We start from the raw sequence: 109709 nt of genomic DNA on the forward strand, positions 1-109709 counted from the left end.
GGTGGGCGGGAAGGTGGTCTTCTACAACGCCGCAGGGAGTGTGAACCTGGCGGCGGACCTCACCGGGTACTTCACCGGCTGACGCGCACCCTCAAGGGGCGCGAGGAACCGCTTGTCGCGCGGTTCCTCGCGCCCCTTGGGCTGTGGCGTGCCCGGAGGGAGCGCGGCGGCGATTCCGGCGGACCTTGAACAGATTCAGTCCCAGTCGGACATGGGCCGCTGTGTCCGGCGCCCCTCATGAGCAAGTAGTGCGACGTGTCGATCTCTCCGGGTGCTTCCGCCGTGCTCCCCCGGCCATCGCCATAGCCTGTCAGCGCTCGGGTGGTGCACCTTTGTCGGCGCCTCCGGCGGTGCTCAGGAAGGCAGTTCATGACGTCACGTTCGCGTAGCTCAAAGCCCGGTCGGCCGGACAGAGTAATGACGGGCTATTCAGCTCTGCTGAAACGCCTCCCCAAGCCGTACAGCCGGATTCCGCAGCCCTGGCACTTCATCGCCAAGCTGGCCACGGTCGTGGGCTTCACCTACGTCTTCTGGGGTGCCATCACACGGATCGTCAGCGCGATCCTCTCCCTGGTCCTGCTGCTCGGTTTCGCCGCCTTCGCCCTGGCCATGGTGGTCGGGATGTTCAGGTACTCCGTGAGCGACGAAGGGCGACGCGAGGAAGAGCGCTGGTATGAGGAGAACGATCCGCGGGGGAGGTAGCACCAGGGCGTGCTCAGAGTGTCGCGGGCGGGTCGGCATGGAGGGTGTCCCGTCCGGTCCCGTCCCGGCTCAGGCCTCGTCGGCCGGCCCGTTGAAGTCCGCCTGCTCGGGCACCACCTCCATGTCGATGTCCTTCCGTCCGAGCAGCGCCGCCAGTGCCAGGCCGCGCTCCGGCGGCCAGAACTCGGGCCTCCCGCCGGGGACGGGGTCGTCCCCGGCCTCCAGGAACAGCGCCTCGCCTCCGCCGGGGGTGTAGAAGGCCACCATGTGGGTCTCCTGGTCGGTGATGTTCCGGAACCGGTGCCGGGTGCCCCTGGGCACGAAGACAAAGTCACCGGCGCTCGCCACGAAGGTCCGGTCGCCGTTGAGGAATTCCAGCGCACCCGAGACGAGATAGAAGGCCTCGTCGGCGCTCCTGTGCACATGCGCCACCGGGCCGTTGCCCGGGGGCACCCAGCAGTCGATGAAGCCCAGTGCGCCGTTGGTGGACTCGGCGGTGGCCTTGATCTCGTAGACGTCGCCGGACATCCACTTGACCACGCCCTTTCCGGCGGGGACGTGCGAGACGCACGGACGGTAGTGGTCCGGCGTCTCCGCGTCGCTGTTCGGCGGTGCAGAACTCATGTCGTTTCCTTGGAAGTCAGGGGGTGGAAAGTGATGGACACGGCGTGGGAGGTCAGCGCGCGCCGAGGTGCCGTGCCTGCTGGGTGGCGGTTCGGACGCCGTCGGCGAAGGGTTCGCCGTGGCCGGGCAGCAGCAGGTCTGCCTTCAGTTCGTCGAGGCGGTCCAGGGCGGCGAGAGCGGCCCTGCTGTCGTGGGTGAAGCAGCGGCTCACGATCGAGGGCCCGGTGCGGCTGGAGAACGCGTCGGCGGTGACCAGGGCGTCGCCGGTGAAGAGCAGCCCGCGGTCGGCGAAGAGGTACGCGGCGCTGCCGGGCGTGTGGCCGGGCAGCACGACGGCCTGCGGGGAGCCGGGGACGTCTTCCAGCACCCGGTCGGCGTCGAAGACCCGCGCGCCCTGGACGGCGGGGGCGGTGAAGGCTCCCCCGCGGGCCAGCTGGAGCGGGAGGGCGAGGGCGGAGGGCCTGCGCAGCAGGTAGAGGAGCATCGAGCGCTCGGGCTTGGCGTAACGGGACACGCTCCGCGGGCCGTCGCGAAGGATGCCGGCGTCCCGATCGTGGATCCAGATGTCGGCTCCGGCCTCCTGGAGGCTGTGGGCCAGGCCGGTGTGGTCGAGGTGGCCATGGGTCAGCAGGACGGCACGGACGTCGGTCACGGAGCGGCCGAGGCCGGCCAGCAGTCCGCGCAGCTGCTCCAGTTGGGCGGGCAGCCCCGCGTCGATCAGGATGAGACCGTCGCGGTCCTCGATCAGGTAGAAGTTGACAGCGTGATCGCCGAGACGGTGGACGCCGGGTGCCACCAGCGTGGGCGCGGGACGGGACATGAGGACCTCCGGCAGCCGAGCAGAATTCGATACAGTAGACTGTACCAAATTTGGAGAGTGTGCCCATGGCGGACGAGACACCACGCCGGCCCTACAACTCCGGGCGCCGGCGCGAGGCCGCGCTCCGCAACCGCGCCGCGGTGCTGGCGGCCTGCCGTGAGCTGCTCTTCCAGGAGGGCTACCACGCCACGACCGTGCGAGCCGTGGCCGAGCGGGCGGGTGTGTCCCCGGAAACGGTGTACAAGACGTTCGGGGGCAAACCGGGCATGGTCAAGGACCTGTGGGACATCACGCTGGCCGGGGACGACGAACCGGTGCCGATGGCGGACCGCCCCCAGATGCGCGAGATCCTGCGGACCGGGGAGCCGCGCGCCAAGCTCCGGCTCTACGCCGCATACGTGCGCGGAATCCATGAACGGATGGCCGCGCTGTTCACCCTGCTGACCCAGGCCGGTCCGGACGTCGGGGAGGTCCTGGAGACCGGCGAGCGGGAACGGATCACCGGGGTCACCGCGTTCGTCGCCCACCTCGCCGAGACCGGTGCGCTCGATCCGGACGCGGATCCGGCCCGCCTGGCGGACGCCCTGTGGGCCCTGGCCGGCCCGCAGTTGTACACCCAGCTCACGGCAGGACGGGGCTGGTCGGCCGACACCTACGAGGAATGGCTGGCCGCCACCCTCGCCGCCACGCTGCTGCCCCCGTCGCCCCCGTCGCCCCCGCCCCCGCCGTCGCCACGGAAGGGGTAGCGGCAGGTCAGCCGGATTCCCCCATCGTCGCGGAGATCTTCGCGAGGGCGTCCAGGCGCTGCTGCAGGCTCGGGTGGGTCGAGAAGAGATTGCCCAGACTGCGTTCCTTGGTGAACGCGGGGGTGAAGAAGAAAGCATTGAAGCTCTGCGCGGTGCGGAGGTCCTTGGTGGGGATGCCGGCCATCTCGCCGTCGACCTTGACCAGGGCGGAGGCGAGCGCGGACGGCCTGCCGGTGAGCTGGGCGGCGCTGCGGTCGGCGGCCAGCTCGCGGTAGCGGGACAGGGCGCGGATCAGCAGGAAGCTCAAGGCGTACACGGTGGTGGAGATCACCATGACCGCAGCGAAGATCAGCGCCGTGTTCTGGTCCCGTCGGCGTCCGATGCCGGAGTAGAGGGCGAAGCGGACGACCAGTCCGGCGATCACGCCCAGGAAGGAGGCGATGGTGATCACGGCGACGTCGCGGTGTGCGACATGGGAGAGCTCGTGGGCGAGCACCCCGTCGAGCTCGGCGGGTTCCAGGCGGCGCAGCAGACCGCTGGTGACGCACAGCACGGCGTGGTCGGCGTCGCGTCCGGTGGCGAAGGCGTTGGGCAGGTCGCTGTCGGAGACGGCGATGCGCGGCTTCGGCATGTCGGCCAGGGCGCACAGCCGGTCGACGGCGCCGTGCAGCTGCGGCGACTGCTCGGGGGTCACCTCATGGGCGTGCATGGCGAACAGGACGATGCGGTCGGAGTACCAGTACTGGGCGGCGAGCAGCGCGGCGACGATGACGATGATCAGGACGGTGGACTTCAGCAGCACCACGAGTGCGGCGACGAAGGCCACGTACAGCAGTCCCAGCAGGAAGACCACGGTCAGCATGCGTACCGTCAGCTGCCGGTCGGTGTCGAAGCGCGAGCGCACCGGACTCACCTCCGTTCCGCGATCGGTCCGGAGGGCTTGAGCAGAATCCGCACGGTCATGACGCTGTCTCCCCAGGGGGTGCCGGCAGGTGCCTCACCTCCAGCATGACCCCGGTGCCCCCGGCCCGGACAGGGGACAACGGGATTTTCTGCGGGGAGTGCGAGTGATGAGTCGTCAGGTGCATGGCTGTACGAAAGGCCGCATTCACTGGGCCGTCATCGGGCGGCAGCAGGGTTGGGCGGTCCGCTGCGCCTGCCCTGGAGGAACATCATGGACTCACCGCTCGAATCCGCCGAGGAGCCCGGGGGGCTCTCACGTCGCCACGCCCTCGGGCTTCTGGGCACCGCAGGGGCAGGAGCGGTGGCCGTGCCGCTGCTCGGCGCCGGCACCGCGGAGGCGGCGGCTCCGATCGGGGCCCCCGCCTTCAGCCTGACCCCGGACGCGGCCGGCGCGCCGCCGGTCCAGGGCCTGCACCTGACCTTCGGCGCCGACCCGAGCAGCCAGATGGTGGTCTCCTGGATCACCGACGGCGCCGTCGACAAGCCCCAGGTGCACTACGGGACGCTGCGGGACGGCTTCGGCTCCAACGCCGCCGCGCAGACCCGCAGCTATGTCGACGGCAAGTCCGGCCGCACCGTATATGTGCACCACGCCGCCCTGAACCGGCTGAAGCCGAGCACCGACTACGTCTACCTGGTGTCGCACCGCGGCACCACCCCCGACAGCGGCAACTTCCGCACCGCGCCCCGCGGCCGGGCGCCGCTGACCTTCACCAGCTTCGGCGACCAGGCGACGCCCGAGGTGACCTGGACCGCCGCCGGCCCCGTGGGTCTGGACGCCAACTCGACGCCCGCCTCCAAGGACATCGTGGCCGGCGTCGAGCAGGTCGCCCCGCTGTTCCACCTGCTCAACGGCGACCTGTGCTACGCCAACCTGGACGTGGACCGGGTCCGCACCTGGAACAACTTCTTCACCAACAACACCCGCTCGGCCCGCTTCCGCCCCTGGATGCCGGCGGCCGGCAACCACGAGATCGAGCGCGCCAACGGCCCGATCGGCCTGGGCGCCTTCCAGACCTACTTCTCGCTCCCCTCGACCGAGACCGACGCCGAACTGGCCGGCCTCTACTACGCCTTCACCGCGGGCTCGGTCCGGGTGATCGTGCTGCAGAACGACGACAACTGTCTCCAGGACGGCGGCGACGTCTACATCAGCGGCTACTCGGGGGGCCGTCAGCTCTCGTTCCTGGAGAAGGAGCTGAAGGAAGCCAGGGCCTCGCGCGAGATCGACTGGATCGTCGTCGCGATGCACCAGGTGATGATCAGCTCCTCCGACGCCAACGGCGCCGACCTCGGCCTGCGCCAGAAGTACGGCCCGCTGTTCGACCGGTACGGCGTGGACCTGGTCGTCTGCGGCCACGAGCACAACTACGAGCGCTCGCTGGCGGTCAAGGGCGTCGTCTCCGGCAGCGAGACGCTCACGCCCAACCCCGCGTCCACCGCCACCGACGACATCGACTCCGCCCTCGGCACCGTGCACATGATCCTGGGCGGCGGCGGGGTGTCGGGCACGACCAACCAGGCGTTCTTCAAGGACGGCACCGCCAAGGTGATCACGGCCGTCTCGGCGACCGCGGGCTCCAACGGCAAGCGCACCTCGACCTACGTCAAGGAGCAGGCGGTCTGGACCGGGGTCCGCGACCTGGACCACCCCTACGGCTTCGCCGCTTTCACCGTCGACCCGGGCCGGCACCCCGGCGACACCACCCGGCTCCAGGTGACCTACTACAACGTCAACATGCCGAACGGCAACCTCTCGGTCTTCGAGCAGTTCACCATGCACCGCAAGCGTTCCGACGGCTACAGCTGACCTGCGCGCGGCTGACGCACGCAGAAAGGCCGGGGCCCCGTCGACCAGTGGTTCGGTCGGCGGGGCCCCGGTTTGTGCTGCGTCACATGTAGTAGCCGAAGACGTCGGCGATCACGTGGGTCGTGGCGCTGACGTACAGGTCCACCTTGCCGTCGGAGCCGACGGGCACGATCACCTGGTTGGGGATCGGGTTGCTGTTGCTCCAGTTGAGGTTGGACGATCCGGGCCGGGTGGCGCCGTCGGCCCAGGCGGTGAGGTAGCCACCGGTCGTCGCGCCGACCACGGTGACGTTCAGGACCACGGCCTTGATCCCGCTGGGGATGCCGGCCCGGCCGGTGATCTGCAGCGGGACGTAGGTCCCGCCGGTCACCGGGGTAGTGGTGCTGACGCCGTTCGCGGAGCGGGTGTCCAGCAGCCGGGTCGGAGCCGCGCTGGTGAACGAGCTGCCGGTGCCGTCGGCGGTGTAGTAGCCGAAGATGTCGGCGAGCACATGAGTGGTGCCCACGACCTTGATGCTGACGTTGCCGTCCGCGCCGACCGGCACGATGGCCAGGCCCGCGATGACGGTGTTCGACCAGTTGACGTTGGACACCGTCGGGGCGGTGGTTCCCTCGGCATAGGCGGCCAGGTAGCCGGAGGTACCGACGCCGACCGCGGTCAGGTTGAGCACGACGGCCTTGGCAGTGCTGGGGATGCCGTTCGCGCCGTCGACCGCCAGGCTGATCGTGCTGTTGGTGATCGGCGTCTTGGTGGCGATTCCGGTCGCGGAGCGGGTGTCGAGGATCCGGGTCGGGCCTGTGGTGGTGAGAGTCAGGCCACTGGTGTCATTGGTGTAGTAGCCCTGGACGTCGGCGATCACCTGGGTGGAGCTGCTGACGTAGAAGTCCACGCCGCCGTCGCCGGAGACCGGGACGGTCACCAGGTTGGCGATGGTCTGGCCCTGGGACCAGTTGAGGTTGGACGTCTTGGGACGCGTGGTGCCGTCGCCCCAGGCGGTCAGGTAGCCGCCGGCAGTGGTGCCGGTGACCGTCACATTGAGGACGACCGAGGTCACCCCGGAGGACGGGATGCCCGCGCTCGTGTTGCCCTCGATCTGGACACCGGTCATGCCGAAGGCCGGCACGATGGCGCTCTTGCGGGTGTCCAGCAGCCGGGTCGGCGTGACCGCGTGGTACGTGCCGGCGCCGGTCGCCGGGCCGACGAGCGAGGCGCAGAGGCTGGTGCTCAGCGCGGCGGCCTTCGGCTCACCGAGACCGGTCGGCAGGTCGTAGCCGGTGCCGGCGTTGTAGCCGACGTTGTTGTTGGCCTTGTTGTTGCCGGTGGTGATGTCGGTGTAGTCGCTGGCGTAGCTGCTCTTGGCCGCCGCGTACAGCGCGGGGTTGATGAAGCCGAGCGGGCCGTTGGCCTTGCAGGTCGCCTGGGTGCTCGCGATGGCGAGCATCGAGGCCCAGGTCGGGGTCGCGCCACTGGTGCCGTAGACCAGGCCCCAGCCACCGCCGATGTAGACCGGGTAGGCCGAGGTGTCGCTGGAGTCGGCTGCGACGTCCGGGCTCTGCCGGCAGGTGTAGCCGCTCTTCGGCGTGCAGGCGGTGCTGCTGAAGCCGGAGCCGGTGAAGCCGGACTGGTAGTTGAACGACGAGCCCAGCGACCAGTAGTTGGAGGTGCCGCCGCCGGAGCCGGTCCACGCGGTGCGGGTGGTGGCCGGGTCGCCGGACAGGGCGGTTCCGCCGACGCCGGTCACGAACGGCTGGCTGGCCGGGTCCGAGATCGAGGCCGAGTTGATGTGGGTGCTGCCGGTGTTCCGGAAGCACCCGGTCGCGCCGTCGTCCCCGGAGGAGGCGAGGATGGTCTGACCCTGGGCCGCGGCCTCCTCGGAGTAGTAGTTCTCGGCGTTCATGGTCGCGGACGCGGTGTCCAGCTCGCAGCCGCCGTAGCTGATCGACAGCACCGTGGCGCGGTCGTCCACGATCATCGCCCGGTAGTTGTCCAGCCAGGTGGCGTCGGTGGTGACGTCCAGGTCGGTGCCCATGTAGTCGATGATCGAGGCGCCGGGGGCCAGCGACGCGACGTCCTCCAGGTCCAGCAGCGACTCGATGCCGTTGTTGGTCGTGGTCCCGTTGATGACGGCGGGGTAGACCGCCTCCTTCGGACCGCCGTCGGTCTTGAAGCGGCTGACCGAGACACTGGTTCCGTAGCAGGCCTGGTAGGCGGCGAGGTCGGAGTCGGAGAAGTTCTCCATCTCGAAGACGCCGATGGTCACCCCGGCACCGCTGGTGGCGGTGTGCTCCATCCCGTACGTGGACGCCAGGTTGCCGGCGCTGTAGTAGCCGCTGCCGTCACTGCCCTGGGAGCTCAGCGCGCTGGTGGCACTGCTGCAGATCTGGGGTCCGGTGGAGGCCGCCGTGGAGCGGGTGGTGGCCGCCGTGCTGCGCGTGCCGGTGGCGGCGGTCTTGCTCGACGTGCTCTTCACGGAGTGCATCGAGTGCCGCTCGGTCAGCGACTCCAGGCCCGCGACGCCGGAGACGTAGCCGGCGACGTTCCCGGCGAACTCCGGGGCGGCGCTGTTGGCGTAGCCGGTGGTGCCGTCCTTCAGCTTGTAACTGGCGAAGCTGGTGCCGAAGGCGTGCGCGGCGGCGGCGAGGGTGGTGGTGACCGGGATGGCCAGGCCGTCGGAGCTGACCTTGCCCGGGTTCAGGCCCTCGGCCTTGAGCGAGGCGGTGACCTTGGCGATGGTGTCCGAGGTCGGTCCGAAGGTGGCGGCGAACTGCCCCTTGGCCAGGTAGTGGTGGTACTGGGCGTTGCCCTTGGTGGACACCGCGGCGATGAACGACTTCAGCGCCGCCGGGTCGCGCGGTTCCAGGCCGACGCTGAGCGTGACCTCGGTGCTGCCGGCGGGGGTGCCGGTCTTGACCGCCCCGTCCGGGATGTGCGCGGCGGTGCCGACCCGCGTGGGCGTGGTCGACGTGCTCGCGCCGCTCGCCCCACTGGTCCCGACGGCGCCGAGCGAGGCCGCGTCGGCGGCGGCGGTGGTGGCGAAAAGAGCGGCGGCGGTGGTCGCGGCCACGAGCGCGGCCTTGCCTATACGCCCGCTCCGGACGGCATTGACCCGTATGGCCATGCAGATTCTCCTCGAAACAGACACGACGTCATGCATCAAGAGCTGTCGCGCGCAGACGCCAACGATCGCCGGCCGACGGCCGGATCATGGCGTATACGGGCGTTTGCTGTTCTTTGGTGGATTTGGCACCACCAGAACGCCCCCCGTGCAGAACGAAACTAGGTGCACTTTCTATCAGGAGCGATCCAATTTTGTCGCTGGGTTCGGAGGGTCGTGTGACTTCGTTATGACACCGAAGTGAAGGCTGTGGCGTGCGTCATACGGGCCGGGTATGAGGGCTGGGCGACGAGGCTTACCGGACAGTAAGATGTCATGTACGGAACCAGTGTCGGTCAGCTCCGCGCCTCCTGCTGTTCTCCCCGGATCGGGAGTCTGCACAACGGGTCGCAGTGGCCCGCTGTCTGACAGACCTTCAGAAGGAGACGACGGCTCATGAACGCAGCACGCCGCATGAACTTCTCCGCCGTAGCGGTCACCGTCACCTGCGCGGCCGCGCTCGGCCTCGGCATCGCCGACCCGGCCGCCGCCGCCCCGGCCCGCACCGCCGCGGTCTCGGCCAGGAGCGCCGCCGCGACCACGGTCACCTACGCCACCTGGCTCGCCGACGCCACCGCGGCGACCGCCCCGGCCCAGGCCTACCTGCAGCAGCGCGTCGCCGCGGCCTCCTCGACCGACAGGCTGGCGATCGTCCTGGACATCGACAACACCGCGCTGGCCTCGTACTTCTCCTCCGGATACCCCGTCCCGGCCACCCCGCCGGTGCTCGCGCTGGCCCAGTACGCCACCGCGCACGGCGTGAAGGTCTTCTTCGTCACCGGCCGACCCGAGCTGATCGACGAGATCACCGAGTACAACCTGACGCAGGTCGGCTACACCGTCGACGGCCTGTACAGCCGCAATGTGCTGGAGCTGCTGGAGTCGCTGCAGACCTTCAAGACCGCGGCCCGCAAGCAGATCGAGGGCGACGGCTACGACATCGTCGCCAACGTCGGCAACAGTGCCAGCGACCTCGCCGGCGGCTACGCCGACGCCACCTTCAAGCTGCCCGACTACAACGGCCTGCTGGACTGAGCCGGACCCCGGCGGCCAGGATGCGGCCCGGATCAGGAGTGCACCAGGGCCTGATCCGGGCTTGTGCCGATCTCCTCGGGGAGCCGGCCGCGGCCCCGTTTGGCGAAGCGGAGGTAGAGGGAGGGGACGACGAAGAGGGTGAGCAGGGTGGAGGTGATCAGGCCGCCGAGGATCACCACGGCCAGCGGGTACTCGATCTCGTGGCCGGGCTGGTTGCCGAGCACCACCAGCGGGACCAGGGCCAGTCCGGTGGCCAGGGAGGTCATCAGGATCGGGGCGAGCCGTTCGCCCGCGCCGCGGACCACCAGGGCCGGGCCGAAGGCCATGCCCTCCTGTTCCTCCAGGTGCTGGCAGTGGTTGACCAGCAGGATGCCGTTGCGCGCGGCGATGCCGAAGACCGTGAAGAAGCCGACCAGCGCGCCGATGGTGACCACTCCGCCGCCGATCCAGATCGCGATCAGCCCGCCGACCAGCGCCATCGGCAGGGTGAGGAACACGAAGACCGCCAACCGCCAGGAGCCGAAGGCGAGTTGCAGCAGGATCAGGATCGCGATCGCGGCGATCGCGGCCGTGGTGAGCAGGCTGTTCTGGGCGCTCTGCCGCTCCTTGTACTCGCCGAGCAGCGTGTAGTGCGAGCCCTGCGGGACGCTGAGGCCCACCAGGTTGTGCCGGATGTCCTGGACCACGTCCGACAGGTCGCGGCCCTGGACGTTGGTGCCGACGTCGATGTAGCGGGAGTTGTCCTCGCGGGTGATCAGGTACGGGTCGGGCCCTATGGTCACGCGCGCCAGGTCGCCCAGGCGCACGCTGCCGCCGGACGGGGTGTCCAGCCGCATGTCGCTGATGGCGGTGGGGTTGTTCCGGGCCGAGGGCACGCTCCACACGTACACCCCGTACACCTGGTTGCCCTTGAAGACGTTGCCCATCTCCTGGCCGGCCACCATGGCGGCCGCCTGGCGGCGGATGTCGCCGGGCTTCAGGCCGTACCTGGCGGCCTTGGCCAGGTCCACCTCGACCTGGATCTGCGGGGTGTCGACGGACAGGTCGACATGCGGGTCCACCACGCCGGGGACGGACCGGATCCGGCTCAGCACGGAGTAGGCGGTGCTGCGCATCGAGGCCAGGTCCTGGCCGTAGACGCGGATGGTGACGGCCTCCTTGGAGCCGGACAGCACCTCCTCGATGCGCTCGTTGAGGTAGGTCTCGACGTCGCGGTAGAGGCCGGGGTAGCTGTCGACGACGGCGCGCACCGCGGCGACGGTGCGGTTGTAGTTCACCTTCGGCGAGATGCTGATCCACACCTCGGCCGCGTTCATGCCGACGACCTCCTCGCCCTGCTTGGCCCGGCCGATGTGGGCGCCGAAGTCGGTGACGCCGGGGATTGCGCTCAGTTCGGAGTCGAGCTTGGTGGTGGTGCGGACCATCTCGGCGTCGGAGGTGCCGGGGATGGCGTCCCAGTGGATCAGCAGGTCGCGCTGCTGGAAGGTGGGGAACAGCGACTGCCCGAGCTGCGGGGCGACCAGCGCCCCGGCGAGGACGACCAGGCCGAACACCGCGTAGGCGGCCCGCGGCCGGGCCACGATCCGGCCCAGCGCCGCCCCGTACCAGCGGCGCAGCACCCGGACCAGCGGGGACTGGAAGCGCTTCAGCTCGGCCTTGCGCAGCAGGATCAGGGTCAGCGCGGGGGTGACCGTGAGCGCCACGGCCATCGAGGCGGCGATGGCGAGGGTGTAGGAGACGGCCAGCGGCCGGAAGAACGAGGCGGTCAGCCCGTGCAGCAGGAAGACCGGCACGGACGCGCAGACGATGATCAGGGTCGCGTAGACGATGGGGCTGCGGACCTCCAGCGAGGCGCCCAGGATGATCCGTGCGGTGGACGCCCCCTCGTCCTGCTTTCTGGCTTCGCGTAGCCGGCGCAGGATGTTCTCGACGTCGATGATCGCGTCGTCGACCACGGCGCCCAGGGCGATGATCAGTCCGGCCAGCACCATGGTGTTGACGGTCGCGCCGAAGGCCCGTAGCACCAGCAGGGTGGCGGCCAGCGACAGCGGGATGGTGATCAGGCTGATCAGGGCGACGCGCCACTCGAAGAGGAACAGCACGATGATGACCACGACCAGCAGGAAGCCGAGCAGTAGGGCGTCGGTCAGGTTGTGCACCGAGTCGCTGATGAAGTCCGCGGGCCGGAAGATGTGGGTGTCGAACTGGACGCCGGGAAGGCCGGGCTGGAGCTGGGCGATGACCTGGTCGACGTTCCTGGTCACCTGCAGGGTGTTGCCCCAGGGGAGCTTCTCCACGACCAGCAGCAGGCCCGGCTTCCCGTTGATGACGGCGTCGCCGATGATCGGCGTGTAGTCCTGGACCACCTGGCCGACGCTGCCCAGCGGGATGTTCTTCCCCTGCGCCGCCGGGTCCTCCAGCGGGACCTCGGCCAGGGCCGCCGGGGTCTGGATGGAGAGCTGGTGGCCGACCAGGTAGCGGGAGAGCGGGTTCTCCACGGCGCCGCCGGCGCCGACCACCGAGCCGGTGGAGAACTGCAGCGCGCCGGAGTCCAGGGCGTCGGAGGTGGTGCGTTCGACGTCGTCGAGGGTGGTGTGACTGGCTGCCAGTTTCGACGGGTCGACCTGCACCTGGAAGGTGGGCTGGCGCTCGTTCCAGATCGACACGTCGGCGACGCCGTCCACCCGGAGCAGCCGTGCCTTGACGTTCCAGTAGGCGAGCTGGGACAGCTGCGTGGTGCTCAGTGTGCTGGAGGTCATGCCGATCTGCAGCACCCGGCCGGTCGCGGACACCGGCGGCAGCATCACCGGCGGGCTGGCCCACTTGGGCAGCGTGGGCCGGACGGTGGACAGCCGCTCCTGGACCAGCTGGCGGGCGTGCAGCAGGTCGGTGCCCGGCTTGAAGATCAGCACGATGGAGGAGAGCTGCGGCACCGAGGTGGAGCGCAGGGTGTCCAGACCGGCCATGCCGTTCATGGCCAGTTCGAGCGGGACGGTGACCAGGTTCTCGACGTCGGAGGTGGACAGGCCCAGGCTCTCGGTCTGGATCTGCACCTGCGGCGGCGCGAACTCCGGGAAGACGTCCAGCGGGGTGTGCGGGACGGTGGCGATGCCCACGGTCATCAGCGCGACGGCGGCGGCGACCACCAGGAAGCGGAAGCGCAGGCTCCAGGAGACGATGGCCTGCATGGCTGTGCGGCGTGGGCGGCGGGTCGGTTCCATGGTCATTCCTCCCCCACGCCGTACTCGGTGCCCAGGAGTTCGGGCGCGGCCACGTCCACCACCGGTGTGCCGGCCGACGGGCCCGAGCGCAGCAGCACCTGGCCGTCGAGGGTGCGGTCGACCACCACGGCCACCCGCAGATAGGTGCGCGGCGCCGGGACGGTGTAGGTCCAGGGTCGGCCCTCGGGGTCGTAGACGAGGGCGGTCTCCGGGATCTGCAGCATCCCCCCCGAGCCGGCGACGCCGAGCACCGGAGTGGTGGCGATGGCGAGGCGGCCGACCGCCTCGGGGGTGAGCACCACCCGGTGCAGCGGGCTGCCGGGGATCGGCACCAGGGTGGCGGGCCGGACGTCCTGCGCCTTGGCCGTCTCCGGACCGCAGCCGGCCAGCGGGGCGCCGCCCAGGACGACGAGAACCGCTGCGGCGATGGTGCGCTGACGTCGCATCAGTGCACCTCGTCGGCTGAGGTGGAGGCTGAGGTGGAGGCGGGGTCGGCGGAAGCCGGGTCGGCCGAGGTGGGGTCGGCTGAGGTGGGGCCGGCGGAGGCGAGACCAAAAGGGGACGCCTGCCCCGGGGCCAGGACGTCAGGAGCGGGATCGCCGCCGGGCAGCCACAGCTGCAGGGCCGGCAGCAGCACCAGCGTCACCAGGGTGGTGCTGACCAGCCCGCCGAGGACGACCAGCGCGAACGGCCGGGCCAGCTCCATGCCGGCGACGTCGCCGCGCACCACGAAGGGGGCCACCAGCAGCGCCAGTGCCACCGCGGTGGTCAGCACGGCCGGAGCCGTCCGTCCGGCCGCCCGGCGCACGTCCGCCTCGTCACGGGACTGCTCACTGCGGAGCTGCTCACTGCGGAACTGGCGGAACAGCGTCAGCCCGCCGTGGACGGCGACGCCGAGCAGCGCCAGGAAGCCGACCAGCGCGCCGGTGGTGATCCGGGAGCCGTTGACCAGCGCCGTCAGCGCCCCGCCCGAGAGCGCCAGCGGGAGCACCAGCAGCAGCACCGCCGCCCGGCTCCAGCTCCGCAGCGCCGCCTGGAACAGCAGCAGCGCCCCGGCCGCGCAGGCCAGCGCGCACAGCACCAGGGTGAGCTGCCCGTTCTGGGTCTGCTCAAGACCGCTGCTCACCTCGGCGTGGTAGCCGAGCGGCAGCTCCACCGCCTGCACCGCCGAGCGGACCCGGCTCAGCGTGGTGTCCAGGTCCTGGCCGTGGACGGTGGCGGTGACGTCGAGGTAGCGGGAGGCCTGGTCGTGGTCGATCTCGGTGGGCGCGGGCTGGATCGAGACGGTGGCGATGTCCTTCAGCGCGACCTGGCCCCCGCTCGGGGTGTCCAGCATCAGGTTCTGCAGGTCGGCGAGGTTGTCCCGGACGGCGGGGGTGCTCCACACGGCCACGTCGAAGATCTGCTGCTGCTGGTAGTAGCTGCCGACCGGGATGCCGGCGACCAGGACGGCCGTGGCGCGGCGTACGTCACCAGGCTTGAGGCCGTACCTGGCGGCCTTGGTGACGTCGGTGGCGATCTCGATCGAGGGCTCGGTGGTGGCCTGCCGGACGGTCGGGTCGGTGATGCCGGGCTGGGCGGCGACGGCCTGCCGCAGCCGCTCGGCCTGCGCGGCCAGGACCGCGGTGTCGGTGCCGTAGAGCCGGACCCGCACCGCGTTGTCGCCGTCCGTCGCCCGGGTGGTGGCGTCCTGGAGCGCGAGCTCGGGATAGGTCAGCAGGGTGTGCCGCACGCCCGAGCGGTCCAGCGCCTTGCGGACGGCGGCCGTGGTGCGGCCGTAGTCGGCGCCGGCGGTGAGGGTGACCCAGCTCTGGGCCGAGTCGACATTGACGATCTGATCGCCCATCAGAGCCTGGCCGATGTCCGTGGCGACGTCCTTGACGCCCGGGAGCGCCCGCAGGCTGTCGCCCGCCGCGGTGGTGGTCTTCTCCATCGCGGGCAGCGAGGTGCCGGGGGTGGCCTGCCACTGCACCAGCAGGTCGCGGTCCTGGGCCTGCGGCAGCACCCCCTGCGAGGTGTGGGTCAGCTGCGGGACGATCGCCACCGCGGCCAGCGCCAGCACGGCGGCCAGGGAGCAGGCGACGACCGGGCGCAGCCGGCCGTCCAGCAGCCGGTGGTAGCGCTGCTCGATCCAGTGCGGTTGCGGCCCCGGCGGGGAGGACGGATCGGTGTGCTGCTCCGGGGCGGGCGCCGGCTGCCGCCGGAGTGCGGGGCGGAGCAGCAGGTAGGCCAGCGCGGGGGTGACGGTGAGGGCGACGGCGGTCGCCGCGAGCAGCGCGAGCACATAGGCGATCACCATCGGGCGCGCCAGCGAGCCGCCGAGGCCCGGGATCAGCAGCAGCGGCACCGCGGTGAGCAGCAGCACCGCGAGAGCGAAGCCGAGCGGCCGCCGGGCGTCGACGAGGGCCTCGGTCAGCAGCTCGGAGAGCGGTGGACCCGGATCGGGCGCCGTCGGTGGCGCGGCCCGGTCCGGTGCGGTGGCCGGGAGGGCGCCGTCGTCGTGGGCCGACGGGCCGTCACCGTTGTGCGGGACGGCGGTCGCCCCGGCGGGGGGCTGCGGATCGTGCGCGGTGGTGCGGTCACCGCCTGCGCCACCGTGTGCATCACCGTTGGCCGGCGCGAGGGCGTTCGCCCGCAGGGACGCCGTGAACGGGCGTACCACGGCGCCCCGCAGCGCCAGCACCCCCGAGACGGCGTCGTCGACGACGATGCCCAGCGCCGCCAGCATCCCCAGCAGCGTCATCTCATTGAAGGTCGACCCGCGCAGGTACAGCACGTACGCCGCCGCCACCAGCGGCAGCACCACGGCCACCAGCCCCACCAGCGAGACCCGCCAGGAGCGCCAGCACACGCCCAGCCACACCGTCAGCAGCAGCAGTCCGGCCAGCGCCGACCAGCCCAGGTCGTGCAGCGCGGACTGCACGAAGCTCGCCGGACGGAAGACCGAGGTGTCGACGGTGACCCCGGTCAGTCCGGGCCTGAGCTCCGCCATCGCCTGCTCGACGCCCTTGGTGACGGCCAGGGTGTTGGCCCCGGGGAGCTTCTCCACGACCAGCAGGAACCCGGAGCCGCCGGCCAGGACGGCGTCGCCGCGCATCGCCGGGTGGTCCTCGACGACCTGGGTGACGTCGCCCAGCTTGACCGTCCGGCCGGTGGTGTCCTCCAGCGGCACCTGGGCCAGGTCCTGCGGTCGGGTGATGGGCAGGATGTGCTGGACCGACAGGCGCTGGTTGGGGGTGTCGATGAAGCCGTCCGCGCCCGGCGAGGACGCCTCGACGAAGGTCAGCGGCGAGGTCCACATGGCGTCACCGGTGGTGTTGATCACCTGCGACAGGGTGACCCCGGCGGTGTGCAGCTTCGCCGGGTCGACCAGGACCTGGAGCTGCTGGTCGCGCTGGCCCCAGATGGTCACATTGGCGACACCCGGAACGGCGAGCAGCCGGGGCCGGATCCGCCAGCGGGCCAGCGTCGACAGGTCGATCAGCGAGGTGGACTTCGACGACAGTCCGATCATCATCGTGTTGCTCTGCGCCGACTGCGGCTGGATCATCACCGGCGGCGTGCCCACGTTCACCACGGCAGGACCCTGGGCGACCCGCTCGGTCACCAGCTGCCTGGCCTTGTAGATGTCCGTGCCGGGCTTGAAGGTCAGCTCGATCGACGACAGCCCCGGCACCGACTGCGAGCGCAGCCGGTCCAGATAGGCGAGGCCGTTGAACTCGTCCTCCAGCGGGACGGTGATCAGCTGCTCGACCTCTTCGACGGACAGACCCAGTGCCTCGGTCTGCACCTGCACCTGCGGCGGCAGGAACTCGGGCAGCGTGTCCACGGACGCGTGCCGCAGCGAGCCCACCCCGACCACCATGACCACGATCGCCGCCGCCACCACGGCAGCGGCAAGTCGCAGACTCGAACTCACGATCCAACGCATGACGTTCCCCCCGAACCGTTGTCCATGACAAGGCGCCCCCACCCGTCATCTTCCGAGGGTCCCCCGATGGGGCGCCTCCTACACCCGTTGCTCACTGAACGTGTACAAGTCGTCACCTGATCATCATGAACGTTGATATGCGAAATGCGGCGATGTGACACGAGTTGCCCCCGGGGCTCCTGAAGTGCGCCCGCCCTCGTTATGAGAGTCCACTTGCATGAAATGGCGAGAGCTGCCTATACTCATGAAAGTCAGCTCTCGCGAACACGACGACAAGGACTCCGCATCATGAGCACTCCTGCTTCCACCCCCGCCGGCACCACCCGGACCGTCGACCTGCCCGGCGGCGTGTCCGTGACCGTCGCCGAGTTCGGCGCCAACACCGACGGCAGCGCCGTCCTGCTGCTGCACGGCGGCGCCGGACCGCGGACCATGGCCGGCCTGGGCGCCGCCCTGTCCGAGCACGTGTACGTGGTCGCCCCGACCCACCCCGGCTTCGACGGCACCCCCCGCCCGGAGGGGTTCGACACCGTCGCCGACCTGGCGGTGGCCTACCTGGACCTGCTGGACACCCTGGACCTGTCCGGCGTCATGGTGATCGGCAACTCGGTCGGCGGCTGGATCGCGGCCGAGATGGCGCTGCGCGACACCCGCGGCCGGCTCGGCGCGCTGGTGCTGCTCAACGCGGTGGGCATCCACGCCCACATGAAGGAGAACGAGGTCCGCGACGTCCGGGTGATGGCCCCGGCCGAGATGACCAAGCTTTCCTTCCACAACCCGGCCTTCCGTCCGGACTTCTCCACCTTCAGCGACGAGCAGCGGGCCGCCTCGGCCGCCAACCAGCAGACCCTGGCCACCTACGCCGGTGAGGCGTTCAGCTACGACCCCAAGCTGCGCGGCCGGCTGCACCGGGTCACCCTGCCGGTGCTGGTGGTCTGGGGCGAGCAGGACGGCATCGCACTGCCGGTCTACGGCCGCGGCTACGCCAAGTCCTTCCCCAACGGCCACTTCACCCCGATAGCCGAGGCCGCCCACTTCCCGCAGATCGAGCAGTTGGGCGCCACCCTCGGCGCCATCGGCGACTTCGTCGACACCGTCGTCAAGCCGGACCGGAACGCCTGATCACGGGGGCTCGGCCCGTGGCGACACTCATGATCGACTCCTTTGTGAGAGCATGCTCTCACGAATCGGCGCTGGCCGGAGGACGAGAGGTGGACCGATGACATCGCAGAGCATGTCCCAGAACATGTCGCAGAGCACAGCTGGCCGTGCCAACCAGAAACTGCGCACCCGGACCGCGATCGTCCAGGCCGCGGCCGAACTCAGCCGCACCGGACGGGAGGTGACGATGCCCGAGGTCGCCAGGACGGCCCTGGTCTCCGAGGCCACCGCCTACCGCTACTTCCCCGACCTGGTCAGCCTGCTGCAGGAGGCCATCGCCGGTCAGCTCCCCAGCGCCGCCGAGGCGCTGGAACCGGTCGCCGACTCGGTGGACCCGGTGGAACGCGTCGCCGCCGCGACGGAGTTCCTGCTGCGGCACGTCCTGGCCCGGCAGGGCGTGGTCCGCGCCATGATCGCGGCCACGGTGGTCCGGCCCGGCGGGGCGTCCGCCCGGCCGGGCCTGCGCTTCGGCCTGATCGACCATGCGCTGTCGCCGTTGGACGGCACCCTCGGCGCCGCCGACCCCGCCGCGCTGACCCAGCTCAAACGCGATCTGGCCGTCGTGGTCAGCGCCGAGGCCCTGTTCGTCCTGACCGACCTGCAGGGACTCGACCCCGAGGCCGCCGTCGCCAGCCTGGTGCACACCGCCACGACCCTGACCCGGGCCGCGCTGCCCTGAGCCACACCGCTCGGACCGGCGGCGGACGGACCGGCGGCGCAGGCCGAAAACCAAAACGAAGGGGACCGTCACATGAGCATGGCCTACCTGGCAGAGCCCGACCAGCAGCAGAAACTCGAATGGCTCGACGGGGGAGTCTTCTCGGTACTCCTGGACAGCGCGGCCACCGACGGGCAGTTGACGGTCGGCCGATTCACCGTCAGCAAGGGCGAGGCCCCGCCGTACCACATGCACACGCGTGAGGACGAGGTCTTCATGCTCATCAAGGGCAGCGCGCTGCTGTGGTCCGACGACCAGGAGATGGAGCTGTCCGAGGGAGGCATCGTCTACCTCCCCAGGAACGTCCCGCACGGCTACCGGATCACCTCGGACACCGCCGACCTGCTGATGATCTGTACCCCTGGCGGGATCGAGGGCATGTTCCGCCACGCCGGACGCGATCTGGCGACCCCGCGCCCGGAGGACTTCACGATCTCGCTGGACCGCATGGCCGAAGCCGCCGACCTGTACGGCCAGATCATCGTCGGCCCGCCGCGCTGACCACCGCGCCGGCCCGGCTGGCACCTGCTCGCACCTGCCTGAACTTCCCCTGCCTGAAAGGCGCCTCTCCATGACCCGGCTACAACGCCAGACCCTGGACGAACTCCTGCGGCACGCCCCCCTCGACATCGGCGGCGACGTCGTCGAACAGCGCGCCGTCTTCCACGAGATGATCGCGTCGATACCGCTGCCCGCCGATGTCTCGGTCACCCCGGGCGAGCTCGGCGGCGTGCCCGTCCTCACCGTCGAGACACCGGGGAACGACCCGTCGGCCGTACTGCTGTACTTCCACGGCGGGGCCTACGCCATCGGCTCGGCGGCGGACGGGGCCGGGCTGGCCGCCGACGTCGCCAGGCGGGTCGGCGCCAGGGCCGTCTGCGTCGAGTACCGGCTCGCCCCCGAGCACCCGTTCCCCGCGGCGGTGGACGACGCCGTGGCCGCGTACCGTGCGCTGCTCGACGACGGCGTCCCGAGCTCCAGGATCGCCTTCGTCGGCGAGTCCGCGGGCGGCGGCCTGGTCGTCGCCACGCTGGTCGCGGTGAAGGACGCCGGCCTGCCGCAACCGGCGTCGGCCGCGGTCTTCTCCCCCTGGACCGACCTCACCCTCTCCGGCGGCAGCCTGGTCGGCAAGGCGGATGTCGATCCCGCGCTCACCGCGGCCGGCCTGCGCACCCGCGCCCGCGACTACCTGGGCGATACCGACCCCGCGGCGCCGCTGGCCAGCCCGGTGTTCGCGGATCTGACCGGTCTGCCGCCGCTGCTGGTCCAGGTCGGCTCGCACGAGATCCTGCTCGACGACGCCATCCGGCTGGCGGCCCGTGCCGCCGAGCACGACGTGTGGGTCGAGCTCCAGGTCTGGCCGCAGCTACCGCATGTGTTCCAGTCCTTCGCCGCCGTGCTGGACGAGGCCGACGCCGCCCTCGACGCCGCCGCGGCCTTCACCCGGGCGCAGTGGGTCGCCGCTGGTGCGGAGGTCCAGGCCCAGGGGGTTTCGTAACAGCGCAGATCCCTGAGCGAACTCCGGCGTCCACCCGGTCGGATGATCTGAAAGGATCTCACCGTGACACGACGTTGGAGCCGGCTGCTCGCCGGGGCCGCCGCAGGCGGACTACTGGTGCTGCTCGTGCCGGAAACCGGGACCGCGGCGGGGGCGGTGACCGGGGCGGCGGCGGGCGGGGACATCACCGCCGCCGTCCTGGCCGGTCAGGACGTGGTCCTGACCGGTGACTCGGTGGTCACCGTGCCGTCGGGCACCCACACCTACAACGGGGTGATCAGCGGCCAGGGCACGCTGCGGGTGACCGGGACCGGCACCCTGGTCCTCACCAGGAACAGCACCTTCACCCTGCCGGCATCCCGGCAGCACCAGAAGGTCGCCGTCCTCGGCGGCAACCACCCGTACAGCGTGGTCAGCGATCCCGACGCACCAGCGGTGACGGTCGACCGGGGCGCCACGCTCCAGTACGGCACCGGCGGAACCACCGGCCTGATCGGCAGCTTCCCCTACAACACCCCCGGCTACCAGCAGAACCAGGACAACATCAGGGTCGACGGCACCCTTCGGCTGTCCCTCACCGGCGGCTACGACATCGGCATCATCAGCGGCACCGGACTGGTGGCCCAGCCGACCAACATGTGGGGCACCTTCCAGATCGCCGGTACCAACCCCTTCTCCGGGGTGATCTACAACGGCACCGGCGTCGCCTTCGGCGCCACCGTCTACCCGGCCGCGCTCCCCGACGCGCGCACCATCGTCAACCAGGGCTCCTGGATCATCGACACCCCGCTCGGACAGACCATCACCCAGCGGCAGGTCTTCTACAACCAGGCCTACGGCAGCGACATCAACGTCCACTCCCGGCCGGGCAGCAAGGTCGTGCTGACCGGTTACTACAGCTGGAGCGACTCGGGATCGGACACCGCCCCCTCGCTCAGCGACCCCGCCCTCAACTGGCAGCCGGTCGCGCACGGCAGCAATGTGCGCGGGACCAACATCGAAGGCGCCAACGTGCAATGGGGCGACGGCACGACCCATGCCATCTTCATGCCCGGCACCGCGCAGACGGTCTACATCAACCTGCACGCCGCCAAGGACCAGCGCGCTCTGCTCACCTTCGACTACGACGGCCCGGTGACCCTGGGCGCGCCGATCGGCGGCGGCAAGTACCACGACACCCTGTCCGCTCCCGGCCAGGGCGACATCGTCATCGCCGGGACCAGCGGCAACGACGTCACCTTCGCCGCGACCCAGTACTACGACGGCTCGACCACGATCCAGCGGAACGCGGTGCTGCGCCTGGGCTCCGGTGCGGCCGGTGGTGACGGCGGCCTCTACACCGGGGGCGCGCTCTACCGGGTGGTCGACGACGGCTCGCTGGTCGCCGCCAATGTCAACAGGGCCCTCTCCCTGTCGAGGATCAGCGGCACCGGCTCCTTCACCCAGAACGGCGCTGCCACTACGACCTTCACCGGCTCGGTCGGCTACACCGGCGCCACCACCGTCGCCAAGGGCACCCTCGCGCTGATCGGCGCCGGCCTCGCGTCCAGCAGCGGCGTCGCGCTCACCTCCGCCGGTGCGGTGCTGGACCTCCATGCGGCGGCGGGCAGCAGTCAGAGCCTGCAGGCACTCAGCGCGGTGGCGGGCTCGAAGATCCGGATCGCGGACGGGGCTGTGCTACAGGTGGGAGGGCAGAAGGCCGAGTTGACGGGTGCCCAGGTCGTCATAGCGGGGACGCGGTTCTCGGTCCAGCACGGCGGCGGGACGACCACGCTCACGGCCAATGGCCCGGCCACGCCCACCACCAGTGCCAAGGCCAGTGTGTCCGGGTCTGCTACGGCCGGGGTCGCGTCGGAGGCGACTGGCGGGGGTGGCAGCGCTGTCGCCGGGGCTGCCGCCGGCAGCGGCCTCAGCGCCTGGCAGACCTCCGGCGCGGCGGCGGCGTTGCTGTGTGCGGCGGCCCTCGCCTACGCCTTCGCGCGCTCCCGCCGGTCGCGCCGGGCGCGCCGGCCGCGTCCGGCTGGGCGGCACTCGCGCTAGCTTGGCCTGACGTGTCGTCACAGCTCTGGCAAGACCTGCACGATGGCCTTTCCGGTGTTCTCCCCGCGCAGCATCCCGAGGAAGGCCCCGACCACCCGGTCGAACCCCTGGGTCACCGTCTCCGACGGCACCACCAGGCCGGACCTCAGGTGCGGGACCAGAAAGGCCTCCAGTTCGGAGCGGGCATCCAGGTGGTGCCGCACCAGGAAGCCCTGGAGGCGCAGGCTCTTGTGCACCACGTCGTAGAGGTTGCGGGGCGCCGCCGGCGGTCGATGCGCCGAGTTGTATTACGACGGCTTCGCGCTCTCCCTGGTCGCCAAGGGCATCGGCACAGCGATCATGCCGTGGACCGCCCTGCTCGGACGCCCGCCCGGGATCGCCCTCACCGACCTGGGCCCGAACCCGCCGACCCGCACCGTCGGCTTCGTCACCACGCCGGACCTGGCCGACAGCCTCGCCGTCCGCGCCCTGATCCGCGAGCTGCGCTCCGCACCCCTCCCCGACGGCCTGCGCCCGCTGGGCCCGTCGCGCGGGCGGACGGCCTGAGGGGCATCAGCCTGAGGGCATCAGCCAGAGGCGGGTCAGCGGCTGCGCAGCCATTCGGCGAGGCGGCCCGCAGCCGCGTCGGTGACGCGACCCAACTGCTGTGCGGTCCGCAGGAGTTCCTCCTGGAGTTCAGCGCGCCCGGTGGTGCCGGGTGCGGCGGGCTCGTTCGGTGCGGGTGCGGGTGCGGGTGCGGGTGCGGGTGCGGGTGCCGGTGCGGGTGCCGGTGCCGGTGGTAGTGGGACGGGTACCGGCGCGGCGCGCACGGGGGTGCCGCGGTATCCGATCGGGCCTTCGTTGACCCGCTGGTAGAAGCCGACGAAACCGGAGCCGTCACTCTGCAGCGATATCGAACCGCCGTTGGTCCGCTGGTCACGCCAGGTGATGCGCTCCATGGGCACCCCGCCGTGGTCCACCAGCAGGTGCAGGTCGCCGGATTGGTGCCAGCGTCCGCCCCAGCCCTCCTCGGTCCTGAAGTGGTGCACAGGGGCGCCGGACGTCCCGTCGGGATAGGCCCAACGCCCGGACAGCCGGCCGCGGAACTCGGCGATCGTGCCGTCCGCGTCCCGGTGGTGACCGAGGAAGTCGGTCATCGCGGACTGGAAACTCGCCGCGCCCTCGGCCCCGTCGGTGCTCCGCCAGGAGAGCTGCGACGGCAGGGCGTACTCGCCGCGTTCGACGTAGAGGCGCAGTTCGGGACCGGGCACCCAGTCCCCCGTGCCGGCGGGCAGCCGTTCGGTGCGGAAGGCGAAGACCGCGTGCTCGGCGGCCTTGGCGCCCATCGCCCGCTCGGAGCGGTCCCGGTCGTAGACCGAGTCGAGGGTGATCCGGTAGAGCCAGAGCATGGTTCCGGACTTCTGAGAGCTGTGCACCGTCACGGTGTTGGTGCCGGGGTGCAGCATCTCGCCGGGCACCGCGTACGACAGGGCCTGCGGCAGGTCGCCGCCCCCGGGGATGGTCAGGGCGTCGACCAGGGTCCGACCGTTGACCACGATGTCCATCGGCGCGAATCCGGGGGAGGGGCCGAGCTTGGACGTCAGCGCCGTCACCTTGAACGTCGCCTCGATGATCTCCTCGTCCGGCGCGATCTCGAAGGCCAGTTCGGCGCTCCCGTCGGCTCCGAGCTTGAGATGGTCCCCGCCGAACACGCAGCCCGGGGTCTGCACCACCCCGTTGCCGAGCAGCGGCGGGGACGCCGAGAAGTCGGCGAAAGTCGGTTCCATGAGGTGCTCCTGACGAACAGTCGGATCGGTGGATCAGTCAGCCTGGCCATTGCGTCGGTGATCCTAACGCCGGCCACTGACAGCGTTGCCGGGTGCTGAACAGTCCGTCGGATTGGCGTGTGGTCGGCGCCGCGCGCCCGGGGCGTGCGGATTTTGCAGGCCGCGAGCCCCCTGGGGGTCCGGGCGAGTGGTCGGAGGCGGCCACATGGGCGGCGCGGCAAGGGAAAACGGTTGTGGGGCGAACTGTTGGCCGTTCGGGGGTCAGGGCTCCCATGTCACGCGTATGGGGGAATTGGTCGGTGACTGTTGGATATTTGTCGACTCACTGGGTCAGTCTTGCGGAGCGACGTCGCAGTCCCGGAACGCCCCGTCTGGCCATGGGTCGCTCCACTTGCACTTCGGCTTCCACCACTTGTACCTGGAGGAATTGATGTCCCGTATCCGTATCGCCCTCGCCGCCGCCCCGGTCGCCCTCGCCCTGCTCCTGGCCGGTGCCGGCGCCGCCTCCGCGGACAACGGCTCTTTCGCGAGCGGCCACTCCAACAGCAGCATCGTGTCCGACTCCGGCAGCGGCAACCTCAGCGGATGGGTGGACGGGAACTCCAACTGGACCCAGCAGACCGCGACCGGCTCGGGTGCGTCCAACGCCAACAACACCCTGGGCGTGAAGGGCAACTCCGGTGCGGTGTACAGCAGCCAGTCCAACAGCAATGTGCGCATCTTCTTCTAGTCGTCGTGCGCTGAACTGAGCGGTGCGACAGTCAGCCCCGGGGCCGGTCCCACGCCCCGGGGCTGACTGCTGGCTTGACGCATGCACGTTATCTGACGCACAGTCAGATTCGTGACCGACACCTTCCAGGCCTACACGGGACGCCCCGCCGCCGTGGGCGGACGAGCGCTGGATCCCGTCAACGCCCCCATGATCCGCCACTGGTGCGAGGCCATGGGCGACGCGAACACCGCCTACACCGGTCCGCACGCGGTCGCCCCGCCGGCCATGCTCCAGTCCTGGACGATGGCGGGACTCGGGGACCCGCGAGTCTCGGGGGGTTCGCGGGGTTCGGGGGGTTCGGGGAGCGCGGCGACCGGTCGCAGCGAGGCCTATGACGAGCTCCTCGGGACGCTGGACGCCCACGGCTTCACCTCGGTCGTCGCCACCGACTGCGAGCAGGAGTACCTGCGGCCGCTGCGCCCCGGCCAACGGGTGCTCTACGACTCCGAGATCGAATCTGTCTCCGGGGAGAAGACAACTGCCCTGGGCGTAGGACGCTTCGTCACCACCCGTACCGATCTTCGGGCGTACGACGAGGCGGCGGGGGAGAAACCGGAGGAGGCGGCGCCGGTCGCCACCCACCGCTTCCGCATCCTGAAGTTCCGCCCTGCGGGGAAAGTTGCGGGGCCGGAGGTTGTGGGGGCGGACGGCCCGGCGCTGCGTCCCCGTCCGATCGTCAACCGGGACAACGCCGGCTTCTGGGCCGGGGTCGCCGAGGGCGAGCTGCGCTTCCAGCGGTGCACCGATTGCGCCACCCCCCGTTTCCCGTGGCTGCCCGGATGCAACGCCTGCGGCTCGGACGGATGGACGCCGGAGGCCGCGTGCGGCGTGGGCACGGTCTACTCGTACGTGATCGTGCACCACCCCCTGCCTGCCGCCTTCCGAGGCCAGAGTCCGTACGCGGTGGCCCTGGTCGAACTGGAGGAGGGCGTGCGCGTGGTCAGCAACGTCCTCGGTCTGCCGGCCGCCGAGGTCCGGATCGGACTCCCGGTCCGGCTCGACTTCGAGCGCTGCGACGAGGAGTTGACCCTGCCGGTGTTCCGCCCCGCCGGGGCTGACCACCTCCCGCCGCTGCGCATCCCGGTGACCCGCACCCTCATCGTGGCCGGAGCCATCGCCTCCCGTGACTACCAGGACGTGCACCACGACGCCGAACTCGCCCACGCCAAGGGCGCCCCGGACATCTTCATGAACATCCTGACGAGCAACGGCCTGGTCGGTCGCTACGTCACCGACTGGGCCGGACCGCGTGCCCGGCTGACCGGCATCTCCATCCGCCTGGGGGTCCCCGCCTACCCCGGCGACGAACTCACCTTCACCGGGCGGGTCACCGAGCGCGACGGCCCCCGGCTCACCCTCGCCGTCACCGGCCGCACCCGGCGCGGCGCCCACGCCACCGCCACCGTGCGGCTCACCCTGGGTGATCACACTGTGGAGGACCAGCCATGAGCCTGCACCGAGCCGACACCCTCGGCGGCCGCGCGGCCATCGCCGGCATCGGCGCGACCGAGTTCTCCAAGGACTCGGGACGCAGCGAGCTGAAACTCGCCGTCGAGGCCGTGCACGCCGCCCTGGACGACGCCGGGCTCTGTCCACAGGATGTGGACGGACTCGTCACTTTCACCATGGACACCAACCCGGAGATCACCGTCGCCCAGGCGGCCGGCATCGGCGAGCTGAGCTTCTTCTCGCGGATCCACTACGGCGGGGGCGCCGCCTGCGCCACCGTCCAGCAGGCGGCCCTGGCCGTCGCGACCGGCATCGCCGAGGTGGTGGTCTGCTACCGAGCCTTCAACGAACGGTCGCAACACCGCTTCGGAGCAGGGCTGACGTCACGTCAGGCATCGGCCGAGGGCGCGGCGATGGGCTGGACCATGCCCTACGGGCTGCTCACCCCCGCCTCCTGGGTGGCCCTGCACGCCCAGCGCTACCTGCACACCTACGGGTTGAGCCCGGACGCCTTCGCTCCGGTGGCCGTCGCGGACCGGTTCCATGCCGCCACCAACCCGGCCGCGTACTTCTACGGACGGCCGATCACCCTGGAGGACCACGCCGCCTCCCGCTGGATCGTCGAGCCCCTGCGGCTGCTCGACTGCTGCCAGGAGACCGACGGCGGCCAGGCCCTCGTGGTCACCACCCCCGAGCGCGCCCGCGACCTCCGCCACATCCCCGCGGTCATCACCGCCGCCGCCCAGGGCGCGGGCCGCAACCAGGAGGCGATGACCAGCTTCTACCGCGACGGCCTCACCGGCCTCCCGGAGATGGGCGTCGTCGCCCGTCAGCTCTGGCGCACCAGCGGCCTGACCCCGGCCGACATCGACACGGCTGTCCTCTACGACCACTTCACACCGTTCGTGCTGATGCAGTTGGAGGAGTTCGGCTTCTGCGGCCCAGGCGAGGGAGCCGACTTCGCCGCAGGCGGCAGGCTCCAACTCGGCGGCGGCGGCCTCCCGGTCAACACCCACGGCGGGCAACTGGGCGAGGCCTACCTGCACGGCATGAACGGCATCGCCGAGGCAGTCCGCCAGGTGCGCGGCACCGCCGCCAACCAGATCGAGGGCGGCGCGGAACGAGTCCTGGTGACGGCCGGAACGGGCGTCCCGACGTCGGGGCTGGTGCTGGGGCGGGGGTGAGGGGTGGCTTTGGTGGGCGGGGGAGGCGGGGTGGCGGCGCCGCCGGGAGGCGGGGCGGGGTGCGTTTCGCGGCCGAGCCCCCGTCCCGATGCCGTCTCTGACGTGCGCGGTTGCTCCCGCTGGCTGTCCGTCGCTTCCGTGGGGCACGCCGGTCGGTGCCGGGCTGGGGTGGCTCGGCTTCGCCTCGCGGCAACCACGAGGAGCGGGGGCGGTTGGCGGGGCGTGCGTTGCCGGGCGGCGCGCCGGTGCCGGGCCTGCAGAAACCTTTCCTCGGGCCGGATTGCCCGTGCTGGGGGGAGTTACAACCATGCTGGGGTGAATTACACCCATATATGGGTGCTACGCCCCCCAGCGTGGTTGTAACTCCCCCCAGGTAACCCGATTGGGGGACGCACTCGCCCCGCCCCGCGCCCCCGGTGAGCGCTCCGCGCCGGACCCGGGCCGCCCCCGGCCCAGTCGCGCATGGGGTATCCCCTGCACGAAGTGCTTGGGGAGGAAGCCGCATCTTTCCCGGCGCGAGCCCGGGAGGCGGCGCCTAATGCGCCTCACCACACGCTGCCGTTGCAAGCGTGAGGCGCCCCCGCTGCCCTCGGCGCGAATTCGGTTGACCGGCTGCCCCGTGCCTCGGAGGATGGTCGCTCGTGAGTAGCGACGACGACCGCGGGTATACCTGGCGACCCATCACCATCGAGGACACGGACGCCTGGCTTCGGTTGCACAACGTCATCGCCGAGGCGGACGCCACCGGTGACCACTGCAGTCGTGAGCATTTCAGCAGGATGTTCGAGTCGTCGTACATCGACTTCCCGCGGGGTTCCCTCGGCGTGTTCGCCAGGGGTGCCGAGGGTGCCCGGGGCGGGGAGATGGTGGCTTACTGCTTTCTGCGGGCGCGGACCGCGGCCGAGCCGGTGCACGAGTGCTTGCTGGAGGGCGGGATTCACCCGGAGCACCGGGGGTTCGGGCTCGGGACGCGCCTGCTCACGTGGGCGGCCGAGGCGAGCGTGCCGCTTCACGAGGAGCGGTTTCCGGGGGCTCCGCTGAGCCTCTGCGCCGGGCTGATCGGCGGCCATGCCGCCTCGGCGCAGCTGTTCGCGGATCAGGGCTACGAGCCGCGCCGTTGGTTCAACACCATGCGCATCGACCTGAGCCATGAGCTGCCCGAAGCGCCGCTCGCGGACGGGGTGACCGTACGGACGTTCACGCCGGAGCGTTCCGAGGACGCCCTGCGGATCCGCAACGAGTCCTTCCGCGATCACTGGGGTACGACCGAGAGCAGCCCCGAGCTCTGGGCGCAGGTCACCCGCGGTTCCGCGTTCCGGCCGGACTTCACCGTCGTCGCCTACGAGGGGGAGGAGCCGCTCGCGCTGGTGCTCTCGGAGGAGTTCGAGGCGTACCGGGAGGCAACCGGCAAGCGGGAGCTCCACATCGGGCTGGTCGGCACCCTGCGTGTCGCCCGCAAGCGGGGGCTGGCCTCGGCTCTGCTCACCCGGGTGCTGTCGCGGGCGCGGGCGGAGGGGTACGACACCGCCTCGCTCGGTGTGGACGCCGACTCGCCCACCGGTGCCGTCGGTCTGTACGAGCGCATCGGGTTCCGTTCCGAGCAGGTCTGGGTCGTGCAGATCAAGCCGGTCATCCCAGCGGCCTGAGCGCGTGCCGTTGGCCGCCGGGTCGTCGCCCGCCAGGGTCAGTCGCCTGCGCCCCGGCGGCCGGTCACGGTCGCACCCGCGCTGGCTCCGATCACGCAGGCGATGCCCAGCAGCTGGGCCCCGCCGAGGACCTGGCCCAGGACCACGAGCCCGACGAGCGCGCTGACGGCCGGTTCCAGGCTGGCTATGACGCTGAAGACCCGTTCCGGAAGCCGCCGTAGCGCGACCATCTCCAGCAGGTAGGGGATGACCGGGAACAGCATGGCTACCCCCGCTGCGGCGGCGAGCAGCAGCCAGGGGTCGGTGCTGCGGGTGAGGCCGTGCCAGGCCTGGGGGAGCCCGAAGGGAGCCAGGGCGAGGGCGGCGACAGTGAGGGACAGCGCCAGGCCGTCGAAGCCGTCGAACGCCTGCCCGACCCGTTGGGTGAGCAGGATGTAGCCGGCCAGGCAGGCCGCCGCGCCGAAGGCGCTGGCCAGGCCGTGCGGGTCGAGCGAGGTGGAGTGTGCGGCGCCGACCAGGGTGAGCAGGACGACCCCGGCTCCGGCCAGTACCGCCCAGAGCACATGGCCCAGCCGTCGGGAGAAGAGCAGGGCCACGGCCAGCGGTCCGAGGAACTCGATGGTCGCCGCCGTTCCCATGGGCAGCCGGTGCACGGCGTCGGCGAACAGCAGGGTCATCCCGGCCGAGGCGAGCCCCAGCAGCCCGGCCGACAGCAGGGCCCGGCGGGAGCGTCCGCGCAGCCGGGGCCGGGTCCAGAGGAGCAGGACCAGGGCGGCGGTGGTCATCCGGAGCGAGGTCGTGCCCGCGACGCCGAGGGTGCGGAACAGCGGGGTGGAGAAGGCGATGCCGGTCTGCACGGTGAGCATGGCGGCGAGACAGAAGAGCGGCGCCGGGATCGAGTCCAGGCGCCGCTGCGGGTTCGGGGTGCTGCCGCCACCAGGTGGTGACGATCCCTCAGCCGCCGGCGGCCGCCCCGTGGCTCGGGTCCAGCCGCCGTGCTCCTCGAGAGGTACGGCGGGCGGGGTGGGTGCGGCGGCAGAGAGGGACATGGGAGCAGTCTGACGTAAGGTCCGTTCGGGCGGCAAGCGCGTTACTGTGGCGTGGCTAATCGGGATATATCGGATATTCAGGTCACGATCGCGTGTGACTACTCTCCGAACGGCAGTTGATGCCGCCTCCGCTTCCGTGTCCTCCGTAGTCCTCAGCGCGATGCTCTCCCTCGGCTGTCTGGCATCCGTCTGCACCGGTGCCGTGGCGGACCCGGGCACCCAGGACGCCGGTCTGCAGCAGCGCGGCCTGGACGCACAGATCCAGTCGCTGGCACCGATCCAGCTCTCCGACCTGGAGGCCGTCGCGATGCCGGACCTCACCGCACAGGACCTCGCCGCACCGGACCTCGCCTCGCTGAGCGACGACGCCGTCATGGCGGCACGCCTCGCTGCCCCGGACGCCGCCCTCGCCTCCGCCCCCGACGCCGTCCGGAACCGGAGGGTGTTCCGGGGCCAGGCCTTCGACACCTGTGTCGCCCCCGGCCTCGGCGCTCTCCGCACCTGGAAGCGCAGCTCCCCCTACGGCGCCCTCGGCGTCTACATCGGCGGCCGGAACCGCGCCTGCGCCCAGCCGCAGCTCAGCGCGGACTGGACCCGGTCGGCGACGTCCATGGGGTGGAGTCTGCTGCCGCTCTACGTCGGCCTGCAGGCCCCCTGCCTCAACAGCGGCAGCTCCGCCACCATGAACCCGGGCAACGCCGCGGGCCAGGGCACCGCCGAGGGCCGGGACGCGGTGAACCGTGCCAGGGCCCTGGCCATCCGTCCCGGCAGCCCGCTCTACCTGGACATGGAGTCCTACGCGCGCGGCAGCGACAGCTGCACCCTGACGGTGCTTCAGTACACCGCCGCCTGGTCCCACGCGGTTCGCGCGGCCGGCTATCTGTCCGGCTTCTACAGCAGCTCCGACAGCGGCGTCGCCGACCTCTCCTGGGCCGTGGGCCGACGCCGTGTGCCCGAGCTGCCCGACATCGTCTGGTACGCCCGCTGGGACGGCCGGAACGACACCAGCGGCTACGGCGCGCTGGGCTCCGGCCAGTGGGGGTCCCACCAGCGGGTGCACCAGTTCGTCGGCAACACCAGTGAGTGCCACGGCGGCGTCCGGATCCACATCGACCGCGACGCCGTGGACGGACCGGTCGCCGTGGTGCGCTGACCGTGCTCTCCGTGCTGACAAAGCGGCTGGTGAGCGACACAATCACCAGTCATACGCACCTACTGAGTGGTAGGCAGTGCGCACGGTCAAGGAGGACCCAGGTGCTCAGCACGATGCAGGACGTCCCGCTCACCATCGGCCGCATCCTCGCCCACGGGGCGACCTTCCACGGCCGTTCCACCGTGGCCACCTGGGACGGCGAGAAGGCCGTCGCCAGCAGCTTCGCCGAGATCGGCGCCCGCGCCGCGCAGCTCGCCAACGCCCTGCGCGACGAGCTGGGAGTCACCGGCGACCAGCGGGTGGCCACCCTGATGTGGAACAACACCGAGCACCAGGAGGCGTACCTCGCCGTCCCCTCCATGGGCGCCGTGCTGCACACCCTCAACCTGCGGTTGCCCCCGCAGCAGCTGGCCTTCATCATCAACCACGCCGCCGACCACACCGTCATCGCCAACTGCAGCGTGCTGCCGCTGCTCGCCCCGCTGCTGCCGCAGCTGAACCCGACGCTGCGTCAAATCGTGGTCGTCGGTGAGGGCGACCTGGCGCCGCTGGACGGCTTCACCGGCGGAGTGCACCGCTACGAGGAGCTGATCGCGGACCGTTCGACGGTCTTCCCCCACCCCGCCGAGCTGGACGAACGCACCGCCGGCGCGCTCTGCTACACCTCCGGCACCACCGGGGACCCCAAGGGCGTCGCCTACTCGCACCGCTCCATGTACCTGCACTCCATGCAGGTGCTCTCGTCCGAGAGCTTCGGTCTGACCAGCGCCGACAAGGTGCTGCCGGTCGTCCCGATGTTCCACGTCAACGCCTGGGGCATCCCGTACGCCGCCTTCATGGCGGGGACCTCTCTGCTGATGCCCGACCGCTTCCTGCAGCCGCAGCCGCTCGCCGCGATGATCACCGCCGAGCGCCCCACCTTCAGCGCCGCCGTCCCCACCATCTGGACCGGCCTGCTGGACGAGCTGGACGCCCACCCCGGAACGTACGACACCAGCACCCTCAGCCGGGTCGTCATCGGCGGCTCCGCCTGCCCGCCCGCGCTGATGAAGGCCTTCGAGGAGCGCTACGGCATCAATGTCATCCATGCCTGGGGCATGACCGAGACCTCCCCGCTCGGCAGCGTCTCCCACCCGCCGGCCGGGCTCGGCCCCGAGGAGACCTGGCGCTACCGGCTCGCCCAGGGCCGTTTCCCCGCCTCGGTCGAGCCGCGCCTGATCGGCCCGGACGGCACGGCCCTGCCGCACGACGGCGAGTCGGCCGGCGAGCTCGAAGTGCGCGGCCCGTGGATCGCCGCCGCGTACTACGGCGGCGATGGCAAGCAGGCGGAGACCGGCGAGAAGTTCAGCGAGGACGGCTGGCTGCGTACCGGCGACGTCGGCACCATCAGCCCCGACGGCTTCCTCACCCTCACCGACCGGGCGAAGGACGTGATCAAGTCCGGCGGCGAGTGGATCTCCTCCGTCGAGCTGGAGAACCAGCTGATGGCGCACCCGGACGTGCTGGAGGCCGCCGTGGTCGCCGTACCCGACGAGAAGTGGGGCGAGCGGCCGCTGGCCACGGTGGTATTGCGGTCCGGGAGCGAGGTCGGCCTCGCCGAGCTGCGCGCCTTCCTCGCCGAACGGGTCGCGCACTGGCAGCTGCCGGAGCGCTGGTCGATCGTCGAGTCGGTGCCCAAGACCTCGGTCGGCAAGTTCGACAAGAAGGTGATCCGGAAGTCCTACGCGGAGGGCGCGCTGGACGTGACCACCCTGCGCAAGGGCGAGTAGCCACCACCTGGCCCGGTCCGGCTACGGCCCGAGGCTGCCGATCTTCCCCAGCAGGTCCACTATCCGGGCCTGCACCTCGGCACTGGTCGAGCGCTCCGCGAGGAACAGCACCGTCTCGCCGGAGCGCAGACCGGAGCTCTCCGCGGGCCCGTCCACCGAGGTGTAGACGACCAGCGGGGTGCGCTGCAGCTGGTTGCTGCCGCGCAGCCAGTCCACGATGCCGACCCGGCGGCGGCGGATCAGCATCAGATCCATGACCACCAGGTTCGGCTGGACGCTGCCGGCCTTCTCCACCGCGTCGTTCTCGCTCAGCGCGTGCACGACATGCATGCCGCGCCGTTCCAGCGTCGCGGTGAACGCCGCCGCGATGTCCGGGTCCTGCTCGACGAGCAGCACCCGGGGCGCATGCCGCTCGCTGTCGCGCGGCGCCAGGGCGCGCAGCAGCACGGCGGGGTCGGCGCCGTACGCCGCCTCCCGGGTCGCCTGACCAAGCCCGGCGGTCACCAGCACCGGCACATTGGCGTCCCCGGCCGCGGACCGCAGCGACTGCAGCGCGGTACGGGTGATCGGCCCGGTCAGCGGGTCCACGAACAGGGCGGCCGGGAACCCGGCGACCTGTCCCTCGACCTCCTCACGGGTACGGACGATGACGGGACGGTAGCCCCGGTCCTGCAGCGCCTGACGGGTCGAGGGGTCGGGCTCCGGCCACACCAGCAGGCGGCGCGGACGTCCGTCCGCCGCCGGGGCGACCATGGTCGGGTAGTCGGCCCCGGCGATGAACTCCAGCCGGCTCTCGGTACCGGCGGGCTCGTCCGCTCCCTGCTCGTGTCCGCCCTGCTCGCCGGTGTGGGCGGGAGCGGCTTCGAGCGCGCGCGAGTTCGGCGCCGGAGCCAGGGCGGCGCCGCTGCCGTTGCTGCCACCGCCGTCCGGGCCGAACCGGCCGCCGAACGGCGCCGCGGCGGGAACCGGCTGCAGCGCGGCCGGGCCGGAGGATGCCTGCGGCTGCTGCTGGGCCGGCGCCGGGGCCTGCGAGGGCACCGGCACCGGTGCGAGCTCCAGCGGCGCGGCGACCGGAGCGTTCTGGTTTGCGCCGTTCTGATTGGCGCGGCCTTCGTCCGCCCCCGGAGGCATGGCCAGGCGTCTCCGACGGCCGCCGTTGGACGCGGAAAGTTCGGCGACGGCGGCCGGAGCCGGGGTGTCGAGTCTGCTCCCGGCGGGCGGAAGGGCATGCTCAAGGCCGGGGTAGACGGGTCCGCCGATCAGCCCGGGGAACCCGTTGGTCCCCAGGCCCTGCGACTGATCTTGAGCCTGGGCCTGGGCCAGTCGTTGCTGCTGCTCGCGCTGCTCGCGCTGCTCCCGTTCGGCCTGTTCGACCTGCTGGGCCCGTTGGGCCTGCTGAGCCTCCGTCACCGCGCGCGGCGGGCGGACGACCTCGGGCGCGGGCAGGGCTCTGCGCCGTCGCGAGCGGTCTATCCCCTCGGCCGGAGTCTCCGACCGGGTGCCGGAGCCGCCCGCGGTGCCACCACCCGTGCTCCCCGTACCGCCCGTGCCGTTCTCCGATGGCCGCCCGGGCAGGCTCTCGTCACTGCGCCGCGCGGCCGGCAGTGCTGCGCCGACACCCGCCGCGGGTCCCGCCGCAGAACCGTCCAGGGGTCCGCCCATGCCGGGGAGCTCCGGCAGCATCGCGGTGTCGTTCTCCTTCGCCCGGTCCGCCGTCCGCGCCGCGGCGGCGGCACGCTCGGCCGCCTCCTGCGCGGTCGCCGGGTCCAGCGGAAGCTCCACCACATAGGTGCGGCCCTGCTTGCCCGGAAGTTCGTGGGACTGGAGCACGCCGCCGTGCCGCTCCACCATGCCCCGAGCTATCGGCAGATGGACCGGACTGCCGCCCGAGCTGGGCCCGCGCACCTCGATCCGCGCCACCGAGCCGCGCTGCGCGGCCGCTATCACCACGGTCGGACCCTGCGTCGGCGTCCCGGTCAGCCCGGAGGCCACACCGACGGCCATCCCGTACAGACCGGCGCCGCTCCCCGAGGAACTCTCCGGGGGGCTGTCCGCGGCCGAGGCCACATCGGCGATCAGATGTCCCAGGGCCTGTGCCAGCCGCTCCTGGTCGGCGATCACCTCGACCTCGGACGGGTGCACCGCGAACCGCACCCGGTCCTCGCCGACCAGCTCCGTCGCCGCCGCGACCGCACGCCGGACCACCTGGTCCAGGCCCACCGGACGGCGGTCCAGACTCTCCCGTCCGGCGTCCAGCGCCGCGTCGAAGCGCTGGTACGACAGCACCCCGTCGACCAGCCGCGAGGTACGCGAGATGTCGGCGGCCAGCCGCCGCAGCACCCAGTTGGCCTCCGGCCACAACTGGCCGGCCGGGTCCGCGGCCAGCTTCTCCAGGGTGGTCTGAAGCCGTGTCAGCGGGTCCTTCAGCTCCTCCTGCAGGACGGCGGTGAGGTGCTCGTGCCGCGCGGCCAGGGCCAGGTAGGCGCTGCGGTCGGTGAACGTCATCACCGCGCCGACCAGCTGCTCCCCGTCCCGTACCGGGGCCGTGGACAGCTCCACGTTCACCGGGCGGCCGTCCTTGCGCCACAGCACCGCCGTCCGCACCCGGTGCTTGCGGCCCGAGGCGAGGGTGTCCGCGAGCGGCGACTCCTCGGCGGGCAGCGGGGTGCCGTCCGCCTTGGAGTGCTGCACCAGCGGCAGCAGCTCCTCGCCGCCGAGCTCGCTGGCCCGGTAGCCGAGGATGTGCGCGGCGGCCGGATTGACCAGCACCACCCGGCCGTCGATGTCCACGCCGAGCACGCCCTCGGCGGCGGCGCGCAGGATCATCTCGGTCTGCTTGTGCTGGCGCCGCAGCTCGGCCTCGACCTCCATCCGGCCCGACAGGTCCCGCACCACGATCAGCAGCAGCTGCCGGTCGGCCGGCCGGCCACTGCCGCCACTCGCGCCGTAGCCGTAGCGGGACACACCGCCGTAGGAGTCGTAGGGGCCGTAGCCGTCCCTGCTGGTGTTCTCGCCCAGGCCGCCGCCCAGCAGGCCGTCGTCCTCGAACTCGTTGCCGGCCACCTCGACCGGGAAGACCGTCCCGTCGGTCCGCCGTGCCGGCATCCGCACCGGCGTGCCGTCGTCGTCCTCGGCACCGTCCTCACCGCGGGCGCGCGGGCGCATGGAGCCGGGGATGCGGCTCGGGTCGAACTCCGGGAGCAGATCGAGCACGCCCATGCCCACCAGCGAGGTCCCCGGCGTCTGCAGCGCACGCACGGCTGCGGCATTCGCGTCCACCACGGTGCCGTTGCTGTTCACCAGCAGCAGGGCATCCGGAAGCGCGTCGAGTATGGCTGCGAGGCGAGCAGTGCCTCGGGTCGGCCTGCTGCTCACAACGAGCCGTCCTCCCTAGCTGAACATCCCTGCCGCACCGGCCCGGTCCGCCGCTGCGTCGGCTGACCTCCCCCCAGGCTCACCAGCAAGCACTATCCCACACTCATTTTTGCGATTGCGGCGATCCGCCTAGTAACGTGGTTACCGGTTGGCCGCAGCCCGCGTGGCTGTGGCATCATCCATGCAGACGGCCGTGATCGCCACCTGGCGTTTTACGTCCCACGCAGGGAGGCTTCGCCTAGTCCGGTCTATGGCGCCGCACTGCTAATGCGGTTTGGGCCTTCAAGCCCATCGAGGGTTCAAATCCCTCAGCCTCCGCGTGATGAGGGCCCCTCGCTCCGGCGAGGGGCCCTCTCTGCTTCTCCACAGCATCCTCACCACATCTCACCCTCGCAGCGCTTCGAGCGCCAGCGCCCACGGGAATGCTTCGCCCTCCGCCCCGCGCCGGATCCGCACCCCGGCGTCCCGCAGCTCGTTCAGGCTGCGCCCGAAGACCCGGTTCGCCGCGAGCGCGTCGCTGACAGAGGTGAGCACCGCCACCGGCAGCCCGAGCCCGGTGGCTTCCGCGAGCGAGCCCAGGGCGTAGTTGTCGACGATGCCGGCCGCCCACTTGTTGATGGTGTTGTACGTCGCCGGAGCGACCACCACCGCGTCCGCCGGCGGCTGCCGCTTCGCCTCGCCCGGCCGCCGGTACTCGCTGAACACCGGCCACCCGGTCTGCGCCTCGATCGCCGCCACATCCAGGAACGCCACCGCCGCCGGAGTCGCGATCACGCAGACATCCCACCCCTCACCCATCGCCGCCCCGATCAGCTCCCCGACCCCGGACGCCGGCGCACCAGCGCAAACGATCACGTACAGCACCCGCGAACCACGCCCACCGCTCATCCGCCGATTCCACCGCGCCACGCCGCCCCCCGCAACCCCCACCCGCGACGGAGCCCAGGTCAGGACCCCCGGTAACTCGATTTCACCCGAGGCCGGGGCTCGTGTACTGTAGTTCTCGCAAGGCAGCGGGGCGAACAAAAACGCCCGGAGGCCGAGCAAGGCGCTCATAGCTCAACGGATAGAGCACTTGACTACGGATCAAGAGGTTGCAGGTTCGAATCCTGCTGAGCGCACAAGCGCAACGGGCTTCAGGCCCAGGTCAGGGCTCCGTTTCACTTCGGTGGAGCGGGGCCTTTGATCGTTCTCAGGGGCCGTCATCTCACAATTTCTCACATACGGTTTTTGATCATGCGTCAGCCGAGCAGCTCGTTCAGCTTCTCCGCACCGGCCTTCAAGCTCTTCGCCTCGGGATGGACGTAGGTCCGCTTGGTGAACGACAGGTCACTGTGACCCGCCCAGGCTGAGACGACCGTGTCCGGCACCCCATTGTTCGCCATCCACGACAAGCACGCGTGGCGCGCGTCGTACAGCCGCACCTTGCGAACCCCGGCCAGCTCCATCAGTTTGTGCGTCTCTCGGCGCAGCTTGTCGGTCTTGAAGGGCCGGCCGAGCTCGTCCACCAGAACGTAGCCGCTGTTCTCGTACCCGTCGCCCGCGGCCAACTTCTCTGCGGCCTGCAGCGCGTGGAACGAGCGCAGCGCCTTGCTCACAGGGACCGGCAGCGGAAGCACCCGTCGGCCGCTCTCACTCTTCGGATCCTTCTCGACGACCTTGAGCCGCTCGCCCTTCTCCCTAGTGCGGTCGTACACCAGCGTGCGGGTGTTGCCGATCGCGATGGTGTCGGTGACGTCCAGGTCGACGTCCTCAGCCCACCGGGCCCCGCACACCTCGGCCGGTCGCTCGGCGATCAGCGCCAGCATCATGGCCGCGTACAGGCGGTGGCCCTTGATGGCGTCTAGAAAGGCCTTCACCTCGGCCTCGTCCCACGGCTGCTCCTTGACCTTGCCGTTGGTCGCCTTCTTCTTGGCGTCCCGCGACACCGTGACGTGCTCGGCGACGTTGCGCACCACCAGCTGGCGGCGTACTGCGAGATGGAGTGCTGCCCGGAATCGGCCGACGGCCAGCCGCACCGACCGGATGCCCAGGCCTGTCCCGGCCTTGCCGCCGCGGACCCGGCCCTCAGTCACCATCCAGTCGATGAGGGCCTCGATGTCGTCCTCGGTCAGCTCCTGGATCCGTCGGTGGCCCATGTGGCGGCGCACCGGCCGGATGGCGTTGTCGTAGTTGCTCTCGGTTCCCTCCTCGACATCCCGCGTGGCGGTCTTAAGCCAGGTGTCGAGCAGCTCGTCGACGGTGACCTTGTTCGGCGCGACGAACGAGCCGACGGACCGCTGGTGCCGGATGCGCGACAGTTCGGCAGTGGCTTCCTTCTTGGTGTCCTTCGTGACGGTCAGCTGCTTGCGTTTCCCGTTGGCGTCCAAGCCGATGTCCACGACGAACCTGTATCTGGTGGTGCCGTCCTTCAAGGTGATCTTCTTGATCGGGTCAGACATAGCCCTCTCCTCTTACGCCACGAACGGACCACCCGCCCGCGGCGCGAATGTCTCCGGGATCTCGCCGTAGATAGGCGGAAGGGAGGCCTTGTAGCCCTCTGCCTCGGTCTCGGCGCTCCAGCGTTCGAGCAGACTTCGCTGACCGCTGACTGTGCTGTCGACATCCTTCGCCGCCTGCTCGTAGGCCTTAGTGGCCTCTGGAGTTTCGGCCCTTCCACTCTCCAGCCAGTAGTTGTGCGCCCGCATCGCGTTGTACCGGATCATGGCTTCGCACTTCAGCAGCTGGCGGATGCGATAGAGGGCACTGCTGCCCCAACGGGCAGCCTCGCGTTGGCCGACTTCCTCCTGATCGGGCTGTGCAGGAAGCAATCCCTCCCCGGAAGCCCATCGGAGAGCGGTGACGGGATGCTCGACGCGGCCGGGAAGCACCTCGGTCTCCAACTCGTAGCCCACGGGAAAGATCAGGGCTAGCGGGGCCATATCCAAGGCCTTGGCTAGGACTAGGAGATCGGCGACCGTGACGGTCTGCCGGATGCCCTTCTCTAGCTTCGCAATGACCGATCGATCGAGAGGGTGCCCGAGCTCAGCGCAGCGATCAGCAAGAGCTTGGGCGCTGACGCGCCGGCCTTCCTCCTCTCCAAGTCGTTCTCTTGCACGGGCAACTTCCTGGCCGACCCGCTTGGCGATCCTCTGATTCCAGTCCGCGTCTTGTTCCACAGCGGAACAGTACCAGTGCCAGTTCGACCTTGACAGCCCATGCCGCCGCGTCCATGATGGCCGTAGCCGCAGAAGCGCAAAGAAAAGATCAAATTGACTTCTGCGGAACAGAATCTTGGTCTTGGAGTGTGCCTTCATGAACCACCAGCAGCGAGCTTTGGATGTTCGCGGCATGTCTGAAGCCGAGGTCATCGCACTTCCCGTGTCGATTCCCCTGGAGTTCGCGAATCGGGCAATCGGGCTCGGGCGAACCCTGGGCTACGCCATGGCAAAGCGCGGCGAGTATCCGATCCCGGTCATTCGCCTAGCCAACGCCTACCGGTGCCGACGGGCCGACCTACTCGAATACCTGGGCATCCAAGACCGAGCCGAGGCTGCCTGATGAAGCCGCCGACGCTCGCCGAAGTGCGTGGCTGGCCGGCAACGGTCGATGTACCCAAGGCGGCTACCGCCATCGGGATCTCGAAGTCTCACTTGTACGACCTGGTCAGGCGTGGTGAAGCACCGGTTCGGGTGCTGTCCTTCGGGGCTCGACACCGTGTGATCACTGCATCACTTGTCCAGCTTCTGGAGAGCCTCTAACTCCACCAATGGCGAAGGCCTCGGGGGACAACCCGAGGCCATGGTCGCCGACCAAAAACGCGTCCCGGTCTACCAGGGCAGGGCGCACGGAATGGAAGGAGCTACTGGCCATGATGCCAGTTCCCACCCTCGACGGCACCACCGTCGACATGCCGCCGCACTTCGGCGGCGACGAGCTGCACACCAACCCCACCGAGCACGACCGCCGCGCCAGCACCCTGGTCGCCGACCTGAAGCAGCCGTTCAGCTGCGGCCTCATTCGCTCCACCAGGCCGAAGAAGGGCAGCGTCCTCAGCTGCTTCTGGGTCGCCGCCTCCCCGGACGACACGCCGGTCCTGATGGGCTACTACGACGCCAGCCGCATCGGCCGCGACATGGTCGACCTCATCATCCAGGCCCGGTACGGCACGCCCGACGAGGTCATGGAGGTCGAGCTGTGACCACCACCGCGCCGGACAACGCCATCGACGACATGACCGAGGGCCCGCGGGTCGAGGTCCGCCTCACGTCGAGCACCCACACGGACCTGATGCGCGCCACCATCCAGCGCTGGTCCGCGATCGAGGGCTTCGCGGCCTCCGACGAGATCCTGATGGAGTTCGTCACCGGCCAGGGCCTGTTCGAGATGGACGCTGCCGGGGCTCGCGCCGCTGTCGTCCAGCTGCACTCCTTCGCCGACCAGTTGGCCGGCCTCGCCGACCAGCTCGACGCGCTGGGAGGCCACTGATGACGGCCATCGCGCCGAGCGCCGCCGACCGGCGGTTCCTCGACCTCGTCGAGGACGTCCTGCAGCTCAACAGCGACATCACGGTTGCCGACATCGAGGCGCTGATGCTCGCCGCGAAGGCAACCGACCGGGTTGGGGTGTACGAGCAGCTGCTCGTCGGTGAGCAGCGCCCGGCCATGGTCCGCGCGATCGAAGCGGGCATCAACTACAGCCGCCGCAGTGAAGCGCATCAAGGCGCCGCCGATGGCTGACCGTCCCGGCGGTTGACGCGGCGCCTGCTCAGGGGGAGCTCGCACCAGCAAGACCCCGGCCGGTGGTGGACACGCCCTCGCCGCCGCCGGCTGGACCCCCCTCACGCACTTCAGATCCAGGAGATTCCTTGAGTACGAACACCGGTCGCCGCGAGGGTGGCGGCCACCAGGAAGAACTCTTCCCCACCGGGGACGGGCTCGACAGCGCCACCCGCGCGGAGCCGTTGGTTCGGCCCGTGAAAGTCATAACTCGTGGTCGTGCTGAGACGGCTGTGCGCTGCCCCGAGTGCCGCGGCTGGCACCGGCACACCGGCCTCGGAGCCAAGACCGCACCCTGCGGAGCCCACTACACCGTGCAGTTCCGCAGCAGGGACAAGGCGGTGAGCGTGTGACTCCCGATGAGGTCGCCGCACACCTTCGGGGCATCGGCCAGGAGGTCAAGGCCCGCCGCAACGGCTACACGGCTCAATGCACCGGCCACGACGACACCACGCCGTCCCTCGACATCGACCCTGGCACCAAGGGCGCCGAGACCGTCGTCGTCTGCCGCTCCAACGGCTGCACCACAGAGGAGATCCTCGACGGTGCAGGCTTGCCCCGAAACGCCCTCAGCGCACCCCGCGCAACAGCCCCGGCGTCGCCTCGCCGCAAGGTCCGTGACGACGACTACACGGATGTGCGCGGCGGCGTCCGGTATGGGAAGGAGCGGTGGGAGCCCAGCAAGGACGGTCGTCGCAACAAGGACTGCTTCTTCTACCGCGACCACCCGGGCAAGCCCCGTCAGTACCAGAGGGTGTTCGAGGGTCCCGGTGCGCCGCAGCGTGTTCCGTGGCGTCTACACCTTCTGGTCAAGGCGATCGAGCGCAAGGTGTCGCGCATCTTCTGGGTCGAGGGCGAGCCGTGTGTCGAAGCCCTTGAAGCCCTCGGGGAGGTCGCGACGACGGCGGGGGCGTGTGGCGACTGGCGCCCCGACATGGCGCAGTGGTTCGAGGGTGCCAGCAGGGTCGTCATCATCGCGGACAACGACGACCCTGGTATCAGGCACGCCCAGCAGGTGGCCGCCGCGCTGGGCGCCAAGGGTATCGACACCGAGATCGTGCGCGGCCGGGTCCAGAGCAAGGGCGCGGACATCGTCGACCACCTCGCCGCCGGATTCACCCTCGATGACCTCGTCCCCGTCGAGGGCGACGACCTGCGGAAGTCGCTCGCCGATGCCCCGCCGGCCCCGAAGGAACCGGCCGGCACCGGCACCACCGATCCCCAGGACGAGGGCGGTGAGCGTGAGTCCAAGCGCGGCCCCTCGCAGGCGTCGCAGCTTGCCGCGCTCGCCCGCGCCCGGTACGAGCTGTTCATGTCCGAGGACGGCCGCCCTTACGCCGTGAAGCAGGACGGCGCGAACATCGCGCTCCCGTTGCGCGGAAAGGCCGGGCTGCGGTCCCAGCTCGCCCGCTTGTTCACCGACGAGCACGGCGGCTCCGTGCCCTCCCAGTCGGGCCTGGCCGATGCCATGACCGTGCTGGAAGGCGTCGCCTCGGCCGCGGACCCGCGGGTCCCACACCTGCGCGTCGCCCGGCATCACGAGGACATCGTCGTCGACCTGGGCACTGCCGACGGCCGGTGCGTCATCGTCGGCCCAGACGGGTGGCGCCGTGCACCACGCTCGCCGGTGCTGTTCCGCCGCTCCGGGGCGATGAAGCCACTGCCGGAACCCGTGCGGGACGGCGACGGCCTGCCCAAGCTCCAGGGACTGCTCAACACCAGCGAGGAAGGTTTCCGGCTGCTGGTGGCCTGGCTGGTCGCCTGCTTCATCCCCGAACTGCCGCACCCGATCCTGACGTTCCGCGGCGAACAGGGCACCGGCAAGTCGTACGCCGCCAAGATGGTCATCGGCATCATCGACCCGTCCGGCGCGCCGAAACGCACGGCGCCGAGGGACATCAAGTCCTGGGCCACGCAGGCATTCAACTCCTGGGCGCTGTGCCTGGACAACATCTCGACGATCCCGGACTGGCTCTCCGATGCACTCTGCCGGGCAGTCACTGGTGACGGCATCGTCGACCGGGCCCTGTACACCGACGACGACGTTGTCGTGCTGGAGTTCCGCCGGGTCTTGGCCATGACCACCATCGACGCCGGCGCTCTTGCTGGAGACCTCGCCGAGCGGCTCTTGACCATCGAGTTGCTGCTGATCCCGGACAGCAGTCGGCGCGAAGAGGGCGAGATGGACGCCGCCTACGCCGAGGCGCACGCCTCAATCCTGGCGTCGCTGTTCGACCTGCTGTCCCAGGTCTTGAAGGTGCTTCCGGACGTCCACCTCACCGAACGGCCGCGCATGGCCGACTTCGCCCGCATTCTGGCGGCCGTCGACCAGGTCAAGGACTGGAAGACCTTGGAGACGTACAAGGCCACCGCCCGCGACGCGATCGCGGATGTGCTGGACGGAGAGCCTTTCGCGCAGGCCGTTGTCGCCCTGGTGGACAAGGCCGGGATCGACGGGATCACAGTCACCGCCTCCGAGTTGCTGGAGCGGGTGCCTACGCCGGACCGGCTCCCGAAGAAGTGGCCCAAGGACCCCACCAGGGCAGGCGGCCAGCTCAAGCGCCTGGCCCCCGCGCTGCGGACCATCGGCATCGAGGTCGACGACAGCAAGCGCGGACCCAAGCCGAAGAAGCAGCGCCTGTACATCCTCTCTACCACGGCAGAGAGAAGGTACGAAACAGCGGTCCCAGCGTCCCCCGGTGGCCCTAATGAGCCCCTGACCAGTGCAAACAGGGGGGACGCTACCACTGGCGCGTCAGCGTCCCCCCTCGGACGGGCGGGGGACGCTACACAGCCCCAGGGGGACGCTGACCTCTTCTCAGCGTCCCCCAACGACACCGCCTCTGAGCTGGACGAATACCAGCGGGGGGACGCTGGGGACGCTGGGACCGCTGAAATGCACCCACTCTCTGACACCTGCCAGGTCTGCGGTGAGCCGATGTTCAAACTCGACCCCGATCAGACCACTCACCCCACCTGCTGACAGGAGATCACCATGACCGACACCACCACCCGCGACAGCGACACCGTCGACAGGCACACCTACACCGACCAGCACGGCCAGCCCCTGCACATCCGAGCCTGGCGCGGCCCCCAGACCGGCGTGACCATCGAGAACCCCCAGGACGACAGCACCTCCTGGACCTTCAACACCACCGAGGCCCGCGAGATCGCCACCTCGCTGAACCTCGCCGCAGACGCCGTCGACAAGGCGCTCGACCCCCGAACCGAAAACGCCGGGAAGGCCATGAGCCCGCTCGACTTCACCACGATCACCCCGAGCCCCGAATTGCTCTGCCACATCTGCCACAGCAAGCCCGCCACCCTCGCCGTCGGCTTCACCAGCCGCATCAACGGCGACTGGACCGACCTGGACGTGTACGCCTGCACCAGCTGCGCCGAGCACCACGCCTACGCCTTCACCACCGACCTCAACGTCTTCGAGACCGCCCTCGCCCGATACCGCGACACCGCCGACACCAAGTGGGTCGACGAGCGCGCCGACAGCCTCGAAGTCGCCCGCCACGCCTACGCCCGCATGCGCATCTCCTGCGAACCCCTCCTGATCGCCCTGGAGTTCAGCCCGGACGAGATCGAGGCGGCCAAGACCAGCATGACCCGGTTCGTCATCGGCACCGAGATGACCACCGTCCGCACCGGCTGACACCACTCGGGGCGGGCCATCCCGAAGTTGGCCCGCCCCTGCGCCGATCATCCACCCCTGCCGAAGGAGAGCACCACCGTGACCCAGCCCGCCATCCGCCCCGACGTCGTCGCCCGCATCGCCGGCCTCAACCTCACCGGCGGAACCGCCACCTGGACCCGCCAGGATGGCAGCCCCGCCACCCAGGACGACATCGACGCCGTCATGAACTCCACCTGGGCCGAACTCGAAGCCGTCCGCGACTTCCACCAGCGCGCCGCCGACCACCTCAAGGAGCAGGGCGGCGCCGCCGAGCGCATCGCGGAGATCACCCGCCCCTACTTCGCCACGCTCCCCGAGGGCGCGACCATGGGCGACGTCGCGCCGCTCCTGACCGATGCCGAGCGCGACGAGGTCAACCGGCTCGCCGCACTCATCGCACCCGACGGCACTGTCATCGTCACCCGCCAGAACTGACCACTCCGCCACCCACCCGGCCGGACCTCCACCGGCCGGGCCGGCTCAACTACCAGAAGGGAGGCTGTCGTGAGCCGCTCACGTCTCAGGGTGCCAATGCTGCAGGCACCGGTCGGCCGCTGTCGCCTTCTCGTCCAGCCTCTTGTGCGCGATCTTCTTGCCGAACTCCTTGAACTCCTCATAGATCGCCCCGGCCGGGTCGAGTACCTTGCCCGCCCAACTGGTCGCCTCGGACGCGTCCAGAACTGTGGCAGTCGCAGCGATACCAGCCTCCCCAGCGCCAACGAGCCCCATGGTTACGAGGGAGGCCATCAGGTCCCAGCCCGGAGTGTCATCCACACGGACCGGACGCCCCATCGCCACTTCCTTCAGGTACGGCGCGACGTGCTCGTTGACGTCTTGCGCCCATGCCGTGTCCTCGGCTGGCGTCCGTTTCACCTCGCTCCGGGGCCGGTCAGGGAAGCGCAGCGACAGGGCGACATCCTCTGCAACGTAGGCATTCCGCGGGCTCAGGTGCGCACGGTCGGCGATGTCTTTGATCTCGCGGCCGACGGCCCGCTGCAACTTGATCGGGATGCTCTCCAGCGGTTCGAGCCCCTCCTCCGTCGCCAGGACGCGCTCCAACGTCTCCAGCATGAAAGCTTCGGGGATCTCCGGCGTTTCCTTGCCGAGCCGCCCCTTCAACTCGGCGTACGCGTGGATCTCTTCGATGCCCTCAGTGACGAGCTTTCGAACGGGGCCGTGAGGGATCAGATTCTGGACTGGTATCTCCCTGGCCTCGACGAGCACCTGCTTCAAGGCCACGCAGTCCGGCGGCAGCTCCACCACACGACGTGGGCTCACCACGAAGATGTTCTTCGGGCTGTCCTGCACTTTCGACACTCCCCCGAACACCCTGTCGTACAGAGTCTGACCTCGTCTTACCGGGCGGCTGATCTGCTCCTTGGACGTGTGCTCGGTTGCCCGGCCTCCCTTGTTCTCGATCCCTTCCATGACCGTCACCATCCCCGACTCGTCGCTGCAATGCCTACCTCCAGGGATGCACTCCGGAGACGGCAGCGGGAGAGGTCGCGCGGCCCTACCTGCTGCACCCGCAGGCGTGCGCGCCAGCCGGAAGCCCCATCAGCGCGCCCATTGCGCCCCCTACACAGCCCGTCCCGGACCCGCCCGGAGCCGTCCACGGTCGGCACCACCCCAAAGGAGACCACCTTGGCAACGCACCTCGTGAGGGTGTCCCGCACCTCCCGGCCGCCCGGCGTCCAGGTCCTCTGCCCTGCCTGCCGCAGCATCAGGAAGGCCCGGCCCGTCGGGGTCGCCACCATCGACGGCAAGCGCAGGGAGATCCTCCAGTGCTCGGAGAAGACGTGCGAGCTGACATGGGTGCCGAGCAAGGCGCACGTCCCCGCCAGTGCGCCCCGAGCGGCATGACCCGCCAACCAACAACGCGCCAACCACGCACCCGGCAACGCCTCAGCCTCGCCCGCGTGCGTACGGCGATGGAACCGTTCACCGCCAGTGGGTCCGGCGGCAGGAGACGGCCTAATGCCGCCCCAATGAAACGCCGCATACCGCGAAGTAGCAAAGCCCGACCGGCCGTCGGGCCGGCCGTCAGGGGGACAGGCCGTCAACCGAAACGATCACGACCCCCGAACTTGACCTGCCGCCTGCACGGCCAAAACCCCGCCCGCCGTCAAGAGCCCCCGCGCCCCGCCAGATCGGACCCACCAGTGAACGACACGCACCCGGCCCCGAAGGGCACCGAGCCCCACCCGGACCTGACGCCCGGAACCACCACCGAGTACAGCCGGATCCACAAGCAGGCGCGGAAAGTCATGGCCCGCGCCTGCGCCGAGTGCGGCACGACCAAGCAGCTCGAAGTCGCCCTTCGCGCCGACGCCCCGAAGGAGAACCTGCGGGTCGTCGGCGAGCGCCAGCGCCGGTACAGCACCGACATAGCCCACTACCGCACGCTGTGCCTGCCCTGCCACCGCGCCGCCAACGGGTACGCGGCCGGCGGTCCCCGATGCAAGTGGGGCCACGAGTACACGCCGGCCAACACCCGCATCGACATGGACGGGTCGCGGCGATGCCGGGAGTGCATCCATCGCCAGTCCCTCGAACTTCAGGCCCGGCGCAAGCTCGAAGCCCTTGACGGGGTGATGCCGAAGCGGCCGCGGCGGGTCGTGCCGCCGGTGGAGGCGCGGATCCTGGAGCGTCTGCGGTTGTGTGCGGAGCGCCGGCGCCTGCCCCTGGACGAGCGGTCGCTGGCGGCATTGGCGCGCGCGGCGTACCGGACCATGCCCAAGCCGCGCACCCCGAGGCCGAAGCCGAAGCCGAGCACGCCGCTGACCGAGCTGACTCAGCGCGCGATGGACCTGCGTGCCCAGGCCGGTGCTGACGTGTTGTCGATCCACGACGCTGTCGCCCGCGCGTCGCAGGAGCTCGCCGCCGGGGTCCGGAGCAGCAGGTGAGCGATGCATTGTGCCGCCGCTGCGGCCGGCCGCTCTCAGCCCGCCTGGCGGTCGCTGCCGGCGTCGGCAGCCGCTGTGCCCTGCTCGACCTCACCGAGGCCACAGCGGGCCCCTCGCGGCCGTCCAGGGACCTGGGCGGGGCGACGGCGGAGCAGACCGCCATCGCCCTGGTGGCCGCGTTTCTGCACCACCAGGACGACCAGGTCATGCCGCTGCTGCTGGACACTGACCTGACGGACGTGGCCGGGCTGATGGCGGCCATAGCGGCGCTGCACCTGGGGGATCTGCCCGACGGGGACCAGCTGCTGCGGGAGGCCGCCCTGCGGGTGGCGCAGGCAGGTACGTGATGGCCCGCCATCTTCCTTCCGGCGTGCACCTGTCGGCGGCGGACTGCGCCCGTCTGGACGCCCACCTCGTCCGGCTGCTCCGCGATCTGCAGCTGCGTGACGGTGTGGCGCCGCGAGACCTGGTGGAGATCGTCGCGCCGATCCACCAGGCCGCCGCCGAGTTCCGCACAACCGTGCTGGTCGAGGCCGGTTCCGGAACCGTGCGCGACAGTTCCGGTTCCGTGACGGGAGTGTCTGCCGTGACGGAACGGCTCAGCGTGCACGAGGCTGCGCGGTTCGCCAAAGTCAGCGAGTCCTATGTGCGAAGGCTCGCCCGCAGAGGCGCTGTTCGCGCAGCGCAGTCGGGCAGCAGAGGCGCGTGGCAGCTGGAGAGCGGATCGCTGGCGGCATGGCTGGCCGACAGGAACGAGCACCAGAAGGCGGGCTGACCATGGGCGAGATCACGCAGGACATGCGTGAGAAGTACGGGCACCGCTGCGACCTGATCCCGCCGAGCATCCTCGCGCGGATCGACCAGGACGAGGTCCTGGACCGCCTCGACGACGCGATGGACTACCACCGCAAGGCCGACTCCGCCCCGGCAGACCTGGCCCGCGGCTTCTGGCAGCTGGCGAAGAACATCTGCACGGCCGACCCCCGCGACGAGACCGAGCAGCAGGCCCAGGTCTGGGTGTCGAAAGCCGACGCCGCGGCCTCGGTGCCCCACAGGGCCACCTGCCTGGAGCAGGCGCAGCAGGTGCGCAAGGCCAACCCGCCGGCCACCCACAGGGTCCGCTACCGGCCCACGGCCGAGGACCTGTGTAAGGCCGAGGCCGTCAAGACGCTGCAGGCCGACATCACCAAGGCCGCAGCCGCGAAGCAGGCCAAGCAGGCCGCCGAGGACCGCGCGTACCGCGAGGCCCTGGCCGGCCGCGGCACCTGGACCATCGGCCATCAGTGGCGTTACGACGCCGAACACCCCCGCCGCTGACGCGCGCCGGGCGTGGTCCTCGCCGCCCCGGGCCGCAGTCCGCATCCACTCCCGCCAGCTGCACCACCAGGAGCTTCCTCATGACCAGCACCACCCCCAGCACCGTCGACCCCGAGGTCGAAGGCCGCCGCGAGCAGTTCCACGCGGATGCCGACCAGTTCAACGCCGACGCCGCCGCATACAAGGGGCGTAGCACCGAGATCCGCGACGAGCTGTTCGCGATCGTGGACCGGGTGGCGGCCCTGGCCGACGAGACCACCGTCGTGACCGACGAGGCCGCCGTCCTGGAGCTGCGCGGCCAGGAGATCGCCGCCCGCGCCCGCAGCTTCGGCGAGCCATTCAGCGCCCCTCTGGTCGTCGAGGACCTGGTGCAGCAGATGAAGGCGGATCCGTCCGCATGCATCCCGGTGATGCGCCTGATCCTGGCGTCGCGCCGCAGCCGGGAGGACACCATCGCCGCCCTGGCGGACATGGCCAAGGCTCAGAACCCGATCCGGTGACCGTGACCGTCCTCACCGCTTCCGCGCTGTAGCCCAAGGAGCTTCCCCATGACCGTCACCACTCCCGAGTTCGCAGCCTTGGCCGACCGCATCGGCGAGGCCTCCGCCCAGCTCGCCGCCTACGCCGAGTCCCAGGGCGTCGATCGCGCCGAGACGGCCGCGTACCTCGCCGCCGGCGTCGTCCACGCCGCCACCACCGACCCCGCCAGGGAGAAGGCCAAGGAGCAGCTGCACGCCGACACCGCCGCCTTCAACCGCGACACCGGCGCCTACAACCGCAGCTTCGACACCATCACGACCCAGCTGAACGCCTACCTGGACCGGCTCGCCGCCCTGGCGGACGAGGTCATCGCCTTCACCGACCAAGCCGAGGAGTTGGACGCCCGCGGCCGCGGCCTGGCGCTGATGGCCCGCTCCCTGGGCGAGGACATCGGCGTGATGCCGCCGGTCCTGGAGGGCGTCGTCCAGGCGTTGCGCCGCGCGCCGGAGAAAGACCAGCTCCTATCCCGGCTACTGCTCTCCTCGCGCCGCGGCCGAGCCGCCACCATCGCCAGCCTGGCCGAGCTCACCCGGGCCCTGCGCCCCGCCCGGTGACCGCTGAGCGCTGATCCAGACCCCTCCGCCGTATTCAAGTTCGGCGGGGATGCACGGCCCTCATGCAGCCGTGCAGCGCGCCGCCCGCCCGTGACCATCGTCCGGGCGGGCGGCGCGTCGAGCAGGAGCGAGAAGGAGTTGGACATGACCGACACCGGAATCCGGCAACGCCGTACCCCGCCGCCCGAGCTCGGCGAGATCATCAACCGGGGCAGGCTGCGGGCTGGACTGCGGGGAGCGGAGTGCGCTCGCGTGGCTGGCCTGTCCCGCGCCTACTTGCTGCAACTTGAGCTCGGGAAGCGCGTCCCCTCCGCGTACACCGTCGAGCGGCTCGCGGGGGTGCTGGCGCTCACGGACCCCGAGCGCGAACAGTTGATGGCGGCAGCGGTCCCGGATGCCGGCCGGTCTCACCCGGGCGCGGTGGCGCGAAGGGCGTGGCGGACGGCCAGCGACTCCCCGGAAGCCTGTTAGCCATGGCTGACGGACCGGAGCTTTTCGGACGTACCTTTATGGACGGAGTCGGGCCTGTTCAGTAAGGTGTCCAGAATCGTAGAGGATTTCAGACACGAGGGGGGCACCATGGGCCGCATCATCGCCTATGTCCGCGTCAGCACCCGCGACCAGAACCCGCAGATGCAGATCGACGCCATCACCGCGCACGGCTACGACCTGATGTTCACCGAGAAGATGTCCGGCCGCGTGAACGAACGGCCTGAGTGGCAGAAGTGCATCGCCCAACTTCGCGAGGGCGACACCTTCCTGTGCTGGAAGTCCGACCGGTTCGGGCGCTCGGCCGGCCACGTGCTCAGCGTGGTCGAGGACCTGACGAAGCGCGGGGTCAAGGTCGTCTCGCTGACCGAGAGCTTCGACGTCGGTACCAAGGAGGGCAAGTTCATGTTCTCCGTGCTGGCCGCCGCAGCCGAGTACGAGACCGCGATCCGTGCCGAACGCCAGGCGGAGGGCATTGCCGCCGCGATGCGCCGTCAGGAGTCCGGCGAGATGCTGCCCAACAAGCAGCGGATGGGCCGCCCGCGCAGGATCGGCCCGTCCGAGGTCGAGACTCTGCGGCACCTGGTCGATGCCGGGAAGACGGTCACCGAGGCCGCCCGCACGTTGAACATCAGCCGGTCATCGGCCTACGCCGCGCTCAAAGCCGGGTAAGGCAGTGGATGAGGAGCGCCGCGCCTGGATCGCCGCCGCCGTCGCCCAGGACCTGGGCGAGCTCCGGGCGGAGATGGAACGCCTGGACGGTACCCGCGCCGGTCGCAGGTTCAAGCCCAGGAACCTGCACCTTGGGTGGACGGAGCGGGTCGAAGCGCAGACCGCCTACGTCGAAGCCGTCCGCCTGTGGATCGAGCACTTGCACGAGCCCGACAAGTGGCTCCTCCGATTCCTGGAGCGCCCGGACTTCGGCCAACCCGGCTGGCAGATGAAGTACAACACCCGCCGCGGCGACTTCATCCGCAAGCATGCGTGGGAACCGACCGCCGAGCGACAGCGCACCGGGTACGCCAAGAAGCGACGCAAGGATGCCGGGCGCCGCCAGCTGGAGCGGGAGCAGCGCACCGAACCCATCAACCGGGCCGCGATCTACGAGCGCGACGGTGGCCTGTGCGGGATCTGCGGCCTGCCCGTGCCAGCGGATGGCTTCCACCTCGACCACATCACGCCGCTCAGCCTCGGCGGCGCGCACGGCCCAGAGAACCTGCGCGTCACGCACGAGGTGTGCAACACGGACCGGGGCAACGGCTGGAGCACCCGGCGCATGGGCACGTAGAAGCGGTCCTCTCAGAAGGACGGCAGCAACGCCCTCTTCGGCCACTTCGAGGACGTCGACAAGTGGGAGGAGAAGCCGCCCAGCGGCACCGGGCTATGACGAGAACGGCACCATATTCCTGCTTAGCGCCGACGAAGGAAGCGACGCCGCTGTGCAGCGATGGACACAACGCTGCTGCTCTCTTCCGGCTCCGGGTGGAACTGCCTCAATTCATCGCCGAGACGCTCCTGAAGGTAGTTACGACGCTCTTTTAGGGAAGTGGCGAGCTCGGCGCGTCGCCCCTTGGTGGTGACCGCCTGGGTCATATCACTGATCCACGAGCGAATCTCCTCCGCAAGAACTTGGTCCTGCAGACGCGTACACAGGAGTACGAGTCGCCCGATAGGAGCAAGAGCCGCTCTAGTCTCGGCCATCGTTGGAATCTTCCCCAGTGCGACGCCGACGGTTCGCGTTGTCTGAACGGAGATCGTAGTGGCCATTGCCTCCATCTCCTCCTGCAGATCAAGGATTGTCTGCACTTGGAGCGCCTTCCATTCGGCCTTGCGCTGCATCGCTGCAGCGACCTTGGCCTTGGCGGCGTCGCGCCTGATCGTCCGTCTCTCAGTAGCCCATTGCCCGGCGTATGTCAGGGCGGCCCCTACGGCAACGCCTGCCAGCGGATCGAGGTTCATGGCTGATGAACGTAGCGACCCGGGGCCGAGCGTGAAGGCGATCTGAGCTCTATTTGCGGTTCGCGGGGATCATCACTATTTGACGATGCAGAGTCACGGGCGCGCCACAGTCACAGGTAGATAGGGCGCCCAGACGAGCGTCCTGCCCGTCGTTGCGCTCTGCGGCTACTGGCCGAGAAGCCGGGCCTTCGCTGCGGCGAACTCGTCGGCGGACAGGATGCCCTGCTGCATGAGCTGGCCGAGCTTGGCCAACTCGTCCGCGACCGAACCGGCCGAACCAGTGGCCGCCGGGGCAGTAGCGAAGTGGTTGCGGATGCCCTGAACGCGGATCATGTCGAGCATCTCGGCGCACTTCTTGGCCTGGCCGCTGACGGTGACGCCGGTGAGCATCTCCACCCGCAGCAGCATCGGCTGCCCGGCCGGGTCGGTGTAGGCCAGGTGGATGTTGTTGTGGGTGGCCAGGTCCCGGGCACCGCCGCGGCTTCCCGAGGCCAGCAGCGACTCTGTGGTGCTGACTTGGCGCTGCTCGATGGTGAGGTCGCTGATCGCACCGTAGGGGATGGCCAGGGGATCCCAGAACTTCTTGGCGGCACTGGTGGGGTCGAGGGTGATCCGGTCGGGCCAGTAGCGCAGTTCGATGCCCGCGACCTTGGCCTTGGGCAGGTGCGGTAGTCCGCCGCGGTACACGACCTTGTACTCGGCTAACGGCGCGTCGGTGGTGCTGGTCTGCTTGTTGCCGAAGAGTCCCATGGTGTCCCCCTTGTGTGAGGCGAAGGGGGACAGCGTGGCAGTTGGCGTCGAGTGATCGTTGTGGTGTTGCGGAGCCGTTACACACAGTGCGGGCCGGATTGGGCCAAACGGATGAATCCCGTTGGTCGATTACCGGCACAATTGCGCTTCCGACCAGGGTGAGTCATCCGGGCATCCCAACACCAAGGAGCGCAAGTGATGAGCAATCAGGACCTGAAAGACCACTACGAACAGACTCTGGCGAAGTGGACCGAGGCGACGACCAAGCGGCAGGAGATCATGGGTTCCGCACAGCCCCTCACTGCAGGCACGCCGGTCCCGACCATCTCGCGAGAGCTGGCTGCGGCCATGGAGGAGGAACGAACGGCCGAGGCTAGGTACAGCGCGGCCCGGGACGCCTACTACGCCAGCAAGCCGTAGTCTCCGCGGCGGAGCTCCTGGGTGGTGGTCAGGAGCTCCGCCGCGCCTACTGCAAGTGGTTGAGGAAGATCTTCGACCCGTCGTGGAACAGGATCGTGACCCCGTGGGCGATGGCCCTGGGCGTGGCCCTCTGCGAGTACGGGTCGACGGCGGCAATCTCCCCGCCGTCGGCCGCGAGCAGTGCGGCGAGGAGCGCGGCCTCGACCTGGTCGGGGCTGCCGACGGCCGCGGGGGCGGTCACCAGGGCCGCGGGCGGCGGTCCGGTCACGGGTTCGCTTCCGGGTTCGCCGTACTTGTCGCCGGGGGCGCTGACCGCGACCACCTGCCACCGCGTGGTCTTCCCGCCGGCCTCGACGGCAAGGAGGTACGGCCGCTTGCTGCGCTCGTCGTCCGGGACCGGCTCGGCGCGGGTGACGCCCGGGACGGTCAGAGCGGTGGCGGTGAGGTGCTTCAGGAACCGGTCGGGGCGCATGCGGGCACGGTAGCCGCCGGCACTGACAGCGGCCCGGACTGACGAGACGCCCAGACGGGTGCGGGGGTCCCGCTCGACCCATGCCGGGACCCCCGCGCGCAGCGTAGCCGCACGACGCGTTGGTCCGGCCGTGGGTCCCGCAGAACCGCTGCGGTGGGACGCGACGGCGTGCTGTGATGCTGGCTATGACCTGGTGGGGGAAGCTGTGGCGGCGGTGGCTGGACCTTTACAACTGGGTGGACGGGTGGTCTCCCGATGGCGCCGACTTGTCCCGGGGGAGGATGGCGCTCGGCATCGGGGGCGGGCTTTTGATCAGCGGCAGTGGTGTCGCCTTAGTGATCGGATTCACCCTCGGTGTCCAGGTTTGGACCGGATCGCTTCCTACCGCGGTTGCTGTTCTCCTGGCTTTGGTGGGGAGCTGTGGGTGCCTTCGCGTTGATCACCGCCAGGCAGGCGCAGGCGATCCGCAAGCCGAACCGCGCGCGGCGGATGGAGCGGGTCCTCAAGCAGCTGAAGGCGTCGTTCGAGGAGTCGTCGGAGCTCGCCGAACTGATTACGTCGGAGTTGGACGCCCGGTCGAGGACGCTGGAGCGGGTCCGGGCAGAGGCGGAGCAGTGGGAGAACCTGTCGAGGCTGCACCAGGCGGAGGCAGAAGCGGTCGCGCGCCTGGTGGAGGCAAAGGTGGAGCGGGGAGTGAGGCACTTGGACCGGATGGGCTGGGTGTTCGCCGCGTCGGGGTGGTTGGCGGCGGTGCTGGTCGGCGTGTACGCGGAGTTCCTGGTGATCCGCCGCTGACAGGCGTGCCCACGTCCCGGCTCTGGGGGTCGAAGCCGGTGCTGGCCCGTCGTGTCACCGCGCCGGGTGCAGCCCCCAAGCCGGGCACTCCAGGTCGTGCGGCTCCTGCCCACCGAGCCCGCGGCAGCGGGGACACTTCGGACGGTCCTCGCCCGTGGTGCCTGGTTGGAAGCCCCAGCCGTGGCAGTCGGGGCACAGGTCACGCTCGGGTGCGGGGCAGGCGCAGGTCATGACCCGTGAGCGAGACCGCGGGCTGGCGGGTCACCATGTGCTGGCAGTCCGCGGAGTCCGCGTTCAAGATCACCCGATTCCGCGTGCAGGGTCGCCGACCTGACCAGAGCCAGCCCGCCCGATTCCCGGCGAGGACCAGGAAGGGATCTCCTCCAGGAAGACCCACGGCTCAAAGCCTTCACAGGTCACCTCGACTCGAAAGCGCAGGGGAGTTGGGCGGTACTTTCGCCACCACCTCTCCGCGTCGTTCGCGTCCCACGCCGGCGGGGTAGTCTTCTCGATCGCGCAGACCAACTTCTCACCAACGGCTACCAGCTGGTTTGCGAAGCTACGTCCAAGCGGGTCCACGCCATCCGCGCCTGGCGCCAGGCGCCACGGCCCCCAGACCTGAGCGGCCACCTCCTCCCGCGTCGGCCCGCCCGGCAGGATGCGGTCATGGGAACGGTCTCGATCGTCTCGGACGGTGATAGTGACATTCAGCGGACCGTGTGGCTCCAGCTCGTTTGGCCCCTTGAACATGAAGTGCAGTAGTTCCTGGGTACTGCCTTGCCGCGGAACCCTTGAGATGTCCAGTTGAGGGCGCAGCTCGGAGTGGCGTCGGTCGCGCTCGATCGCAGCGAGCGTATCCGCGGTGAGGTTGGCCTTCTCGGCCGCCTCATTCGCACGATCGGCAGCGGCATTGGCTCGCTGTGCTGTACGCCAAGAGGCACCAGCGGCAATCGCGCTGGCGACGGCCGAGATCGTATAGATCGTGTTGGCGATCGGGAATCCCATGACCGGGAACGCTAGCTGTAGCTGGCAGTCGAGACTGTAGATACTCGACATTCGGCCGGTCGGACTGCGTAGCTTGGTCGGGGTGACCATCTACTTTCACACCACGGATCAGGCCGAGGCGATCCTCCGGGACGGCTTCCGCGACACAGAGGGCACGTACAAGCTGGTCGGCTCCACCCTGAGCGGCGTGTTCATCGCCAATGTCCCCATGGACGTGAACGAGGGCGCCAGGGGCGACCAGCTCCTCGAAATCACCGTTCCCGACATCGTCGACCTGGAGAACTACGAACTCGTCGCTCTCGTTGAGCAGAAGCGTGCCAACCCGTTGCCGTGATCGCCCGCGCGGGTGATCGTCCGCCGCTAGCGTTGGGGTCGAACGCGCGGTTCGAAGTCCAGCTGTACCAGCAGTCCGAGGACCAGGGCGATCAACACCCCAAGGGTCCGCGGATAGTGCGGACCCTGTGATCCCGGACAGGGAGCAGCACCATGGCCAGCGGCACCGTGAAGTGGTTCAACGCCGAAAAGGGTTTCGGCTTCATCGCCCAGGACGGCGGCGGCCCGGACGTCTTCGCCCACTACTCCAACATCAACGCCCAGGGGTACCGCGAGCTCCTCGAAGGCCAGAAGGTCACCTTCGACATCACGCAGGGCCAGAAGGGCCCCCAGGCGGAGAACATCACCCCGGCCTGACCCGGCCGCGCAGGCGCCCCCACCGGTCGGTGCGGGGCGTTGCTGCGTTCGGGCATAGTCGCGCCCGTAGACGTCGACGATCATGGGCTCCCGTATGATCGCCCGCACTCATCCTGATCAGGGCTCAATCCGGGGGATCGCATGTACCAGTTCCTACGCAAGCTGGCTGGGCGCATAGACGCCCGACTCGCGGCGGTCCTCGGCCTGGTGCTCCTTCTTGTGGGCGTCGTCCTCACCGTGGCCCTGAGCCACGGCAAGAGCCAGAGCGCGTACAGCAGCTTGCCGCAGTGCGCGGAACAGGAAGGGGCCGCTGTCACGCTCAACTGCATTGAGCAGATCAACCAGTGGTGCCAGGTGCACGAGCCGCAGGTCGATCTGAGCAATTGCAGTGCCGACGTGCTCACCTGGGTCGCAACGAATCATTGACCGGCGCGTCCGGCAACCGGCCATGCAGGGCATTGCTTCGTTCAGGTCCGGTTCAGGTTGGAGGCCCCGCTCGACATCGACTTGAGGTCGCAAGTTCCTGCATACTCATGGCGATCTCGGCTGCGGAGCGTGCAAGCTCAGTCACAGCACCTCCCCCGACCGAGAGAGGCACAGCCATGGCACTGCACATGCTCGGCAAGGACCCCAACAGCCCCAACAACGGCAGCCCCACCGTGTACCTCGACGACGAGACCGGCAACTACCTGCTCCAGGGGTGGAAGGTCACCGACGCTGCCCGCCTCGCCCAGCTCAACCTCCCCGACCACGAGACTGTGATCGAATTCCCCCGACGCATGATGCAGTTCTTCCCGGAGGTCAACGGTGGCGGCGGCGTTTGAGGATCTGTTCCGCTCCGCACGGCAGTCAGCCGTGCACCTCGAAATGCGCGACGGGTACGCCCGTGACGCCGACTTCGAGGAGTGGACCAGCGGGAGTCGCTTCGACCCCGCAGAGCGGTGGCAGTCATGGTTCGACCTCATGGCCCAAACGACGATCCGCGGGGTAGAGGTACGCCGCGCCCGGATCGTCTCCGAGCCGATCAGCGACTACATCCGCTTCGAGTACGACGTCACCAGCGGACACAACATCAAGTCCGGTGAGCAGGTTCGTTGGCTGCCCCGCCGACAAGCCTCGGACCTGGCGCTCCCGGGTAACGACTACTGGGTCTTCGACGGCGAGACGGTGCTCTTCAACCACTTCGCCGGCGACGGCACGATGACGGGTGAGGAACTGGTCACTGACGCCAGGACCGTCGCGCTGTGCACCGTGGCCTTCGAGTCCGTATGGCGGCGCGCTGTTCCACACGAGGACTACCGCCCCGTCTGAGAGTCGGCAAGCTGATCACGTGTCCTCTTCCAGCGTCGCCCACGCACGGGAAGCCCTCGGTCAGCGTCTGCGCGAGATCCGGAAGGACTCTGGTCTCACCGCGCGGGCGCTGGCTGAGTTGTGCGGCTGGCACGAGTCGAAGTGCTCGCGCTTCGAGCACGGCAAGGTCACCCCGTCCGACGCCGATCTACGGGCTTGGGCGCTGCGCTGCGGGGTCCCTGGACAGGCCGCGGATCTGATCGCCACTGCCCGCGGCATCGACGGCATGTATGTCGAGTGGCGCCGGATGGAGAGCTCAGGGCTCAAGCGCGCGCAGGAGTCGGTGCTGCCGCTCTGGGAGCGCACACGGCGCTTCCGAGCCTACTCGTCGTGGCTGATCCCCGGCCCCCTGCAGACCCGGCCGTACATCGAGACGCTGCTGTCCGCAATCCGCGATCGTCGTGAAGTCCCTGACGACCTGGACGCCGCTGTGCAGGTGCGCATCGACAAGCAGCAGGTCCTGCATCAGGCTGGCCGCCGCTTCGCGATCCTGTTGGAAGAGAGCGTGCTCCGGCATCGGATCGGCAGCGAGGAGGCCATGGCGGAGCAACTCGGTCATCTTCTGTCGGTGGCGTCCCTGCCGGCGGTGAGCCTGGGCATCGTGCCCTTCGCGGCGGATCGCTCCGCGCTGTGGCCGGTCGAGGACTTTTGGATCTTCGACGATGCGCAGGTGAACGTCGAGCTCGTCTCCGCGTACCTGACGATCAGCCAACCCCATGAGATCGGTATGTACGTGGACGCCTTCTCTGCGTTGTCCGGTCTGGCTGTGTTCGGCTCCGGGGCGCGCAAGTTGATTGGCGCGGCGATCCAAGCGCTCGGGTGACTTCTGCAAGTTCCTGCACATTCGTTGAGGTCACGTTCCGGCCATCCCTACCGTCCGTTATATGGCGAACACAGCCGAAGCTCTCACCCTCGCCCTGCCGGTCGACGACCTGATCCTCGTCCGGCTGCACGCCCTGGCGTGCTTCTCCTGCGGCAGCACCACCGGGCCGCTGGCCCCGGCCGGCCACGTCTACACCGGTGACGGCGACGGGGGCCGGTACGGCTGGCCGGTCGTCGCCTGCCCGGAGCACGCCGACGAGCCTGCAACGGCGGACCGGCCATGACCACCGCGCCCGCCGGCAGGGTGCTGCCGCATCCGTGGGACCTGCACATCGACCAGTGCCGCGGCCTGCGCTGCGTGTGGTGCAAGACCACGCTCACCGGCGCCCGGGTGCCGGTCGGCACCACCGAGAGCGTCCACCAGCACGGCACCCACCGGCGCGTGGTGACGTTCCGCCTCTTCTCCTGCCCGGCCTGCCCCGAGGAGCCGACGCCATGACCGACGACCCGCACCCGGACGACGCCGCGTTCCTGAACACGATCGCGTTCACCTCGACGTACGTGCGCCGGTACTGCGACCGGTGTAAAAAGCAACGCCACACCGTGATCGTCGGTGGCATCGAAGCCGGCACCGGGCCGGGCTGGGACATTCGCTTTTGCCGCCCGTGCCTCGCCGTGATCCTCGCCGACGCCCGCCGACTGGCGGGCAACGGTGACCACGTCCCGGCGCTGCCTGCCTACTACTGATCTCCCGCCCGGCTGGCCCATGCCTTTGTGCCGCAGCCGGGCGGGGCCGGACGGCCGTCCGGGAGGGTCCCGCTCCCCAGGCGGCCCGGACGGTCACCCCACGGCCCCGGCGGTGACGCGTATCCCGCCGGGGCAACCACCCTCTTTGGAGAGACCGTGAGCGACGACCTGCCCGAGCCGATCGACTGGCCGCCCGTCGCCGACCTGCTGGCCGACTGCCCGGACTGGTGCCGCGGCCGGCCGCACAACCACGGCTCGGCGTATCCCGGCGACCAGGGCCACGTCTCCGAACCGGTTGAGCTCAACGTCGTCACCGCCGAGGGCAGGAGTGAGCTGTACGCCCTGGCCGAACTCGTCTCGTACCCGCTGTCCGACACACCGGAGAAGCGGCTGATCTACGTGTCGATGCACTGGGAGGACGGCGGCAGGCCCCTGGCGCCGGCGGATCTCGTCGCGGTCGCCGACGGCCTGGTCGGATACGCCGAGCAGCTGCGGCAGCTCGCTGAGCGGCTGACCGGGCTGCGGGCCGAGCAGGAGTGACCCATGTAGGTACTGACGAGGTCGGCCGCGCTGGCGCAGGCCGGATGCTTCTCAGCGGTCAGCCAAGCTGGAGGTCCGTCCCCGTAGGTTCAAGTTCTACGCGTGCTGCGCTGAGTGCTGCGCTGCGGGCAGCGCCAAGATGGACGTGGATCCGCTCTGCGGGCGATTCCCAGACCGCATCGGTGACCAACTGAGCAAACTGGTAGATCGGCTCGCTAACGGGAACTGAGCAGATGAGCCTGACTTCAATGTTGCACAACCAGAGGTTGCTGGTCACATCCGAAGCCTGGTCGAAATCGAGCGCCTGTCCCTCGAACCGCCTCTCCGCGAGCCGCTCTACACTCCTAGCGAGCTCAAAGAACCGCATCAGGGCTGCCTTCCGCTCCATGCGAAGCCTGCCGGCGGCCTGTCGCTCCTCCTGCGCTGCTGCTGCCCTGGCACGTGAGCGCTCACCAAAGAGTGTCGCGGTGACGCCGATCACTGCGCCCAGTAGCCCACTTGAAGCAGTGATGATGCTGACCCAGAGGCTCATAGCGCTCCAGCATGCCGCCTATACGCACGGGGCACGGGGAAACTGGCCAAGTAGCCTTCATGGTGCGGGCATCCAATGCGGTGGAGGGGGGCATGGTTGCCATCGCCATGGAGGCTCGGAGTGACGCTACCGGCAAGATCACGCGACGCTGCCAGCTGTGACCGTCCTGGTCACGACCGCGCGGCACCCGGCGCCCAGACCGGTTGCCGAGTGCCACCGAACATCTGCCTTTCATCGGGGCGAAGCGGGCGGCGAGCTGTAATCTCAGGCCTCCCAGCAAGCCCTCACTGGGCGTAGGAGGCGGACGATGCGCCGACCGTCACGTCATGCCGTCACCGGATTCATCGCGGTGGGAACGTCCCTCTTCGTCCTCGCGGCCATCTTGTACGGGATCATCTACGGGCTGAAGCAGGGCCTTCGATCTGTTCCTTGGTAAGCGGGCGAAGAGGGCGCACTGTCGCTCTCAACCCCTCGGCGAGCGGGATCACCTGCTCGGGGTGAGCCTGGACCTATGGACGACACGCCGACTGACCCGCAGGGCGGGCGTCACGCGCTTGTCGTCGTGTACCCCGTCGTCAACGCCAACCCGCGGTACCGTCGCGTCGACATCCTGGGCAGGCGGGTCGGCAAGGCCCACTCGCTGCGGGACGTCGCCGAGTTCTGCCGCCGCGCCGGCCTGGAAGACATCGACGTCGAGGCCGACGACAGAGTGCAGTGGATCGGCGGCGGACCCCGCCAGTGGCAGGAATGAGTTCGCCGCGGGAGCAGTTGGGGACTGTCCGGCGGATCATGTGATCCTGTCGGGTTGCCGCTCGGCCGCGTGCTGTCTTGTGCGACACGACTGCGCGGTCACAAGCTGGCGACATGGCTGTATCCGATGAAGTGCGGGCGATGTGCGACACGTCCTTCGCCGCCGAAGAAGTGAGCCTCGCACTGCGTGTCCTGAACACGTACGAGGGGGAGGACACGGACCGGGTGCACCGGGCCGCAGTGGCGTTGAGCCAGGGCAGCTTGCACCAGCTCGCGTCCTGGATCTGTGGTGTGACACCGCCGCTGGACAACTTCTTCTGGCTCGCCGGCGGAGTGGAGCCTGGCGCCACGGACAGGCAGGCGTTCGCCGCCAAGTGGTTGAGCGGCTTCTACGACAAGAACCGGCTGGTCCGGCAAGATGAGGCAGGCCCGTCACGGCCTGAGCCGTAGTCGGAATCGAGGCCAAGGTCACGGTGCCGGTCTATGGCCGCCATCCTCGCTCACGCCTGGTTTTCGAACGCCCATCCACAGATGTCCACAGGGTGTGGACAACCGCTGTTGTCGGGCCTCACCGCGTCCCGTCGTGGTGGAGCTTCCGGGCCCGGGTGTGGAGTCGGCGGCCGAGGCGGACGCGGTGCCCGTGACCGCCGCAGGGGCGGCAGACGACGGTGCGGCGCAGCAGGACGGTGGTGCGCTTCCCGGTGGCCTGGCAGCGGCGGCAGGGGGCGAACGGGTGCGCCCAGCAACGCCAGACGTACCGGCCCGCGAAGGCCAGCAGGGCGACGGTGGTAGCAGCGATCAGCAGGGGGTCCAAGATGCCCTCCAGAGCGGTTTTCGGGTGTCGGGCCGGGGGTGGTGCTATCCGCTACACCCCAGCTCACAGCGGGTTTTTGCTGCTAGCGGAGGTGCTACCGGTAGCAGGGGCGGGTGCTACCTGTAGCACCCGCCCGGCGGCCTACTTGGCCTGGTTCCGCTCATTCACGGCGGCCACGATCGCCGCCCGCTCGATGCCGCGACGGGTCGTCCGGGCGCCCTCGTCGGTGGTGCCGGCGACGTCCTTCACCGGCACCCCGAACGGCTTCAAGGCGACGGTGACGTTCTCCGTGGTCCATCCGCCGTAGGCGTCCGGACGCAGCTGGCCGAGGCGGGTGGCGACGCGCTCGTTCCACACCTTCTCCTCCTCCGCGGCGACCACGGCGAGGATGTCGGCGAGCAGGTCGAACGACGGCCCGAGGTCGGCCGGCTCGTGCCCGAGCGCGTACCCGGACAGCCGGTTGTCGGCCTTCCGCACCTTGTGCGCCCGCTCCACCACCCGCACCGCGTCCGGGGCGTTGACGTAGTGGCCGCGGGTGATGCGCGGGTCGTCGCCCTCGCCGGCGATGTAGCAGATCCCGACGTCGGAGCGGGTGAACATCGTCGCCCGCACCCCGGCCTTGTAGCTGCTGGTGCCGAGCACCATGTCGTTCTCGATCTGCCCCATGACCTTCAGGCACAGCCGCAGTACAGCGTTCGCCGAGATGCCGGTGGGCAGCGACTTGGAGTCGGGCCGTTGGGTGGCGAGGATCAGCACGATTCCCAAGGCGGGGCCGCGCTTGACCAGGTCGGTGCAGATGGATTCCAGTTCCGCCCCGTAGGTCTCGTGCTCGAACCAGACCTGGCACTCGTCGACGCCGACGACGATCGGGTGCAGCCCGAGCGCGCGCTTGTTGGCCAGGTCGGGGGTGACCTTGGAGTCTGGGCAGATGTCCTTGGGCAGTCCCCGGATCACCTTCGCCCGGCGGCGCAGCTCTTGCTTGAGCTCGCGCATGTCGGCGAGGGCGTACTCGATGTCCTCGTCCTCCTCGCCGGCCCGGTAGGCATGCGCCACGGGCTCCACCGCGGACAGGTCACCGGTGCCCTTGAGGTCGAACGCGTGCAGCTCGGCGCGCGGATCGAGGGCGGCCATGAGCAGGACCAGGCGCAGCGACACCGTCTTGCCCATGCGCGGGATCGCGCCGATCAGCATGGAGGCGAACATCAGGGTGATGTCGACCGGTCGGCCGCGCTGGTCGGTGCCGAAGCGCGTCGGACGGAACAGGTCCACGGTGCCGGACTTCAGCAGCGGCCACAGCGGCTGCTTGGACTTGGCCATGTCCTCATCGCCGATCCACAGGATCAGCCGGCCGGGGTGCTCCTCGCCCGCGCCCTCGGGCCACACGCACCCCAGCGGGCGGCGCAGGGCGGAGGCGAGCTGGGCCCGCTTCTCGGCGACGTCCCCGGCGGTCGCCCCGGGAGGGAGGTCGCCCTCGGCGCGCCAGCCGGGCCCGTCGCGCGTGATCGGGGCCGTGAACACCAGCGCCGGCTTCCCCTTGGCGACGGCCTTGTTGATGAGGCTGATACCGAGGTTCTCCAGCGCGGATAGCACCAGGTCAGACGTGAGCTTCTGCGCCTTGGGGACGATGACGGCAGCGCCGATCAACGGCCGGTCGGCCGGCGCACCGACGTAGCCCATAGTGAGGACCACCAGGGCACCGAAGGTGAGCAGCCAGCCCGAACTGACGATGTACAGCGTCAGCGCCATGGCCAGCCCCAGCACGGAGGCGACGACCAGGACGGCGGCGCGCAGCCGCACGCGGTCATTGCGCTGCCGCGACAGGGCGAGGTACCGATCGGCGTCCTCCTTGCGGACCGCGGCGCCGCGCACGGGCCGGCCCTCGGCGTCGGACACCCAGCGCCAGGTACCGGCCACCAGGCGCAGGCCGCCGGCCGGGGCGGTGGCGGTGGCCTTGAGGCCGTACCAGGGCACCCTGACGCCGTGATAGGTCGCGGTGTGGCCGTAGTGGATCGCCGTCCACTTGGCCATGGACGTGAATTCGTCCTTGGAGCGGAGCCAGGTGGGCAGGATCGGCCGCCGGGCCTCGGTGCCGCGAGTGTCGGCCGGCGGGCGCGGGTCAGGCTGGTCGACCGGCTGCTCGGGTTCCTCGGCTTCGAGGTCGTAGACCTCTTCGTCGTCGGTCTCGGAGACCTTGACCAGCTTCACGGCCTGGTCGACGCCGTTGACCCGGGTGACGCCGCGGGTTCCGTCGGTGATCGACATCAGCGGTTCCTGACGTTGGTAGTGGGGTGTGCGGCGCGCCACCAGAGGGCGGCCAGGAGCAGCACGAGTAGCGCGGCCGGGGTGGTGGCGATCCACGGCACGACCGCCGCGGTGACCGGGACCAGGACGGCGCGCAGGTTGTAGGCCAGGACGAGCAGCAGACCGAGGATGACGAGGGTCGACGGGCGAAGGTTCGACATGGCGGTGCCCTTCTTGAGGGTGGTGCACGGCGGGTTGATCAGGGATTCTGTGCGCATGCTTCTGCCACTTGCGCATGAGAAGACCGAGCTGATCGAGGTCGTTCGCATCACCGAACCGGGGAAACAATGGGATGCGGAGGACCTGCTCGGCGAGGATGTCGGGATCTGGGAGGCAGCCGACGTCCATGAGGTGCTGGCGCTGATTGCCGAACTGCCGAGCGGGGAGTCGTATCGCTGCTTCGTCCCGGGCTGGGGAATCCGCGCGCACAGCTCCGCCGGTCTGCTCTTCCAGATCGCGTTCTGCTTCCGGTGCCACAACGCTCGCTTGTGGGGTCCGGCGGTTCCCACCGGTCAGGCGGGGATCTACAGCTTTGACGCGGACAGCCTCGGAAGCGTGGATCTGCTCCAACGCTTCCGGAGCTGCACCCCAGTCGTTCGGCGAGCTTGGGCTACTGCTGCTGATCGCGTTCGGCGAAGCCGCGATTGATGCGCGCGAGCTCCTCGCCGAGCCGCTCGAACGCCCCGGGCGGTGCGGTCGCGGTGGCGGTGAAGTCGACGCTGGTGTCCTCGGGGTGCGGCTCGATGGTCGGGCGGGTCTTGTCGGTCATGGCCGGGGTTCCTATCGGCTGAGGAGGGCAGCGGCTTTGGCGAGCTCGGTGTGCCGCTCGCAGCGCTCCATGAGTTCGGTGCGGCGGTAGGCATTGCAGGACATCTCGGCGTCGGCGAGGAGGACGGCGGCGCGCTGGTAGTGGCGGATGCCGTCGGCGCGGACGAGGTCGAGGGCGTTGGTGAGGTCGGTCTCGGTGGTGGGCATGGGTGTGGTCCTCTCGGTCGGGCGGGTGGCAGAGCTCAGGCCGCGATGGTGCGGTAGAAGATCCGCACCACGGACTTGGTGTTGACGTCCGGTCCGAGGCCGGATTGGACAGCGGCGAGGACCGTGTCGCGATCCCGGACGCCGAGGTTCACCAGGTCCCGGACGAAGTCGGTGATCGAGGCGTCTGACCTGCTGTCACTCTTGTCATCGGCCTGTCCCGACACCTCGTCGACGAGGTCCGCGGTGACGGTGATCCCGGCCATCGCGAGCTGGTTGACGACGTCCTCGGTGCTGGCGTTGGGCATGGTGTCCAGGGCTGCGATGACAGCCGCACGGGCCTGCCCGGCACTGTCCTCGGCGGTCGTGATGACCGGCACGGCGGTGCCCTCGTAGCCCTCCTGGGCGCGGGCGAGCTGACGGTTCACGGTGAGCATCGCCATGCGGGCGCCGGCCTCCGCCGAGTACTGGTTGACCCACTGCTGGGTGCGGTCGTCCAGCGGCTTGGACTGGTGGTGCAGGACGACGATCCAGATCACCTTGGCGATGCCGGACACGACGGCGCCGACCAGGCCGGTGACCCAGGAGCCGGACATGGCGCCGCGGGCGAACACGGCGAGCATGGCGATGACCAGGGCGACGTGCCCGATGGCGCGCGGCATGCGGGCCTTGGCGGTGTTGTACCGGTCGAGCCACTCGGCGGCGAGGCAGGTGATCCACGCCAGGTCGAAGATGGAGGCGGCAGCGTAGGCGATGGCGCCGGGGACGGTCAGCGACAGCAGGCCGCCGATGCTGGCCGTCGACCAGGCTACGGAGACGACGATGCCCAGGACGGCGACGGCGGACAGGCCGAGGAACACGACGCGGTCCCAGTCGACGGGGACCACGGGCACCTGCACGGTCTCGTGGATGTCGACGTACCGGGTGTCCGCGCCGACGGTGTGCGGCACGGTGCGAGTGATCTTCTTGGTGCGGTACTTCATCGGGACTCCAGGGAGTTGGAGCCCGGCGGCGCGAACGGTGACCCCGGCAGGTGAGTAGCGATGTCAGCCTTAACATCACGACTCATCTGCTGGCCTTCCGTCCGCAGCCGCTCGGGCAGGGGGAAGACGAGGGGTCAGAGTTCGGCGAGGACGTCCACGGCGACCAGGCCGGGCTGGCTGTGGCTGGGGCGCGGCCCGGAAGCGGAGACGGTGGTGAAGATGCTCTGCAGGCGGGCCAGGACGATCTGGGTGCGCTGCTCGGTGTCGACGATGCGCAGCCGGGTGACGGGGCGCTCGCCGGCGCGGCCGTCCCGTGCCCGCGCGAACGGCGGCAGGTCGGCGGCCGCCTTGAATACGCGGATAGCCGCCTCCGGGACGGAGCCGCTGTACACGCGCCCGCCCTTGAGGGAGGCCAGCAAGCGGGCTGCGTGGTGTTCACAACCGGTCGTGCCGGCGTTGTGGCCGTCGAGGACAGTCACGGCGTCGAGGGGGCCGCTGCACGGCGTGGTGTCGTCGGGGTGGGCTGCGCGGCAGCAGTCGGCGCCGTCGGGGGTGTCCTCGGCGATGACCCGGATGGTGTCGGTGAGGACCGACTCGACGCTGCGGCCGTCGCTGAGGATGGTGCCGCGCTCACCCGAGGGCCACGGGGTGCGGTCGATGCGGACCCGGACGCTGCGGTTCGGCTTGCCGACGATCGCGACCTCGGCCTCGATCAGCATGCCGGGCTTCAGGGTGTTGAGGTCGAGGCTCATCGGCCGGCCCCCGCGTAGCTGTAGGAGCGGCGGGCTGCAGCGTCGTCGCCGGTCGGGTCGCTGCTGTGGCAGTCGACGCACACCATGTCGCCGTTGCCGTCCTCGGACAGGCCCGAGACGTCCCACGCCCGCTCGCAGCGCACGCACTCGCCGGTCACCGGGACCTGCGTGACCTTCAGCGACGGCGCCGAGTTCTTCATCGGCACCGGCCCGAGGCCGTTGGCCTTGAAGATGGCCCGGATCGCGTCCAGGTCCGCTGTCTGACGGGCCGACGGAACCCGCTCGACGAGCCAGCCGCCGTAGGTCCCGGCGGGCAGCCGGTCCAGGATCTTGCGGGCGGCACGCTTGCCCCGGTCGGCGCGGCGGACCTGGTCGGCGGCCCGGTCGAATTCGCGGGCGGCGGCCTCGATCAGCTTGACCGCGGGCAGCTCGTCGGGGGTGAACTCGTCGGCCGGCTCGGGCTGCGTAACCGGCTGGGCAACGGAGGTGCGGAACTCGGCGACCACAGCGGTGACGCGGGTCTTGGCGCGACCGAGAAGGGCGCGGGCCGAGGTGTAGCGGGTACGCGAGGGCGTGAGAAGATCCAACACAGCTGGGCTCCTGGTTTCGTCAGGTGTTCCGGTCAGGCCCTCGCTCGGTGCTCGTAACACCGGCGGGGGCCGTTTATTTCTGCTGCTCTAGGTGGCTAGCCACCACTTTACGCACAGGGATGGACCGGTGGCAATACACCGTGCGAAGATTCCCCCATGCCTTCAGTCCACAAGAACCCGGCCAAGACCTTCCGGCCCGATCCCGAGCTGTACGAGCGGGCCAAGAGCGCCGTCGCCGAGGTCGGGTCCGACATGAACGGGCACCTGGTCGCGTTCCTGCGCTGGCTCACCCATGAGACGGACGAGTTGCCGGAGCGTCCGGCGAACCAGTCCCGCTGAAGATCGCGGGGGAGAGGCTGGCGTATCACGGATTTCTCACAGACTGCCTGCGTGAGGCTGGTCGGTGAGCCGCTGACCTGGGCCTGAGACCGTCCCTCTGGACTGTGTGGGCGTCACGGATGCTGTGCCGTTCACTACGGATCAAGAGGTTGCAGGTTCGAATCCTGCTGAGCGCACCCAGATCAAGGCCCCGGAGACACAGTCTCCGGGGCCTTTGACATCTGCGGCCGACATCACACCCATCGTCAGCGCCGTGCCCCCGGGGCGCCGGTGAAGGTGTTCGACGCGAGCGGGAAGCTGCTGGCTGCAGGGAAGCTCAGCACGGGTCAGCGGACGTCCAGCAACGGCTCGCGGTCCCCCGATGAGTGCGACTTCGCATTCAACGTTCCCAACGTGCCATTGGGGCAGGCCACTTACGGTCTCCTGTTCCCGGACCAGGAGCAGGTCATGGTTCCCGCGCGGACGGCCGAATCGGGGATGACCACGATCGGCTACAACCCGTCCCTGCGAAAGAACGTGCTTGAGGGCCCCTGACGACATTGCCGCGGAGGGCTGCGGGTCAGGCGGTCTGTCCGGGGATGTGGGCGACGGACCAGCCCAACACGCGCTACAGGGCGTGTGCGGGTTGGTCGGTGTAGGTGTGGCCGGTGGGGGCGGTCCAGGTGACGTGGCCGGTGCGGTTGTTGTAGCCGATGTGCCAGCCGGCGCGGTGCTTGGTGAGGTGGTGGCGGCGGCAGAGGGGGATGAGGTTGTCGGGGGTGGTCGGGCCTCCGGTGTGGGGGTTTGCGTGGTTGAAGGGGGTGACGTGGTCGAGGTCGCAGCGGCGGGAGGGGCGGGTGCAGCCGGGGAAGCGGCAGTGCGGGTCGCGGGTGGTGACGTGGCGGGTGACTTCTGCGGTGGGGCGGTAGGTGGTGGGGTCGGTCTTGAGGATCTGTCCGCTGGTGGGGTGGGTCAGCAGGCGGTGCCAGACGCTGCCGGGGCGCGAGGCCAGGGCGCGGGCCTGGCCTGCGGTGATGGGGCCGTGGCCGTGCAGGTCGGCGGGGTGTTCGGCGGTGCCGATCAGGGTGTCGTACGGGACGGTGACGATGACCGTGGGGGCGGGGGCGGTTGTCCCGGTTCCGGAGACAAGTTCCACCAGGGCGTCCGCGCAGCGCTGGGGCAGGGTGCGGCCGTCGGAGGCGAGGGTGCGGGCGTGGGCGGTGACGGCGGCGTCCACCAGGGCGGCGTCACCGGCGGTCAGGAGCGCGCCGTACCAGGCCATGCCGTCGGGGTGGGCCTGCAGGGTGGTGCGGCGGTCCTGGGCGGCGCGGGTGTGGCGCTGTTCGGCCCCGGCGGGGTCGGCTTTGAGGACGGCGCGGGTGATGGCTTTGCGGGCCGCCCCGACGGTCTGGGTCGGCAGCTTGGCCAGCACCAGGCCCTCCACCCGCGCGGCGGCCTCGTCGGCGAGGGCGGCGGTGTGCTCCAGCAGGGCCTTCAGGTGCATGATCTGCACCCGGCCCGCGGCCAGCAGCCCTACGGCGGCCGGGAACCGCGCGGTCAGCTGCTGGGCCTCGACCAGGCGGGCGCGGGCCGTGTCCGGAGCGACCCGCAGCGCACAGGCCACCTGCTCCTGGGTCTCCAGGAAATCCCCCAATGCATCGGGGTGCCCGGGGATACAGGCCAGCGGCTGCTCCTTGAGCCCGGCCAGCATCCCGATCTGGACGGCCTCCAGCCAGCAGCGGGCCCGCTGGACGGCGACCAGCGCATCGATGCGCCCGGCGGCCGACAGCTGCGCGCCCTGCAGGTCGGCGATCCCGGCCACACTCACCGCCCCCGGCACCGCCCGCGCCAGCTCGGCTGCCAACACATCAGCCGCCTCGAACCGGTCCAACCCGACCACCCCCTCCAGGTGCTCCGTGTACTCTTGATTCTATCGTGAGCTACCGTCAAAAATGGCCTCTGAGCTGCATAAACGGTTGCATTCCGAACTCCCGCACGCCCCCCGAACCTGTCTCCAAAACCAGGACAAGCCTTTCCGGTGGACCGCATCACCATCCGGTATGACGGGACGGCCGGCTGAGCATGATCCACAGCGTGACCACACCACGCAGGCCGGAGCGGCTCTCCCCAGATGCCGTAACCACGCATGGCGTCTGGTACGCCGCGTACGGCTCGAACATGCACCTTGATCGACTGAACTTCTATCTCGCCGGCGGGCGGCCTCCCGGAGGTAGGCGTACGTACCCCGGATGTCGCGACAGGCGTCCGCCGCGGCGGATGATCCCCGTCCTGCTGCCCGGTGGGCTCTACTTCGCTCTGGAGTCCACGGCCTGGACCGGCGGTATGGCGTTCTACGATCAGCTCGACCAAGGGGAAATGCCCGCGCGTGCCTACCTGCTGACGGCCTCCCAGTTCGCTGATATCGCCGCCCAGGAGATGTACCAGGAGCCCGGCGAGGACCTCGATCTGAGCGCTGTTCTCGCCAACGGACGGGCGAGCCTGGGTGAGGGGCGGTATCAGACGCTGGTCTGTCCGGGGGCTCTGGACGGCTTGCCGGTGCTCACGTTCACGGCTCCATGGCGCTGTGCGGAGGCGCCGTGGAACCGGCCGTCGGCGGCGTATCTGCGCAACCTGGCCTCGGGGCTCCGGGAATCCCATGGCTGGACGCGCGAGCGGATCGCCGACTATCTCTCCGGCCGACCGGGTGCCAAGGGCGTGTGGGATGCGGCCGACATCGCCGCCCTGGTGCCCGTAGGGGGAATTAAACGGTGGCGTGTACAGTTACTTGCTGGTGGCAAGCAATAATGTGGCGATCAGCATGATCAGGGAGGGCCCGCCATGGAACCGACAACAGCGGCGGCGGAGCCGGCGGCGACGCGGAGTACCGCCACCGCGGCGGAGGCCGCGCTCTTGCTCGGTGACGAGCTCAGCCGGTTCTCGCGGCTGATCCATGCCTGGAAGCTCCGGGCCCGGGAGGAGAACGGCGGCGGGGACCGCCTGCTGCTCGCGCGTCTGGTGAACTACGGCCCGCGCCGGGCCACCGACCTCGCGGCCGAGACACTGCTGGACCTTTCCACGGTCAGTCGGCAGGTCCGTTCGCTGGTCGACCGGGGCCTGGTCGAACGCACCCCCGATCCCGAGGACCGCCGCGGCACGCTGCTGTCGGCGTCCGAGGCGGGCGTACTCGCCTTCCAGCAATTCCGGGACCAGCGCAACCAGCGGCTGGCCCGGCTGCTCGAGGGCTGGACGGCCGAGGACCGCTACGAGCTGGTCCGGCTGTTCGGACGTCTCAACGACGACTTCGCAGAGAACCACCACGAAATCTTCGGCGGAACGCTCGGGGTCACCGCCCCGACGGCGACCGCCGTGGCAGGGCAAGGAGAGCGCAAGTGAGCAGCAGCAGTAACAGCAGCAGCGGGGGGACTGCGGCGATCGCGTCACCGGCGCCGATACCCGCGCCGGGCGGGCTGAGTCATCGCCAGATCATGACCATCCTCAGCGGTCTGATGATCGGCATGTTTCTGGCCGCCCTCGACCAGACCATTGTCAGCACCGCGATCCGGACCATCGCCGACGACCTGCACGGCCTCAGCCAGCAGGCCTGGACCACCACGGCGTACCTGATCACCTCGACCATCGCCACGCCGCTCTACGGCAAGCTCTCCGACATGCACGGCCGCAAGCCGTACTTCCTGGCCGCGATCAGCATCTTCGTGACCGGTTCGATCGCCTGTACCTTCGCCACCTCGATGATCGAGCTGGCCGCGTTCCGAGCCTTCCAGGGCCTGGGCGCCGGCGGTCTGATGTCCCTGGCGCTGGCCATCATCGGCGACATCGTGCCGCCGCGTGAACGCGCCCGCTACCAGGGCTACATCCTCGCTGTGTTCGCCACCTCCAGCGTGCTCGGTCCGCTGGTCGGCGGTTTCCTGGCCGGTCAGAGCACCATCCTCGGCATCGCCGGCTGGCGCTGGGTGTTCCTGGTGAACGTGCCGATCGGCATGGTCGCGCTGGTCGTGGTCGCCAAGGTGCTCAACGTCCCGCACACCCGCCGCAGCCACCGGATCGACTGGTGGGGCGCGGTCACCATCGCCCTCGGCGTCGTTCCGCTGCTGCTCGTCGCCGAGCAGGGGCAGAGCTGGGGCTGGCTCTCCGGCCGCTCGGTGGCCTGCTACGTCATCGGCGTGGCCGGCGTCGTCGCCTGGATCCTGGTCGAGCGCCGGATGGGCGACGCGGCGCTGATCCCGATGCGGCTGTTCGGCAACAAGGTGTTCAGCCAGACCAGCGTGCTCTCGGTGCTGGTCGGCATGGGGATGTTCGGCGGGATGCTGATGATCCCCCAGTACCTGCAGATCGTGAAGGGCGCGTCGCCGACCAAGTCGGGGCTGCTGATGCTGCCGCTGATGCTGGGCATGATGTCCGCCTCGATCGCCACCGGCCAGCTCACCTCGCGCACCGGCCGCTACAAGATCTTCCCGGTGATCGGCACCGCGCTGCTGGTCGTCGCCATGCTGCTGTTCCACTTCGAGGTGCAGTGGAACACTCCGCTGCTGGAGACCATGGTCTTCATGCTGCTCTTCGGCATCGGCCTGGGCCTCACCATGCAGACGCTGACCCTGTCGGTGCAGAACGCCGTCCCGGCGAAGGACATGGGTGTGGCCACCGCCTCGTCCACCTTCTTCCGTCAGCTCGGTGCCACGGCCGGTACCGCGATCTTCCTGTCGGTGCTGTTCAGCACCGTCGGCGGCAAGATCAACAATGCCTTCACGGCCGCGGCGAAGACCCCGCAGTTCCAGCAGGCGCTGAACAACCCCGCCATCGCGGGCAAGGCTGGCAACCAGCCGGTGGTTCAGATGATTCAGCACCCTGGCTCCAGCAGCGGCAGCGCTTCGGTGCTGAGCGACTCCTCGTTCATCCAGAAGCTCGACGCGGTGTTCGCGGCCCCGTTCAAGCAGGGGTTCGCCGACTCGATGCACCTGGTGTTCCTGCTCGGCGCGGGTGTGATGGCGCTGGCGTTCGTGCTGGTGCTGTTCATCAAGGAGGTGCCGCTGCGCAGCGTCTCCGGGATCCAGGCCCAGGCCCAGGCCCAGGCGCAGGCCGCGGCCGCGGCTGTGGAGAAGGCCGCCGCCACGAGGGAAGCTGACGCTTCGTAGCACCGTCGGACGCATGCATCGGCCCCACCGTGAGGTGGGGCCGTTCGCATGTTCGGGGTCAAACCTGGGAGGGTGTGCCCGCGCCAGTTCCTCTGTCTCAGCCCCGAGTCCCGAGTCACCAGTCACTCAGCCCCCAGTCACCCAGTCCCCTTGTCCCAGTCGCTGGCGCCGGACAGTACGGAGAAGAACACCATGAAGGGTTTCCGCAGTTTCCTGCTGCGCGGGAACGTCGTCGACCTCGCGGTCGGCATCGTGATCGGCGCGGCCTTCACGGCCGTGGTGAACGGGTTCGTCACCGCGTTCCTGACGCCGATCGTCGGCCTGGTCACTCACTCGACAGGCGACTTCACCAAGAAGAACTTCAGCGTCAGCGGGGTCACCTTCCCGTACGGCGCCCTGGTCTCCGCCCTGATCAGCTTCGTGCTGATATCGATCGTCGTCTACTACTTCGTCGTCATGCCGATCAACCGGCTGCACGAGCGCTTCTTCCCGGCCAAGGAGCCCGACGCCCACACCAAGGACTGCCCGGAGTGCCTGAGCACGGTCCCGGCCGCCGCGACCCGCTGCTCCTTCTGCACCATCCCGCTCACTGTGGCGGTCGAGATGCCGAAGCAGCAGCAGTACCCGGAGCAGTACCCGAAGCAGTACTGAGGTTTGCTCGGCGGTCTGCTCGGCGGTCTGCTCAGCCGATGACCAGCGCCGGACGGCGCGGGTCATCGGCCCGTACGACCAGGTCGGCCGCGTCCGTCGGCAGGGTCTCCGCCTCGTAGCGGGCGAAGGCGGGCAGGGTCCACCGCTCGTCCGGCGGCGTCCGCCGCTCCAGCGCGGCGGGGCTGAGCCGCAGATGGACCGTCAGGTCCAGCGGCAGCCAGCGGCCGAGCAGCAGCGGACCGTCCAGCAGCAGGACGCCGCCGGGCGGCAGCGGTACGGGCTGCGCGCGGACGGCCCGGTCCGCTCGCGCGTCCCACAGCGCGGGCAGGACCAGGCCGCTGCCGCCAGGCTCCAGCGGGTCGAAGACCTCACGGAACAGGGCGTTGGCGTCGAGCCAGCCGTCGAAGTAGGCGTCGGCGTCCTGATGGCCGTACTCGAGGCGGAGCGAGGCCGGGCGCAGGTAGTCGGCCGCGCTCACGCGCACGACCGGTCGCCCGAGCAGCCGCAGCAGATCGGCCACGGCTGCGGCGAGGCCACCGGGGTCGGCGGCGGGCGCGCCGTCCACCGCCACCCGCAGCCGCCCGCCCTCCGGGAGCGCCAGTGCGTGCACCCGCTCCGCGAGGGTGTCCGCGAGGGCTTCCGGTGTCAGCGGACGGACCTGCACGTTTGTCTCTTCCTCTCCTTCTGCGGACTACTCCTTCTGCGGACTACGCGGCTTCGGACGCGGTCGTGAGCAGTTGGATCTCGTCCTGGCCGAGCTCCAGGTCGATGGCCGAGATCAGGCCGGGGAGCTGCTCGACCGTACGGGCACTGGCGATCGGCGCGGCCACGGTCGGTTGCGCCAGCAGCCAGGCCAGGGCGACGGAGCCGAGCTCGACGCCGTGGGCGGCGGCGACCGTGTCCAGGGCCGCCAGCACCTTGGGGCCGGTCGGGCCCTCCAGGTACGCGGACGCGCCTGCGGCCCTGGGGCTGTCCACGGCGGCGCCGCCCGGACGGTACTTGCCGGTCAGGAAGCCCGAGGCGAGACCGGAGTAGGGGACGGCCGACAGCCCGAACGCCGTGGCGACCTCGGCGAGCTCGCCCTCGTAGCTGTCGCGGGAGACCAGGTTGTACTTCGGCTGCAGCGCGACGTAGGCGGCGAGACCCTCACGCTTGGAGAACCCCAGCGACTCGGTGAGCCGGCGCGGAGAGATGTTCGACGCGGCGATGTGACGCACCTTCCCGGCGCGGACGAGAGTGTCCAGCGCGGTGATGATCTCCTCCACCGGGGTGCTCTCGTCGTCGAAGTGCGTGTAGAGCAGGTCGATGCTGTCCGTGCCGAGGCGGCGCAGGGACTGCTCGGTGGCGGCGGCGATGGTGGCCGCCTTCAGCCCCCTGTACTCGGGGTGCGAGCCGACTTTGGTGGCGACGACGATCTCGCTCCGGTTGCCACGCGCGGCGAGCCACTTGCCGAGCACGGTCTCCGACTCGCCGCCGGAGTTCCCCGGCGCCCAGGCCGAGTACACATCGGCGGTGTCGACGAAGTTGCCGCCGGCAGCGGCGTAGGCGTCCAGAACGGCGAACGACTCGTCCGCGTCGGCGGTCCAGCCGAAGACGTTGCCGCCGAGGGAGAGGGGGGAGACGGAGAGGTCGGAGGCGCCGAGGGGGGTGCGCTTGGGGGAGGGGGAGGGGGAGGTAGGGGTCATGATCAGGGACAACGTGGGGGTGGGGTGGGGTATTTCCGGGGGAGTGGTTGGGGGAGGCGGGGCGGCGTCTGTTGGTGCGGCGGGGTTCGTCTCGCGGCCGAGCCTCCGTCCCGACGCCGTCTCTGACGTGCGCGTTTGCTCCCGCTAACTGTCCGTCGCCTCCGTGGGGCGCGATGGTCGATCCCGGGCTGGGGTGGCTCGCTCCGCTCGCTGGCCAACTACGAGGAGCGGCGCGGTTGGTGGGGCGTGCGTTGCCGGGTGCGCGCCGGTGGTGGGCCTGCAGAAACCTTTCGCCAGCCCGGATTGCCCGTGCTGGGGGGAGTTACACCCACGCTGGGGTGAATTACACCCATATATGGGTGCTACGCCCCCCAGCGTGGTTGTAACTCCCCCCAGGTAACCCGAATGGGGGACGCACTCGCCCCGCCCCGCGCCCCAGGCGAGCGCTCCGCGCCGGACCCGGGCCGCCCCCGGTCCTTGTCGCGCATGGGGTATCCCCTGCACGAAGTGCTTGGGGAGGGAGCCGCTTCCTTCCGGGCGCGAGCCCGGGAGACGGCGCCCAACACGCCCCACCACACGCTGCCGTTGCAAGCGTGGAGCGCCACCCCCGCCCACCGCGAAACGCTCCGCGCCGGAGCGCCCCCACCCCCAGCCCCTGTCGCGCGGCGGAGCCGCATCTTTCCGGGTGTGAGCCCGGGAGACGGCGCCCAACGCGCCTCACCACACGCTGCCGTTGCAACCGTGGAGCGTCGCCCCGCACCGGAGCCTCACCCGGGAACGCACGCCCCGCTCCACGCCGCTCCCTCCGCGTAGTTGGCGCCTTGCGGCGGAGCCGCGAGACGGCGGGTGCGGTCGTGGAGGGGACAGTGCCGTTGCAGGCAGGGGGCGTAAACCCGCCACGTCCCCAGCCCGCCGTCCTACCGCAGCGTCGTTCCCGCCTCTGCGTCCAGCAGCGTCAGTTCGGCGCGGGTCGGTTGGCCGGACCAGTCGTTGGGGACGGTGACTGCGAAGGCGCCGGTGAGGCAAGCGAGGTGGAGGCGGGTTTCGATGGGCCCGCCTTCGAGCAGGGCGGTGAGGTAGCCGGCGACGAAGGCGTCGCCCGCGCCGACCGGGTCGAGGGCTCGGACCGGGACGGCGGGGCAGTGGAGGGCGGGGCGGCCGTCCGCCGGGTGGACGGAGGCGCCGCGTGCTCCGCGTTTGATCACCAGTTCGGGGCCGCTGAGCCGGGACACTGCTGACGGTTCGTCGGTCGTGTCGGCGAGCAGCAGGAGTTCCTCCTCGCTGCCGAAGAGGTGGGAGAGGTGCGGCAGCAGTGGCGTCAGCCGTTCCCGCAGCTCGGCCGCCCCGCCCAGCGCGGCGCGGTGGTTGACGTCGAGTGAGATCGGGATGTCCGCCGCGACGGCGAGCTTCACCGCGTGGGTGACGGCCTCGGCGGCACTTCGGGAGAGCAGTGGGGTGATTCCGGTGAGGTGCAGGACGTCGGCGTCGGCGATCACGTCGGCGGCAGCGTCGACGTCGGCGGGGCAGAGCCGGGAGCCTGCTGAGCCCGTGCGGTAGTACTGGACGCGGGTGACGTCCGGGGTGCGCTGTTCCTTGATGAGCAGCCCGGTTGGCGCGTCCGGATCGACGAGCGCGGCGCGTACGTCGATCTGCTCGGCGCGCAGCCGTTCCAGTACCAGGGCGCCGAACTCGTCGGCGCCGACCCGGCCGATCCAGGCGGACGGGTGGCCCAGCCGGCGGACGCCGATGGCGACGTTGGACTCGGCGCCGCCGATGGAGAGGTCCAGGTGGGGGGCGTGCCGCAGCGGGCCGGGGCGGGGGGAGCAGAGCACGGCCATGCTCTCGCCCAGGGTGACGATGCCGGGCATCAGCGCTCCGCCGTCGAGGTCGCGATGACCGTCGAGGTCGCGGCGACATAGGCCCTGGTCCGTTCGGCGAGGGCGGACAGCGCGGCCGGGCTGCTGTCGTGTGCGGCCTCGCGGAGCAGCGGGGAGCCGACGCCGACGGCCAGGGCGCCTGCGGTGAAGTAGTCGGCGATGTCGTCCAGGGCTATGCCGCCGATGGCGATGAAGGGGACGTCGGGGAGGGGTGCCCGCAGGTCGCGGAGGTAGCGGGCGCCGCCGACGGCGTAGGCGGGGAAGAGCTTCACGGCGGCGGCGCCGAGCCGTACGGCGGCCATCGCCTCGCTGGGCGTGAGCGCTCCGCAGAGGACGGGGACGCCCTGGTCGGCGCCCTCGCCGAGGACCTCCTCGACGACGCCGGGGGTGACCAGGTAGCGGGCCCCCGCGTCGATGGCGGCCTTGGCCTGGTCCCGGGTCAGCACCGTCCCGGCGCCGAGCAGGGTGCCGGGCGGGAGCGTGCGGTCGACGGCGGCGCGGCGCAGCGCGGTGAGCCCGGCGTCGCTGGAGAGGGTCAGCTCGATCATCCGGACGCCGTTGGCTGCGAGGACGGAGGTGGCGGCGGTGAGCGCGTCGGCGTTGCCGCCGCGGAGGACGGCGATGAGCCGGTACTGGCGCAGCAGGTCGAGGACGGGGGCGGGGGAAGGGGAACCGGGGGAAGGGGAACCGAGGGCGATGGACGGCACGGCTGTCTCCAGATGTTGGCCGGCGAAGGCAGCACGAACGATAATCGATTGGATCGATGCCGGATACCCCCGGACCGATAGAGTCGGCTCCGACAGTCCACCGACCCGGCTCCCTGCCCGGTCCAGCCCGGTCCTGCCAGGTCCCAGCGAGGAGCACCCGCATGGCTGCTGAGCCCGCCCTCGGCGGACGGTTGTCCGACCAGGTGTACGACCTCGTCCGCGCCGCCATCGCCGCCGGTGAGCTGGAGCCGGGCGCCCGGCTGGTCGAGCTGGAGCTGGCGCGCCGGTACGGCGTGAGTCAGGCGCCGGTGCGGGACGCGCTGCGACGGCTGGCGGGCGACGGTCTGGTGCTGCAGTTCCCGCGCCGGGGCAGCTATGTCGCCGACATCTCCGAGGAGGACGCCCGCCAGGCCTACCGGGTGCGGGCGGTGCTGGAGCAGTTCGCGGCCACCGAGGTGTGCCGGCTGGCCCCGGCGGGGCTGGTCGAGGTGCTGCTCGCCGATGTGGCCGCGATGCGCGAGGCGGCCGGCCGTGACGACGTCGCCGGGGTGGTGGAGAGCGACGTGTCGTTCCACCGGCATGTCTGGGAGGCGGCGGGCAATGGCCTGCTCGCGCGGATGTGGACGGTGACCGAGGCCAGCCTGCGGAGCTTCACCGCGGTGTCCAACACGGTGTACTTCGGCCGGCTGGAGGAGATCGTGGAGCACCACACCCCGCTGGTCGCGGCGTTGCAGGGCGGCGTTCCCGAGGTGGCGGGGATTCTCTTCCGCGAGCATGTGCTGGACATCTGGGAGCGCATCGGCGCCCCGATCGGCCACTGATCGGCCACTGATCGGCCACTGATCGGCCACTGATCGGCCACTGATTATCGATCGGATTGCCTCGTCGAAGGGGCAGGGTGGGGTTTCCGTGCCTTCAAATCGTTCAGTAAACTGAATGCAGTTCATGAACATGAACAGACTCATGCCCTGCTGAGGAGCCCCATGGACCTCCATGCCGTACTCACCCCGCCGCTGTCCTTCCCGCTGACGCCGTTCACCGACGACGACCGACTCGCCCTGGATGTCCTTGCCGTCCACGTCGAGCAGCAGGTCGCGGCCGGTACCACCGCGCTGTTCATCGCCTGCGGGACCGGGGAGTTCACCGCGCTCAGCCGGGAGGAGTACCGGGAGGTCGTCGCCCTCGCCGTGAAGACCGTCGCCGGACGGATCCCGGTGTTCGCCGGCGTCGGCGGCGGTCCGGCCGTGGCCCGCGAGTACCTGGCCGAGGCCGCCGACTGCGGCGCCGACGGTGTGCTGCTGCTGCCGCCGTACCTGGTCAGCTCCACCCCGGAGGGCGTCCTCGGCCACATCCGCTACGTGGTCCGGGACAGCCCGCTGCCGGTGATCGTCTACCAGCGCGCCAACGCCCGGCTCAGCCCGGTGACGGCGCTCGCGCTGCTGGATCTGCCGCAGGTGGTCGGCCTCAAGGACGGTCTCGGTGACGTCGAGCAGATGCAGCGGATCGTCGCCACCGTCCGTACCAGCGGACATGAGCGGGCCGCCGACTTCTCCTTCCTCAACGGCCTGCCGACGGCCGAGCTCTCCGCGCGCGCGTACGCCGCGATCGGCGTCGGGAGCTACTCCTCGGCTGTCCACTCCTTCGCCCCCGACCTGGCCCACGGCTTCGCCCGGGCCCTGGCGTCCGGTGACGACGCGCTGGTCGACGCGCTGCTGGCGGCCTTCCTGCTGCCGCTGGCCGATCTGCGCGACAAGGTCCCCGGCTATGCCGTCTCCCTGGTCAAGGCCGCCGCTGTGCGCGAGGGTCTTGCCGTCGGACGGGTCCGTCCGCCGCTGGTCGAGGCGGAGGAGGAACATGTGGACGAGCTGGTCCGCCTCATCGCCGCAGGACGGGCCGTCCTGGCCGCGGCCGCCGCCGGGGCATCAACCGCCACGCCCAGCGCCGCCGCAGCCGCCGCGTCCGCCGCCGAGGAGGCCAAGTGAAGATCCGTCAGGTCACCGTCACCCCGGTCGCCTTCCACGACCCGGCCCTGCTCAACGCCGTCGGCGTGCACGAGCCCTACGCCCTGCGCAGCATCATCCAGCTGCACTGCGACGAGGGCGTCGTCGGTCTCGGAGAGTCCTACGGCGACGACGCCTTCCTCGTGCTGCTGGAGGCCGCCGCCGACGCGGTCCTCGGCCTGGACGTGTTCCACCTCGGCCTGATCGAGCAGGCCGTCCGCCGCGCCGTCGGCGGCGGGGCCTTCGCCGACAGCCACGGGCTGACCGGCGGGTCCTCCAGCTCCAAGACCGTGCTCTCGGTCTTCTCGGCGTTCGAGGTCGCCTGTCTCGACGCCCAGGGCAAGTCCGTCGGCCGTCCCGTCGCCGACCTGCTCGGCGGCGCGGTGCGGGACCAGGTGCCCTTCTCCGCCTACCTCTTCTACAAGTGGGCGGCCCACCCGGGTGGCGAGGAGGACGAGTGGGGTGCGGCACTCGACCCGGAGGGCATCGTCCGCCAGGCCCGCCGCATGATCGACCGCTATGGCTTCGGCGCCGTCAAGCTCAAGGGCGGGGTGTTCCCCCCTGAGGAGGAAATCGAAGCGATTCGCGCGCTGCGCGCCGCCTTCCCGGACCTCCCACTCCGGCTCGACCCCAACGCCGCCTGGACCGTCCCCACCTCGCTCAAGGTCGCCGCCGAACTGGACGGCGTGCTGGAGTACCTGGAGGACCCGACCGCCGGCATCGAGGGCATGGCCGAGGTCGCCCGGCAGGCGCCCATGCCGCTGGCCACCAACATGTGCGTGGTCGCCCCCGAGCACCTCGCCCCCGGGCTGAAGCAGCAGGCCATCGGGGTGCTGCTGTCCGACCACCACTACTGGGGCGGGCTGCGCCACTCCCAGCAGGTCTCGGCGCTCTGCGCCACCTTCGGTGTGGGCCTGTCCATGCACTCCAACAGCCATCTGGGCATCAGCCTCGCCGCCATGGTCCAGCTCGCGGCGGCGACCCAGCACCTCAGCTACGCCTGCGACACCCACTGGCCGTGGAAGCGCGAGGACGAGGACGTGATCGTGCCGGGCGCGCTGACCTTCAGCGGGGGCTCGGTGGAGCTGCCGTCCGCTCCCGGTATCGGCGTCGAGCTGGACGAGGACGCGCTGGCCCGGCTGCACCGGCTGTACCTCGACTGCGGGCAGCGACGCCGCGACGACACCGCGTACATGCAGCGGTTGCACCCGGGTTACCAGCCGCACACGCCGGGTTGGTGAGGCAGGAGTTTCACTTGATCGGTACAGGACTGCGACAGACACGCGCGACCACTGCTCACCCTGATTGGCTAGAGTCACCTGCCATGGCCGACTACCAGAACCCCCCTGTCGAGGACCCGTCCGCGAGCACGCAGATGTTCCGGGCCTTCGTCGACGAGCCCCAGCCCAAGCCCGCCACCGCTGTCAGCGAGAGCAGCCGGACGGGTGTCATCACGGTCGGCGTGATCGTCGTGCTGGCGATCATCGCCGCTGTGGTCTACCTCGCCGTCAAGTAACCACCGCACTGCCGAACCACCGCACTGCCGCAACACCCCCTCCGCACCGCCCGCAGCACTCGCTGGCCCCGCCGACCGGCGCGCCCACCCCGCAGGGGCACGCCGGTCGGCGGTGTGCTTGCCGCCCTGCGGGCGCTCCGCCAGTTCACCGCGGGGTCACCAGCCGGACGGGGGGCGTCTCCCCGGCCTGCCTAGACTGGCCGTGCGGCACTCGAACGAGACACCGCTGGGACCGAGGCGCTGGAAGCCACTGGAAGCCACTGGACCGAGGCACCGCTGGACCAAGGCCGTGGCCATGCTGCCGCGCAGGGGAGAGACACCGACGTGACCGCAGACCACCGCGAGACCCGGGCCCGAAGCCTCGGTCTCAAGGCCGCAGCCAACGCCCGCGACCTCGGCGGCTACCGCACCGCCGACGGCCGCACCGTCCGCAGCGGGGTCGCCCTGCGCGGTGACGCGCTGAACCGGCTCACCGACGCCGACCTTGACGTCCTCAGCGGGCTCGGGCTGCGCCAGGTGGTGGACCTGCGCGGGCTCAACGAGGTCGAGGAGAACGGCAGCGACCGGCTGCCCGAGGGCGTCCCGGTCGGTGCGGACGGGCCGGTGCGCCTGGTGCATCTGCCGGTCTACTCGCCCGAGCACGACATCTACATCTCGCTGCGCGACGTCCTCGCAGGTCAGGACGGTCAGGCCCAGCACGCGCTGCTCGGCGACGGCGGCGCCGAGCGGATCATGGCGGAGATATACGGCTGGTTCGTCACCGACCCCGCGATCCGCGGGCTGTTCGCGAGCGCGGTGCGGCTGCTGGCCGACCCGGACGGGGTCCCGCTGCTGTTCCACTGCACGGCCGGCAAGGACCGGACCGGCTGGGCCGCGGCGATCGTGCTGACCGCGCTGGGTGTGGACCGCGACACCGTCTACGAGGACTACCTGCTGACCAACGCCCGCTCGGCCGCGCTGATCGAGCGGATCATGGAGGTCTTCAACACCAATGGCGTCATGGAGGACCCGAGCCTGATGCTGCCGGTCATCCGCGCCGATGCCGCCTACCTGGACGCGGCCTTCGCGGCCGTGGAGGCCGGCTGGCCGAGCTTCGACGCCTTCCTCAGCGACGGTCTGGGCCTGGACGCCGCCACGCTCGCCGCACTGCGGAAGAACCTGCTGGAGGACTGACGGCGCTGACAGGACGGCGCTGACAGGACGCCGCCGACAGGACGCCGCCGGCTTGGCTGTGCCGGACGGTGGGCCCCGAGCCCGCCGTCCGGCTTTCGGTCACCCCTCGGAGATCAGACCCTCGCGGAGCTGCGCCAGGGTCCGCGTCAGCAGCCGGGAGACGTGCATCTGCGAGATTCCGATCTCCTCGCCGATCTGCGATTGCGTCATGTTCCCGAAGAAGCGCAGCATGATGATCCGGCGCTCGCGGGCGGGGAGCCGGGCCAGCAGCGGCTTGAGCGACTCGCGGTACTCCACGCCCTCCATGGCCGTGTCCTCGTAGCCGAGGCGCTCCGCGAGCGGGCCGTCGCCGTCCTCGTCGGTCGGGGTGGTGTCCAGCGAGCTCGCGGTGTAGGCGTTGCCCACGGCGAGGCCCTCGACCACGTCCTCCTCGCTGACGCCGAGGCAGGCGGCGAGCTCGGCGACGGTGGGCGAGCGGTCCAGCTTCTGCGCGAGCTCGTCGCCGGCCCTGGTGAGCGAGAGCCGCAGCTCCTGGAGCCGGCGGGGGACCCGCACCGACCAGCTGGTGTCGCGGAAGAAACGTTTGATCTCACCGATGATCGTCGGCATCGCGAAGGTCGGGAACTCGACTCCGCGCTCGTTGTCGAACCGGTCGATGGCCTTGATCAGGCCGATCGTGCCGACCTGGATGATGTCCTCCATCGGCTCGTTGCGGCTGCGGAAGCGGGCCGCGGCGTAGCGGACGAGCGGGAGGTTCAGCTCGATCAGGGTGTCCCGGACGTACGGGTGGTCGGGGTGCTCGGGGGTCAGCGTGGCGAAGCGCTGGAACAGGCTGCGGGAGAGGGAGCGGGTGTCGAGCCCGGCTCCCGGCTCGGTCTCGACCTCCGCCACGGCGATCTCGGCGATCTCGGCGACCGCGGTGATCTCCGCGATCCCGACGATCGTGGCTTCGGTGTTCTCGACGTCCGTGTGATCGACCTCTGCCGCCCGGGGGGCGGGGAGGACTGCTGCGTGGGAGTGAACCTCAGGGCTGCCCAGTTCTACGGACACGCTACCCCCTCATGGTGACAAAACCGCCGCTGCCCGAGTCGACAAGGCGACGACTCGATGTACCTCCACTGGGATACCGGCTCAGCATCCATCGCAAACCCCAACACGACCAGACGTCACGCGATGGTAACGCGCTGCAATGCTGGCTTTCGCACGGAAAGTGACGGATTGTCACCAAGTCATCGCCAGGTTTGAACCGGCCTGCGGCGGGCTGCGGAATCAGCTCTCCCACGCGTTGCTGCTGCGTAGCCGCGCGAAGATCCGTGCCAGCAACCGGGATACGTGCATCTGCGACATCCCGAGCTCGGTACTGATCTGCGACTGCGTCAGATTGCCGAAAAAACGCAACATCACAATCTGTCGCTCACGGTCCGGTAGTTGCACCAGCAGATGCCGGACCATGTCCCTGTGCTCCACATGGGTGAGGGCTGAGTCCTCGTACCCCAGCCGGTCGAGCAGGGCCAGGCCGCCGTCGTGCTCCTGGGTGGCCTCCAGCGAGGTGGCGTTGTAGGCGCGGCCGGCGTCCAGGCAGGCCCGGACGTCCTCCTCGGGGATGCGCAGGCTGGCGGCGATCTCCGGGACCTTGGGCATCCGCCCGTGGGCCACCGTCAGATCCTCCATGGCGGCGCTGACCTGGACCCACAGCTCCTGGAGCCGCCGCGGGACGTGCATGGTGCGGACGTTGTCGCGGAAGTAGCGCTTGATCTCGCCGAGGATGGTCGGCAGCGCGTACGTCGGGAACTGCACGCCCCTGGTCGGGTCGAACCGGTCGATGGCGTTGATCAGTCCGATGGTGCCGACCTGGACCACGTCCTCCATGGGCTCGCTGCGGCCCCGGAAGCGGGCGGCGGCATAGCGCACCAGGGGGAGGTTGACCTCGATCAGCGCGGCCCTGACACGGTCGTGCTCGGCGGTCCCGGGGGTGAGCTCGGCCATCCGTTCGAAGAGCACGCGCGTGAGGGTGCGGACATCCACACGGCTGGAGTCGACCGGCGCGGGAGCCGCTGGCGCGTCACCCTCGTCCTTTGCGCTCCCCTGTGTCTGCACCGACACGCCACCCCTCGCGAGCTCCATGGAGGCGCAACGCGTGCCCCAGTCCACCATCCGGCAAACCGGTCATAGCATCACAAGAGGGATGCTATTCGGGCAAGCACCACATATGGGTGTGTTGATCCCGGTCGGTGCGCAGGAGTGAATCGACGCCGCCGTCCGGTCCTGTGCCGGAGTGGCGGCGCCGCGGTGGCCGGTCGGGGTGTTGGCCGGGCTGATGGCCGGGGTGTCGGCCGGGGTGTCGGTTGCCTCCTGGGCGAAGCCTCAGACCTCGATGTCGGCGATCACCCAGGTCGCGAACTCGCGCCAGAGGGCGACCCCGGCCTGGTGCGCGGGGTGGGCCAGATACGTCTGCAGCGCCTCGACGTCGTCCACCAGGCTGTTGATCGCGTAGTCGTAGGCGATGTCCCGGACCGTCAGGTTCCAGCCGCACTGCCACTCGCGCAGCTCGTCGATCTGCTTGCCGAGCCCCGCGAACGCCTCGGCGCCGGCGCGCACCCGCGGTTCGTCCTTGGCGACACCGTCGTTGAGCTTGAAAAGGACCAGGTGGCGAATCATGCGGGGCTCCTCGGGAGTGGTGTTCGACCGCCCGAGGCTACTTCAACCGCAGCAGGGCCTCACTTCACCAGATTGGTCATGAAGGTCCCCACCGACTTGGCCGCACTGGATATACCGGTGAACCCGACCTGGACCAGGTCGGCGGCCCGCACCGGTGACGTGATGATCGTGTAGAGCACAAAGATGACCAGGCAATACATCGCGATCTTCTTCGCCTGCCCCATGACCCCGCCCGCCTCCCAGCGCCCCACTCCTATGGCCGAAGCTTAGTGCTCCCGGATCCGCCCGTGGTCGGCAATCCTTGGCCGGACCTCACCAGCCCCTTCCGCACCGCCCCTCCTGTGCCCCCGCTGAGACTGCTCGTTCTCAGGGCATCGTGAACCCGAAGGGACCAAGGTCCCCTCGGAAGGGGCCGCTTGCCGGGTGCGCGGCCCCGCTCCGTGCAGCAGAGTAGAAGGTGTACCGGGCGGGTCTGGCAGGAACCTCCCGGTACACGGACCGGAGTCCCCGCTGTGGGACCGGCCGCTGCGGCATCCCCCCGACGCGACGGCCGGTTGTGGGACTCCGCAGGGGGAGCGGCCTGTCCCCCCACGGCCGCTCCCCCTCCCCCTCCTCCTCCCGGACGTGCAGGACATGCAGGACGAGCAGGACGCTCAGATCGCGAGCGTGCAGATCACCGAGGGGACGGCGGTCGGCGGGGCGGCCTGTTCCAGACTTCCGTCGTCCAGGATGCGCAGCGCGGCGACGGTGCCGCTGTACTGGTTGGCGACGAGCAGGTGACCGGCGGTGAGGGCCAGGCCGCGGGGCCAGCTGCCGCCGCTGGGGGTCTCCGCGATCGGCTCCAGGGTGTCGCCGACGACCCGGAAGGCGGCCACGGTGTCGACGCCGCGGTTGGTCATCCAGACGAAGCGTCCGCAGGGCGAGGCGATGATGCCGCCCGGCTGGTTGTGGACGTCCTTGACGGCGGTGGCGGGGACGCTGGAGACCTCCGTGAGGGTCCCGGCCTCGGCGTCGTAGCGCAGGCCGGTGATGCTCGACGAGAGCTCGTCCGCGATCCAGGCCAGGTCGCCGCCGGGGGCGAAGGCGAGATGACGCGGTCCCGACCCGGCCCGGAGCCGGTTGACGACGACCTGCTCCAGGGTTCCGGACGTGGTGTCGAGGCGGTAGCTGAAGACCGTGTCGGCCCCCAGGTCCACGGCGAGCACATAGCGGCCGGACGGGTCGGTGACGATCTGGTGGGCGTGGCTCCCCTCCTGCCGACCGGCGACCGGTCCGCTGCCCTGGTGGACCACGACGTCGGTGAGCTCCACCGGGATGCCGTCCGCGTCGAGCCGGTGCACGGCGACGGTGCCGGGAGCGGTGTCGTTGCCGTAGTTGGCGGTCAGCAGCCAGCCGCCGTCCGGATGGACGCTCAGATGGCAGGGGTTGGTGCCGCCGCTGGGGAGCGGGGTCCCGACCGGCAGCAGCGCGCCGTCGGCCTGCCGGGAAAAGGCACTGACGGTCCCGGCCACGGCCTCGTTGGTGCTGTAGACGACCTTCCCGGACGGGTGGGCGACCAGGAAGGAGGGCCCGCTGACGGCTACCTCCGGCAGCGCGGCGTCCACCGTGAGCCTGCCGCTCTCCGGGTCGAACCGCAGCGCGGCGAGACCGACGCCGTCACCCCCGGTGTCCGGGGTGTACGAGCCGGTGTGAACGAGGACGCCGGACTGCGAGCCGGTGCCGGAGCCGGTGGGGGCGGGATGCGCTGTCATGGGGATCAGTGTCCTCGGGCGGGTGTCAGGGACATATGGCGGGTGCCGGCGCTCCGGGCCGGGGTGGCCTTCAGCGGACCGCGCCGTCGCGGTGGTCCAGCAGCGCGAGTCGGCGCTGCGAGGCAGACCCTCCCAGCCGCCCCCAGCCGCCCCCGAGTCTCCCCTCCCAGTCGCCGGAGGCCCACCGGCCAGCCCCGCACCAGTGGTCTCCTTCGGCCCGGGAGTAGTGCCCCAGAACTCCTGTGACCAGGCGTAACGCGTTTTGGTCAGCACCCGGAACCGGCCCATTCCCTTCTCTTCCACCTTCACGGGTTCGGTGCGACTGTCGCGCACATGGCATCCACCTCGCCCCCCTCGTCCACGCCCTCCTCCGCCTCTTCTGTCCCCTTCTCGCCCGCGTCGTCGCGGCGTCGGCGTCGGCGCGGGGCCGCCGCCGCGACCGCGCTGGCCCTCGCCGCGGCCATGCTGACCGGAGGTCAGCTCAGCGGCGCCACCCGGAGTGCCGCCGCCTCCGCCGCGCTCTGGTTCGACACCACCACCGCGGACCAGGTGGTCGTCGCCACCGGCGCCTCCGGCGCCCCAGTGCTCCGGGACGGCTACGGACGCGAGGTGGTGCTGCGCGGATTCAACGTCTCCGGTGAGTCCAAGCTCGCCGAGAACGGCTACCTCCCCTTCGCCTCCCGCGCCGACGCCGACATCGCGGCGGCCGCGATGCGCAAGCTCACCGGTGCGGACCTGATCCGACTGGTGGTGTCCTGGGCCGGCGCCGAACCCACCCCGGCCGGGGTCGACACCGGCTACCTCGGCGCCCTCGCCAACCAGATCCAGGCCTTCACCTCACGCGGCATCAGGGTGCTCATCGACTACCACCAGGACCTCTACTCCCGCGCGCTGTTCAACCAGGGCAGCTGGTACACCGGCGACGGCGCGCCGGCCTGGGTGGTCACGGCCGGTGGATACCCGCAGGAGTCCTGCGGGATCTGCGTCAGTTGGGGCCAGAACTACCTCAGCAACGCCGCGGTCACCGAAGCGCTCCACGACTTCTGGCACAACCGGACGCTGACCACCTCGGCCGGCGCCGTGGGCGTGCAGACGGCCTTCCTGAACCAGGCCCAGCAGTCGATGGACTACCTGCGCCTCCACCTCTCCGCGAGCGACTTCGCGAAGATCGTCGGCGTGGACCCGTTCAACGAGCCCTCGGCCGGCAGCTACGACTCCGGACAGACCAGCCTGACCTGGGAGCGGGACCTGCTGTGGCCCTTCTACCAGGCCTTCCGGGCCCGGATGGACGTTGCCGGCTGGCAGTCCAAGACGGCCTGGGTCGAGCCGCTGGCCTTCTGGAACGTCAACGTCAACGTCGGCGGCACCTCCCAGCCCGGCGGGTTCCCGCTGGTGGCCTCGCTCGGCAGCCGCTATGTCTTCAACACCCACTACTACGACGCCAAGGCGCTCAGCGGCATCCTGATGCTCGGCAAGGCCACCGACGGGCAGTACAGCTCCACCTTCGCGGGATTCCGGCAGCGGGCCGCGGCCCTCTCCAGCCCGCTCGCCGTCACCGAGTTCGGGTACCCGGTCACCGGCTACACCTCCGACAAGGGGCCGAGCGTGGAGAAGGCGACCTACCAGGCGCTGGACTCCACCGTCACCGGTGCCGCCTGGTGGAGCGCCGCAGCCGCCGGGGCGTCCACCGGCACTGTGGTCTCCGGCACCCAGTGGCAGTGGGACCTCTACAGCGGTCAGCACCACGAGCTGATGAACGACAACCCCAGCAAGGTGCAGACCACCGGCGACGCCTGGAACGGGGAGGACTTCTCCGCGGTGCTGCAGGGGACCTCCGGCGTGGCCCTGCGGGTGGACCAGCGCGTGGTCGACCGGGTCTACCCGCGCGCCGTCGCTGGCGACGCGCTCGCCTTCACCTACGAGGACCTCTCCCGGGACGGCAGCACCGCGATGCGCTGGAACACCGTCCCGAGCACGCTGCCGAACGTCGCCGCGCTGCTCGCCGGCGGCGGCCCGTACGCGGTGCTGACCTGGCGCTCCGGCGGCACCGGCGCCCCCACCGAACTCCACCTGCCCCAGGCCTTCGACCATGCCACCACCACGGTGGTCTCCGACCTCGGAACCCTCCGCGGCCTCCCCGCCTACACCGCCACCGGCCAGGTCGCCGACCACCCCGTCGCATTCGCCCCCGACGAGGCCGGCGACGGCTCCAGCCGCCTGCTGCTCTCCAGCAACTCCGCGGCCGGCACCCTCCACTACGCCCTGATCGCCGCGTCGGCCCCCGACTCGGCGACCCAACGCACCGCCGCCGCCCAGGAACTGGCCACCTGGTCCGGCACCGGCTGAGCCCCGCCGGACCCGGACACCGCCCGGCTCAGGGGGCAATGGGCCGGTGGATGAACCCGGTCAGCGGCGCGAGAACCTTCCAGCAGTTTTCAGGAACGACGGCCACGCATCAGCGTGTTCAGCTCCTGGTAGTCGAGGGCCTGACTCAGCGGCCGAAGTAGCCCTCCAGATCGCCGACCAGGTCGACATGTCCGACCTGGTTGTAGAAGTCCACGTTGCCGCCAGAGCCGATCGGGATGATGGCTGCGTTGGGCCGGACCGTGCCACGGGCCGGATTGAGAGTGGACGTCTGTGGTGCCTTGGACCAGGGCGCCGGCCAGGCGGTGACGGTGGTATCGGCAGTCGGCAGCACCGCGGTCAGATTGGTGACCACCGCCAGGGCGTTCGCGGGCACCCTGGAGGAGCCGGCGACGTGGACGGCGGCGTAGCCGGCCGGGCCGATCGCCCCCTTGCGGACGCCCCAGCCCGACCGGGTGTCGAACATCCGAACCGGAGTCAGCGGCACGAACGCCGATGCCGTTGCGGCGGTGGTGTAGTAGCCCTCCAGATCGGCGACCAGATCGACATGCCCGAGGCCGTTGGTGAACTTCACCGTGCCGTCCGGGGCGACCGGGACGGTGACCAGGTTCGGCGTGGTCTGGCCCTTGCCAAAGTTCAGGTCGGACGCCGAGGGCCGGGTGGTGTTGCCCGGGTAGACGACCGCGTAGCTGGCACTGTCGGCATTCGCCGCAGTGACATTGAGGACGACGGCGGTGATACCGGGGTACTTCGTCGTGTTCAGGTGCAGGATGTCGGTGCCGCCGGGCCCGATCTTCGCTTTGGGAACTCCGCCGGTCCCGTTCCTGGTGTCCATCACCCGTACCGGCGTCAGCGGTTGGTAGTAGCTTTGCACGGCCGCGGCCTGCGTGTCGGTGAAGTAGCCCTGGACGTCTGCGATCACGTCAGTGGATCCGGACGCGTTGTAGAGGTCCACGTAGCCGTCACCGCCGACGGAGACGGTCACCTGGTTGGGGACGGTCTGGCCACGGGTGAAGTTCAGGTTGGACGTGCTCGGGACGGGAGCCCCGTCCGGGTAGGCCGCCAGCCAGCCGGTTGAACTGGGCCCAGTGACCGTCACATTGAGGGTGACGGCAGTGATTCCGTTGGACGGGAGACCCCCGGCGCCAGTGATCTTCAGCCGCAGCGATTGCCCGGCGCCCAGCCTTCCCGTGGCGGTTCCGGTGCCGTTGCGGGTGTCCAGCAGTCGGGTCGGCTTGACCGCGACGAATGCATCGCCGACCGTGACCGTCTGCTTGACGGTCGTACTGCGGCCGTAGAGGTCGGTGACGGTCGCGACGGCGTTGTAGCTGCCGGGCTCGGCGTAGTGGTGGACGGCGGTCGCCACGGTGCTGTGCGTCGCCACGGTCGCGGCCAGGGCGGGGGTGCCGTCACCAGGGTCGACGGTTCCGGAGGCCAGGTAGGTGTTGCCCTGGACCTTCAGTGATTCTGTCTGCGGCGCCGAGGCAGCACTGGGTGTGGCCGGGAAGGTGGCCGAGAGCGGGACCGGGGTGGCGAGGACGGTGTAGTCCCTGTCCATGAGCCCTTGGCTGTCCGTCGTCGGAATCTGTTCGCCGTCCGGCATGACTGCGTAGGCCTCGGGGAACACCGCCTGGCCGGCCTCCGACAGCGGATAGGTGTAGGTCGCCTCTGGCTGCGTGCTGGTGGTGACCGGTGACGGGCCGTCGAAGTAGAAGGCGTAGGAGGCGACGTTGGTCTTCCACGGGTTGGACGTCGTGTGCACTCGGACGGTGTAGGCCAGCGGATTGGCCGGGTCGTCGGCGGTTCCGGGGCTGTTGAAGTCGAAGGTGTAGGGGTTCTGGGCTTCGACGGCACCGCGGTCGACGGGGGCGCCGCCTGCGCCGGTATCCGCGATCAGCGGGTCCTGGACGGCTCTGACGTCTCCGTACACGTCCCGCGCGGGTTCACCCGGCGCGCTGGCATTGCCGGAGTCGATCGCCGGAGACGGATCGGCCGGCTCCCAGGCCCGGTCGTCCACCGTGCGGAGATCCGTATTGCCGTAGAGATCGTGGGCGCCTTGTTGTGACGCGGCCTGGAAGGCGGCCACGGTGGCATAGGTGGTTCCGGCCCAGTTGTACAGAACTGTTCGCGAGACCGGGCCGTACAGGTTGTAGTCGACGGTCGATCCGGCGGTGGACGCAGCGGAAACCGACAGCAGCCCGCTGGTACCGCTGTTGTGGACGCTCGACACAACGTTGTTCTCGACAGTGGCGCCATGTGAGTCGCCGGAGAGCGCGATGCCCGAATCCGCCGCCTGTACAACCGTGTTCGCCACAACGATGGAATCAGGGTCGTCCGTCAGGGATATTCCCGTAGCGGCGGGCCCGTAGATCGCCACTACATCGCCGGTGACGACGATGCCCGACGAACCGCTTCCCACCTTCACGCCGCCGTCGGCGGTTTGTGCATCGATGTACAGACCGGACAGCATCACATTCTGGCTCGCGCCCTGCACGAGGAAGGCACCGAAGGCGCTGAAGCTGTGCAGCACCGAGATGTCCGACGAGTTCTTGATGGTTACGGCCCCGCCGTCATAACGGAAGCCCTCCAAGGTGACGTCGTGAACACTCTGGAGCACGAAGCCGTTGCTGTTGCTGCCCGGCTGGGTGACCAACTCGAAGGTCGAGGCCTCCTCCTGGCCGGCGTCGCCCTTGAAGACGATGGGGTGTCCGGGTGTTCCCGAGTGCGTGACGGTCACCGTTCCGCTGTAGATGCCGTAGCCGATCTGCACGGTCTGGCCCGCCTGGACGGCCAGCGCGGCCGGCTGGATGGTGCAGTACGGGACGGCCTTGGTCCCCGCCGCTTGGTCGGTGTCCGAGCAGGCGCTGTTCTTGGTGTCCACATACAAGGTCGTGCCATCGGCAGCGGCCGGTGTCACGTTGGCGAGCACAGCCGCAGACGGTAGGACGAGCCCGAGGCTCAGCATGGCCGCGCCAAGCCTGACGGTGTGACCGGATATGCGCGAAAAGCGCACATTCCCCCCTAGAACCCGTTGTGATGATCCACGCGATTGTGCCGTACGCGAGCGCCTCCTCACAACGAACTCAGGCGCCGACCACAGCGTTCGGCAAGCCGGATGCTCATCAACCAACTCGATCGACAGTTGGCCGTCGCCGGGACCGGTGCTGCGGATGGGCCGAACCAGCCGGGGGAAGGAACTGCCGGTGTTCACCGGACGGACGGGACAGAACGCTGCCAACTGGGTTTATGGCCGATACCGCGCTCTTGAAGGGTCACGGTCGGCGGCGGACCGTAGCTCAGGAGAGGGGACACGAATGAGTGATGAACCGATCGCATCCAAATGGGCACAGGCGACATTCGGGCAGGAAGCCGCTCAGCTTGTTCAGGTCATCCCGAGAGCGCTGCATTCGGCACACGAACGGGCGAAGACGGCGCACCTGGGCGTTCAGACGGTGACCTTGGAAGCGTACGGCCACGGCCTCCATGCCGCGCAGTACGAGAGTCTCGCCGGAGCGCTGGCCGAGGTAGCCGGAACGAGCACGATCAGGCTCAACGGGCGGGACATCGTGCTACTCAAGGATCAAGCCTTCTACCCATTGCGGATGCCGAAGCGCGGTGGGCATCTCAAGCGGGTGTCTGCGCTTCGCCGTCGGCTCTTCGACAGGCACGGTCCCGACCCGGCTCAGGAAGCGCTCGATCTTGTCTGGGAGGAGGGTGGCCCCGACTTGGAGGAGATTCGCGAGGGTGCCTCCGATCTGCCGGACAACATTCAGCTGATCGTGCTCGCCTACGTCTGCACGGTGGAGACGGGCCTTGTCGAATTGCGCTGGGGCCATGCAGAGCTGCTTGATGACGGTTCGCTCCGTTGGCACGATTCCGAAGTGATGCAGCTGTCGATGTGAGGGCAGCTGTCAACGAGCCTGGACCAGCGCGTGTGTGCCGGCCGTGCGCCACTCTTGCTGGGTCTCGTCCAAAGCGGCCAGCTTCTGCGGCGTGAGGCCGATGATGACATCGGACTTCAAGGTGCGCAGCGTTGCGACGGGGCCCGGGAAGTACGCCGACAGTTGGGCATACGGGGTTGTCGCGGCCCAGAGCTGATCGCCTACCAGGCGTCGGTAATTGAGGTTGCCCTTGAAGATCGTCAGGGAAGTGGCTGCAAACTGCTGGCACAGGTCGTCGGGCATGGCAGTGAACGGCAGCGGGGCGCAGAAGAACGGGTGGGTGCTCACGCACAGGCGACCCTTCCCGAGACAGTTCCAGAGGCGTCGGCCGATCTGCTGCGCTTGCCCTGATGCCTGAAGCAGCCGGTGGAGGCAGTCGAGGACGTCGGAGAGCATCGCGTCGGAGACGTAGTAGGGGTATGGCTTGACGTGCAGGACGACGTCGGCTGCGTAGCTGTTGGTGAGCAGGTGGTCGATGAGGACGAGGTCGGGGATGAGTTCGCGGCCGGCGTTGTCGGCCACGACGGCGACCGTGCCCGGCGTGCCGGTGGTGAGCCGCTCCCAGAGCAGGGCGCTGTCGTCGGCGACCAGGCCAGTGTCGACATCGCCCAGCGCGGTTTGCTCGGCTGCGATGCGGAACCCCAGGTCGGCCCGATTGCCCCACAGCGAGGACTGCAGGAGCATCTCCGCCTGCTGCTGCTCGGGCAGGTCCGGCAGCACGTCAAGAGCGGCCAACTCTTCCTTCACCGCGGCGCCGCGCAGCTCCGCCCGTTTGAAGGGCGCGAAGGGATCGATCCTCTGCCAGGGTCCGGGGTCGAAGTATCCGACAGCGTCGAGCAGTCGACGGTAGAAATAGCTCTCCGACCACAGGAACGGCACATCGAACCAGGACCGGCCGAAGTAGGAGCTTCCCCACTCCTCCCAGGCTGCGTAATCGAACGCGGAGGTATCGAGGGGAGTCAGAACACGGTTGGCGCCCTCCTCGCGCAGGTCATCCAGAGCACGACGCTGCTGCGGACTGTAGGGGAGGGCATCGCTGACCTGCTGGATCAGCGCCGGATGGCGTTTCGCCAAAACGCCGTGGGCGAACGAGCCCGGCTTGCTGCTCGTGATCACAGGGGCGGCCTGCTCAGTCATCGCTGATCCCTCGATGCGGTTCGGAGTGGTGCTCAGAGCCACTGTCCCGGCCGCGCTGCCCACCAGGACCTGGCCTGTGCTGCGACATCGTAGGCTGCGCCGTGCACGGAGGTGTCAATGCGGGCTTCGGCGACCTGGCGCTGCTTCATGGCTGAAGCGCTGCGGGTGCTTGATGAGATTGAAACGGCCGAAGCCCCGACCGGTTTCTTAGGTTCTAGTGGTCGTCGCAGCACCCCAGCTCAGGGGATGCGATGGACTTCGAGATCCGCAAGAACCGGAAGCCGCAGGGGCCCAGGAAGCTCCGTACCGAGCGGGAGGAATACTTCTGGCTCGTGCGACAGGGCTACAGCAACAAAGAGGCGTCCCGGCTCGTGGGCGTCCACGAGCGGACTGGACGCGAGTGGCGCAACGGCCGGACGGACCCGGGCAGGTTCCGGGCGCCCGCTCAACCCGAGCGGGCGCCCGCCGCCATGCCCGCCAAGTCCCGGTACCTGCGCGAGGACGAGCGGATCCACATCGCCGACAGGCTCCGGGAGAAGGCGACCATCCGCGCGATCGCGGCCGAGCTCGGCCGGAGCCCGTCCACGGTCAGCCGGGAGATCCAGCGCAACTGCCATCCAGAAAGCGGCCGTTACCGGCCCCACGCCGCACAAGCCCGGGCCGATGCCCGCCGGCCCCGCCCTAAGACGGGGAAGATCGCCGAGAACGCCGAGCTACGGGACTTCATCCAGCACCACCTGGACCTGAAGTGGAGTCCTGAGCAGATCTGCCAGGCTCTGCGTGCACAGTTCCCCGATCGGCCGGAGTTGCACGTGGTCCACGAGACGGTCTACCAGGCCCTCTACGTCCAAGGCCGGGGAGAACTGCGCCGCGAGCTGGCCGCCGCTCTGCGTACCGGGCGAGCCCGGCGCAAGCCGCACCGCCAGGCCGCCAGCCGGCAGCCCCGGTTCACCACTCCGATGGTCATGATCAGCGAGCGCCCCGCCGAGGCTGAGGACCGGGCGGTCCCCGGCCACTGGGAGGGCGACCTGATCATCGGCAAGGACGGAGCCTCGGCCATCGGCACCCTGGTCGAGCGCGCCACCCGCTACGTGATGCTCCTGCACCTGCCCCACGGCCGCACCGCCGAGCACGTGCGCGACGCCCTCGTGGAGACAGTCCAGGCCCTGCCCGCACACCTGGTGCGCTCCCTGACCTGGGACCAGGGCAGCGAGATGGCTGCGCACGGCTCGTTCACCACCGCCACCGACATCCCGGTCTACTTCTGCGACCCCGCCAGCCCCTGGCAGCGCGGCTCGAACGAGAACACGAACGGCCTGCTCCGCCAGTATTTCCCCAAGGGAACAGACCTGACTGCCCACAGCACGGAACAGCTGGCCACCGTCGCCGCCGAACTCAACGGCCGACCACGCAAAACGCTCGGCTGGGAAACCCCAGCCGAGCGCCTGCATAAACTACTCGCGGCCTGATCAAACCGACCACGTGTTGCAACGACTCCTGGAAACCGCCTTTCCTGGTCGGGGCTTCAGCCGTCGTGCTCAGAGCGGTAGCGGTGGGATTCGAACCCACGGTGAAGTTGCCCCCACACACGCTTTCGAGGCGTGCTCCTTTGGCCGCTCGGACACGCTACCGTGGGACAGCCTACCGGACGTGGGGCAGTGCTCCTAAACCCTTCTTTTCAGTGGTTGGAGCCGCCTGCTGGTGGTGCCGGGGTGCGGTGGGGGTCGAAGAAGGCGGTCAGGGCGGCGGCGCAGTCCGGGGCGAGGACGCCGGGGACGACCTCGGGGCGGTGGTTGAGGCGGCGGTCGCGGATCACGTCCCAGAGTGAGCCGGCCGCGCCGGCCTTGTCGTCCCAGGCGCCGTAGACGACGCGGTCGAGACGGGAGAGGACGATCGCGCCCGCGCACATGGTGCAGGGCTCCAGGGTGACGACCAGGGTGCAGCCGGTCAGCCGCCATTCTCCGACGGCCTTCGCCGCCTCGCGGACGGCGAGGATCTCGGCGTGGGCGGTGGGGTCGCCGAGGGCCTCGCGTTCGTTGTGGCCGCGCCCTATGACGGCGCCGGCGCCGTCCAGCACGATCGCGCCGACCGGGACGTCGCCGCTGGGCAGAGCGAGCTCCGCCTCGGCCAGGGCGAGCCGCATGGCGGGCGCCCAGGGGTCGCGGAGCGGGTCCGGGCGAGGGCTGGTCTGGCGGCCGGTGCGGGGGAAGGCGTGCTGCATGGCACCCAGTCTCCCGCACCGGACCGGTCAGACGCGGATCGGCCAGAACCGGATCGTCCAGAACCGGACCGGCCGAGTACCCCGGCCGGTGCTAACGCACCGCCTCCAGGACATCGCCCACGCCCAGGGCGTCGGCGATCTCGGTGAGGGCGTCGCCGGGCACGGAGCCCTCGACGCTCATGTCCATCAGTTCCTTGGCGCCGACGCCGAACTCGATCAGCAGCCCGGCGTCGCCCAGCGGGCCCGTCGGTACGCCGTCGGGATCGACAGCCGCGTCCTCGTCGTCGTCCTCGTCCTCCGCCGCGGAGGCGTCCTCGTCCAGATCGACCACCAGGTCGTCCAGATCGCTGTCGGAGTCACGCCCCAGCAACTCGTCCGTGAGGACGATCTCGCCGTAGGCGCTGCGCGAGGCGGCGGCCGCGTCGGAGACGAAGATGCGCGGGTCCTCCTCGCCGTCCACCCGGACGACGGCGAACCAGGCGTCCTCCTGTTCGATGAAGACCAGAACGGTCTCCTCGTCCTCCGCGGCCTCGCGCGCCAGGTCAGCCAGGTCAGCGAGGGTTTCGACGTCGTCAAGCTCGGTCTCGCTCACGTCCCACCCGTCCTCGGTGCGAGCGAGCAATGCAGCGAAGTACGCCACCAGCGACTCTCCCAGGTCTTGGCCACAGGACCGGACCCGCTCTTCCGCGCGTCCGGAGTCCAGGGGTCCATGCGAACGCCCCATCGGCATCGTGACAGAAAGCGGGCCGCTCCGGGGAGTGTTCTGCTGTGCGTCTTCGCTGGTCGTGTCGCGCACGGGGGGTGGCACTTCGGTGAGTTGCGGTGAGAACGCCCGGCCGATGGGGTGTCAGATCCGGAACGTACGCATTCTCACGGCCTGTCGCATGCGTTCGGTCTTGGTGCGTCGCGGGTGCACCCGGGCCTGGAGCTCGCGGGCCTCGGTGAGCTCGCGCAGGAAGGCGGCGCGGCGGCGGCGGCGTTCCGCCGGGGTCTCCGAGCCGGACTGCTCCTCGGGTCCGGCGCTGTCTGCGGGCTGGGCGACCATGCCTGCCCCTCCGATCGGGGTGGTTTCGTCCCTCTCACCTTCCCACGTGGACAGCCGGCACACATATTTAGCCAGGCCATGACAGAAATGCCCCGGACCTGGGCACGGGATGTCGTGCGCGTGTCCACGCTCGGTTAATGTCGCCTCATGCGGATTCATGTCCTGGACCACCCCCTGGTGGCGCACAAGCTCACTACGCTGCGCGACGAGCGCACCGACTCGCCGACCTTCCGCCGTCTCGCGGACGAGCTGGTGACCCTGCTGGCCTACGAGGCGACCCGGGACGTGCGTACCGAGCCGGTGGAGATCACCACGCCGGTCGCGGTCACCACCGGCACCCGGCTGAGCTACCCCCGACCGCTGGTGGTGCCGATCCTGCGGGCGGGTCTGGGCATGCTCGACGGGATGACCCGGCTGCTGCCGACCGCCGAGGTCGGCTTCCTCGGCATGGTGCGCAACGAGCAGACGCTCGAGGCGTCCACCTATGCGACCCGTATGCCGGACGACCTCTCCGGACGCCAGGTGTACCTGCTGGACCCGATGCTGGCCACCGGCGGGACGCTGGTGGCGGCGATCCGGCTGATGATCGAGCGCGGCGCGGACGACATCACCGCGATCTGCCTGCTGGCGGCTCCGGAGGGGGTGGCCGTCCTGGAGAAGGAGCTGGTCGGCCTGCCGGTCACGATCGTGACCGGGGCAATTGACGACCACCTCAACGAACACGGCTACATCGTCCCCGGCCTGGGTGACGCGGGCGACCGGCTGTACGGGACCGTGGGGGACTGAGGGACTGAGGGATCGAGAATCCGGGGCCGCCTGCTGTCAGCAGTGGGCGGCGGTGGCGGACGGGGTGGGCCGGCTGGCCAGGACTACGGCCTGGGCGGCCTGGGCCGGGGTGGCCAGCGCGGAGAAGCCGTTGCCGAGGACCAGGTCCACGGTGGTGTCGTTGCGCTTGTCGGTGACCGGGTGCGAGCCGCTCACCTCGGTGCCGAGCAGGGTCATCATCGCCGCGCCGGCCTTGCCGCCGGTGACCTGGGCACTGCCGGGGACCTTGTTCTCCAGCGCGACCGGGGCGTTCCCGATCTTCCCGATGGTGAAGCCGCGCTTCTTCAGCTCCGCCGCGGTCTGCCCGGCCAGCCCGGCCCGGTTGGTCGCGTTGTACACATTGACCGTGACGGCGGCGGGCTTGGGGACGGCCCCGGGGACCAGCGCCGCGAAGGCGGCCGCGACCGGTGACGCCGAGGCGGAGGCGGAGCCCGAGGGCGCGGCGGAGGCGGCACCGGAGGCCTTGTCGGCCGATCCCGCCGTGCCTGCGCCTGCCGCCGTGCCTGCCGCCGTGGTGGTGCGGGTGCAGCCCGCCGCGGCGGTCTTCTTGTGGCCCCCGCCGAAGACGTCGACGAGTTGGACGGTGCCCCAGCCGAGCACGGCCAGCACCACCACCCCGCTGATGCTCTGCACGATGCGCCGGCGCCGGGTGTTGGGCCGGGCCAGGCGTGGATAAGTCGTACCGGTGATCCGGTACTGCTTTCCCTTGAGTCCAGGGGGAGTCAGCATGCTCACCGCGGGTGCCCCCTTGTGCTCCGGGCTCGTCTGGAATGGTCACGCGGCCTGTGTGGCTGCGGTTCTCAGACTAGTGCGGTCGCTCGACTCTGCGTACTAAAGGATCATCATCTGGCGTATCAGGGCACCCGAAAGGGTGCAACGGCACCCGATCAGTCCATCTCCAGCACGCGTGCGTGCAGGACCTGACGCTGTTGCAGGGCGGCGCGCACGGCGCGGTGCAGGCCGTCCTCCAGATAGAGGTCGCCCTGCCACTTCACGACATGCGCGAAGAGGTCGCCGTAGAAGGTGGAGTCCTCGGCGAGCAGGGTTTCCAGGTCGAGCTGCCCCTTGGTGGTGACGAGCTGGTCCAGGCGTACCGGACGTGGGGCCACGTCCGCCCACTGACGGGTACTGACCCGGCCGTGATCCGGGTAGGGCCGCCCGTTGCCGATGCGCTTGAAGATCACACGGAGAGCCTACCTGGCCATCGGGGTGCGATGCAGCAGTGATGATGGGGCGTTATTCAGCACGCTGCTCCCACCTGGGGGTTTGTGGGGGGATTTGGGAAGGTTCCTTGCCTGGGGTCACCCCTGCGAGTGCTGCGGGCCCCGGCGGGCTGCCCCGCGCCCCGGCGGGCGTCAGTTGCGCAGGGCCGTGCCGATCCGGTCCATGGAGCTCAGCCGCATCAGGCCGTAGTGGTAGAACTCGACCTCGGGGACGCCCAGTTCGTCGAGCACCCGGATCTTCGCGGCCAGGTTGGCCGGGCCGTCGCAGTCCTGCGACATCGGCCGCAGGATCACGGCCAGGGCTGACGGGTCCACCCCGTACAGGGCGAAGGCGGCGACCTTCTCGCGTACCTGTTCGGCGATGGGGGCGTAGCCCAGGGTCTCGATGCCGTGGACGACCTTGGCCAGCGCGGGCAGGTCGATGCCGGAGAGCCTGCCCTTGCCGGGGCCGTCGCCGTCGATGAAGGTCAGCCGCATGCCGTGCTCGGTGGCCACCTGGGCGGCCTCCTCGGCGAGCGAGGTGACGGTGGCGGCGGAGGCGTCGATGTAGGCGGCGAGGGCTCCGTCGGCGACGGTGTCGAGGGCGGGGGGACGCTCGGCGGCGCGCTCGTCGGTCAGCGCCGACCGGATCTCCGCCCGGACGGCCAGGCTCACCTCGTCGGCCGGGACGCCGAGCGCGTCGGCCCGGACGCGGCAGTGTGCACAGAAGCAGAGCCCGAGCAGGGCCTCGGCGACCGGTCCCAGCCGCTCGAAGTAGCGCTCGTGGTGGAAGCCGTGCCGCACGCCGTGGAAGTGCAGCGACTCGGCGCGGACGGCGTCCACGCCGTAGCGGGCGTGCTCGGCGACCAGGGTGCGCACATAGGCGCGGACCTCCGGGTTGGCCGGGCAGAGCTCGGTCAGGGCGCGGTCGCCGAAGGCGTTGGCCGGGGCGCAGTCGGGGTGCTGGAAGCCGAGCCGGTCGTTGTGCAGGAAGACGGTCCAGGCGTGCAGCTTCATCCCGCGGCGCGCGGCCTGGGCCGCGGCCTCGGCGAAGGGGTCGCCGTCGCTGATCGCCCCGGCCGGGGCCGGGCGCAGCCGCAGGCCGGCCCAGCGGGCCGGATCGGGGCGGAAGTAGGCGGCTCCGGGCTCCAGATAGCCGACCACCCGGCGCGGGTTGTGCGGGAAGACGTCGCGCGCCTGGTGGTAGACGGAGGCGAGGGTGACGCCGCCGACCCCGGCGCGGTCGGTGAGGTTGCCGAAGAAGAGGTCGCTGCCCTCGTCCAGGAGGTCGGTGGCGAAGGCGAGGACGGACGACTCCACGGGGGCTGCTCCGGGGGGTAGGCGCGTAGGCGGTTCGGATCTGACGTCACCGTAGCCGGGGGGCGGCGATTGGTCTAGACCTAGTAGGGCCAAGGAGTCTGACGCATTCTTTTCAGGGATGACGGCCAGCTTCATGGCCGAGCCGACCCGCTTCCTGGGTCATTTCGTGGTCGGCTCGCTGGCCCGCCGGCACGGGTTGGAGGTCCGCCTCGGCGACGCCCCGGCGGCCGGGGTGGTGGCCAGGGTGCTGCTGCCCAACACCCTGCTCGCTGAGACCGCCAAGCCGCGGGAGCAGAAGGACAGTGTCCCCGAGTGGGCCGGGCGGGCGCTGCCTGCCGACGACGCACCCGAACTGCAACGCGAGATCGACATGGGGGCGCTGCCGCCGATCCGCACCACGGCCCGGCTCGGCAGCGAGTACAGCATCGGGCAGCCGGAACGGGAGCCGCAGATGGATCCGGGGTCGGCGTCGCGGTTGGCCGCGTCCGTGGTCGGGCCCCGGGGGGCGTACGACGACCTGATGGGCGCGGGCACGCGCAGTCCGTCCGCCGCCCGCACCAGGAGCGGGCTGGTCAAGCGGCCCCGCCGGACCGCGATCCCGTCGGCGCTGACCGAGGTGTCGGGCCGCTGGCAGGCCGGTGAGGAGCGCACCCCGGAGCGCTCGCTGGAGGAGGTCCGCCTGATGCTCTCGCAAGTTGAACCAACCAGGGGCGCGGGGAACTGCGCGACGAGGTCAGATCCAGTCGCGCTTCTTGAAGCCGAGGTAGAGGGCTACCGAGAGGGCGACCATCACACCGGTGGACGCCCAGAAGCCGGCCTGGGTGCCGAAGCCGGGGTAGGGCACGTTCTGGCCGTAGAAGCCGGTCACGGCGGTGGGGACGGCGATGATCGAGGCCCAGCTGGTGACCTTTTTCATGATCATGTTCATCCGGTTGCCCTGGACCGTGAGATTGGTCTCCATCACCGAGCTCACCAGGTCCCGCAGCGATTCGGTCCACTCGGTCGCGCGCAGCACATGGTCGTAGACGTCGTGGTAGTACGGCAGCATCGCGTCGCTGACAGTGTGGAGGTCGCGGCGGAGCAGGGTGTTGACGACCTCGCGCATCGGCAGCACCACCCGGCGCAGTCGCACCAGGTTCTTACGGAGTTCGAAGGACTGCCGCTGGACGGTCTGCACCTCGTCCCGGCCGTCCTCGAAGAGCAGCTCCTCGAGTGCCTCGATCCGCTCGTCCAGCTCCTGCACGGCGTTGAAGTGCCCGTCGACCAGGTAGTCCAGCAGCCCGTGCAGCAGATAGCCGACGCCCTCCTTGGCCAGGTCGGGGGAGTCGTCCCAGCGGGAGACGACCCGGTCCATGTCGAAGTGCCCGGTCTTGCGGACGGTGATCAGCGCGTTGGGTGTGACGAAGACAGCGATCTCGCTGGTGTACAGGGTCCCGTCGCCCGGGTCGGTGTGGACCGCGTAGGCGCTCATGAAGAGGTGGGTGCGGTAGCGGTCCAGCTTGGGGCGCTGGTGGTCGTGTCTGGCGTCCTCGACGGCCAGCTCGTGCAGGCCGAACTCCTCGCTGATCAGGTCGAAGTCGGCCGGTTCCGGATCGCACAGATCCAGCCACACGGTGCAGTCAGGCTCGCAGACATAGTCAGATATGTCCTGTGCTGGGAAGTTTTCCAGAGCCAGGGTGCCATTGCGGTACAGCCGGGTTCGAGCCATTGCGACAGGATACGGCCGACCTCCGACCCCTCTGGTAAGGGTCCCGCTGGGATAGGCTCGACAGTCAGGAGCACTCCGGGAGACCAGCAGGGACTATCGCCATGAGCGTTCAGGACGACGGCTCGGAGGGCGGTGGACGGCAGGCCAGCAAGGGGGTCTGGATCCGGGCCGGCATCTATGTGATTGGCTTCCATGTGTTCGCCGGCTTCGTGATGCTGCTGTTCTACTTCGGCGGCCGGAACCGCTGAAGCAGCACGGAACAGCTCTCCCAACAAGTCCCCCACCTGCGCCGGAGGCCCCCATGACGATCCAGTGGCATTTCCAGGACGGCCCCTCGGTCGGCGTGCTGGCGGTCTCCGGGTACCTCGGCGCCGAGTCGGTGCCGCGCTTCGCCGGCGCGGTCGGCTGGGCGCTGGCACGCGGCACCGGCCCGCTGATCGTGGACCTGAAGGCGCTGCTCGGCTGGTCCCCGCAGGGCCAGGCGGCGGTGGCGGCCGCGGTGCTGCGGCTGGCCGTGCAGCAGCGGACGCTGGAGCTGGCGGCGCTGCCCACGGGCGAGGGCAGTGCGCTGATACCCGAGCTGCAGGGCCTGCCGGTCCATCCGGACCTGGAGTCGGCGCTGGCCGCGCACCCCGCCACCGCGTCCGAGCAGGCGCGTTCGGAGGCGGAGCACCAGGGCGGCCACCAGAACTGGCGCAGCGCGGGGTGGCTGGAGCAGGCGCGCGGCTGAGTAGGCTCGGGCTGTGCGCTTCGATGCCGTCCCGATGCCCTCGTCCGTCAGGGCCAGACCCCGTGATCCGCGGGGCTATCCGGTGCCCGCGATCACTCCCTGGGAGGACGGGCAGCCGCAGTTCGCGCTCACCGACTACCGGCGGCAGGCCGACTGCGCCAACGGGCGGCTGTGCTCGGTCTGCAACACGCTGATGCCCAGGGGGCCGGTGTGGCGGGTCGTCGGCGCCACCGAGAGCGCCGCGATCGCCGAGGCGCTGGCGGCGGGTCGTCCGTACCGCAATCTCGCCCCGACCATGGAGGGGCCGGGGCACCGGGCCTGCATGCTGTACGCCTCGATGGTCTGCCCCTATCTGGCCCGGCCCAACGCCAGGCGCGGATTCTCGGCGGCGCAGCCGGACGAGCTGACCGCCCATGTGGTCCGCGGCGCCGCACGTGGCGGCACCGGCGCGGTGGTCGGTTTCGGCGACTACGAGTACGCGGTGACCAGCACCCAGGTGCTGTTCCGCTTCCTGGACGTGGTGGAGTTCCTGCCGCACGAGGACGCCGCGTCGCACCTCCCGGAGCTGGAGGCGGAACTGGCGGCTCAGCCCCGGTAGGCGGGCAGGCCGGTCCAGGAGGAGACCAGGGTCGGCGCGGCGGAGCCGTCGGCCGGGAGCGTGGCGATGCCGGCGGGGGTGCGGGCGGCGATGGTGCGGCCGTCCGGTGACCAGGCGGGCTCGGTGTAGTCGGTGGTGGCGTTCGGGGTGATGTCCCTGGCGACCCGGTCGCCCTGGATCGACTCCTCGAACAGGTGGTCGTGGCCGCCGACGGAGCGGACGAAGACGGCTGATGCGCCGTCGGCGGAGATCGCGGGCTCGGACCCGGCGCTCAGCTTGGCGGCCGAGGTGCGGATGTTGTCGTCGCGGAGGTAGACGCTGCCGGCGCCGCTGTTGGCGTACATCACGGTGGCGTACTTTCCGCCGGTGGCCGGCCAGGCGTTCCCGGTCTGCGGCAGTGGGTTGCCGTTGGAGCCGCCCTCGCCGTCGGTCGCGGGGATGGACAGCGGGGTCGGGGTGCCGCCGGTTGTGGGCACCTGCTTCAGCAGCACGGTCCCGCCCCGGGAGGCGGCGAAGAGGATCTTGTTGATGGCGGGGCTGCCGAGCTGGCTGTCGGCCTTGGCGACCCGCCAGGCCGGGTGCGACCAGTTCTCGCCGCTGGGGCCGCGCGCGACCAGGACGCGCCCGCTGCCGTCGGCGTTGGCCGTGTCCAGGTTTCCGGCCCCGTCGATGAAGGCGGCCCTGCTGCCGTCCGGGGACCAGGCGAGATCCCGGACGACGGTGCCGAAGTCGACCACGGTGCCGTTCATCACCACCTTGGTGGTGCCGTTGCTGATGGTCAGCCGGTTGCCGGCGGTGCCGTTGAGGGCAGCGGCCGAGGCGGAGGCCGAGGCGGAGGCGATCGGAGCAGCCGAGGCGGCGGCTGACGACGACGAGGACGGGGTCGCGGGCGCGACGGCGACGGAGGTCCGGGTGACGGCTGCGCACCCGGTGAACAGCAGCGCGCTCCCGGTGACCGCAGCTGTGAGTGCGACGGCGGCAGTGCGGTGAGCGTGCATCAGGGATCCTCCGAAGATGTGTGCGGCGTGTGCGCAGTTAGAGAGTGGGCCAGGAACGTCCGGCATTCGTGTGGCCTGCGTCACGGGTGGGCAACAGTCGGCTACGGGCTCCGACCGGGCGGCCGTTGTCAGTGGCCGGGTATACGTTCGTCGCACCGGCACATCGGACCGAGACAGACAGGGGTGGTCCCATGGCGGAGCCATTGACGACGACGTCCACCGCCGAGGACATCGCTGCCCTCGAGGAGCCGCTCGAGCTCCGGCTCGAACGGTTCCGCAGGGAGTTGACCGGCTACTGCTACCGGATGCTCGGCTCGGTCTTCGAGGCCGAGGACGCGGTGCAGGAGACCATGGTCCGTGCCTGGCGCGGGCACGAGCGCTTCGAGGGCCGCTCCTCGCTGCGCTCCTGGCTGTACCGGATCGCCACCAATGTCTGCCTGGACGCGCTGAAGGGGCGCAGCAACCGGGCCAGGCCGATGGATCTGGGCGGCCCGGTCACGGTCGCGACGGCCTCGGAGACGGTCCTTCCCGAGGTGACCTGGATCGGCCCGGTCCCCGACGGCCGGGTGGTGGCCGAGGCGGCCGACCCGGCGGAGGTGGCCGCCCAGCGGGAGTCCGTGCGGCTGGCGTTCGTCGCCGCGCTGCAGCGGCTCGCTCCCAGGCAGCGGGCCGTGCTGATCCTGCGTGAGGTGCTCGGCTGGCATGCGAACGAGGTCGCCGAACTCCTCGGCTCCAGCACGGCCTCGGTGAACAGCGCGCTGCAGCGGGCCAGGTCGACACTGGCGGCCTGCGAGCCCGCGGCCACCGACCCGGTCCGCCCGCTGGACGACGAGCAGGCGGCGCTGCTGGCCCGCTACGTCCGGGCCTTCGAGAGCTACGACATGGAGGGGCTGGTACGGCTGCTGCACGAGGACGCCGTGCTGTCGATGCCTCCTTTCGCGATGTGGCTGCGCGGGCAGGAGGAGATCTGCGGCTGGATGCTGGGCCCGGGCCACGGCTGCCGGGATTCGCGGCTGATACCGGTGGTCGCCAACGGCGCGCCGGCGTTCGGGCAGTACCGGCCGAGCCCGGACGGCGGCCATGCGCCGTGGGCGCTGCAGGTGCTGGAGATCTCAGCCGGTCGGATCGTCGGGCTGAACAGCTTCCTGGACACCGAGGCACTGTTCCCGCTGTTCGGGCTGCCCCCGCGGCTGGAGCAGGCCGGGCTGGACCAGGCCGGGCCGGGTCAGCAGGGGTAGCTCCTCCGCGAGGCCGGCCAGGGCGATCAGCTCGCGCAGCCGCTCGCCCGCCCCGACCAGGCGTAGCTCGCGGCCGCTCCGACGGGCCGCGAGCTGCAGCCGGGCGAGCGCGCCGAGATCGCCGAGGCCGGGGTCGGTCAGTGCGCTGACATCGCACAGCAGCCATCGGGGACTGTCCATACCGGGACAGACCCCCGGAGCGTCCCGGGCTCATCGGTGCATGCCCGGGGCGGCTCGATCCGGCGCGCGGGACCGAGGTCGTCAGTCCAGCCCGTCGTCAGTCCAGCTCGACGCGGCCGGTCAGCGGGCGCGGGCCCTGGCCGTCGCGGCTGTCCCGCTCCTCCTTCTCGGCACGGCTGGAGGTGCCGAGGTTCTGCCGGACCGAGTCCAGGATGGTCAGCCCCTGGCCGACCAGTCCTGCCGCGATCTCGCCCAGGCCGTCGGCGCCGTTGAGCACATTGACGTTGGCGCCCTGGAGGCCGGCCGCTGCTTCCTTGACGATCTGCGGCAGCTGGTCGATCAGCATCCGGTCCAGTGCCACCCGGTCGTACGAGGCGGCGGCCTCGGCCTGGATCTTCATCCGGTTGGCCTCGGCCAGGGCGAGCACCCTGATCCGCTCGGCCTCGGCCTCGGCGGGCTTCACGATCTCGGCCACCAGCTGCTGCTGGCGCAGTTCGGCGGCCCGCTGGGCCAGCTCGGTCTGCGCGGTGAGCACCTCCTGCTGGGCGTGGGCCTGAGCCAGCGGGCCGGCCTGGGCGGCCTCGGCCTGGGCGCGGTCCACCTCGGCGGAGTACTGCGCCCGGACCACCGCGGTCTGCCGGGCGTACTCGGCCTGGTTCCGCTCGGCGGCCTGCTGCGCCTCGACCGACTGCTGGGTGGCCATCGCCTGGGCGATCTGGGCCTGCCGCTGGATGGCGGCCTTGTGCGGGGCGGCCATGGCGGCGATGTAGCCGGTCTGGCCGTCGTCGATCGACTGGATCTGCAGCGAGTCGACGGTCAGGCCGATCGTCCCCATCTCGGTCTTGGAGGTCTCCAGGACCTCGGAGGCCAGCTTCTGGCGCTCCGTCACGATCTCCTCGACCGTCATCGAGCCGATGATGGAGCGCAGGTGACCGGCGAAGATCCGACCCGTCAGGATCGACATCTGGTCCTGGTCGGAGAGGAAGCGCTGGCCGGCGTTGACGATGCTCTCCTTGTCGTTGCCGACCTTGAAGGCGATCACCGCCTTCACCGTCAGCGCGATGCCCTGGCGGGTCACGCAGGTCTCGGCGACCTCCGCCTCGCACATCGCCAGGGTCAGGAAGCGCGTCTTCCGGAACACCGGGAGCACGAACGCCCCGTGTCCGGTGACCACGCGGAACGGCGCGTCCCCCATGCCGCGCCTGCCACCGGAGATCAGCATCGCCTCGTCGGGGGCGGGAACCCTGTAACCGAACATCCTTCATGTCTCCTCAACCGGCGTCGCCGGCGTCGCCGGTCAACGCGTCCAACGGATCTGCCCATGCGATGACATCGACCTGGCGGCTGCCGCGGGACTCGATCACCAGGACCGGAGCCCCCTTCGGCAGAGGCTCTGCCGACCAGGCGAGGAAGGCCTCGGAGCCGCCCCTGACCCGCACCAGGACCTCGCCGGGTCCGGCTGCCCCGCGGGTGTGCACCAGCAGCACCCCGATGCAGCCGACCACGTCCTCGTCCGGCGCCATCCGAAGCTGCCCCCTATGTCGATCCTGTGTCTGATTCCTGACCCTAGCGCTACATCCGATCAGCGGCCCATCCTCCGCAAGGCCGTTGTGCGACCCACATTCCCAGCCCCGTTCTCCCCGTTGTGGAAGGCGCGCACACCGCCCCGGGGCCCGCGGAGTGCCCTGACGAAGGCAGTGCAAGAAATCAAGAAGAGTCCGAAGTTTGTCGGCAGGACTACGAAAATATTCCGCATGAGCCTTGTGGCTCGCCGTGCCGCGGCCCTACTGTCGCCTCACCCTCAACGCGTCCGCTCCACCGTTCACTCGCGCGCGAGAAATGAGCATCCGATGTCACGGAGCACTACCAGGGCCGCAGCAAGGCGAGCCGGGCGATCCGCCGGACCACCGATCAGGGCCGCGTTGGCGGTGGCAGCGGTGACCGCTGCCGTTGTGGGACTCGGTGTCGCCCCCGGCGGCACCGCCTTTGCGAGTTCGGCCGGTTCGGCCGGTTCGGGCAGTTCAGCCGGCACCCCTGCGGTCACCCGCGCGGCGCTCGACCCGGCGCTGGTGGCCGGCGCCGGCGCCACCGTGGGCTTCGTCGAGCAGGAGGCCGAGAAGGCCGCCACCGACGGCACGGTGATCGGCCCGGGCACGGACGCCTACACCCTTGCGGCCGAGGCGTCCGGCCGCTCGGCGGTCAGCCTGAAGCCGGGTCAGTACGTCGAGTTCACCCTGCCCGCTTCGGCCAATGCGATCAATGTCCGCTACAGCATCCCCGACGCGCCGACCGGCGGCGGCATCACCGCCCCGCTGGACGTCTCGGTGAACGGCAAGAGCCGCACCACCATGACGCTGACCTCGCAGTACGCCTGGCTCTACAACCAGTACCCGTTCTCCAACGACCCCAACGCGGGCCTGCTGCACCCGGACTGGTGGATCACCGAGTGCTCCTGCGTGCCGAGCCAGACCACGCCGACCCCGGTGATCACCACCCCGTTCCGTCCCAACCACTTCTACGACGAGCAACGGCTGCTGCTCGGCCGCACCTACCACGCCGGTGACCGGATCCGGCTGGCGGTGCCCGCCGGGAGCGACGCCTCGTCCACCGTCATCGACCTGATGGACTCCCAACTGGT

Annotated in this window: 119 protein-coding genes, 3 tRNA genes and 1 pseudogene (2 of these 123 cut by a window edge); 71 read left to right on the top strand and 52 right to left on the bottom strand. The window is 70.1% G+C overall.

Annotated features, from left to right (window positions below):
- Both ABH941_RS24375 and ABH941_RS24380 read left to right on the top strand, forming a co-directional pair.
- A protein-coding gene (locus ABH941_RS24375) for an N-acetylmuramoyl-L-alanine amidase (protein WP_370131597.1) crosses the window boundary here: on the top strand, positions 1 to 82 show its 3' portion. 3179 nt of this gene lie to the left of the window's left edge; only the last 82 of its 3261 coding nucleotides appear in the window; its start codon lies off the left edge, out of view; its stop codon occupies positions 80 to 82.
- A gap of 335 nt (positions 83 to 417) precedes the next feature.
- Positions 418 to 702 (top strand): hypothetical protein, encoded by a 285-nt coding sequence (locus ABH941_RS24380; protein ID WP_370131598.1) that lies wholly within the window; start codon positions 418 to 420, stop codon positions 700 to 702.
- Between the two features lie 69 nt (positions 703 to 771).
- Here ABH941_RS24380 and ABH941_RS24385 read toward each other — a convergent pair whose 3' ends face one another.
- Positions 772 to 1326 carry a cupin domain-containing protein gene (locus ABH941_RS24385; protein ID WP_370131599.1) on the bottom strand — a complete coding sequence of 185 codons (555 nt, stop codon included), beginning with the start codon at positions 1324 to 1326 and terminating at the stop codon, positions 772 to 774.
- Positions 1327 to 1378: 52 nt separating this feature from the next.
- Complete coding sequence (locus ABH941_RS24390; protein ID WP_370131600.1) at positions 1379 to 2146, bottom strand: MBL fold metallo-hydrolase; 768 nt, start codon at positions 2144 to 2146, stop codon at positions 1379 to 1381.
- 65 nt (positions 2147 to 2211) lie between these two features.
- Here ABH941_RS24390 and ABH941_RS24395 point away from each other — a divergent pair, with 65 nt between their 5' ends.
- The gene (locus tag ABH941_RS24395; RefSeq protein ID WP_370131601.1) at positions 2212 to 2892 is read left to right on the top strand and encodes a TetR/AcrR family transcriptional regulator; all 681 of its coding nucleotides are present in this window, start codon (positions 2212 to 2214) and stop codon (positions 2890 to 2892) included.
- Between the two features lie 7 nt (positions 2893 to 2899).
- On the opposite strand, the gene htpX is transcribed toward ABH941_RS24395, so the two are convergent.
- Positions 2900 to 3796 carry a zinc metalloprotease HtpX gene (gene htpX, locus ABH941_RS24400; RefSeq protein ID WP_370131602.1) on the bottom strand — a complete coding sequence of 299 codons (897 nt, stop codon included), beginning with the start codon at positions 3794 to 3796 and terminating at the stop codon, positions 2900 to 2902.
- 270 nt (positions 3797 to 4066) lie between these two features.
- Here htpX and ABH941_RS24405 point away from each other — a divergent pair, with 270 nt between their 5' ends.
- Positions 4067 to 5665, top strand: coding sequence for a purple acid phosphatase family protein (locus ABH941_RS24405; protein WP_370131603.1), 1599 nt, complete (start codon positions 4067 to 4069; stop codon positions 5663 to 5665).
- An 82-nt stretch (positions 5666 to 5747) separates the two neighbouring features.
- On the opposite strand, the gene ABH941_RS24410 is transcribed toward ABH941_RS24405, so the two are convergent.
- The gene (locus ABH941_RS24410) at positions 5748 to 8783 is read right to left on the bottom strand and encodes a protease pro-enzyme activation domain-containing protein (RefSeq protein ID WP_370131604.1); all 3036 of its coding nucleotides are present in this window, start codon (positions 8781 to 8783) and stop codon (positions 5748 to 5750) included.
- Positions 8784 to 9215: 432 nt separating this feature from the next.
- Between ABH941_RS24410 and ABH941_RS24415 the strand changes: the two genes are divergently transcribed.
- A complete protein-coding gene (locus tag ABH941_RS24415) occupies positions 9216 to 9854 on the top strand; it encodes an HAD family acid phosphatase (protein WP_370131605.1) in 639 nt (212 codons plus the stop codon).
- Between the two features lie 32 nt (positions 9855 to 9886).
- Here ABH941_RS24415 and ABH941_RS24420 read toward each other — a convergent pair whose 3' ends face one another.
- The 3 genes from ABH941_RS24420 to ABH941_RS24430 are packed head-to-tail and all read right to left on the bottom strand — an operon-like array spanning position 9887 to position 17006.
- Positions 9887 to 13075 carry an efflux RND transporter permease subunit gene (locus tag ABH941_RS24420; RefSeq protein ID WP_370131607.1) on the bottom strand — a complete coding sequence of 1063 codons (3189 nt, stop codon included), beginning with the start codon at positions 13073 to 13075 and terminating at the stop codon, positions 9887 to 9889.
- Positions 13076 to 13077: 2 nt separating this feature from the next.
- The gene (locus ABH941_RS24425) at positions 13078 to 13521 is read right to left on the bottom strand and encodes a hypothetical protein (RefSeq protein ID WP_370131608.1); all 444 of its coding nucleotides are present in this window, start codon (positions 13519 to 13521) and stop codon (positions 13078 to 13080) included.
- Complete coding sequence (locus ABH941_RS24430) at positions 13521 to 17006, bottom strand: efflux RND transporter permease subunit (protein ID WP_370131609.1); 3486 nt, start codon at positions 17004 to 17006, stop codon at positions 13521 to 13523. The genes ABH941_RS24425 and ABH941_RS24430 overlap by 1 nt, the downstream gene beginning before the upstream one ends.
- Before the next feature lie 288 nt (positions 17007 to 17294).
- On the opposite strand from ABH941_RS24430, the gene ABH941_RS24435 reads away from it, so the two are divergent.
- The 5 genes from ABH941_RS24435 (at position 17295) to ABH941_RS24455 (ending at position 22423) form a co-directional block, all read left to right on the top strand.
- Positions 17295 to 18128: an alpha/beta fold hydrolase gene (locus ABH941_RS24435; RefSeq protein ID WP_370131610.1), complete on the top strand. Its 834-nt coding sequence runs from the start codon at positions 17295 to 17297 to the stop codon at positions 18126 to 18128.
- A 97-nt stretch (positions 18129 to 18225) separates the two neighbouring features.
- Positions 18226 to 18846 carry a TetR/AcrR family transcriptional regulator gene (locus ABH941_RS24440; protein ID WP_370131611.1) on the top strand — a complete coding sequence of 207 codons (621 nt, stop codon included), beginning with the start codon at positions 18226 to 18228 and terminating at the stop codon, positions 18844 to 18846.
- Between the two features lie 72 nt (positions 18847 to 18918).
- A complete protein-coding gene (locus ABH941_RS24445) occupies positions 18919 to 19386 on the top strand; it encodes a cupin domain-containing protein (RefSeq protein ID WP_370131612.1) in 468 nt (155 codons plus the stop codon).
- A gap of 70 nt (positions 19387 to 19456) precedes the next feature.
- Entirely contained in the window at positions 19457 to 20383 is a 927-nt protein-coding gene (locus tag ABH941_RS24450) for an alpha/beta hydrolase (RefSeq protein WP_370131613.1), read from the top strand.
- 63 nt (positions 20384 to 20446) lie between these two features.
- Positions 20447 to 22423 carry an autotransporter-associated beta strand repeat-containing protein gene (locus ABH941_RS24455; protein WP_370131614.1) on the top strand — a complete coding sequence of 659 codons (1977 nt, stop codon included), beginning with the start codon at positions 20447 to 20449 and terminating at the stop codon, positions 22421 to 22423.
- A gap of 17 nt (positions 22424 to 22440) precedes the next feature.
- On the opposite strand, the pseudogene ABH941_RS24460 reads toward ABH941_RS24455, so the two are convergent.
- Positions 22441 to 22710 (bottom strand): annotated as a pseudogene (locus ABH941_RS24460) (NADP-dependent oxidoreductase); the annotation flags it as partial.
- Between ABH941_RS24460 and ABH941_RS24465 the strand changes: the two are divergent.
- Positions 22673 to 22969 carry a hypothetical protein gene (locus ABH941_RS24465; RefSeq protein WP_370131615.1) on the top strand — a complete coding sequence of 99 codons (297 nt, stop codon included), beginning with the start codon at positions 22673 to 22675 and terminating at the stop codon, positions 22967 to 22969. The pseudogene ABH941_RS24460 and the gene ABH941_RS24465 sit on opposite strands and share 38 nt — an antisense overlap.
- A gap of 35 nt (positions 22970 to 23004) precedes the next feature.
- On the opposite strand, the gene ABH941_RS24470 is transcribed toward ABH941_RS24465, so the two are convergent.
- On the bottom strand, positions 23005 to 24189 hold the full coding sequence (locus ABH941_RS24470) for a hypothetical protein (RefSeq protein WP_370131616.1): 1185 nt from the start codon (positions 24187 to 24189) through the stop codon (positions 23005 to 23007).
- Between the two features lie 430 nt (positions 24190 to 24619).
- Here ABH941_RS24470 and ABH941_RS24475 point away from each other — a divergent pair, with 430 nt between their 5' ends.
- The 4 genes from ABH941_RS24475 (at position 24620) to ABH941_RS24490 (ending at position 29240) form a co-directional block, all read left to right on the top strand.
- Positions 24620 to 24919, top strand: a complete 300-nt coding sequence (locus ABH941_RS24475) for a hypothetical protein (RefSeq protein ID WP_370131617.1) — start codon at positions 24620 to 24622, stop codon at positions 24917 to 24919.
- A 111-nt stretch (positions 24920 to 25030) separates the two neighbouring features.
- On the top strand, positions 25031 to 26410 hold the full coding sequence (locus tag ABH941_RS24480; RefSeq protein WP_370131618.1) for an OB-fold domain-containing protein: 1380 nt from the start codon (positions 25031 to 25033) through the stop codon (positions 26408 to 26410).
- A complete protein-coding gene (locus ABH941_RS24485; protein WP_370131619.1) occupies positions 26407 to 27594 on the top strand; it encodes a lipid-transfer protein in 1188 nt (395 codons plus the stop codon). The genes ABH941_RS24480 and ABH941_RS24485 overlap by 4 nt, the downstream gene beginning before the upstream one ends.
- Before the next feature lie 641 nt (positions 27595 to 28235).
- Entirely contained in the window at positions 28236 to 29240 is a 1005-nt protein-coding gene (locus ABH941_RS24490; protein WP_370131620.1) for a GNAT family N-acetyltransferase, read from the top strand.
- A 38-nt stretch (positions 29241 to 29278) separates the two neighbouring features.
- Here the strand turns inward: ABH941_RS24490 and ABH941_RS24495 are convergent, their stop codons facing one another.
- A complete protein-coding gene (locus ABH941_RS24495; protein WP_370131621.1) occupies positions 29279 to 30289 on the bottom strand; it encodes a DMT family transporter in 1011 nt (336 codons plus the stop codon).
- Between the two features lie 136 nt (positions 30290 to 30425).
- Here ABH941_RS24495 and ABH941_RS24500 point away from each other — a divergent pair, with 136 nt between their 5' ends.
- Together ABH941_RS24500 and ABH941_RS24505 are read left to right on the top strand one after the other, a co-directional pair.
- Entirely contained in the window at positions 30426 to 31442 is a 1017-nt protein-coding gene (locus tag ABH941_RS24500) for a DUF1906 domain-containing protein (RefSeq protein ID WP_370131622.1), read from the top strand.
- 101 nt (positions 31443 to 31543) lie between these two features.
- Positions 31544 to 33211, top strand: a complete 1668-nt coding sequence (locus ABH941_RS24505; RefSeq protein WP_370131623.1) for a long-chain fatty acid--CoA ligase — start codon at positions 31544 to 31546, stop codon at positions 33209 to 33211.
- A 21-nt stretch (positions 33212 to 33232) separates the two neighbouring features.
- Here ABH941_RS24505 and ABH941_RS24510 read toward each other — a convergent pair whose 3' ends face one another.
- Positions 33233 to 36586, bottom strand: coding sequence for a PAS domain-containing protein (locus ABH941_RS24510; RefSeq protein WP_370131624.1), 3354 nt, complete (start codon positions 36584 to 36586; stop codon positions 33233 to 33235).
- 227 nt (positions 36587 to 36813) lie between these two features.
- Between ABH941_RS24510 and ABH941_RS24515 the strand changes: the two genes are divergently transcribed.
- Positions 36814 to 36904: transfer RNA gene (locus tag ABH941_RS24515), tRNA-Ser, on the top strand.
- Between the two features lie 66 nt (positions 36905 to 36970).
- Here the strand turns inward: ABH941_RS24515 and ABH941_RS24520 are convergent.
- Positions 36971 to 37642, bottom strand: coding sequence for a flavoprotein (locus ABH941_RS24520; RefSeq protein ID WP_370131625.1), 672 nt, complete (start codon positions 37640 to 37642; stop codon positions 36971 to 36973).
- Between ABH941_RS24520 and ABH941_RS24525 the strand changes: the two genes are divergently transcribed.
- Positions 37635 to 37707, top strand: a tRNA-Arg gene (locus ABH941_RS24525). The genes ABH941_RS24520 and ABH941_RS24525 overlap by 8 nt on opposite strands.
- A gap of 120 nt (positions 37708 to 37827) precedes the next feature.
- On the opposite strand, the gene ABH941_RS24530 is transcribed toward ABH941_RS24525, so the two are convergent.
- Together ABH941_RS24530 and ABH941_RS24535 are read right to left on the bottom strand one after the other, a co-directional pair.
- The gene (locus tag ABH941_RS24530; RefSeq protein ID WP_370131626.1) at positions 37828 to 39027 is read right to left on the bottom strand and encodes a tyrosine-type recombinase/integrase; all 1200 of its coding nucleotides are present in this window, start codon (positions 39025 to 39027) and stop codon (positions 37828 to 37830) included.
- Positions 39028 to 39039: 12 nt separating this feature from the next.
- Positions 39040 to 39744, bottom strand: coding sequence for a hypothetical protein (locus ABH941_RS24535; RefSeq protein ID WP_370131627.1), 705 nt, complete (start codon positions 39742 to 39744; stop codon positions 39040 to 39042).
- A 136-nt stretch (positions 39745 to 39880) separates the two neighbouring features.
- Here ABH941_RS24535 and ABH941_RS24540 point away from each other — a divergent pair, with 136 nt between their 5' ends.
- From ABH941_RS24540 to ABH941_RS24570, 7 genes are all read left to right on the top strand, one after another.
- Positions 39881 to 40126 (top strand): hypothetical protein, encoded by a 246-nt coding sequence (locus ABH941_RS24540; RefSeq protein ID WP_370131628.1) that lies wholly within the window; start codon positions 39881 to 39883, stop codon positions 40124 to 40126.
- Positions 40127 to 40436: 310 nt separating this feature from the next.
- Entirely contained in the window at positions 40437 to 40766 is a 330-nt protein-coding gene (locus ABH941_RS24545) for a hypothetical protein (protein WP_370131629.1), read from the top strand.
- On the top strand, positions 40763 to 41053 hold the full coding sequence (locus tag ABH941_RS24550; protein ID WP_370131630.1) for a hypothetical protein: 291 nt from the start codon (positions 40763 to 40765) through the stop codon (positions 41051 to 41053). The genes ABH941_RS24545 and ABH941_RS24550 overlap by 4 nt, the downstream gene beginning before the upstream one ends.
- The gene (locus ABH941_RS24555; protein ID WP_370131631.1) at positions 41053 to 41304 is read left to right on the top strand and encodes a hypothetical protein; all 252 of its coding nucleotides are present in this window, start codon (positions 41053 to 41055) and stop codon (positions 41302 to 41304) included. The genes ABH941_RS24550 and ABH941_RS24555 overlap by 1 nt, the downstream gene beginning before the upstream one ends.
- Positions 41305 to 41692: 388 nt before the next feature.
- Positions 41693 to 44326 carry a hypothetical protein gene (locus ABH941_RS24560; protein ID WP_370131632.1) on the top strand — a complete coding sequence of 878 codons (2634 nt, stop codon included), beginning with the start codon at positions 41693 to 41695 and terminating at the stop codon, positions 44324 to 44326.
- Between the two features lie 12 nt (positions 44327 to 44338).
- Entirely contained in the window at positions 44339 to 45007 is a 669-nt protein-coding gene (locus ABH941_RS24565) for a hypothetical protein (RefSeq protein WP_370131633.1), read from the top strand.
- 78 nt (positions 45008 to 45085) lie between these two features.
- Positions 45086 to 45463 carry a hypothetical protein gene (locus tag ABH941_RS24570; RefSeq protein WP_370131634.1) on the top strand — a complete coding sequence of 126 codons (378 nt, stop codon included), beginning with the start codon at positions 45086 to 45088 and terminating at the stop codon, positions 45461 to 45463.
- A 78-nt stretch (positions 45464 to 45541) separates the two neighbouring features.
- Here ABH941_RS24570 and ABH941_RS24575 read toward each other — a convergent pair whose 3' ends face one another.
- On the bottom strand, positions 45542 to 46456 hold the full coding sequence (locus ABH941_RS24575) for a hypothetical protein (protein ID WP_370131635.1): 915 nt from the start codon (positions 46454 to 46456) through the stop codon (positions 45542 to 45544).
- Between the two features lie 216 nt (positions 46457 to 46672).
- On the opposite strand from ABH941_RS24575, the gene ABH941_RS24580 reads away from it, so the two are divergent.
- The 10 genes from ABH941_RS24580 to ABH941_RS24625 all read left to right on the top strand — a co-directional run bounded on the left by ABH941_RS24580 (position 46673) and on the right by ABH941_RS24625 (position 52122).
- Positions 46673 to 46891 carry a hypothetical protein gene (locus ABH941_RS24580; protein ID WP_370131636.1) on the top strand — a complete coding sequence of 73 codons (219 nt, stop codon included), beginning with the start codon at positions 46673 to 46675 and terminating at the stop codon, positions 46889 to 46891.
- 299 nt (positions 46892 to 47190) lie between these two features.
- On the top strand, positions 47191 to 47934 hold the full coding sequence (locus ABH941_RS24585) for a hypothetical protein (protein WP_370131637.1): 744 nt from the start codon (positions 47191 to 47193) through the stop codon (positions 47932 to 47934).
- Entirely contained in the window at positions 47931 to 48281 is a 351-nt protein-coding gene (locus tag ABH941_RS24590) for a hypothetical protein (protein ID WP_370131638.1), read from the top strand. Before ABH941_RS24585 ends, ABH941_RS24590 begins: the two co-directional genes overlap by 4 nt.
- Positions 48281 to 48709: a helix-turn-helix domain-containing protein gene (locus ABH941_RS24595; protein WP_370131639.1), complete on the top strand. Its 429-nt coding sequence runs from the start codon at positions 48281 to 48283 to the stop codon at positions 48707 to 48709. The genes ABH941_RS24590 and ABH941_RS24595 overlap by 1 nt, the downstream gene beginning before the upstream one ends.
- A 2-nt stretch (positions 48710 to 48711) precedes the next feature.
- Positions 48712 to 49251, top strand: coding sequence for a hypothetical protein (locus ABH941_RS24600; protein WP_370131640.1), 540 nt, complete (start codon positions 48712 to 48714; stop codon positions 49249 to 49251).
- Positions 49252 to 49331: 80 nt separating this feature from the next.
- Complete coding sequence (locus ABH941_RS24605; RefSeq protein ID WP_370131641.1) at positions 49332 to 49751, top strand: hypothetical protein; 420 nt, start codon at positions 49332 to 49334, stop codon at positions 49749 to 49751.
- A gap of 48 nt (positions 49752 to 49799) precedes the next feature.
- Positions 49800 to 50345, top strand: coding sequence for a hypothetical protein (locus ABH941_RS24610; RefSeq protein ID WP_370131642.1), 546 nt, complete (start codon positions 49800 to 49802; stop codon positions 50343 to 50345).
- Positions 50346 to 50489: 144 nt separating this feature from the next.
- Positions 50490 to 50816, top strand: a complete 327-nt coding sequence (locus ABH941_RS24615; protein WP_370131643.1) for a helix-turn-helix domain-containing protein — start codon at positions 50490 to 50492, stop codon at positions 50814 to 50816.
- Positions 50817 to 50924: 108 nt separating this feature from the next.
- Positions 50925 to 51506, top strand: coding sequence for a recombinase family protein (locus ABH941_RS24620; protein ID WP_370131644.1), 582 nt, complete (start codon positions 50925 to 50927; stop codon positions 51504 to 51506).
- Positions 51507 to 51510: 4 nt separating this feature from the next.
- Positions 51511 to 52122, top strand: coding sequence for an HNH endonuclease (locus tag ABH941_RS24625; protein ID WP_370131645.1), 612 nt, complete (start codon positions 51511 to 51513; stop codon positions 52120 to 52122).
- 122 nt (positions 52123 to 52244) lie between these two features.
- Here ABH941_RS24625 and ABH941_RS24630 read toward each other — a convergent pair whose 3' ends face one another.
- Positions 52245 to 52793, bottom strand: coding sequence for a hypothetical protein (locus ABH941_RS24630; protein ID WP_370131646.1), 549 nt, complete (start codon positions 52791 to 52793; stop codon positions 52245 to 52247).
- A gap of 165 nt (positions 52794 to 52958) precedes the next feature.
- A complete protein-coding gene (locus ABH941_RS24635) occupies positions 52959 to 53543 on the bottom strand; it encodes an SHOCT domain-containing protein (RefSeq protein ID WP_370131647.1) in 585 nt (194 codons plus the stop codon).
- A gap of 198 nt (positions 53544 to 53741) precedes the next feature.
- On the opposite strand from ABH941_RS24635, the gene ABH941_RS24640 reads away from it, so the two are divergent.
- Complete coding sequence (locus tag ABH941_RS24640; RefSeq protein WP_370131648.1) at positions 53742 to 53963, top strand: hypothetical protein; 222 nt, start codon at positions 53742 to 53744, stop codon at positions 53961 to 53963.
- 46 nt (positions 53964 to 54009) lie between these two features.
- Here ABH941_RS24640 and ABH941_RS24645 read toward each other — a convergent pair whose 3' ends face one another.
- A complete protein-coding gene (locus ABH941_RS24645; protein WP_370131649.1) occupies positions 54010 to 54435 on the bottom strand; it encodes a hypothetical protein in 426 nt (141 codons plus the stop codon).
- A 420-nt stretch (positions 54436 to 54855) separates the two neighbouring features.
- On the opposite strand from ABH941_RS24645, the gene ABH941_RS24650 reads away from it, so the two are divergent.
- Positions 54856 to 55230 carry a hypothetical protein gene (locus ABH941_RS24650; RefSeq protein WP_370131650.1) on the top strand — a complete coding sequence of 125 codons (375 nt, stop codon included), beginning with the start codon at positions 54856 to 54858 and terminating at the stop codon, positions 55228 to 55230.
- Positions 55231 to 55530: 300 nt separating this feature from the next.
- On the opposite strand, the gene ABH941_RS24655 is transcribed toward ABH941_RS24650, so the two are convergent.
- Positions 55531 to 56235, bottom strand: a complete 705-nt coding sequence (locus tag ABH941_RS24655; protein WP_370131651.1) for a hypothetical protein — start codon at positions 56233 to 56235, stop codon at positions 55531 to 55533.
- Positions 56236 to 56317: 82 nt separating this feature from the next.
- Between ABH941_RS24655 and ABH941_RS24660 the strand changes: the two genes are divergently transcribed.
- The 10 genes from ABH941_RS24660 to ABH941_RS24705 all read left to right on the top strand — a co-directional run bounded on the left by ABH941_RS24660 (position 56318) and on the right by ABH941_RS24705 (position 60384).
- On the top strand, positions 56318 to 56569 hold the full coding sequence (locus tag ABH941_RS24660; protein ID WP_370131652.1) for a hypothetical protein: 252 nt from the start codon (positions 56318 to 56320) through the stop codon (positions 56567 to 56569).
- A gap of 152 nt (positions 56570 to 56721) precedes the next feature.
- Positions 56722 to 56925, top strand: coding sequence for a cold-shock protein (locus ABH941_RS24665; protein WP_370131653.1), 204 nt, complete (start codon positions 56722 to 56724; stop codon positions 56923 to 56925).
- Between the two features lie 141 nt (positions 56926 to 57066).
- Positions 57067 to 57351, top strand: a complete 285-nt coding sequence (locus tag ABH941_RS24670; RefSeq protein WP_370131654.1) for a hypothetical protein — start codon at positions 57067 to 57069, stop codon at positions 57349 to 57351.
- A gap of 176 nt (positions 57352 to 57527) precedes the next feature.
- Positions 57528 to 57749, top strand: a complete 222-nt coding sequence (locus ABH941_RS24675) for a hypothetical protein (RefSeq protein WP_133998751.1) — start codon at positions 57528 to 57530, stop codon at positions 57747 to 57749.
- Positions 57733 to 58236: a DUF6879 family protein gene (locus ABH941_RS24680; protein ID WP_370131655.1), complete on the top strand. Its 504-nt coding sequence runs from the start codon at positions 57733 to 57735 to the stop codon at positions 58234 to 58236. Before ABH941_RS24675 ends, ABH941_RS24680 begins: the two co-directional genes overlap by 17 nt.
- 19 nt (positions 58237 to 58255) lie before the next feature.
- Positions 58256 to 59098, top strand: a complete 843-nt coding sequence (locus ABH941_RS24685; RefSeq protein ID WP_370131656.1) for a helix-turn-helix domain-containing protein — start codon at positions 58256 to 58258, stop codon at positions 59096 to 59098.
- A gap of 61 nt (positions 59099 to 59159) precedes the next feature.
- The gene (locus ABH941_RS24690) at positions 59160 to 59381 is read left to right on the top strand and encodes a hypothetical protein (protein ID WP_370131657.1); all 222 of its coding nucleotides are present in this window, start codon (positions 59160 to 59162) and stop codon (positions 59379 to 59381) included.
- The gene (locus ABH941_RS24695) at positions 59378 to 59596 is read left to right on the top strand and encodes a hypothetical protein (RefSeq protein ID WP_370131658.1); all 219 of its coding nucleotides are present in this window, start codon (positions 59378 to 59380) and stop codon (positions 59594 to 59596) included. Before ABH941_RS24690 ends, ABH941_RS24695 begins: the two co-directional genes overlap by 4 nt.
- Positions 59593 to 59844 (top strand): hypothetical protein, encoded by a 252-nt coding sequence (locus tag ABH941_RS24700; protein ID WP_370131659.1) that lies wholly within the window; start codon positions 59593 to 59595, stop codon positions 59842 to 59844. The genes ABH941_RS24695 and ABH941_RS24700 overlap by 4 nt, the downstream gene beginning before the upstream one ends.
- A gap of 156 nt (positions 59845 to 60000) precedes the next feature.
- Positions 60001 to 60384: a hypothetical protein gene (locus ABH941_RS24705; RefSeq protein WP_370131660.1), complete on the top strand. Its 384-nt coding sequence runs from the start codon at positions 60001 to 60003 to the stop codon at positions 60382 to 60384.
- Positions 60385 to 60442: 58 nt separating this feature from the next.
- Here ABH941_RS24705 and ABH941_RS24710 read toward each other — a convergent pair whose 3' ends face one another.
- On the bottom strand, positions 60443 to 60916 hold the full coding sequence (locus tag ABH941_RS24710) for a hypothetical protein (RefSeq protein WP_370131661.1): 474 nt from the start codon (positions 60914 to 60916) through the stop codon (positions 60443 to 60445).
- A gap of 511 nt (positions 60917 to 61427) precedes the next feature.
- On the opposite strand from ABH941_RS24710, the gene ABH941_RS24715 reads away from it, so the two are divergent.
- Entirely contained in the window at positions 61428 to 61667 is a 240-nt protein-coding gene (locus tag ABH941_RS24715) for a hypothetical protein (RefSeq protein WP_370131662.1), read from the top strand.
- 113 nt (positions 61668 to 61780) lie between these two features.
- Positions 61781 to 62116, top strand: a complete 336-nt coding sequence (locus ABH941_RS24720; RefSeq protein ID WP_370131663.1) for a hypothetical protein — start codon at positions 61781 to 61783, stop codon at positions 62114 to 62116.
- A gap of 118 nt (positions 62117 to 62234) precedes the next feature.
- Here ABH941_RS24720 and ABH941_RS24725 read toward each other — a convergent pair whose 3' ends face one another.
- From ABH941_RS24725 to ABH941_RS24735, 3 genes are all read right to left on the bottom strand, one after another.
- A complete protein-coding gene (locus ABH941_RS24725) occupies positions 62235 to 62480 on the bottom strand; it encodes a hypothetical protein (RefSeq protein WP_370131664.1) in 246 nt (81 codons plus the stop codon).
- 141 nt (positions 62481 to 62621) lie between these two features.
- Entirely contained in the window at positions 62622 to 64742 is a 2121-nt protein-coding gene (locus tag ABH941_RS24730) for a cell division protein FtsK (protein ID WP_370131665.1), read from the bottom strand.
- Positions 64742 to 64999 (bottom strand): hypothetical protein, encoded by a 258-nt coding sequence (locus ABH941_RS24735; RefSeq protein WP_370131666.1) that lies wholly within the window; start codon positions 64997 to 64999, stop codon positions 64742 to 64744. The genes ABH941_RS24730 and ABH941_RS24735 overlap by 1 nt, the downstream gene beginning before the upstream one ends.
- On the opposite strand from ABH941_RS24735, the gene ABH941_RS24740 reads away from it, so the two are divergent.
- Positions 64998 to 65429 (top strand): hypothetical protein, encoded by a 432-nt coding sequence (locus tag ABH941_RS24740; protein ID WP_370131667.1) that lies wholly within the window; start codon positions 64998 to 65000, stop codon positions 65427 to 65429. The genes ABH941_RS24735 and ABH941_RS24740 overlap by 2 nt on opposite strands.
- Here the strand turns inward: ABH941_RS24740 and ABH941_RS24745 are convergent.
- The 5 genes from ABH941_RS24745 to ABH941_RS24765 all read right to left on the bottom strand — a co-directional run bounded on the left by ABH941_RS24745 (position 65392) and on the right by ABH941_RS24765 (position 68078).
- Positions 65392 to 65550: a hypothetical protein gene (locus ABH941_RS24745; protein ID WP_370131668.1), complete on the bottom strand. Its 159-nt coding sequence runs from the start codon at positions 65548 to 65550 to the stop codon at positions 65392 to 65394. The two genes, ABH941_RS24740 and ABH941_RS24745, sit on opposite strands and share 38 nt — an antisense overlap.
- Positions 65551 to 65561: 11 nt before the next feature.
- Complete coding sequence (locus ABH941_RS24750; RefSeq protein ID WP_370131669.1) at positions 65562 to 65756, bottom strand: hypothetical protein; 195 nt, start codon at positions 65754 to 65756, stop codon at positions 65562 to 65564.
- Between the two features lie 35 nt (positions 65757 to 65791).
- A complete protein-coding gene (locus ABH941_RS24755) occupies positions 65792 to 66736 on the bottom strand; it encodes a protein transporter Sec31 (protein ID WP_370131670.1) in 945 nt (314 codons plus the stop codon).
- 134 nt (positions 66737 to 66870) lie between these two features.
- Positions 66871 to 67488, bottom strand: a complete 618-nt coding sequence (locus tag ABH941_RS24760) for a hypothetical protein (protein WP_370131671.1) — start codon at positions 67486 to 67488, stop codon at positions 66871 to 66873.
- Positions 67485 to 68078 carry a hypothetical protein gene (locus ABH941_RS24765; protein WP_370131672.1) on the bottom strand — a complete coding sequence of 198 codons (594 nt, stop codon included), beginning with the start codon at positions 68076 to 68078 and terminating at the stop codon, positions 67485 to 67487. Before ABH941_RS24765 ends, ABH941_RS24760 begins: the two co-directional genes overlap by 4 nt.
- Positions 68079 to 68234: 156 nt before the next feature.
- Here ABH941_RS24765 and ABH941_RS24770 point away from each other — a divergent pair, with 156 nt between their 5' ends.
- Positions 68235 to 68417: a hypothetical protein gene (locus ABH941_RS24770; protein WP_370131673.1), complete on the top strand. Its 183-nt coding sequence runs from the start codon at positions 68235 to 68237 to the stop codon at positions 68415 to 68417.
- A gap of 270 nt (positions 68418 to 68687) precedes the next feature.
- Complete coding sequence (locus tag ABH941_RS24775) at positions 68688 to 68951, top strand: hypothetical protein (protein ID WP_370131674.1); 264 nt, start codon at positions 68688 to 68690, stop codon at positions 68949 to 68951.
- Between the two features lie 73 nt (positions 68952 to 69024).
- Here ABH941_RS24775 and ABH941_RS24780 read toward each other — a convergent pair whose 3' ends face one another.
- Positions 69025 to 70287, bottom strand: a complete 1263-nt coding sequence (locus ABH941_RS24780; protein ID WP_370131675.1) for a DUF222 domain-containing protein — start codon at positions 70285 to 70287, stop codon at positions 69025 to 69027.
- A gap of 386 nt (positions 70288 to 70673) precedes the next feature.
- Here ABH941_RS24780 and ABH941_RS24785 point away from each other — a divergent pair, with 386 nt between their 5' ends.
- The 4 genes from ABH941_RS24785 (at position 70674) to mscL (ending at position 74197) form a co-directional block, all read left to right on the top strand.
- Positions 70674 to 71201: a histone deacetylase gene (locus ABH941_RS24785; RefSeq protein ID WP_370131676.1), complete on the top strand. Its 528-nt coding sequence runs from the start codon at positions 70674 to 70676 to the stop codon at positions 71199 to 71201.
- A gap of 33 nt (positions 71202 to 71234) precedes the next feature.
- Positions 71235 to 71789 (top strand): MarR family winged helix-turn-helix transcriptional regulator, encoded by a 555-nt coding sequence (locus tag ABH941_RS24790; protein WP_370131677.1) that lies wholly within the window; start codon positions 71235 to 71237, stop codon positions 71787 to 71789.
- 92 nt (positions 71790 to 71881) lie between these two features.
- Positions 71882 to 73546, top strand: coding sequence for an MDR family MFS transporter (locus tag ABH941_RS24795; RefSeq protein ID WP_370131804.1), 1665 nt, complete (start codon positions 71882 to 71884; stop codon positions 73544 to 73546).
- Positions 73547 to 73738: 192 nt separating this feature from the next.
- Positions 73739 to 74197, top strand: coding sequence for a large conductance mechanosensitive channel protein MscL (gene mscL / locus ABH941_RS24800; protein WP_370131678.1), 459 nt, complete (start codon positions 73739 to 73741; stop codon positions 74195 to 74197).
- A 31-nt stretch (positions 74198 to 74228) separates the two neighbouring features.
- On the opposite strand, the gene ABH941_RS24805 is transcribed toward mscL, so the two are convergent.
- The 4 genes from ABH941_RS24805 to ABH941_RS24820 all read right to left on the bottom strand — a co-directional run bounded on the left by ABH941_RS24805 (position 74229) and on the right by ABH941_RS24820 (position 78466).
- Complete coding sequence (locus tag ABH941_RS24805) at positions 74229 to 74861, bottom strand: uridine kinase (RefSeq protein WP_370131679.1); 633 nt, start codon at positions 74859 to 74861, stop codon at positions 74229 to 74231.
- A 43-nt stretch (positions 74862 to 74904) separates the two neighbouring features.
- A complete protein-coding gene (locus ABH941_RS24810) occupies positions 74905 to 75882 on the bottom strand; it encodes an aldo/keto reductase (RefSeq protein WP_370131680.1) in 978 nt (325 codons plus the stop codon).
- Positions 75883 to 76799: 917 nt separating this feature from the next.
- Entirely contained in the window at positions 76800 to 77750 is a 951-nt protein-coding gene (locus tag ABH941_RS24815) for a sugar kinase (protein ID WP_370131681.1), read from the bottom strand.
- Positions 77750 to 78466: a bifunctional 4-hydroxy-2-oxoglutarate aldolase/2-dehydro-3-deoxy-phosphogluconate aldolase gene (locus ABH941_RS24820; protein ID WP_370131682.1), complete on the bottom strand. Its 717-nt coding sequence runs from the start codon at positions 78464 to 78466 to the stop codon at positions 77750 to 77752. Before ABH941_RS24820 ends, ABH941_RS24815 begins: the two co-directional genes overlap by 1 nt.
- Positions 78467 to 78627: 161 nt before the next feature.
- Between ABH941_RS24820 and ABH941_RS24825 the strand changes: the two genes are divergently transcribed.
- The 5 genes from ABH941_RS24825 (at position 78628) to ABH941_RS24845 (ending at position 83155) form a co-directional block, all read left to right on the top strand.
- Positions 78628 to 79287, top strand: coding sequence for a GntR family transcriptional regulator (locus tag ABH941_RS24825; RefSeq protein ID WP_370131683.1), 660 nt, complete (start codon positions 78628 to 78630; stop codon positions 79285 to 79287).
- Between the two features lie 162 nt (positions 79288 to 79449).
- On the top strand, positions 79450 to 80448 hold the full coding sequence (locus ABH941_RS24830) for a 5-dehydro-4-deoxyglucarate dehydratase (RefSeq protein WP_370131684.1): 999 nt from the start codon (positions 79450 to 79452) through the stop codon (positions 80446 to 80448).
- Positions 80445 to 81707 (top strand): glucarate dehydratase family protein, encoded by a 1263-nt coding sequence (locus tag ABH941_RS24835; RefSeq protein WP_370131685.1) that lies wholly within the window; start codon positions 80445 to 80447, stop codon positions 81705 to 81707. The genes ABH941_RS24830 and ABH941_RS24835 overlap by 4 nt, the downstream gene beginning before the upstream one ends.
- Before the next feature lie 83 nt (positions 81708 to 81790).
- Positions 81791 to 81982 carry a hypothetical protein gene (locus ABH941_RS24840; RefSeq protein ID WP_370131686.1) on the top strand — a complete coding sequence of 64 codons (192 nt, stop codon included), beginning with the start codon at positions 81791 to 81793 and terminating at the stop codon, positions 81980 to 81982.
- Positions 81983 to 82306: 324 nt separating this feature from the next.
- Positions 82307 to 83155, top strand: a complete 849-nt coding sequence (locus ABH941_RS24845) for a tyrosine-protein phosphatase (protein ID WP_370131687.1) — start codon at positions 82307 to 82309, stop codon at positions 83153 to 83155.
- 99 nt (positions 83156 to 83254) lie between these two features.
- Here ABH941_RS24845 and ABH941_RS24850 read toward each other — a convergent pair whose 3' ends face one another.
- The 5 genes from ABH941_RS24850 to ABH941_RS24870 all read right to left on the bottom strand — a co-directional run bounded on the left by ABH941_RS24850 (position 83255) and on the right by ABH941_RS24870 (position 87564).
- Positions 83255 to 84061 carry an RNA polymerase sigma factor SigF gene (locus ABH941_RS24850; protein WP_370131805.1) on the bottom strand — a complete coding sequence of 269 codons (807 nt, stop codon included), beginning with the start codon at positions 84059 to 84061 and terminating at the stop codon, positions 83255 to 83257.
- Between the two features lie 363 nt (positions 84062 to 84424).
- Positions 84425 to 85279 (bottom strand): RNA polymerase sigma factor SigF, encoded by an 855-nt coding sequence (locus ABH941_RS24855; RefSeq protein WP_370131688.1) that lies wholly within the window; start codon positions 85277 to 85279, stop codon positions 84425 to 84427.
- 240 nt (positions 85280 to 85519) lie between these two features.
- On the bottom strand, positions 85520 to 85813 hold the full coding sequence (locus ABH941_RS24860) for a Dabb family protein (protein WP_370131689.1): 294 nt from the start codon (positions 85811 to 85813) through the stop codon (positions 85520 to 85522).
- A gap of 59 nt (positions 85814 to 85872) precedes the next feature.
- Complete coding sequence (locus ABH941_RS24865) at positions 85873 to 86037, bottom strand: hypothetical protein (RefSeq protein ID WP_166682449.1); 165 nt, start codon at positions 86035 to 86037, stop codon at positions 85873 to 85875.
- A gap of 429 nt (positions 86038 to 86466) precedes the next feature.
- Positions 86467 to 87564, bottom strand: coding sequence for a lactonase family protein (locus tag ABH941_RS24870; protein WP_370131690.1), 1098 nt, complete (start codon positions 87562 to 87564; stop codon positions 86467 to 86469).
- Positions 87565 to 87897: 333 nt separating this feature from the next.
- On the opposite strand from ABH941_RS24870, the gene ABH941_RS24875 reads away from it, so the two are divergent.
- Positions 87898 to 89910, top strand: a complete 2013-nt coding sequence (locus tag ABH941_RS24875) for a cellulase family glycosylhydrolase (RefSeq protein WP_370131691.1) — start codon at positions 87898 to 87900, stop codon at positions 89908 to 89910.
- Positions 89911 to 90055: 145 nt separating this feature from the next.
- Here ABH941_RS24875 and ABH941_RS24880 read toward each other — a convergent pair whose 3' ends face one another.
- Positions 90056 to 92857: a hypothetical protein gene (locus ABH941_RS24880; RefSeq protein WP_370131692.1), complete on the bottom strand. Its 2802-nt coding sequence runs from the start codon at positions 92855 to 92857 to the stop codon at positions 90056 to 90058.
- Between the two features lie 385 nt (positions 92858 to 93242).
- On the opposite strand from ABH941_RS24880, the gene ABH941_RS24885 reads away from it, so the two are divergent.
- On the top strand, positions 93243 to 93830 hold the full coding sequence (locus ABH941_RS24885) for a hypothetical protein (protein ID WP_370131693.1): 588 nt from the start codon (positions 93243 to 93245) through the stop codon (positions 93828 to 93830).
- Positions 93831 to 93839: 9 nt separating this feature from the next.
- Here ABH941_RS24885 and ABH941_RS24890 read toward each other — a convergent pair whose 3' ends face one another.
- Positions 93840 to 95006, bottom strand: a complete 1167-nt coding sequence (locus tag ABH941_RS24890; protein WP_370131694.1) for a damage-control phosphatase ARMT1 family protein — start codon at positions 95004 to 95006, stop codon at positions 93840 to 93842.
- Positions 95007 to 95476: 470 nt separating this feature from the next.
- On the opposite strand from ABH941_RS24890, the gene ABH941_RS24895 reads away from it, so the two are divergent.
- Positions 95477 to 96475, top strand: coding sequence for an IS30 family transposase (locus tag ABH941_RS24895; RefSeq protein WP_370131806.1), 999 nt, complete (start codon positions 95477 to 95479; stop codon positions 96473 to 96475).
- Between the two features lie 75 nt (positions 96476 to 96550).
- On the opposite strand, the gene ABH941_RS24900 is transcribed toward ABH941_RS24895, so the two are convergent.
- The 4 genes from ABH941_RS24900 to ABH941_RS24915 all read right to left on the bottom strand — a co-directional run bounded on the left by ABH941_RS24900 (position 96551) and on the right by ABH941_RS24915 (position 98272).
- A tRNA-Ser gene (locus tag ABH941_RS24900) sits at positions 96551 to 96637 on the bottom strand.
- Positions 96638 to 96684: 47 nt separating this feature from the next.
- Complete coding sequence (tadA, locus tag ABH941_RS24905; protein WP_370131695.1) at positions 96685 to 97227, bottom strand: tRNA adenosine(34) deaminase TadA; 543 nt, start codon at positions 97225 to 97227, stop codon at positions 96685 to 96687.
- A gap of 91 nt (positions 97228 to 97318) precedes the next feature.
- Positions 97319 to 97867: a hypothetical protein gene (locus ABH941_RS24910; protein ID WP_370131696.1), complete on the bottom strand. Its 549-nt coding sequence runs from the start codon at positions 97865 to 97867 to the stop codon at positions 97319 to 97321.
- 207 nt (positions 97868 to 98074) lie between these two features.
- On the bottom strand, positions 98075 to 98272 hold the full coding sequence (locus tag ABH941_RS24915) for a hypothetical protein (RefSeq protein WP_134002983.1): 198 nt from the start codon (positions 98270 to 98272) through the stop codon (positions 98075 to 98077).
- A 147-nt stretch (positions 98273 to 98419) separates the two neighbouring features.
- Here ABH941_RS24915 and upp point away from each other — a divergent pair, with 147 nt between their 5' ends.
- The gene (gene upp / locus ABH941_RS24920) at positions 98420 to 99058 is read left to right on the top strand and encodes a uracil phosphoribosyltransferase (protein WP_370131697.1); all 639 of its coding nucleotides are present in this window, start codon (positions 98420 to 98422) and stop codon (positions 99056 to 99058) included.
- Between the two features lie 36 nt (positions 99059 to 99094).
- Here upp and ABH941_RS24925 read toward each other — a convergent pair whose 3' ends face one another.
- The 5 genes from ABH941_RS24925 to ABH941_RS24945 form a co-directional block, all read right to left on the bottom strand.
- Positions 99095 to 99826, bottom strand: coding sequence for a LytR C-terminal domain-containing protein (locus tag ABH941_RS24925; RefSeq protein WP_370131807.1), 732 nt, complete (start codon positions 99824 to 99826; stop codon positions 99095 to 99097).
- Between the two features lie 158 nt (positions 99827 to 99984).
- Positions 99985 to 100281 (bottom strand): type II toxin-antitoxin system VapB family antitoxin, encoded by a 297-nt coding sequence (locus ABH941_RS24930; RefSeq protein ID WP_030253738.1) that lies wholly within the window; start codon positions 100279 to 100281, stop codon positions 99985 to 99987.
- A 171-nt stretch (positions 100282 to 100452) separates the two neighbouring features.
- A complete protein-coding gene (locus tag ABH941_RS24935) occupies positions 100453 to 101619 on the bottom strand; it encodes a hypothetical protein (protein WP_370131698.1) in 1167 nt (388 codons plus the stop codon).
- A 159-nt stretch (positions 101620 to 101778) separates the two neighbouring features.
- Positions 101779 to 102270 (bottom strand): hypothetical protein, encoded by a 492-nt coding sequence (locus ABH941_RS24940; RefSeq protein WP_370131699.1) that lies wholly within the window; start codon positions 102268 to 102270, stop codon positions 101779 to 101781.
- A gap of 82 nt (positions 102271 to 102352) precedes the next feature.
- Complete coding sequence (locus ABH941_RS24945) at positions 102353 to 103327, bottom strand: magnesium transporter CorA family protein (RefSeq protein WP_370131700.1); 975 nt, start codon at positions 103325 to 103327, stop codon at positions 102353 to 102355.
- A gap of 101 nt (positions 103328 to 103428) precedes the next feature.
- Between ABH941_RS24945 and ABH941_RS24950 the strand changes: the two genes are divergently transcribed.
- From ABH941_RS24950 to ABH941_RS24960, 3 genes are read left to right on the top strand one after another with little or no spacing between them, the layout of a single operon-like run.
- Positions 103429 to 103575 carry a DUF6126 family protein gene (locus ABH941_RS24950; protein WP_370131701.1) on the top strand — a complete coding sequence of 49 codons (147 nt, stop codon included), beginning with the start codon at positions 103429 to 103431 and terminating at the stop codon, positions 103573 to 103575.
- Positions 103576 to 103628: 53 nt separating this feature from the next.
- Entirely contained in the window at positions 103629 to 104057 is a 429-nt protein-coding gene (locus ABH941_RS24955) for an anti-sigma factor antagonist (RefSeq protein ID WP_370131702.1), read from the top strand.
- A 13-nt stretch (positions 104058 to 104070) separates the two neighbouring features.
- Entirely contained in the window at positions 104071 to 104655 is a 585-nt protein-coding gene (locus tag ABH941_RS24960; RefSeq protein ID WP_370131703.1) for a hypothetical protein, read from the top strand.
- Here ABH941_RS24960 and ABH941_RS24965 read toward each other — a convergent pair.
- Positions 104643 to 105653: a hypothetical protein gene (locus ABH941_RS24965; RefSeq protein ID WP_370131704.1), complete on the bottom strand. Its 1011-nt coding sequence runs from the start codon at positions 105651 to 105653 to the stop codon at positions 104643 to 104645. The genes ABH941_RS24960 and ABH941_RS24965 overlap by 13 nt on opposite strands.
- A gap of 191 nt (positions 105654 to 105844) precedes the next feature.
- On the opposite strand from ABH941_RS24965, the gene ABH941_RS24970 reads away from it, so the two are divergent.
- Positions 105845 to 106891, top strand: a complete 1047-nt coding sequence (locus ABH941_RS24970; RefSeq protein WP_370131705.1) for a sigma-70 family RNA polymerase sigma factor — start codon at positions 105845 to 105847, stop codon at positions 106889 to 106891.
- 277 nt (positions 106892 to 107168) lie between these two features.
- Here the strand turns inward: ABH941_RS24970 and ABH941_RS24975 are convergent, their stop codons facing one another.
- Positions 107169 to 108329, bottom strand: coding sequence for a flotillin family protein (locus tag ABH941_RS24975; protein WP_370131706.1), 1161 nt, complete (start codon positions 108327 to 108329; stop codon positions 107169 to 107171).
- A gap of 13 nt (positions 108330 to 108342) precedes the next feature.
- The gene (locus tag ABH941_RS24980; protein WP_370131707.1) at positions 108343 to 108594 is read right to left on the bottom strand and encodes a hypothetical protein; all 252 of its coding nucleotides are present in this window, start codon (positions 108592 to 108594) and stop codon (positions 108343 to 108345) included.
- A 414-nt stretch (positions 108595 to 109008) separates the two neighbouring features.
- Between ABH941_RS24980 and ABH941_RS24985 the strand changes: the two genes are divergently transcribed.
- Positions 109009 to 109709: the start of a glycosyl hydrolase family 28-related protein gene (locus ABH941_RS24985; protein ID WP_370131708.1), read on the top strand. Its footprint extends 1306 nt past the window's final position; 701 of the gene's 2007 nt are visible here — the first part of the coding sequence; it begins with the start codon at positions 109009 to 109011; its stop codon lies off the right edge, out of view.

It is taken from the genome of Streptacidiphilus sp. EB103A, from assembly GCF_041261405.1.
In the GTDB taxonomy this organism is placed as follows: Bacteria; Actinomycetota; Actinomycetes; order Streptomycetales; family Streptomycetaceae; genus Streptacidiphilus.

Bases quoted from the DNA above. Each gene is read 5' to 3' on its own strand.
- ABH941_RS24970 (WP_370131705.1), top strand. From the start codon at position 105,845: ATGGCGGAGCCATTGACGACGACGTCCACCGCCGAGGACATCGCTGCC.
- ABH941_RS24385 (WP_370131599.1), bottom strand. From the start codon at position 1,326: ATGAGTTCTGCACCGCCGAACAGCGACGCGGAGACGCCGGACCACTAC.
- ABH941_RS24770 (WP_370131673.1), top strand. From the start codon at position 68,235: ATGCCTTCAGTCCACAAGAACCCGGCCAAGACCTTCCGGCCCGATCCC.
- tadA (WP_370131695.1), bottom strand. From the start codon at position 97,227: ATGCAGCACGCCTTCCCCCGCACCGGCCGCCAGACCAGCCCTCGCCCG.
- ABH941_RS24620 (WP_370131644.1), top strand. From the start codon at position 50,925: ATGGGCCGCATCATCGCCTATGTCCGCGTCAGCACCCGCGACCAGAAC.
- ABH941_RS24605 (WP_370131641.1), top strand. From the start codon at position 49,332: ATGACCAGCACCACCCCCAGCACCGTCGACCCCGAGGTCGAAGGCCGC.
- ABH941_RS24755 (WP_370131670.1), bottom strand. From the start codon at position 66,736: ATGAAGTACCGCACCAAGAAGATCACTCGCACCGTGCCGCACACCGTC.
- ABH941_RS24615 (WP_370131643.1), top strand. From the start codon at position 50,490: ATGACCGACACCGGAATCCGGCAACGCCGTACCCCGCCGCCCGAGCTC.
- ABH941_RS24470 (WP_370131616.1), bottom strand. From the start codon at position 24,189: ATGGAACCGACTTTCGCCGACTTCTCGGCGTCCCCGCCGCTGCTCGGC.
- ABH941_RS24715 (WP_370131662.1), top strand. From the start codon at position 61,428: ATGGACGACACGCCGACTGACCCGCAGGGCGGGCGTCACGCGCTTGTC.
- ABH941_RS24890 (WP_370131694.1), bottom strand. From the start codon at position 95,006: ATGACTGAGCAGGCCGCCCCTGTGATCACGAGCAGCAAGCCGGGCTCG.
- ABH941_RS24595 (WP_370131639.1), top strand. From the start codon at position 48,281: ATGGCCCGCCATCTTCCTTCCGGCGTGCACCTGTCGGCGGCGGACTGC.
- ABH941_RS24875 (WP_370131691.1), top strand. From the start codon at position 87,898: ATGGCATCCACCTCGCCCCCCTCGTCCACGCCCTCCTCCGCCTCTTCT.
- ABH941_RS24420 (WP_370131607.1), bottom strand. From the start codon at position 13,075: ATGGAACCGACCCGCCGCCCACGCCGCACAGCCATGCAGGCCATCGTC.
- ABH941_RS24495 (WP_370131621.1), bottom strand. From the start codon at position 30,289: ATGTCCCTCTCTGCCGCCGCACCCACCCCGCCCGCCGTACCTCTCGAG.
- ABH941_RS24390 (WP_370131600.1), bottom strand. From the start codon at position 2,146: ATGTCCCGTCCCGCGCCCACGCTGGTGGCACCCGGCGTCCACCGTCTC.
- ABH941_RS24790 (WP_370131677.1), top strand. From the start codon at position 71,235: ATGGAACCGACAACAGCGGCGGCGGAGCCGGCGGCGACGCGGAGTACC.
- ABH941_RS24635 (WP_370131647.1), bottom strand. From the start codon at position 53,543: ATGGGACTCTTCGGCAACAAGCAGACCAGCACCACCGACGCGCCGTTA.
- ABH941_RS24545 (WP_370131629.1), top strand. From the start codon at position 40,437: ATGATGCCAGTTCCCACCCTCGACGGCACCACCGTCGACATGCCGCCG.
- ABH941_RS24450 (WP_370131613.1), top strand. From the start codon at position 19,457: ATGACCCGGCTACAACGCCAGACCCTGGACGAACTCCTGCGGCACGCC.
- ABH941_RS24870 (WP_370131690.1), bottom strand. From the start codon at position 87,564: ATGACAGCGCATCCCGCCCCCACCGGCTCCGGCACCGGCTCGCAGTCC.
- ABH941_RS24540 (WP_370131628.1), top strand. From the start codon at position 39,881: ATGAACCACCAGCAGCGAGCTTTGGATGTTCGCGGCATGTCTGAAGCC.
- ABH941_RS24840 (WP_370131686.1), top strand. From the start codon at position 81,791: ATGGCCGACTACCAGAACCCCCCTGTCGAGGACCCGTCCGCGAGCACG.
- ABH941_RS24485 (WP_370131619.1), top strand. From the start codon at position 26,407: ATGAGCCTGCACCGAGCCGACACCCTCGGCGGCCGCGCGGCCATCGCC.
- ABH941_RS24750 (WP_370131669.1), bottom strand. From the start codon at position 65,756: ATGCCCACCACCGAGACCGACCTCACCAACGCCCTCGACCTCGTCCGC.
- ABH941_RS24915 (WP_134002983.1), bottom strand. From the start codon at position 98,272: ATGGTCGCCCAGCCCGCAGACAGCGCCGGACCCGAGGAGCAGTCCGGC.
- ABH941_RS24395 (WP_370131601.1), top strand. From the start codon at position 2,212: ATGGCGGACGAGACACCACGCCGGCCCTACAACTCCGGGCGCCGGCGC.
- ABH941_RS24925 (WP_370131807.1), bottom strand. From the start codon at position 99,826: ATGCTGACTCCCCCTGGACTCAAGGGAAAGCAGTACCGGATCACCGGT.
- ABH941_RS24950 (WP_370131701.1), top strand. From the start codon at position 103,429: ATGAGCGTTCAGGACGACGGCTCGGAGGGCGGTGGACGGCAGGCCAGC.
- ABH941_RS24885 (WP_370131693.1), top strand. From the start codon at position 93,243: ATGAGTGATGAACCGATCGCATCCAAATGGGCACAGGCGACATTCGGG.
- ABH941_RS24440 (WP_370131611.1), top strand. From the start codon at position 18,226: ATGACATCGCAGAGCATGTCCCAGAACATGTCGCAGAGCACAGCTGGC.
- ABH941_RS24710 (WP_370131661.1), bottom strand. From the start codon at position 60,916: ATGAGCCTCTGGGTCAGCATCATCACTGCTTCAAGTGGGCTACTGGGC.
- ABH941_RS24965 (WP_370131704.1), bottom strand. From the start codon at position 105,653: ATGCACGCTCACCGCACTGCCGCCGTCGCACTCACAGCTGCGGTCACC.
- ABH941_RS24955 (WP_370131702.1), top strand. From the start codon at position 103,629: ATGACGATCCAGTGGCATTTCCAGGACGGCCCCTCGGTCGGCGTGCTG.
- ABH941_RS24735 (WP_370131666.1), bottom strand. From the start codon at position 64,999: ATGCGCACAGAATCCCTGATCAACCCGCCGTGCACCACCCTCAAGAAG.
- ABH941_RS24945 (WP_370131700.1), bottom strand. From the start codon at position 103,327: ATGGCTCGAACCCGGCTGTACCGCAATGGCACCCTGGCTCTGGAAAAC.
- ABH941_RS24895 (WP_370131806.1), top strand. From the start codon at position 95,477: ATGCCCGCCAAGTCCCGGTACCTGCGCGAGGACGAGCGGATCCACATC.
- ABH941_RS24675 (WP_133998751.1), top strand. From the start codon at position 57,528: ATGGCACTGCACATGCTCGGCAAGGACCCCAACAGCCCCAACAACGGC.
- upp (WP_370131697.1), top strand. From the start codon at position 98,420: ATGCGGATTCATGTCCTGGACCACCCCCTGGTGGCGCACAAGCTCACT.
- ABH941_RS24730 (WP_370131665.1), bottom strand. From the start codon at position 64,742: ATGTCGATCACCGACGGAACCCGCGGCGTCACCCGGGTCAACGGCGTC.
- ABH941_RS24975 (WP_370131706.1), bottom strand. From the start codon at position 108,329: ATGTTCGGTTACAGGGTTCCCGCCCCCGACGAGGCGATGCTGATCTCC.
- ABH941_RS24530 (WP_370131626.1), bottom strand. From the start codon at position 39,027: ATGTCTGACCCGATCAAGAAGATCACCTTGAAGGACGGCACCACCAGA.
- ABH941_RS24810 (WP_370131680.1), bottom strand. From the start codon at position 75,882: ATGACCCCTACCTCCCCCTCCCCCTCCCCCAAGCGCACCCCCCTCGGC.
- ABH941_RS24665 (WP_370131653.1), top strand. From the start codon at position 56,722: ATGGCCAGCGGCACCGTGAAGTGGTTCAACGCCGAAAAGGGTTTCGGC.
- ABH941_RS24405 (WP_370131603.1), top strand. From the start codon at position 4,067: ATGGACTCACCGCTCGAATCCGCCGAGGAGCCCGGGGGGCTCTCACGT.
- ABH941_RS24760 (WP_370131671.1), bottom strand. From the start codon at position 67,488: ATGAGCCTCGACCTCAACACCCTGAAGCCCGGCATGCTGATCGAGGCC.
- ABH941_RS24435 (WP_370131610.1), top strand. From the start codon at position 17,295: ATGAGCACTCCTGCTTCCACCCCCGCCGGCACCACCCGGACCGTCGAC.
- ABH941_RS24640 (WP_370131648.1), top strand. From the start codon at position 53,742: ATGAGCAATCAGGACCTGAAAGACCACTACGAACAGACTCTGGCGAAG.
- ABH941_RS24795 (WP_370131804.1), top strand. From the start codon at position 71,882: ATGACCATCCTCAGCGGTCTGATGATCGGCATGTTTCTGGCCGCCCTC.
- ABH941_RS24425 (WP_370131608.1), bottom strand. From the start codon at position 13,521: ATGCGACGTCAGCGCACCATCGCCGCAGCGGTTCTCGTCGTCCTGGGC.
- ABH941_RS24825 (WP_370131683.1), top strand. From the start codon at position 78,628: ATGGCTGCTGAGCCCGCCCTCGGCGGACGGTTGTCCGACCAGGTGTAC.
- ABH941_RS24815 (WP_370131681.1), bottom strand. From the start codon at position 77,750: ATGCCCGGCATCGTCACCCTGGGCGAGAGCATGGCCGTGCTCTGCTCC.
- ABH941_RS24575 (WP_370131635.1), bottom strand. From the start codon at position 46,456: ATGGAAGGGATCGAGAACAAGGGAGGCCGGGCAACCGAGCACACGTCC.
- ABH941_RS24745 (WP_370131668.1), bottom strand. From the start codon at position 65,550: ATGACCGACAAGACCCGCCCGACCATCGAGCCGCACCCCGAGGACACC.
- ABH941_RS24720 (WP_370131663.1), top strand. From the start codon at position 61,781: ATGGCTGTATCCGATGAAGTGCGGGCGATGTGCGACACGTCCTTCGCC.
- ABH941_RS24655 (WP_370131651.1), bottom strand. From the start codon at position 56,235: ATGGGATTCCCGATCGCCAACACGATCTATACGATCTCGGCCGTCGCC.
- ABH941_RS24600 (WP_370131640.1), top strand. From the start codon at position 48,712: ATGGGCGAGATCACGCAGGACATGCGTGAGAAGTACGGGCACCGCTGC.
- ABH941_RS24855 (WP_370131688.1), bottom strand. From the start codon at position 85,279: ATGGAGCTCGCGAGGGGTGGCGTGTCGGTGCAGACACAGGGGAGCGCA.
- ABH941_RS24865 (WP_166682449.1), bottom strand. From the start codon at position 86,037: ATGGGGCAGGCGAAGAAGATCGCGATGTATTGCCTGGTCATCTTTGTG.
- ABH941_RS24410 (WP_370131604.1), bottom strand. From the start codon at position 8,783: ATGGCCATACGGGTCAATGCCGTCCGGAGCGGGCGTATAGGCAAGGCC.
- ABH941_RS24520 (WP_370131625.1), bottom strand. From the start codon at position 37,642: ATGAGCGCCTTGCTCGGCCTCCGGGCGTTTTTGTTCGCCCCGCTGCCT.
- ABH941_RS24980 (WP_370131707.1), bottom strand. From the start codon at position 108,594: ATGGCGCCGGACGAGGACGTGGTCGGCTGCATCGGGGTGCTGCTGGTG.
- ABH941_RS24415 (WP_370131605.1), top strand. From the start codon at position 9,216: ATGAACGCAGCACGCCGCATGAACTTCTCCGCCGTAGCGGTCACCGTC.
- ABH941_RS24610 (WP_370131642.1), top strand. From the start codon at position 49,800: ATGACCGTCACCACTCCCGAGTTCGCAGCCTTGGCCGACCGCATCGGC.
- ABH941_RS24430 (WP_370131609.1), bottom strand. From the start codon at position 17,006: ATGCGTTGGATCGTGAGTTCGAGTCTGCGACTTGCCGCTGCCGTGGTG.
- mscL (WP_370131678.1), top strand. From the start codon at position 73,739: ATGAAGGGTTTCCGCAGTTTCCTGCTGCGCGGGAACGTCGTCGACCTC.
- ABH941_RS24565 (WP_370131633.1), top strand. From the start codon at position 44,339: ATGACCGACACCACCACCCGCGACAGCGACACCGTCGACAGGCACACC.
- ABH941_RS24700 (WP_370131659.1), top strand. From the start codon at position 59,593: ATGACCGACGACCCGCACCCGGACGACGCCGCGTTCCTGAACACGATC.
- ABH941_RS24860 (WP_370131689.1), bottom strand. From the start codon at position 85,813: ATGATTCGCCACCTGGTCCTTTTCAAGCTCAACGACGGTGTCGCCAAG.
- ABH941_RS24830 (WP_370131684.1), top strand. From the start codon at position 79,450: ATGGACCTCCATGCCGTACTCACCCCGCCGCTGTCCTTCCCGCTGACG.
- ABH941_RS24475 (WP_370131617.1), top strand. From the start codon at position 24,620: ATGTCCCGTATCCGTATCGCCCTCGCCGCCGCCCCGGTCGCCCTCGCC.
- ABH941_RS24670 (WP_370131654.1), top strand. From the start codon at position 57,067: ATGTACCAGTTCCTACGCAAGCTGGCTGGGCGCATAGACGCCCGACTC.
- ABH941_RS24630 (WP_370131646.1), bottom strand. From the start codon at position 52,793: ATGAACCTCGATCCGCTGGCAGGCGTTGCCGTAGGGGCCGCCCTGACA.
- ABH941_RS24445 (WP_370131612.1), top strand. From the start codon at position 18,919: ATGAGCATGGCCTACCTGGCAGAGCCCGACCAGCAGCAGAAACTCGAA.
- ABH941_RS24740 (WP_370131667.1), top strand. From the start codon at position 64,998: ATGCTTCTGCCACTTGCGCATGAGAAGACCGAGCTGATCGAGGTCGTT.
- ABH941_RS24695 (WP_370131658.1), top strand. From the start codon at position 59,378: ATGACCACCGCGCCCGCCGGCAGGGTGCTGCCGCATCCGTGGGACCTG.
- ABH941_RS24690 (WP_370131657.1), top strand. From the start codon at position 59,160: ATGGCGAACACAGCCGAAGCTCTCACCCTCGCCCTGCCGGTCGACGAC.
- ABH941_RS24645 (WP_370131649.1), bottom strand. From the start codon at position 54,435: ATGCGCCCCGACCGGTTCCTGAAGCACCTCACCGCCACCGCTCTGACC.
- ABH941_RS24380 (WP_370131598.1), top strand. From the start codon at position 418: ATGACGGGCTATTCAGCTCTGCTGAAACGCCTCCCCAAGCCGTACAGC.
- ABH941_RS24785 (WP_370131676.1), top strand. From the start codon at position 70,674: ATGATCCCCGTCCTGCTGCCCGGTGGGCTCTACTTCGCTCTGGAGTCC.
- ABH941_RS24555 (WP_370131631.1), top strand. From the start codon at position 41,053: ATGACGGCCATCGCGCCGAGCGCCGCCGACCGGCGGTTCCTCGACCTC.